The sequence below is a fragment of the Dialister sp. genome (genome assembly GCF_036343215.1).
GTDB lineage: Bacteria > Bacillota > Negativicutes > Veillonellales > Dialisteraceae > Dialister.
The window spans coordinates 1-115,343 of sequence record NZ_JAZASU010000002.1 but is presented as its reverse complement, the minus strand read 5'-3'; the positions used below and the strand labels follow the sequence as shown (position 1 = coordinate 115,343).

At 47.1% G+C, this 115,343-nt stretch carries 107 protein-coding genes and 1 pseudogene (1 of these 108 running past the window's edge); 103 read left to right on the top strand and 5 right to left on the bottom strand.

The window, feature by feature from the left end; genetic code table 11:
* The 15 genes from gpmA to VZT47_RS01685 all read left to right on the top strand — a co-directional run.
* Positions 1-607 carry the 3' portion of a 2,3-diphosphoglycerate-dependent phosphoglycerate mutase gene (gene gpmA / locus VZT47_RS01755; protein WP_330223264.1) on the top strand. It extends 152 nt beyond the left edge of the window, so only the last 607 of its 759 coding nucleotides appear in the window; its start codon lies off the left edge, out of view; it ends in the stop codon at positions 605-607.
* 52 nt (positions 608-659) lie between these two features.
* Positions 660-1,559: a patatin-like phospholipase family protein gene (locus VZT47_RS01750; protein ID WP_330223263.1), complete on the top strand. Its 900-nt coding sequence runs from the start codon at positions 660-662 to the stop codon at positions 1,557-1,559.
* Positions 1,552-2,025 carry a tRNA (adenosine(37)-N6)-threonylcarbamoyltransferase complex ATPase subunit type 1 TsaE gene (gene tsaE, locus VZT47_RS01745; protein ID WP_330223262.1) on the top strand — a complete coding sequence of 158 codons (474 nt, stop codon included), beginning with the start codon at positions 1,552-1,554 and terminating at the stop codon, positions 2,023-2,025. Before VZT47_RS01750 ends, tsaE begins: the two co-directional genes overlap by 8 nt.
* The gene (gene tsaB, locus VZT47_RS01740; RefSeq protein ID WP_330223261.1) at positions 2,009-2,701 is read left to right on the top strand and encodes a tRNA (adenosine(37)-N6)-threonylcarbamoyltransferase complex dimerization subunit type 1 TsaB; all 693 of its coding nucleotides are present in this window, start codon (positions 2,009-2,011) and stop codon (positions 2,699-2,701) included. The genes tsaE and tsaB overlap by 17 nt, the downstream gene beginning before the upstream one ends.
* Complete coding sequence (gene rimI, locus VZT47_RS01735; RefSeq protein WP_330223260.1) at positions 2,674-3,129, top strand: ribosomal protein S18-alanine N-acetyltransferase; 456 nt, start codon at positions 2,674-2,676, stop codon at positions 3,127-3,129. Before tsaB ends, rimI begins: the two co-directional genes overlap by 28 nt.
* Positions 3,130-3,138: 9 nt before the next feature.
* Positions 3,139-4,161: a tRNA (adenosine(37)-N6)-threonylcarbamoyltransferase complex transferase subunit TsaD gene (gene tsaD / locus VZT47_RS01730; RefSeq protein ID WP_330223259.1), complete on the top strand. Its 1,023-nt coding sequence runs from the start codon at positions 3,139-3,141 to the stop codon at positions 4,159-4,161.
* Positions 4,162-4,194: 33 nt separating this feature from the next.
* The gene (locus VZT47_RS01725; RefSeq protein WP_330223258.1) at positions 4,195-5,613 is read left to right on the top strand and encodes a sensor histidine kinase; all 1,419 of its coding nucleotides are present in this window, start codon (positions 4,195-4,197) and stop codon (positions 5,611-5,613) included.
* Position 5,614: 1 nt separating this feature from the next.
* Positions 5,615-6,205, top strand: coding sequence for an ANTAR domain-containing response regulator (locus VZT47_RS01720; RefSeq protein WP_330223257.1), 591 nt, complete (start codon positions 5,615-5,617; stop codon positions 6,203-6,205).
* A 53-nt stretch (positions 6,206-6,258) separates the two neighbouring features.
* Positions 6,259-6,924 carry a metal-dependent hydrolase gene (locus VZT47_RS01715; RefSeq protein ID WP_330223256.1) on the top strand — a complete coding sequence of 222 codons (666 nt, stop codon included), beginning with the start codon at positions 6,259-6,261 and terminating at the stop codon, positions 6,922-6,924.
* 137 nt (positions 6,925-7,061) lie between these two features.
* Positions 7,062-7,670, top strand: coding sequence for a DUF47 domain-containing protein (locus VZT47_RS01710; RefSeq protein WP_330223255.1), 609 nt, complete (start codon positions 7,062-7,064; stop codon positions 7,668-7,670).
* A gap of 346 nt (positions 7,671-8,016) precedes the next feature.
* A complete protein-coding gene (gene folP, locus VZT47_RS01705) occupies positions 8,017-8,862 on the top strand; it encodes a dihydropteroate synthase (RefSeq protein WP_330223254.1) in 846 nt (281 codons plus the stop codon).
* Between the two features lie 12 nt (positions 8,863-8,874).
* On the top strand, positions 8,875-9,234 hold the full coding sequence (gene folB, locus VZT47_RS01700) for a dihydroneopterin aldolase (RefSeq protein WP_330223253.1): 360 nt from the start codon (positions 8,875-8,877) through the stop codon (positions 9,232-9,234).
* 46 nt (positions 9,235-9,280) lie between these two features.
* On the top strand, positions 9,281-9,799 hold the full coding sequence (gene folK, locus VZT47_RS01695; protein WP_330223252.1) for a 2-amino-4-hydroxy-6-hydroxymethyldihydropteridine diphosphokinase: 519 nt from the start codon (positions 9,281-9,283) through the stop codon (positions 9,797-9,799).
* On the top strand, positions 9,789-13,178 hold the full coding sequence (mfd, locus tag VZT47_RS01690) for a transcription-repair coupling factor (protein WP_330223251.1): 3,390 nt from the start codon (positions 9,789-9,791) through the stop codon (positions 13,176-13,178). The genes folK and mfd overlap by 11 nt, the downstream gene beginning before the upstream one ends.
* Before the next feature lie 123 nt (positions 13,179-13,301).
* Positions 13,302-14,903: a putative polysaccharide biosynthesis protein gene (locus VZT47_RS01685; RefSeq protein ID WP_330223250.1), complete on the top strand. Its 1,602-nt coding sequence runs from the start codon at positions 13,302-13,304 to the stop codon at positions 14,901-14,903.
* A 76-nt stretch (positions 14,904-14,979) separates the two neighbouring features.
* Here the strand turns inward: VZT47_RS01685 and VZT47_RS01680 are convergent, their stop codons facing one another.
* A complete protein-coding gene (locus tag VZT47_RS01680; RefSeq protein ID WP_330223249.1) occupies positions 14,980-15,930 on the bottom strand; it encodes a nitronate monooxygenase in 951 nt (316 codons plus the stop codon).
* A 483-nt stretch (positions 15,931-16,413) separates the two neighbouring features.
* Here VZT47_RS01680 and VZT47_RS01675 point away from each other — a divergent pair, with 483 nt between their 5' ends.
* From VZT47_RS01675 to VZT47_RS01610, 14 genes are all read left to right on the top strand, one after another.
* Positions 16,414-17,457, top strand: coding sequence for a sugar-binding transcriptional regulator (locus VZT47_RS01675; RefSeq protein ID WP_330223248.1), 1,044 nt, complete (start codon positions 16,414-16,416; stop codon positions 17,455-17,457).
* Between the two features lie 8 nt (positions 17,458-17,465).
* Positions 17,466-18,473: a type I glyceraldehyde-3-phosphate dehydrogenase gene (gene gap / locus VZT47_RS01670; protein ID WP_330223247.1), complete on the top strand. Its 1,008-nt coding sequence runs from the start codon at positions 17,466-17,468 to the stop codon at positions 18,471-18,473.
* 2 nt (positions 18,474-18,475) lie between these two features.
* On the top strand, positions 18,476-19,663 hold the full coding sequence (locus VZT47_RS01665) for a phosphoglycerate kinase (RefSeq protein WP_330223246.1): 1,188 nt from the start codon (positions 18,476-18,478) through the stop codon (positions 19,661-19,663).
* A 6-nt stretch (positions 19,664-19,669) separates the two neighbouring features.
* Positions 19,670-20,416 carry a triose-phosphate isomerase gene (gene tpiA, locus VZT47_RS01660; protein ID WP_330223245.1) on the top strand — a complete coding sequence of 249 codons (747 nt, stop codon included), beginning with the start codon at positions 19,670-19,672 and terminating at the stop codon, positions 20,414-20,416.
* Between the two features lie 43 nt (positions 20,417-20,459).
* Complete coding sequence (gene eno / locus VZT47_RS01655) at positions 20,460-21,755, top strand: phosphopyruvate hydratase (RefSeq protein ID WP_330223244.1); 1,296 nt, start codon at positions 20,460-20,462, stop codon at positions 21,753-21,755.
* 152 nt (positions 21,756-21,907) lie between these two features.
* Complete coding sequence (locus VZT47_RS01650) at positions 21,908-22,852, top strand: manganese-dependent inorganic pyrophosphatase (RefSeq protein WP_330223243.1); 945 nt, start codon at positions 21,908-21,910, stop codon at positions 22,850-22,852.
* A 69-nt stretch (positions 22,853-22,921) separates the two neighbouring features.
* Positions 22,922-25,132, top strand: coding sequence for a DNA helicase PcrA (gene pcrA / locus VZT47_RS01645; RefSeq protein ID WP_330223242.1), 2,211 nt, complete (start codon positions 22,922-22,924; stop codon positions 25,130-25,132).
* 9 nt (positions 25,133-25,141) lie between these two features.
* Entirely contained in the window at positions 25,142-27,148 is a 2,007-nt protein-coding gene (gene ligA, locus VZT47_RS01640; protein ID WP_330223241.1) for an NAD-dependent DNA ligase LigA, read from the top strand.
* 183 nt (positions 27,149-27,331) lie between these two features.
* Complete coding sequence (gatC, locus tag VZT47_RS01635) at positions 27,332-27,616, top strand: Asp-tRNA(Asn)/Glu-tRNA(Gln) amidotransferase subunit GatC (protein WP_296954067.1); 285 nt, start codon at positions 27,332-27,334, stop codon at positions 27,614-27,616.
* Positions 27,617-27,628: 12 nt separating this feature from the next.
* A complete protein-coding gene (gene gatA / locus VZT47_RS01630) occupies positions 27,629-29,086 on the top strand; it encodes an Asp-tRNA(Asn)/Glu-tRNA(Gln) amidotransferase subunit GatA (RefSeq protein WP_330223240.1) in 1,458 nt (485 codons plus the stop codon).
* Positions 29,083-30,528 carry an Asp-tRNA(Asn)/Glu-tRNA(Gln) amidotransferase subunit GatB gene (gatB, locus tag VZT47_RS01625; protein ID WP_330223239.1) on the top strand — a complete coding sequence of 482 codons (1,446 nt, stop codon included), beginning with the start codon at positions 29,083-29,085 and terminating at the stop codon, positions 30,526-30,528. The genes gatA and gatB overlap by 4 nt, the downstream gene beginning before the upstream one ends.
* Positions 30,525-30,878 carry a hypothetical protein gene (locus tag VZT47_RS01620; protein ID WP_330223238.1) on the top strand — a complete coding sequence of 118 codons (354 nt, stop codon included), beginning with the start codon at positions 30,525-30,527 and terminating at the stop codon, positions 30,876-30,878. The genes gatB and VZT47_RS01620 overlap by 4 nt, the downstream gene beginning before the upstream one ends.
* Positions 30,879-31,133: 255 nt before the next feature.
* Positions 31,134-32,099, top strand: a complete 966-nt coding sequence (glpX, locus tag VZT47_RS01615) for a class II fructose-bisphosphatase (protein WP_330223237.1) — start codon at positions 31,134-31,136, stop codon at positions 32,097-32,099.
* A gap of 139 nt (positions 32,100-32,238) precedes the next feature.
* Complete coding sequence (locus VZT47_RS01610; protein ID WP_330223236.1) at positions 32,239-32,664, top strand: FKBP-type peptidyl-prolyl cis-trans isomerase; 426 nt, start codon at positions 32,239-32,241, stop codon at positions 32,662-32,664.
* 110 nt (positions 32,665-32,774) lie between these two features.
* Here VZT47_RS01610 and rbr read toward each other — a convergent pair whose 3' ends face one another.
* Positions 32,775-33,320 carry a rubrerythrin gene (gene rbr / locus VZT47_RS01605; RefSeq protein ID WP_330223299.1) on the bottom strand — a complete coding sequence of 182 codons (546 nt, stop codon included), beginning with the start codon at positions 33,318-33,320 and terminating at the stop codon, positions 32,775-32,777.
* Between the two features lie 396 nt (positions 33,321-33,716).
* Here rbr and VZT47_RS01600 point away from each other — a divergent pair, with 396 nt between their 5' ends.
* From VZT47_RS01600 to sfsA, 41 genes and pseudogenes are all read left to right on the top strand, one after another.
* A complete protein-coding gene (locus VZT47_RS01600; RefSeq protein ID WP_330223235.1) occupies positions 33,717-34,343 on the top strand; it encodes a DUF47 domain-containing protein in 627 nt (208 codons plus the stop codon).
* Positions 34,336-35,331 (top strand): inorganic phosphate transporter, encoded by a 996-nt coding sequence (locus tag VZT47_RS01595; RefSeq protein WP_330223234.1) that lies wholly within the window; start codon positions 34,336-34,338, stop codon positions 35,329-35,331. The genes VZT47_RS01600 and VZT47_RS01595 overlap by 8 nt, the downstream gene beginning before the upstream one ends.
* A gap of 136 nt (positions 35,332-35,467) precedes the next feature.
* Positions 35,468-36,337: a ribosome biogenesis GTPase YlqF gene (ylqF, locus tag VZT47_RS01590; RefSeq protein ID WP_330223233.1), complete on the top strand. Its 870-nt coding sequence runs from the start codon at positions 35,468-35,470 to the stop codon at positions 36,335-36,337.
* Positions 36,324-37,091: a ribonuclease HII gene (locus VZT47_RS01585; protein ID WP_330223232.1), complete on the top strand. Its 768-nt coding sequence runs from the start codon at positions 36,324-36,326 to the stop codon at positions 37,089-37,091. Before ylqF ends, VZT47_RS01585 begins: the two co-directional genes overlap by 14 nt.
* Before the next feature lie 13 nt (positions 37,092-37,104).
* The gene (locus tag VZT47_RS01580; RefSeq protein ID WP_330223231.1) at positions 37,105-37,380 is read left to right on the top strand and encodes a metal-sensing transcriptional repressor; all 276 of its coding nucleotides are present in this window, start codon (positions 37,105-37,107) and stop codon (positions 37,378-37,380) included.
* Between the two features lie 228 nt (positions 37,381-37,608).
* The gene (locus VZT47_RS01575; protein WP_330223230.1) at positions 37,609-38,247 is read left to right on the top strand and encodes a precorrin-2 dehydrogenase/sirohydrochlorin ferrochelatase family protein; all 639 of its coding nucleotides are present in this window, start codon (positions 37,609-37,611) and stop codon (positions 38,245-38,247) included.
* Positions 38,216-39,499: a glutamyl-tRNA reductase gene (gene hemA / locus VZT47_RS01570; protein ID WP_330223229.1), complete on the top strand. Its 1,284-nt coding sequence runs from the start codon at positions 38,216-38,218 to the stop codon at positions 39,497-39,499. The genes VZT47_RS01575 and hemA overlap by 32 nt, the downstream gene beginning before the upstream one ends.
* On the top strand, positions 39,489-40,418 hold the full coding sequence (gene hemC, locus VZT47_RS01565) for a hydroxymethylbilane synthase (protein WP_330223228.1): 930 nt from the start codon (positions 39,489-39,491) through the stop codon (positions 40,416-40,418). The genes hemA and hemC overlap by 11 nt, the downstream gene beginning before the upstream one ends.
* A gap of 20 nt (positions 40,419-40,438) precedes the next feature.
* Positions 40,439-41,959, top strand: a complete 1,521-nt coding sequence (cobA, locus tag VZT47_RS01560) for a uroporphyrinogen-III C-methyltransferase (RefSeq protein WP_330223227.1) — start codon at positions 40,439-40,441, stop codon at positions 41,957-41,959.
* Positions 41,956-42,942 (top strand): porphobilinogen synthase, encoded by a 987-nt coding sequence (hemB, locus tag VZT47_RS01555; RefSeq protein ID WP_330223226.1) that lies wholly within the window; start codon positions 41,956-41,958, stop codon positions 42,940-42,942. Before cobA ends, hemB begins: the two co-directional genes overlap by 4 nt.
* A complete protein-coding gene (gene hemL / locus VZT47_RS01550) occupies positions 42,939-44,237 on the top strand; it encodes a glutamate-1-semialdehyde 2,1-aminomutase (protein WP_330223225.1) in 1,299 nt (432 codons plus the stop codon). The genes hemB and hemL overlap by 4 nt, the downstream gene beginning before the upstream one ends.
* Before the next feature lie 225 nt (positions 44,238-44,462).
* Positions 44,463-44,816 (top strand): YraN family protein, encoded by a 354-nt coding sequence (locus VZT47_RS01545; protein ID WP_330223224.1) that lies wholly within the window; start codon positions 44,463-44,465, stop codon positions 44,814-44,816.
* 31 nt (positions 44,817-44,847) lie between these two features.
* Positions 44,848-46,362 (top strand): YifB family Mg chelatase-like AAA ATPase, encoded by a 1,515-nt coding sequence (locus tag VZT47_RS01540; RefSeq protein WP_330223223.1) that lies wholly within the window; start codon positions 44,848-44,850, stop codon positions 46,360-46,362.
* Between the two features lie 3 nt (positions 46,363-46,365).
* Positions 46,366-47,454 carry a DNA-processing protein DprA gene (gene dprA, locus VZT47_RS01535; RefSeq protein ID WP_330223222.1) on the top strand — a complete coding sequence of 363 codons (1,089 nt, stop codon included), beginning with the start codon at positions 46,366-46,368 and terminating at the stop codon, positions 47,452-47,454.
* Positions 47,455-47,519: 65 nt separating this feature from the next.
* Positions 47,520-49,907, top strand: coding sequence for a type I DNA topoisomerase (topA, locus tag VZT47_RS01530; protein WP_330223221.1), 2,388 nt, complete (start codon positions 47,520-47,522; stop codon positions 49,905-49,907).
* Entirely contained in the window at positions 49,904-51,208 is a 1,305-nt protein-coding gene (gene trmFO, locus VZT47_RS01525) for a methylenetetrahydrofolate--tRNA-(uracil(54)-C(5))-methyltransferase (FADH(2)-oxidizing) TrmFO (RefSeq protein WP_330223220.1), read from the top strand. Before topA ends, trmFO begins: the two co-directional genes overlap by 4 nt.
* 133 nt (positions 51,209-51,341) lie before the next feature.
* Entirely contained in the window at positions 51,342-52,475 is a 1,134-nt protein-coding gene (locus VZT47_RS01520) for an HAD family hydrolase (protein WP_330223219.1), read from the top strand.
* A 110-nt stretch (positions 52,476-52,585) separates the two neighbouring features.
* The gene (locus VZT47_RS01515; protein ID WP_330223218.1) at positions 52,586-53,614 is read left to right on the top strand and encodes an AAA family ATPase; all 1,029 of its coding nucleotides are present in this window, start codon (positions 52,586-52,588) and stop codon (positions 53,612-53,614) included.
* Positions 53,602-54,444, top strand: a complete 843-nt coding sequence (locus tag VZT47_RS01510; protein ID WP_330223217.1) for a PSP1 domain-containing protein — start codon at positions 53,602-53,604, stop codon at positions 54,442-54,444. Before VZT47_RS01515 ends, VZT47_RS01510 begins: the two co-directional genes overlap by 13 nt.
* Positions 54,437-55,186, top strand: a complete 750-nt coding sequence (locus tag VZT47_RS01505) for a tRNA1(Val) (adenine(37)-N6)-methyltransferase (protein ID WP_330223216.1) — start codon at positions 54,437-54,439, stop codon at positions 55,184-55,186. Before VZT47_RS01510 ends, VZT47_RS01505 begins: the two co-directional genes overlap by 8 nt.
* Positions 55,179-56,024 (top strand): 16S rRNA (cytidine(1402)-2'-O)-methyltransferase, encoded by an 846-nt coding sequence (gene rsmI / locus VZT47_RS01500; protein ID WP_330223215.1) that lies wholly within the window; start codon positions 55,179-55,181, stop codon positions 56,022-56,024. The genes VZT47_RS01505 and rsmI overlap by 8 nt, the downstream gene beginning before the upstream one ends.
* Positions 56,025-56,153: 129 nt before the next feature.
* Positions 56,154-58,100 (top strand): methionine--tRNA ligase, encoded by a 1,947-nt coding sequence (gene metG / locus VZT47_RS01495; RefSeq protein ID WP_330223214.1) that lies wholly within the window; start codon positions 56,154-56,156, stop codon positions 58,098-58,100.
* Positions 58,100-58,866 (top strand): annotated as a pseudogene (locus VZT47_RS01490) (TatD family hydrolase). Before metG ends, VZT47_RS01490 begins: the two are co-directional and overlap by 1 nt.
* 161 nt (positions 58,867-59,027) lie before the next feature.
* Positions 59,028-59,660: a CatA-like O-acetyltransferase gene (locus tag VZT47_RS01485; RefSeq protein WP_330223213.1), complete on the top strand. Its 633-nt coding sequence runs from the start codon at positions 59,028-59,030 to the stop codon at positions 59,658-59,660.
* A gap of 5 nt (positions 59,661-59,665) precedes the next feature.
* Entirely contained in the window at positions 59,666-60,409 is a 744-nt protein-coding gene (locus VZT47_RS01480; protein WP_330223212.1) for a MazG nucleotide pyrophosphohydrolase domain-containing protein, read from the top strand.
* Between the two features lie 83 nt (positions 60,410-60,492).
* On the top strand, positions 60,493-61,608 hold the full coding sequence (locus tag VZT47_RS01475; protein WP_330223211.1) for a hypothetical protein: 1,116 nt from the start codon (positions 60,493-60,495) through the stop codon (positions 61,606-61,608).
* An 81-nt stretch (positions 61,609-61,689) separates the two neighbouring features.
* Positions 61,690-61,986 (top strand): HU family DNA-binding protein, encoded by a 297-nt coding sequence (locus VZT47_RS01470; RefSeq protein ID WP_330223210.1) that lies wholly within the window; start codon positions 61,690-61,692, stop codon positions 61,984-61,986.
* 23 nt (positions 61,987-62,009) lie between these two features.
* Positions 62,010-62,336, top strand: coding sequence for a hypothetical protein (locus tag VZT47_RS01465; RefSeq protein WP_330223209.1), 327 nt, complete (start codon positions 62,010-62,012; stop codon positions 62,334-62,336).
* 924 nt (positions 62,337-63,260) lie between these two features.
* Complete coding sequence (locus VZT47_RS01460; RefSeq protein ID WP_330223208.1) at positions 63,261-65,771, top strand: YadA-like family protein; 2,511 nt, start codon at positions 63,261-63,263, stop codon at positions 65,769-65,771.
* 74 nt (positions 65,772-65,845) lie between these two features.
* Positions 65,846-66,040, top strand: coding sequence for a hypothetical protein (locus tag VZT47_RS01455; protein ID WP_330223207.1), 195 nt, complete (start codon positions 65,846-65,848; stop codon positions 66,038-66,040).
* A gap of 224 nt (positions 66,041-66,264) precedes the next feature.
* Positions 66,265-66,915, top strand: coding sequence for a hypothetical protein (locus VZT47_RS01450; RefSeq protein WP_330223206.1), 651 nt, complete (start codon positions 66,265-66,267; stop codon positions 66,913-66,915).
* Between the two features lie 98 nt (positions 66,916-67,013).
* Entirely contained in the window at positions 67,014-67,457 is a 444-nt protein-coding gene (locus VZT47_RS01445; RefSeq protein WP_330223205.1) for a dUTP diphosphatase, read from the top strand.
* Positions 67,458-67,563: 106 nt separating this feature from the next.
* Positions 67,564-70,095, top strand: a complete 2,532-nt coding sequence (locus VZT47_RS01440; RefSeq protein WP_330223204.1) for a YadA-like family protein — start codon at positions 67,564-67,566, stop codon at positions 70,093-70,095.
* A 194-nt stretch (positions 70,096-70,289) separates the two neighbouring features.
* The gene (locus VZT47_RS01435; protein ID WP_330223203.1) at positions 70,290-71,465 is read left to right on the top strand and encodes a hypothetical protein; all 1,176 of its coding nucleotides are present in this window, start codon (positions 70,290-70,292) and stop codon (positions 71,463-71,465) included.
* A 467-nt stretch (positions 71,466-71,932) separates the two neighbouring features.
* Complete coding sequence (locus VZT47_RS01430; RefSeq protein WP_330223202.1) at positions 71,933-72,178, top strand: hypothetical protein; 246 nt, start codon at positions 71,933-71,935, stop codon at positions 72,176-72,178.
* A gap of 59 nt (positions 72,179-72,237) precedes the next feature.
* Positions 72,238-72,513 (top strand): HU family DNA-binding protein, encoded by a 276-nt coding sequence (locus tag VZT47_RS01425; RefSeq protein ID WP_330223201.1) that lies wholly within the window; start codon positions 72,238-72,240, stop codon positions 72,511-72,513.
* Between the two features lie 215 nt (positions 72,514-72,728).
* Complete coding sequence (locus VZT47_RS01420) at positions 72,729-73,832, top strand: MGDG synthase family glycosyltransferase (protein WP_330223200.1); 1,104 nt, start codon at positions 72,729-72,731, stop codon at positions 73,830-73,832.
* Between the two features lie 179 nt (positions 73,833-74,011).
* Positions 74,012-74,566, top strand: a complete 555-nt coding sequence (lepB, locus tag VZT47_RS01415) for a signal peptidase I (protein ID WP_330223199.1) — start codon at positions 74,012-74,014, stop codon at positions 74,564-74,566.
* Between the two features lie 160 nt (positions 74,567-74,726).
* Positions 74,727-75,968 (top strand): LL-diaminopimelate aminotransferase, encoded by a 1,242-nt coding sequence (locus tag VZT47_RS01410; RefSeq protein ID WP_330223198.1) that lies wholly within the window; start codon positions 74,727-74,729, stop codon positions 75,966-75,968.
* Positions 75,969-76,044: 76 nt separating this feature from the next.
* On the top strand, positions 76,045-77,151 hold the full coding sequence (gene ychF, locus VZT47_RS01405; RefSeq protein WP_330223197.1) for a redox-regulated ATPase YchF: 1,107 nt from the start codon (positions 76,045-76,047) through the stop codon (positions 77,149-77,151).
* Positions 77,152-77,205: 54 nt separating this feature from the next.
* The gene (gene sfsA, locus VZT47_RS01400; protein ID WP_330223196.1) at positions 77,206-78,357 is read left to right on the top strand and encodes a DNA/RNA nuclease SfsA; all 1,152 of its coding nucleotides are present in this window, start codon (positions 77,206-77,208) and stop codon (positions 78,355-78,357) included.
* 53 nt (positions 78,358-78,410) lie between these two features.
* Here sfsA and lgt read toward each other — a convergent pair whose 3' ends face one another.
* Positions 78,411-79,211: a prolipoprotein diacylglyceryl transferase gene (lgt, locus tag VZT47_RS01395; RefSeq protein ID WP_330223195.1), complete on the bottom strand. Its 801-nt coding sequence runs from the start codon at positions 79,209-79,211 to the stop codon at positions 78,411-78,413.
* Positions 79,212-79,765: 554 nt separating this feature from the next.
* On the opposite strand from lgt, the gene VZT47_RS01390 reads away from it, so the two are divergent.
* The 4 genes from VZT47_RS01390 (at position 79,766) to serS (ending at position 83,546) form a co-directional block, all read left to right on the top strand.
* Entirely contained in the window at positions 79,766-80,446 is a 681-nt protein-coding gene (locus VZT47_RS01390; protein ID WP_330223194.1) for a response regulator transcription factor, read from the top strand.
* 1 nt (position 80,447) lies between these two features.
* Complete coding sequence (rnmV, locus tag VZT47_RS01385) at positions 80,448-80,990, top strand: ribonuclease M5 (RefSeq protein ID WP_330223193.1); 543 nt, start codon at positions 80,448-80,450, stop codon at positions 80,988-80,990.
* Entirely contained in the window at positions 80,990-81,847 is an 858-nt protein-coding gene (gene rsmA / locus VZT47_RS01380) for a 16S rRNA (adenine(1518)-N(6)/adenine(1519)-N(6))-dimethyltransferase RsmA (RefSeq protein ID WP_330223192.1), read from the top strand. Before rnmV ends, rsmA begins: the two co-directional genes overlap by 1 nt.
* A gap of 385 nt (positions 81,848-82,232) precedes the next feature.
* Entirely contained in the window at positions 82,233-83,546 is a 1,314-nt protein-coding gene (gene serS / locus VZT47_RS01375) for a serine--tRNA ligase (protein WP_330223191.1), read from the top strand.
* Positions 83,547-83,606: 60 nt separating this feature from the next.
* Here the strand turns inward: serS and VZT47_RS10705 are convergent, their stop codons facing one another.
* Complete coding sequence (locus VZT47_RS10705) at positions 83,607-83,813, bottom strand: class I SAM-dependent methyltransferase (protein ID WP_442877409.1); 207 nt, start codon at positions 83,811-83,813, stop codon at positions 83,607-83,609.
* A gap of 255 nt (positions 83,814-84,068) precedes the next feature.
* Here VZT47_RS10705 and VZT47_RS01370 point away from each other — a divergent pair, with 255 nt between their 5' ends.
* The 14 genes from VZT47_RS01370 to VZT47_RS01305 all read left to right on the top strand — a co-directional run bounded on the left by VZT47_RS01370 (position 84,069) and on the right by VZT47_RS01305 (position 98,290).
* Entirely contained in the window at positions 84,069-84,824 is a 756-nt protein-coding gene (locus tag VZT47_RS01370) for an NfeD family protein (protein WP_330223190.1), read from the top strand.
* An 8-nt stretch (positions 84,825-84,832) separates the two neighbouring features.
* Positions 84,833-85,804 (top strand): flotillin-like protein FloA, encoded by a 972-nt coding sequence (gene floA / locus VZT47_RS01365; RefSeq protein ID WP_442877408.1) that lies wholly within the window; start codon positions 84,833-84,835, stop codon positions 85,802-85,804.
* Between the two features lie 31 nt (positions 85,805-85,835).
* Entirely contained in the window at positions 85,836-86,228 is a 393-nt protein-coding gene (locus VZT47_RS01360) for a hypothetical protein (protein WP_330223189.1), read from the top strand.
* Positions 86,229-86,261: 33 nt separating this feature from the next.
* A complete protein-coding gene (locus VZT47_RS01355; protein ID WP_330223188.1) occupies positions 86,262-86,747 on the top strand; it encodes a hypothetical protein in 486 nt (161 codons plus the stop codon).
* Between the two features lie 92 nt (positions 86,748-86,839).
* A complete protein-coding gene (locus tag VZT47_RS01350; RefSeq protein ID WP_330223187.1) occupies positions 86,840-87,073 on the top strand; it encodes a YdbC family protein in 234 nt (77 codons plus the stop codon).
* A gap of 144 nt (positions 87,074-87,217) precedes the next feature.
* A complete protein-coding gene (locus VZT47_RS01345) occupies positions 87,218-88,453 on the top strand; it encodes a cation diffusion facilitator family transporter (protein WP_330223186.1) in 1,236 nt (411 codons plus the stop codon).
* 163 nt (positions 88,454-88,616) lie between these two features.
* On the top strand, positions 88,617-89,360 hold the full coding sequence (locus VZT47_RS01340) for a C40 family peptidase (RefSeq protein WP_330223185.1): 744 nt from the start codon (positions 88,617-88,619) through the stop codon (positions 89,358-89,360).
* 77 nt (positions 89,361-89,437) lie between these two features.
* On the top strand, positions 89,438-90,220 hold the full coding sequence (locus VZT47_RS01335; RefSeq protein WP_330223184.1) for a nitrilase-related carbon-nitrogen hydrolase: 783 nt from the start codon (positions 89,438-89,440) through the stop codon (positions 90,218-90,220).
* A gap of 94 nt (positions 90,221-90,314) precedes the next feature.
* Positions 90,315-92,924 (top strand): alanine--tRNA ligase, encoded by a 2,610-nt coding sequence (gene alaS, locus VZT47_RS01330; RefSeq protein WP_330223183.1) that lies wholly within the window; start codon positions 90,315-90,317, stop codon positions 92,922-92,924.
* A 12-nt stretch (positions 92,925-92,936) separates the two neighbouring features.
* Positions 92,937-93,203, top strand: coding sequence for an IreB family regulatory phosphoprotein (locus VZT47_RS01325; RefSeq protein WP_296953805.1), 267 nt, complete (start codon positions 92,937-92,939; stop codon positions 93,201-93,203).
* Position 93,204: 1 nt separating this feature from the next.
* Positions 93,205-93,633 (top strand): Holliday junction resolvase RuvX, encoded by a 429-nt coding sequence (gene ruvX / locus VZT47_RS01320; protein ID WP_330223182.1) that lies wholly within the window; start codon positions 93,205-93,207, stop codon positions 93,631-93,633.
* Between the two features lie 4 nt (positions 93,634-93,637).
* Positions 93,638-93,901 carry a DUF1292 domain-containing protein gene (locus VZT47_RS01315; RefSeq protein WP_330223181.1) on the top strand — a complete coding sequence of 88 codons (264 nt, stop codon included), beginning with the start codon at positions 93,638-93,640 and terminating at the stop codon, positions 93,899-93,901.
* A gap of 125 nt (positions 93,902-94,026) precedes the next feature.
* Complete coding sequence (locus VZT47_RS01310; RefSeq protein ID WP_330223180.1) at positions 94,027-95,307, top strand: metallophosphoesterase family protein; 1,281 nt, start codon at positions 94,027-94,029, stop codon at positions 95,305-95,307.
* Positions 95,294-98,290: an ATP-binding protein gene (locus VZT47_RS01305; RefSeq protein WP_330223179.1), complete on the top strand. Its 2,997-nt coding sequence runs from the start codon at positions 95,294-95,296 to the stop codon at positions 98,288-98,290. The genes VZT47_RS01310 and VZT47_RS01305 overlap by 14 nt, the downstream gene beginning before the upstream one ends.
* Positions 98,291-98,349: 59 nt before the next feature.
* Here VZT47_RS01305 and VZT47_RS01300 read toward each other — a convergent pair whose 3' ends face one another.
* Entirely contained in the window at positions 98,350-99,465 is a 1,116-nt protein-coding gene (locus VZT47_RS01300) for an acyltransferase (protein WP_330223178.1), read from the bottom strand.
* 291 nt (positions 99,466-99,756) lie between these two features.
* Here VZT47_RS01300 and rpsB point away from each other — a divergent pair, with 291 nt between their 5' ends.
* From rpsB to VZT47_RS01225, 15 genes are all read left to right on the top strand, one after another.
* Positions 99,757-100,524: a 30S ribosomal protein S2 gene (rpsB, locus tag VZT47_RS01295; RefSeq protein WP_330223177.1), complete on the top strand. Its 768-nt coding sequence runs from the start codon at positions 99,757-99,759 to the stop codon at positions 100,522-100,524.
* A gap of 94 nt (positions 100,525-100,618) precedes the next feature.
* On the top strand, positions 100,619-101,497 hold the full coding sequence (gene tsf, locus VZT47_RS01290) for a translation elongation factor Ts (RefSeq protein ID WP_330223176.1): 879 nt from the start codon (positions 100,619-100,621) through the stop codon (positions 101,495-101,497).
* A 121-nt stretch (positions 101,498-101,618) separates the two neighbouring features.
* Positions 101,619-102,347, top strand: coding sequence for a UMP kinase (gene pyrH, locus VZT47_RS01285; protein ID WP_330223175.1), 729 nt, complete (start codon positions 101,619-101,621; stop codon positions 102,345-102,347).
* Positions 102,348-102,349: 2 nt separating this feature from the next.
* Positions 102,350-102,907: a ribosome recycling factor gene (frr, locus tag VZT47_RS01280; protein WP_330223174.1), complete on the top strand. Its 558-nt coding sequence runs from the start codon at positions 102,350-102,352 to the stop codon at positions 102,905-102,907.
* A 173-nt stretch (positions 102,908-103,080) separates the two neighbouring features.
* The gene (locus VZT47_RS01275; RefSeq protein WP_330223173.1) at positions 103,081-103,806 is read left to right on the top strand and encodes an isoprenyl transferase; all 726 of its coding nucleotides are present in this window, start codon (positions 103,081-103,083) and stop codon (positions 103,804-103,806) included.
* Positions 103,803-104,612 carry a phosphatidate cytidylyltransferase gene (locus tag VZT47_RS01270; RefSeq protein ID WP_330223172.1) on the top strand — a complete coding sequence of 270 codons (810 nt, stop codon included), beginning with the start codon at positions 103,803-103,805 and terminating at the stop codon, positions 104,610-104,612. The genes VZT47_RS01275 and VZT47_RS01270 overlap by 4 nt, the downstream gene beginning before the upstream one ends.
* A gap of 16 nt (positions 104,613-104,628) precedes the next feature.
* Positions 104,629-105,789: a 1-deoxy-D-xylulose-5-phosphate reductoisomerase gene (gene dxr, locus VZT47_RS01265; protein WP_330223171.1), complete on the top strand. Its 1,161-nt coding sequence runs from the start codon at positions 104,629-104,631 to the stop codon at positions 105,787-105,789.
* Positions 105,786-106,808: an RIP metalloprotease RseP gene (rseP, locus tag VZT47_RS01260; RefSeq protein WP_330223170.1), complete on the top strand. Its 1,023-nt coding sequence runs from the start codon at positions 105,786-105,788 to the stop codon at positions 106,806-106,808. Before dxr ends, rseP begins: the two co-directional genes overlap by 4 nt.
* Positions 106,809-106,823: 15 nt before the next feature.
* Positions 106,824-107,879, top strand: coding sequence for a flavodoxin-dependent (E)-4-hydroxy-3-methylbut-2-enyl-diphosphate synthase (gene ispG / locus VZT47_RS01255; RefSeq protein WP_330223169.1), 1,056 nt, complete (start codon positions 106,824-106,826; stop codon positions 107,877-107,879).
* Between the two features lie 2 nt (positions 107,880-107,881).
* Positions 107,882-109,606, top strand: coding sequence for a proline--tRNA ligase (locus VZT47_RS01250; protein WP_330223168.1), 1,725 nt, complete (start codon positions 107,882-107,884; stop codon positions 109,604-109,606).
* A 56-nt stretch (positions 109,607-109,662) separates the two neighbouring features.
* The gene (locus VZT47_RS01245) at positions 109,663-109,950 is read left to right on the top strand and encodes a chorismate mutase (protein WP_330223167.1); all 288 of its coding nucleotides are present in this window, start codon (positions 109,663-109,665) and stop codon (positions 109,948-109,950) included.
* Positions 109,947-112,082: an SF1B family DNA helicase RecD2 gene (gene recD2 / locus VZT47_RS01240; protein WP_330223166.1), complete on the top strand. Its 2,136-nt coding sequence runs from the start codon at positions 109,947-109,949 to the stop codon at positions 112,080-112,082. The genes VZT47_RS01245 and recD2 overlap by 4 nt, the downstream gene beginning before the upstream one ends.
* Positions 112,079-112,753: a ComF family protein gene (locus tag VZT47_RS01235; protein WP_330223165.1), complete on the top strand. Its 675-nt coding sequence runs from the start codon at positions 112,079-112,081 to the stop codon at positions 112,751-112,753. Before recD2 ends, VZT47_RS01235 begins: the two co-directional genes overlap by 4 nt.
* A gap of 51 nt (positions 112,754-112,804) precedes the next feature.
* Positions 112,805-114,004: a hypothetical protein gene (locus VZT47_RS01230; protein WP_330223164.1), complete on the top strand. Its 1,200-nt coding sequence runs from the start codon at positions 112,805-112,807 to the stop codon at positions 114,002-114,004.
* Positions 114,005-114,010: 6 nt separating this feature from the next.
* Positions 114,011-115,240: a glycosyl hydrolase family 18 protein gene (locus tag VZT47_RS01225; RefSeq protein ID WP_330223163.1), complete on the top strand. Its 1,230-nt coding sequence runs from the start codon at positions 114,011-114,013 to the stop codon at positions 115,238-115,240.
* Positions 115,241-115,343: the final 103 nt, after the last annotated feature.

Sequence of the window (115,343 nt, the reverse complement as noted above, 5' to 3'; positions counted from 1 at the left end):
CTGCTGCTATACTTCCGTACTCAAGAGGGCCATTCATACCGCTTACACGGCTCTTGACGTGATGGATCTCAACTGGATTCCCGTGATTAAGGATTATCACCTGAATGAACGCCATTACGGGGCCCTGCAGGGACTGAACAAGACGGAAACGGCTGACAAATATGGTGAAGAACAGGTTCATCTCTGGAGACGTTCCTACGATGTCCGTCCGCCGGCCCTTTCTGCTGAGGACCCGAGAAATCCCGTAAACCAGGCGCCCTATCAGAAATTCAAAGATGAAGTACAGCTGCCGCTTACGGAATGCCTGAAGGATACGGTGGCCAGGGTAGCGCCCTATTTCGAGGAAGTCATCCGTCCGCAGATTGAAAAAGGAGAAAGGATCCTGATTGCCGCTCATGGCAATTCCATCCGTGCCCTGAGAAAACATCTGGAACATATTTCCGACAGTGAAATCGCAGGCATGAATATCCCTACGGGTATTCCGCTCGTTTACCATATCAACCCGGACTTTACCATTCACGATGTGGCATACCTGGGCGATCAGGAAGCCATCAAAGCGAAAATCAATGCGGTGAAAAACCAGTCTGCCGCTTCAGCAAAGAAATAAGGAGGTGCCGGGAGGCTTCCGGGATAACCGGAAGCTTTCCTTATAGTAAGATATGATCCATCTGATTCGAAAAAATGAAGATCCCGATCGGGCGCCCATCCTCATACTCGAAGGGGGCGCCATGCGGGGCATCTTTACATCCGGAGTCCTTGATGCCTTCATGGACAGAAATTTCTATTTTCCGCAAGTCATCGGCATTTCTGCCGGCTGCCTTCAGGGGCTCTGCTATATTTCCCGGCAGCGGGGGAGAAACAGGAAAGTCAATACCACTTACTGTACTGATTCCCGCTATATGGGTCTTTCCCATATGCTGAAGGGCGGGTCCTTCTTTAACTGGGAGTTCATGTTCGGCGATCTGGCCCATGAACTGGTGCCTTTTGACTATGAAACTTTCAGCAGGGCAAAGGAAACTCTTTATACCGTTATTACTGATGCAGAAAGCGGGGAACCCTGTTTTATTTCCAGCCATTCCATGGACGTGGATGAATATATGAAAGTCTGTGAAGCCAGCTGCTCTATCCCCCTGGTTTCAAGGCCTGTGAAATGGCGTGAAAAGCATTACGTCGACGGGGGCGTCAGCCTGCCGCTGGTTCCCATGCCCGAGGAAATCCCGTTCCCTCATGGCAAAATCGTCTATGTCCTTACAAGAGATGTCACTTATAGAAAGAAACCGGTTCCCTTCTGGTTTCACGGCCTTCTTGATTTCAAATATGGCCGGGAGTTCCCTTCCGTGGTAGAGGAAATGTGTTCCATTCCGCCGAGATACAATGAAAAAGTGGATTGGGTCCTTGAAATGGAAAAATCGGGAGAGGTCTTCGTCATCCGTCCGGAAAAACCGGTCACCGTATCCAGAACGGAACGGAATGTGGCAAAACTTCGCGAGCTTCATGGGGAAGGCTATCGCCTGGGCCAGGAACGGTTTGATGAAATGATGAGGTGGCTTTATGAGTGAAGTGGTGATTCCAAGCAAAAGCGAAAAAGAAACCATGAATCTGGGCCGTTTCTTTGGAAAACATGCGATGGATGGCCTTTTCATAGCCCTCACCGGTGATCTGGGGGCAGGGAAAACCCATTTCGTCCAGGGCCTGGCAGAAGGCATGGGAGTGCAGGGAGTCGTAGGAAGTCCCACCTTTACCATTATGAATTATTATGATGGACCTACTCCGCTCAAGCATTTCGATTTCTACCGCCTTCATAGCGAAGATGATCTCTGGAATATAGGCTGGGAAGAATATGGTGAGGGCGGCGTCGTAGTGGTAGAATGGGCGGATATGTTTCCTTCCCTCATTCCTGAAGAAAGTATACAGATTGAAATCACCCTTTCCGGAGAAACGGAAAGAAATATACGGATTCACTGGGGCGAAAGGGCTCCGGAAGAAATCATAAAGGAGATTAAAGAATATGCTGCTTGCCATTGATACATCATCACTGGTATTAAGCTGTGCATTGGCAGAAGAAGACCAACTGGTCGCCGAATGGACAGTACAGAGAAAACTGACTCATTCCGAGCAGCTCATTCCTCATATGGATGAAATGATGAAGGAAGCGGGCATTTCCAAAAGTGAAATAGATGCCATTGCCGTATCCATCGGCCCCGGCTCTTTTACGGGACTCCGGATCGGCCTTGCCACGGCCAAGATGGCTTCCTATATATGGAAAGTGCCCCTGGTAGGCGTGGATACCCTGGAAGCCCTGGCCTGGAATATGGCAGGTTCCCGGGCCTTCATCCTTCCCCTTCTGGATGCCCAGCGGGGAAATGTGTATGCAGCCCTCTATGGCGCTTTTGATGAAATGTGGCTGGAAGAAAAAGAAGAAGCGGCTCCCATTGATGAAGTCATTTCGGCAGCCGTAAAACACGGCGGTCCATTAATTGCCGTGGGAGAATGCGCCGATAAATACAGGGACAAACTGCTTGCGGCAGGCATTATGCCGGCTCCTCCTCACAGCCGTCTCTGCCGGGCGGGGAGTGTGGCCCTGGCAGGATTCCAGAAACTGAAAGCAGGAAAGACGGACAATCCATTGAGCATCCTTCCCAACTATATTCGTCGAAGCGAGGCAGAAGTATTATGGGAGAAACGGCATCCGGAATCCTGATCCGTCAGGCGGGAGCCGAAGATACGGACAGCATTTATGAAATAGGTACGCTCTGCTTTTCCGATGCGTGGCATAAGGATACGGTGGCCCATGATATGGAAGGAGACCACAGCGAATACTTTGTGGCCGTCCTGAACGGTGAGATCGCCGGCTATGGATGTTTCTGGTTTGTGGTGGACGAAGGGCAGCTTGTCAATATCGGCGTCCGTCCGGAATACAGGAGACGGGGCCTTGCTGAAGCCATCCTGGAAAGAGGACTGGAAGAATGCAAAGCCAGAAATATGAAAACCATATTTCTGGAAGTCCGGGTCAGCAACCGCTCGGCCCAGGCGCTCTATAAGAAATATAATTTCCGCTCCCTGGGGGTGCGGAAAGGGGTATATGACCTTCCTAAAGAGGACGGCTATATTATGTCCCGTGAAATATAAGGAGTCGTTATGAAGATATTATCCTTTGAATCGAGCTGTGATGAGACGTCCTGTGCGGTGATCGAGGATGGGAGAAAAATCCTTTCCGACGTGATTTCCACGCAGGTGCCGATTCACAAGAAATTTGGTGGAGTGGTTCCGGAAATCGCATCCCGCCACCATATAGAAGATGTCCTTCCCGTGGCCATTGAAGCCCTGGATGAAGCCCGGTGCAGCTGGCAGGATATGGATGCCATTGCAGTCACCCAGGGACCGGGGCTCGTGGGAGCTCTTCTTGTGGGAGTAGCTGCAGCCAAAGCGGCAGCCTGGGCACTGGATAAGCCATTGATCGCGGTGAATCATATGGAAGGCCACATTTTTGCCAACCTTCTCCAGTATCCTGACCTGGAACCGCCATTCCTTTCCCTTGTCGTTTCCGGCGGCCATACCATGATCGTCATCGTGAAAGATTACAATACATTCCAGCTCCTGGGGCAGACAAGAGATGATGCGGCAGGAGAAGCTTTTGATAAAATTGCCAGGGTCATGGGCTATCCTTATCCAGGGGGACCCCATATCGACCGCCTGGCGCAGGAAGGAAATCCTGATGCCGTGACCTTCCCTATGGGACTGGGGAAGGAACATAACTTTGACTTTTCCTTCAGCGGCCTGAAATCGGCAGTTATCAACTACCTCAATACGGCTAAAATGAAAAAAATGGAAGTGAACTATAATGACATCGCCGCATCTTTTCAGAAGGCTGTCATCGAAGTGCTTGTTGAAAAAGCCATGAAGGCCAGTGAACTGACAGGACTTAAAACCATTGCCCTGGCAGGAGGCGTGGCGGCCAACAGCGGGCTTCGCAAAGCGCTGAAAGCAGAATGCGATAAACGGGGTATCCGCATGTGCCGTCCGGACCCGGTGCTCTGTACGGATAACGGGGCCATGATTGGATGCCGGGCTTATTACATGGCCCTTGCGGGAGATTATGCGCCCATGAATCTTAATGCGGATCCCCGCCTGCCCTTCCTGGCAGACCAGGTGAAGCTCTGATTTAACTCTGAATCGGGAGGATGGGAGACTTTTATGCAGACACGGGGATTGGAAATGAGCCAGCTTTACACGCTGGTCCGTGATACGACAAATCTGACTGACGTACAGGCAAAAATCCTGGATCACATGCAGGCGGCTCTCCAGCTGGCCAGTGATGTTTCCAGAAATCAGGTGTATTTGTGTGCCAGAGGGAAAAATGATGATATTTCCGTCATCCTGGCAGCAGTGAAACCTTCCTATACCCATGGTTCCACCTTTTTCAGGTCCGGTGACACCTTTCTGGAAGGAGAACTGGCGCTGATCGAAAATGTTTTTACAACGGGCAGAAAAGTGGTAGGCAGGAAAAGGCTTGATCAGGGACTGGAAGTCGCAGCAACGGCTTATCCTGTCGTAGATAATGCGGGACAGCCCTTTGCGGCGGTCTGTTTCCTCTCTGGTTCCCTCCGTCAGCAGCAGGTGCTGACGGATACGGCCAATCTGGCCCTTCAGGTGCCCTTCAGCGCGGATGATTATTACAGCATCCGGCCTCAGGACGGTATGATCGTACTGGATTCTCTGGGCCGCATCATTTATGCCAATGATATGGCCGATGATCTGTACTTTGTACTCGATAAAGAGGCTGTGGAAAAACGGGAAATCGTGGGCCATACCATCGTTCGTTTTCCTCTTGTGGAAAAAGTCATGAAAACAGGCCGTCCTGCCTATGGCGATGAAGTATCTGAAAATATGACCCTTTCCGCCTGGGGGCTCCCCATCATTTCCGGCGGGAAGGTGGCAAGGACTGTTCTCGTTTTGACGGACGTGACGGCGATCAGGGAAAAGGAAAGACAGATTCTTGTCAAGGATTCGGTAATCAAGGAAATTCATCACCGGGTGAAGAACAGCCTTAATACGATTGCCGGCATGCTCCGAATGCAGGCAAGGCGGGCTAAAGATGAGGATACGAAAGATGCCCTGAAAAGAGCGGTGAGCAGGATTCTCGGTATTTCCCAGATTCATGATATCCTGGCCAACCAGAGTGGTGATAAAATAGATTTGGATATACTGCTCGATAAAATCACGAAACTCTCCGTAGACAGCCTGGCCCTCATTCCCGTGACCATTCTTCGTGAAAAAGCCGGAAGAGGACTGATTGTGGATTCGGAAAAAGCCGTGCCCCTGGCTATTGCGGCGAATGAGCTCATTCATAATGCCATTGATCATGGTTTCAGGGACAGGAAAAGAGGCACTCTTACGGTAGGCACCAGAATCGAGGGAACCTGGATTCATGTGTATATCAGGAATGATGGAAATCCGCTGCCCGAAGATTTCAGCACTAGGACTTTCAATCTGGGGCTTCAGATTGTGAGAAACCTGGCTGAAATAGAACTGAAAGGGAAGTTCTCCGTGCAGAATGAAAGCGGTTTCGTGGCGGCAGATATTTACTGTCCTATACCATTGATGGAGGGGTAAAATGGCAGAACGATATAGAATTGTAATTGCAGACGATGAATCATTGAGCTCCATGGACTTGAAAGAAATGCTGGAAGAGGCAGGCCATGAAGTAGTAGGTGTAGGCTCTGACGGTGTGGAAGCCTTGGATCTGGTGAAGGAAAAACATCCGGACCTTGCCATCCTGGACGTGAAAATGCCCCGGCTTGACGGCATCCAGGCAGCCAAAATGATTGCTCATGACAATTTGGCGCCCGTCGTCCTCCTCACAGCTTTTGGCGATGAAGACATGATTGAAAAAGCTAAGAAATCCATGGTTTTCGGTTATGTGATGAAACCGGTGGAGGAAAGGACTTTATTTCCCGCCATACAGATTGCGGTGGGCCAGTACCGTTTGAAACGGGATATGGTGGACCGCGTAAAGAACATGGAACGGGAACTGGCGGCACGAAAGATCGTGGACCGGGCCAAGGGGCTCCTTATGGATTACTATCATATTACTGAAGAAGACGCCTATCGCCGCATGCAGCAGACCAGCATGAAACGGGGCATTACCATTGCTGATGTGGCCCAGCGGGTGGTCAAGGAAATCATGGCAAGGAAGAACAGGTAAACAGCTGTTTGCCGGGGCTGCCGGCTGATTATATGTATAAAGGAGGAATTGCGATGAAGTACACATTTTTAGGACATGCATGCTTTAAAATCGATACGGGGAAAGAAAGACTTCTTTTCGATCCCTTCCTTACGGGAAACAGCCAGGCGGCAGTAAAGGCAGATAAAGTGAGATGCGACTATATCCTTCTCTCCCATGCCCATGGCGATCATTTTGGAGATGCCAATGAAATTGCCCTCCGTACCGGAGCACTGGTCGTGGCTATTCCGGAAGTCATCAGCCTTTTCTCCGATTCCGTATCCAATTTCCAGCCCATGAATCTGGGGGGACAGTTCAAGGCGGATTTCGGTACCGTGAAAATGGTCCAGGCCTGGCACAGCTGTGGGGCTGCCGGCGGCATTCCCTGCGGATTCATCATTAAATTCAATGACGGCCCTACCGTTTACTATTCCGGCGATACGGCGCTCTTTGGGGATATGAAACTCTTTGGAGAGCTTTTTGATATTGATTATGCCATCATGCCCATTGGCGATAATTACACCATGGGACCGGATGATGCGTTGCTGGCGGCGAAATTCCTGAAGGCGAAGCATGTGATTCCTCTTCATTACAATACCTGGCCGGTGATTGCCCAGAATGCGGAAGATTTCAAGAAATCAGCCGGTGAGAAAGGAATTGACGTGATGATCGTAAAGCCCGGAGAGACTATCGAACTCTGAAATTGAAATTCATTGAAAGCGCCTTCCTGCCTGGGCGCTTTTTTTATTGAAATATTTCAAGAGCCCTGCCCCTTTCATTTAAATATGTTAAAATGAGTAAAGCAGGAAACTTGAATATTGAAAACAAGGAGAATTTCATGAGCAAAGAAGATAAATTTTTTGAAGCTCTGCGGGAATTTGCAAAATATATCAGTGACGCCGGCGTTATCCTGAATGAGGTGGCAGAAGGCCGGACAGATCCCGCTGAAGGATATAAAAGAGTATCTGAGATCAAAAGAATATGCAGGGACAATTACGGCAGGCTGACAGAGAAAATGTATAAAACTTATAAAGATCCCTGTGATCTGGACCTGGCAAGGGGCATGATCGACAGGGGATACTCCATTGTGGGTATCCTGAAGGATGTCTTTTCCCGGCTGGATATGATTCAGGTGGGGGAAGCTCCGGAGGAATTGAAACTTTCTGCCCGCCTCGTCTCATCGTCACTGGAGGAATTGAAGAAGACCATGGACTATACGGAGGATATAAGCCGGAATTACATGAAAATGGAAGCGCGCTGCAACAGGATTTATACCTATGAGGAACGGGGAGACGAGTGCTTCAGAAGCTGCATGCGGAAACTCTTTGGCGGAGAGGATACAAAATATCTGATTTACTGGAAAATGATTTTTGAAGATCTGGAAGAAGCACAGGATGCGGTGGCCGGCATGGTGCCGCTTCTGCAGAAACTCATTACGGGAATGTGAGAACGATTTAACCGTCAGGCAGCCCATTTTCCGCATAACAATTAAAAAAATAAAGAATGAAGGAAATTTTATAAATTTATACTCTTTTCAGTGGATTTTTTATGAAAATCATGTATAATAAAAATACATGGAGGAAATGCCATGGGATGGTTTGGCCATCCGGCTCTATTGATGATTATTTCCCTGATTATCAATCCGGCTGCGGACTGATCATACTCCTCAATGATCGTCGTGCACAAGGAAGCGGTGTAGTACCGCTTTTTTTGTTGGCTTCAGAGAAATTAAAGTTTTGTTCGTGTTATAATGGGGCAGTACCCTTAAACTATTGGGAAAAGAGGTTTTGGAAATGCAGCGACCTGTCCGCACATATCAATGGAAAGATGGAAAGAAACTTTCCCTTTCCGACAAATCCCTGGTCATGGGGATCCTTAATGTGACACCCGATTCTTTTTCAGATGGAGGAAACTGGGATAGCCCGGAAAGGGCCATTTCCCATACCCATGCCATGATCGAAGAAGGGGCGGATATCATCGATGTGGGCGCTGAATCCACGCGCCCCGGCTCTCTGCCCCTTACCGCCGGGGAAGAAACGGAAAGGCTCATGAATTTCCTTCCGGAAGTGCTGAAGGAAAGTTCCGTCCCTGTATCCATCGATTCCTATCATTATGAAACCATGGAAAAAGCGCTTTCCGCCGGAGCCCATATGGTCAATGACATCTGGGGATTCCAGCATGATGATGGCAGCATGGCATCCGTATCCGCATCTTTTGGAGTGCCGGTCATTCTTATGCATAACCGGGAAGATCACGATTATGAGGAAGATGTCCTGGAAAGCATGAAGCATTTCTTTGAGAAATCCATTGAAATCGCATTGAAAGCCGGTGTCAAAGAAGAAAATATCATTCTGGACCCGGGGATCGGCTTTGGAAAGACGGCTGAGCAGAATATGGAAGTCCTTTCCAGACTTGACGAACTCACCCGCCTTTTCCCCTGCCCCTGGCTTCTCGGGGTCAGTCGGAAACGGTTTATCGGTTCCATTCTGGACCTTCCGGCGAAAGAACGGGATGAAGGGACCGCAGCAGCGAGTCTCTGGGGCGTGGAAAAGGGATGCACGATTTTTCGGGTACATAATGTACAGATGACGGCCCGGACACTGAAAGTATGGGATGCCCTTCGCGACGTGAATCATTAAGAGGAGGCTTTTATGGATTGTATCAGACTGACAGGCATGGCCTTCTTCGGCTATCACGGCGATGAACCGGAAGAAACGAAACTGGGCCAGCGCTTTTATATCGATATGGAATTAGAACTGGATCTTTCGGAAGCGGGAGAAAGTGACAAACTGGAAGATTCGGTGAACTATGTGGCGGTTTATGAGCTGGTGAAAAGACGTGCCGAAGGGGGACCTTTCAAACTTCTTGAAAAACTGGCAGGCATCATCAATGACGATGTTCTTTCTTTATTTCCCAAAGTGAATAAGGTGACGACCACCGTCCACAAACCGGGATCACCGATTCCTGGAATCCTGGACGATGTTTCCGTCACGCTCAGCAAGGAAAGGTAAGTAGAATGGAACTCCACAGGAACGGTATCCGGAGTTCCGGCAGGCTATGATGAATAGAAAAGATTATATGATTTCCCTGGGGTCCAATATGGGGGATTCGAAAGAAATTCTCCACGCTGCCATAAAGAAACTTTCCGCGAATCCCGGGCTAAAGTTGCTGAAACTGTCTTCCTTTTACCGGACAAAGCCCTGGGGGAAAACGGATCAGCCCGATTTCCTGAATGCGGCCGCACTTGTCCGCTGGGAAGGAACGCCTGAGGAACTTCTGGCTTTCCTTCTTCTTACGGAAAAGGAAATGGGCCGGGTGAGGAAAGTTCACTGGGGGCCAAGGACACTGGACCTGGACCTGATATATAATGAATATGAAAGGCGAGATACTGAATATCTTCATCTGCCGCATCCTTTATTCTGGGCGCGGCCTTTTGTGCTGGTGCCCATGGAGGAAATCCTTCCGGAATTTACCTTCAGGGGGGAAGGAATCCATGAAAGAATCCTTTCACTGCATGGCTACGCCGAAGTGAAACGGGAATGGACAGAAGGAAAGGAGAATGAAAATGGATATTGAACAGTCCTCTCTTTCCGGCGTCAGGGAAGCCATGACAGGAACAAGGCAGGGACCTTTTGAAAATGACAGCAAAGCCGGTTCGGCGCTTTCTGAAAAAACGCTTTCCTTTTTCAGGAAGAATGGGCTCCTTGAAGGAAATAAAAATACCGAGATGATCACCGGCATTGCTGATGCCGCCAAAGCCCTTGCCGCATCAGGGGCTTTGAAATCCTGTGACCGGGCCGTCATCATTGTCCCGGAGACAAAGGATATTTTCCGCTGGGAGGAAGATCTTGCCTTCTTTGCGCCGGAACTTGACATTTATCCCTTCCCTGTGGTGGAAGAAGCCGGTTTTCAAGTTACTTTTTCCGGTTCCGAACGGCTTCGTGACCGCATGCGTTCCCTCTCGGCCCTGCTTACCGGTAAAAAGTCTGTAATCCTTGCTACTGCCGTAGAAGCCGCGCAGAAAATCATCAATCCGGATGATCTGAAAAATTCACTGATTTCCATAGAGAAAGAAAAAGAATACGAGCGGGATGATCTGGCCGGCCGCCTTGTCCGCGCGGGATATGAGCGGGTGGACCAGGTGGAGAGAAGCGGTCATTTTGCCCTTCGCGGAGATATTGTGGACGTATTTCCAATCAATGCGGCCCATCCTCTCCGTATCGAACTCTGGGGCGATGAAGTGGACAGCATCCGCTTCTTTGACGAAGATACCCAGCGCTCCATCGAGGAACTGGACCGGGCGGACATTCTTCCCCTTTCACCGGAAGGGGAAAAGAAGTCCATCCTTTTTTCCTACCTGGCTGATGGTCTTCTTATATATGATGAACCGCAGCGGTCAGAAGAAAATCTGCGGCGATACTTTCGTGAAGAAAAAGGAAACCGGGAGAAGGCCCTGGCCTGGGAAGACGTCGTTCATCTCGGGCGAAAGGGGAGAAACGGGGAAATCATTCTTTCCCTCCTGAACAGGGAACTGACAGGCTTCCCTCATCCCTCTGTCCATGTATGGCATGGCCAGACCATGACGAATTATCAGCGTCAGATTCCCGTCTTTATCGAAGATTTGAAATCTTATCTGAAAAAGGAATGGCAGGTCCTTTTCGTCATCCCCAGGCCTTCTGAAAAAGAGGAACTGAAAGGGATTCTGAAAGATAATGAAATTTCTTTCTCTGACGGTTTTGGCGACCGGCAGGTTTCCCTGGTCAATGGCGTCCTTTCCCGGGGCGTCGAACTGCCGGATGAAAAACTGGCTCTTTTCACTTCCGGGGACATTCTCGGCAGACAGAAAATCCGCCGGGCCCGCCGGGCAGGGAAGGGAAGGCAGATCCGATATTTTTCCGATTTAAATCCCGGAGACTACGTGGTCCAGGACGTTCACGGGATTGGTAAGTATCTTGGAATCCGGACCATCGAACTTTCCGGTATCCATCGGGATTACATCGCTATCCAGTATGCCGGATCGGACAAACTTTTCCTGCCGGTTGAAAAAATATCCACTCTTGAAAAATATATCGGCCCTGAAGGGGGCGTGCCTGTCTTAAGCAAGATGGGAGAAGCGCACTGGGAAAAGATACGGTCCAAAGCGAAGAAATCCATTGAAGAACTGGCTGAAAGACTGCTTGATATCTACGCCCGCCGTGAAATCACACAGGGGATTGCCTTTACGCCGGACGGACCGGAGCAGAGGGAATTTGAGGATACCTTCCCCTTTGTTGAAACCGAAGACCAGCTGACGGCCATCGAAGGAATCAAGAAAGCCATGGAACGCCCCATTCCCATGGATATGCTACTCTGCGGCGACGTGGGATTCGGGAAGACCGAAGTGGCCATGCGGGCTGTTTTCAAGTGCGTCATGAGCGGTTATCAGGCCATGGTGCTCTGTCCGACCACGGTCCTTTCGGCCCAGCATTACAAAAATTTCAAAGACCGTATGGAACAATTCGGCGTGAACCTCGCTGTCCTGAACCGGTTCACTTCCGTGAAGGAACGCAGGGAAATCCTCCGGAAACTGGAGAGCGGCGAACTGGATGTCATCATAGGCACTCATGCCGTGCTGAATAAAAAAGTAAAATGCAGAAAACTCGGCCTTCTGGTGGTGGATGAAGAGCAGCGCTTTGGCGTGGTGCAGAAAGAAAAATGGAAATCCTGGTCTTCCGGGATTGATGTGCTGACCCTGTCGGCCACCCCGATTCCCCGCACTCTTCATATGAGCCTTACCGGTGTCAGGGATATGGTGACCATTACGACACCGCCTTTGAACCGTCATGCCATCCAGACCTATGTGACCGAATATGACAGCCGCATCGTGAAGGATGCCATCCTTAGAGAAAAGGAAAGGGGAGGGCAGACCTATTTCATTTATAACCGCATCGAGACTATGCCGGCCATGTATGAACAGCTCCGGGAAATCCTTCCGGAAGACATAACCATCGGTATTGCCTATGGCCGTATGGATGGAAAAAGGCTGGAACAGGTGATGCTTGATTTCTATGAAGGCCGCTATGATGTGCTCCTCTGCACGACACTCATTGAAAACGGACTGGATCAGCCCAATGCGAATACCATGCTGGTTTATGATGCGGACAGGATGGGCCTTTCCCAGATTTACCAGATGAGGGGCCGCGTGGGCCGGTCGGAAAAAATCGCAAGGGCCTGGTTCTTCTATCGCAAGGGAAAAGTACTCTCGGAAGTGGCGGAAAAAAGGCTGGATACGATTCGTGAATTCACAGAACTTGGGAGCGGTTTCAAGGTGGCTATGAGGGATCTGGAAATCCGCGGGGCCGGTAATCTTCTGGGATCTGCCCAGCATGGAAATATTGCCAGCATCGGATTTGCAACATACTGTTCCATGCTGGAAGAGGCGGTGGAACGGCTTCGGGCCAAAAGGGAAAACAGACCCCTTCCGAGAAAACTGCCCAATACCACCATCGAATTCCGGCAGGATGCGTACCTTGACAGCTCCTATATTTCCGACGAAGAACAGAAAATGGAAATCTATCGCCGCCTGGCATCGGTGGAAGATGAAAAGTCTCTTTCCGATCTCATAGATGAGGTGGTCGACCGCTTCGGGACGCCCACGGAACCGGTGGAAAAACTGTTCAGTATTTCCAGAATCCGTGTCAAGGCAAGGCTTCTGGGCATAGGCAGTATCCTGGACAGCGGGCCGAATTTTGTCATGACCTGGGCTGACGAGGAACCTATGCGCGGATGGAATCCCATGCTTCTTCCCAAAACCTGGCTTCCTTATATCAGGATCCTTTCCGGCAGCCCTGCGAAGCTCAATATTAACAAGAGGGGGATACCGGGAGATACCATGAAATGGATTTCCACCTTTATGGACGAACTTTACCGGGAAGTCAAAAATGGGAAGGCCGCCGTGAAGCCGGTCTCCCGCTGACAGGGTTCATGAATCATTAAAAAACGGTATAAAGAAATTACAGGATAAAACTTTACAATTTCCTGTAAATCTGATATGACTATATGAGCTGTATCTCAAATCTTTGAATTTAACAGGTGAAAAATGCGTAAAAATTCATTCATTCAGGGGGCCCTGATCCTGACGGTGGCCGGAATCATCGTCAAGTTCATTGGCGCCTTCAGTCGTATTTATCTGTCACGGCTCCTGGGCGGTGAAGGGATCGGGCTCTACCAGATGGCTTATCCCATTTATCTGCTCTGCCTTTCCGTCTCTTCTGCCGGCCTTCCCGTAGCGATTTCCATTATGGTGGCTGAGCGGAATGCGGTGAATGACTATTTTGGCGGACAGAAAGTATTCCGTATATCCATGGCGGCCCTCATCCTGACGGGACTTTTCTTCAGCTGTCTCCTGTTCTTCGGAGCGGGCTGGCTTGTAGATAAGGGAATTGTCCGTGACTCCAGGGCGTACTGGTCCCTCCTGGCCCTTTCGCCGGCCGTTTTCTGTGCGACTCTTCTGGCGACACTTCGCGGTTATTTCCAGGGGCTTCAGCTCATGACTCCGACGGCTGTATCCCAGATCATTGAACAGGTTGTCCGGGTCGTGACGATGATTGCTTTTGCTATCATACTCCTGCCTTCAGGTCTGGAATTTGGCGCTGCCGGAGCAACTTTTGGCGCGGCTCCGGGCGCTTTTATGGGTATCCTGGTACTGATCGTTTTCTATTACATGACCAGGAACTGGAGAAAAGAACTGGCCGGTGAGCAGGATCCTTCCATCAAGCCCCAGAGTGCCCTTCACATCATTAAAAGACTGCTGATTCTGGCAATCCCTGTATCTCTTGCCAATATCATGCTTCCTATCGTTTCCAATATCGATCTTTTCATCGTTCCCAGAAGACTGGAAGTGGCAGGATTTGCTGTAGAAGAAGCGACCACTCTTTTCGGCTATCTTACCGGCATGGCTACAGCTCTTGTCAATATGCCCACAATCGTAACTGCCTCCCTGGCGGCCAGCCTTGTGCCGGTCATTTCTGAAGCAGTTGCCCAGCACAAAGGCGATGTGGTCATGAAGCGGACCGATACGGCCATGCGTCTGGCAAACCTCATCACCATTCCTGCCTTTGTGGGGATGTGTGTCATTGCCACCCCTATTTCTGCCATGCTCTATGCAACGCCCGATGCCGGCCCCTGTATTGCCGTCATGAGTTTTGGCGTATTCCTGCTTGGCGTACAGCAGGTCACTACCGGAGTTCTTCAGGGGATGGGGAAGACGGCCATTCCCTTCCTGAATATGGTGGCGTCGGCCTGCGTGAAAGTTTTCCTTTCCTGGAACCTGACTGCTCTTCCCAGCTGGGGCGTCATCGGGGCCGCCTGGGCGACCAATGCCGACTTCGGCGTGGCAGCCCTTCTGAATCTCATTTTCCTTTATAAATTCCGCCATTATATGATGGACATCATTCATACGGTCAAGCTTTTCATAGCAGCCGGAATCATGGGAGCCGCTGTATTGGCCGTTTATAATGGAATGGAAGGCTTTATTCACAGCAATACCCTGGCAACCCTTGTGGCCATTATGGCGGGTGGACTGGTGTACCTTATTGCCATAGTCTTGATCCGTGCAGTCAAACCGGAAGACGTACAGGGCGTACCGAAAATCGGACCCCGGCTGGCAGGACTGGTCGAAAAATTCAGCTTTAAGATTTAATGAAAATAAATCAATGGAAATAAAAAATCCTTCTCCGTCAAGGGGGAAGGATTTTTTTATGGTGAAAACAGGGAAATCAGATCAGATGAGGCGCCCCGGCAAGACATTTCTCTGTGGAAATGATGAGTTCCTCCACAATTTCTTCTACGGGCTGGATCTTTGTCAGGTGGGTGAGGGACATACCGGCCAGGACAAATCCGTTTTCCGTATCTCCATCCACGGCAGCCATTCTCGTTGTCCCTTTGGCCATTTCCATGAGCTCGGAGAGGGGAGCGCCGCTGTATTCGGCTTTCAGGTATTTTTCGGAAAAACTGTTTTTGAGACCCCGCACACTGTCTTTGGTGGTGAAACCGGTGACTGTGGAATCCGTATCCTCTGCATCGATGAGCGTCTTTTTGGCTTTAGGATGAAGACGGCATTCCTCGGCAAGCATGAACCGGGTCCCCATCTGGACTCCGGAAGCTCCCATGACAAGGGCTGCCGCAATACCCCGGCCATCCACAATTCCTCCGGCCGCAATGACTGGAATTTCTATTTCCGGGAGTACATTTTCAAGAAGCGCCATGAGCGTGATTTTTCCATCATGTCCTCCGGCTTCCATCCCTTCTACAACCAATGCGTCAGCTCCTGCATGCTGCACCCTTTTTGCCAGCTTTACACTGGGGACGACGGGAATACATTTGACTCCCGCATGATGGAAAGGCTCCAGCCAGGGCACCGGGTTGCCTGCCCCGATGGTGACGAAAGGAACTTTTTCATCACAGATGACCTGGGCCACGTCATCCTTATTCGGCATCTGCAGCATCAGGTTGACTCCGAAAGTTTTTCCCGGACCAAGGATATCTTTGGCCCGACGGATCTCTTCCAGTACCTGATCCGTGGAAAATCCTCCGGAGGCGATGACGCCCGCACAGCCCGAATGGGCCATAGCCGCAGCCAGGAGACCATCGGAAATGTAAGCCATGCCTCCCTGGATGATCGGATAATCAATGGACAATAACCGTGTAATTCCTGTTTTCCAGGCCATAATTCCCTCCCGTATAAGAATAAACAAGTAATTAAAAAACGTCTTCTTTTTCTTATTATACAGGGATGGGACCGGTTCGTTAAGGAGGAAGTTTTAACGGCCGCCTGATACTTTACCCGGCAAAAATGATTTTGAAACGTAAAAACTTTCTTCATTTGGAGAGGTATATCATATTTCCAAAAAATCATTAAACCTGCATTTCTTGATTATAAAATCTCATAAACATATCACTCAACTTTTTGTTTCCCTGTGTTCACGGCCTTTAAAAGCGCGAAAGATTTTTAATATTTTATAGTCAGAATGGAAATAGGGGCAGAATGATTTGTAAAGTCATTTTCTATATGAATATACAATTTAATAAATAGAGTATACGTATTGGGAGAAAAATTTATAGATGTTGTAGTATTAAACGAGGCGTGATATACTGTAAAAGGTAAAGCCCGGCTGGTTCTGTTTGTTTTCTGACTAATGGGAGGGATATTGGTGAAAGAAGATTCCCTGATGATGCTTCTCCTGCCTGAAATGGTAGTAGAGGCGCAGGAACGATATGAGATTCTTCGCCAGATTCATGATATGCAGCCCGTGGGAAGGCATCTTCTTGCGGTGCAGACGAAACTCTCCGAAAACACGGTAAGAAAACACATCGAAAAAATGGAAAAGGCCGGCCTTTTATATTCCCGTCATTCCGGTATTACGCTGACCTCGAAAGGGGAGTCCTTCATCGTTCCGCTGGCACCTTATTTTCAGAAGACACCGGCACTTTCAGATATGGAGGATCATCTGGCCTCTGTCCTTTCCATGGAGAGGGTGGTGGTTGTCCGCGGAAATTCTGATGAATCCGATGAGGTGAATGAGGAAATCAGCCAGGAAGCAGCCATGATTTTTCTTCGCATGATCCGCGATGGGGACGTGGCTGCGGTCAGCGGGGGAAGAATCCTTGCCGGCATTGCGGAAGCGCTGCCTTCGCTTCACCTGAACGTGGATATCGTTCCGGCGCGCGGGGGATCCGGCAGGCAGATGGAATATGTGCCTGATTTCGTGGCAGCCCGGATGGCTGAAAAGCTCGGTGGGCGCTATCATATGCTTCAGATTCCTGATGGTATCAGTCCGGAACTCTTCCTGAAAATCAGGAGTGAACTGCCCCGGGTGCGGGAGGTGGAGAAACTGGCATCGGAAGTCAAAATCCTTCTGACCGGTATCGATGTGCCCAGGGCCCCGTTCCGATGGCCCGAGCTTCCATCAGATGTAAGAATGCGGATCACGGAGGAAAAGGCGGAAGGCGAGGCTTTAGGTATTTATGCAGACATTAACGGGAAAGTGCTCTACCGGTTCTATAACGCTGGTATTTCCCGGGAAGATATATCTTCCATTCCCTGTGTACTCATTGCCGCAGGCGGCAGAAGCAGGGGAGCAGCTATTCTTGCCATGGCAAGAGCAGGTTTCAGAGGTGTTCTTATTACTGACGAAGGTGCGGGAGAAGAAATATTGCGTTTGACAGCCGCCGTGCAGTCAGAAAACAGGAGGTAAAGGAAATCATGACAAAAATCGGTATTAACGGATTCGGCAGAATTGGCAGACTTGTATTCCGTGGAATGCTTGACCGGGATGATCTGGAAGTCGTGGCAATCAACAATCCAAGCGGTGTGGAGACTGCTGAATATCTTCTGAAATATGATACGGTTCATGGCCGGCTTGGCAAGAAAGTGGAAATCGACGGCGAGGACCTGATTATTGAAGGAAAGAGAGTTCATGTATTCCATGACCGGGATCCTGAAAACCTTGACTGGAGCAAGTACGGCGTGGAAATCGTCGTTGAATCGACGGGCAAATTGAAAGATAAGGCCAGCGCCGGCAAACATATCAAAGGGACCGTTAAAAAAGTCATTATTACTGCCCCGGGCAAAGATGATGATGCCACCATCGTCATGGGCGTCAACGAAGAAATTTACGATCCGGAAAAGGATAACATTATTTCCAATGCATCCTGCACCACCAACTGCCTGGCGCCGGTTGTCAAAGTACTGCATGAAAAATTCGGTATCAAGAGAGGTCTCATGACCACGGTTCATTCCTATACCAATGACCAGGCCATTCTGGAAAAGGCTCATAAGAAGGACGCAAGAAGAGGCAGGGCTGCTGCGGAAAATATTATTCCTACCTCTACGGGTGCAGCCAAAGCCATTGGCATCGTTATTCCGGAACTGAAGGGCAAACTGAACGGCCTTGCCATCCGCGTACCAACCCCGGATGTTTCCCTGGTAGACCTCGTCGCTGAACTTGGAAAAAATGTAACGAAAGAAGAAGTCAATGCTGCTCTCAAAGAAGCATCGGAAGGAGAACTCAAAGGCATCCTTGCCTATACGGATGAACCCCTTGTTTCCAGTGATTTCAGGACCACTGACGTAAGCTCCACTGTAGACAGCCTCCTGACCATGGTCATGGATGGCAACCTGGTAAAGGTCATCGCATGGTATGACAATGAATGGGGCTATTCCATGAGAATCATTGACCTTGTTAAGTTCGTGGCTACGAAAGGACTCTGATTATGAACAAGCAGACCATTTATGATTTAAAGCCGGAAGGCAAGACCGTATATGTCCGTGTGGACTATAATGTTCCTCATGACAAGGAAGGCCATATTCTTGATGACCGCCGGATCCGTGCTACGGTTCCCACGATTCGTTACCTGCTGGACCATGGGGCAGCCATTGTTCTTGCCAGCCATATGGGCCGGCCAAAGGGAGTGGTGAATAAGGAACTGTCCCTCGCCCCTGTGGCTGTCCGTCTTTCTGAAATTCTTTCCAGGGAAGTGATTTTTGCGGATGACTGCATCGGCGAAAAAGCAGCTGCCCTGAAAAAAGGACTGGAACCGGGACAGATACTTCTTCTCGAAAATCTCCGCTTCCACAAGGAAGAAGAAAAGAACAATCCTGATTTTGTTAAAGAACTCATTGACGGCTGTGATCTGGCAGTCAATGATGCCTTCGGCGTATCTCACCGTGCCCATGCATCGGTAGTCGGCGTAGGTAAAGTCATGCCCATGGTTTCCGGACTTCTCCTGAAGAAGGAAATCGATTTCCTGGACGGGGTTATTGAACATCCGGACCGTCCATTTGCGGCTATCATCGGCGGGGCAAAAATCAGCGATAAAATCCAGGTCATTGCCAACCTGATGGAAAAAGCGGATGTCATCCTGATCGGCGGCGGCATGGCCAATACCTTTGTAGCTGCCCAGGGTTATGATATGGGCCAGTCCCTGCAGGACCGGGACCGTTTTGACCTTGCCCGCAACCTGATGAAGAAAGCCCATGATATGGGATCGGAAATCATGCTGCCTGTGGATTTCATGGCCGGCGATTCTTTCTCTGAAAATGCAAAGACAAAAGTTCTTTCGGCTGAAGAATTCGGTGATCCCTGGATGGCACTGGATATCGGACCGAAGACCATTGAGCTTTATGTGGAAACCCTGAAGAAGATGAAGACCGTTGTATGGAACGGGCCTATGGGCGTATTTGAAATGAAACCGTTCTCCAAAGGTACTTTTGCCATTGCTGAAGCCATGGCTGACCTTAAAGCGACGACTGTCATTGGCGGCGGCGAATCGGCATCGGTGGTGGACCAGCTGGGAATTGAAGATAAATTCTCTCATGTTTCCACCGGCGGCGGCGCATCCCTGGAAATGCTGGAAGGCATGGTCCTTCCGGGAGTAGCCATTCTTGCAGATAAGGAGTGATGCTTTTTGAGGCAGACCCTGATCGCAGGAAACTGGAAAATGAATCTCACCGTTTCTGAAACAGAGGAATTTTTTAAGAATTTTAAATTCCGGAAGAAGGAAAATGTGGAGCTTTTGCTCTGTCCTCCTTTTACGGATATTCCGATCACCCGTTTCTTCCTGGAACGAACATCAGTCAAATGGGGCGCCCAGGACGTATATCCATCTCCCAAAGGTGCCTTTACCGGTGAAATTTCTCCATCCATGCTGAAGGATCTTGGCTGCACCTATGTCATCTGCGGTCATTCGGAACGTCGCCAGATTCTTGGCGAAAGCGATGAATTCGTAGCGAAGAAAGTGCAGGCTGCCCTGAAGGAAGGACTGACTCCGATTCTCTGCGTGGGAGAGACACTGGAAGAAAGGGAAGCGGAAAAAACGAAGAAACGGATCGGCGAAGAAATCGGTGCCGCTTTTTCCCTGCTGAAGAAAGAAGAAATAGAAAAAATAGTGATTGCCTATGAACCCATCTGGGCTATAGGTTCCGGCAGGGCGGCCACGGCAGAGGATGCAGAGAAAATTTCTTCCTTCATCCGTCACACCGTGAAAGAAGCAGCCGGTAAAAAAGCGGCAGAATCGGTACGCATCCTTTATGGAGGCTCCGTCAATGCCGATAACATTGCCGATTTCCTGAAAGAAAAAGATATTGATGGCGGGCTCATAGGCGGCGCAAGCCTGAAACCCGAATCATTTCTTGCTATATATAAAAACGCCTGAAAAGGCAAGTCCATGACAGAATTAACAGGAGGAATAAGAGAGCATGGCAGCAATTACTGATCTTCACGCAAGAGAAATTCTGGATTCCCGCGGAAATCCTACAGTCGAAGTGGAAATGGTCCTGGAGGACGGCACTTTTGCCAGAGCAGCCGTTCCATCGGGCGCATCTACCGGTATGTTTGAAGCTACCGAACTTCGTGACGGAGATAAGAGCCGTTACAATGGCAAAGGCGTACTGAAGGCTGTCAATCATGTGAATGGCGAAATCGCTGATGCTGTTCTTGGCTGGGATGCCAGTGACCAGAGAGGCCTGGATCATATCCTGATTAATCTGGATGGAACAGAAAACAAGAGCCGTCTTGGAGCCAATGCCATTCTCGGCGTATCCCTGGCAGCAGCTCATGCATCTGCAGAATCTGCCGGCCTTCCGCTTTATCAGTATCTGGGCGGCGTGAATGCCCATAATCTGCCGGTACCCATGATGAACATCATGAACGGCGGCGCTCATGCTGATAACAATGTGGATATCCAGGAAAGCATGATTATGCCGGTAGGCGCGCCAAGCTTCCATGAAGGCCTCCGGATGTGTGCGGAAATTTATCATGCCCTGAAAGAAGTGCTGAAGGGCAAAGGACTTTCCACTGCCGTCGGTGATGAAGGCGGCTATGCGCCGGATCTCCCCTCCAATGAAGCAGCAATGGAAGTCATCTGCGAAGCTATCGAAAAAGCCGGTTATTCTGCAGGAAAAGATGTAGTCCTGGCTACTGATGTGGCAGCTTCTGAACTGCTTGGTGATGACGGATTGTACCATCTGGCCGGCGACCATACCGCAAAGACTGCGGAAGGCATGATTGAATTCTATGAAAAACTGATTGATGAATACCCGATTATTTCCATCGAAGATGGCCTTGGTGAAGAAGACTGGGATGGCTGGAAGAAGCTGACCGATGCCCTGGGCAAGAAAGTCCAGCTCGTAGGCGACGACCTTTTCGTAACCAACACGAAACGTCTTTCCAAAGGCATTCATGCCGGCGTTGCCAATTCCATCCTGATCAAGCTGAACCAGATCGGTACCCTTACCGAGACTTTTGAAGCAGTCCAGATGGCACAGCGCTGCGGTTATACCGCCGTTATTTCTCACCGCTCCGGTGAGACTGCCGACACTACGATTGCCGATGTGGCTGTAGCTCTCAATGCAGGCCAGATCAAGACCGGTGCCCCGGGACGTACGGAAAGAGTGGCCAAGTACAATCAGCTTCTCCGTATTGAAGAAGAACTGGATGCCGATGCCTTCTATGGCAGCAGTGCCCTGACTCACAGAATGAAACGGTTTGAATAATTTCTGGTTTTAAAAATTCCTCCTGAAAGGGAGGAATTTTTATTTTGGAAATATTTCTGCAGCTCTAATAACGGGATGAAAATAGACAGCCCTTCATGGTATAATGGTTGAAGTGAATTTTAAACGCATCATTTGGTTAAAGGAGCGATACCATGAGTAAAGTATATGTAATCGGTCATAAGTCCCCGGATACGGACAGCATTGCTGCCGCTATTTCCTATTCTTACCTGAAAAGACAGCTGGGAATGGATGCAGTAGCCGCAAGAGCAGGGGAACCCAATAAGGAAACCGCTTTTGCCCTGGATTATTTCAAGGTAGAAGCACCGATCCTTCTGGAAACAGTTGCCAGAAAGGATCCGGAAGATGAAAAGACAAAAGTCATCCTGGTGGATCATAATGAATCCAAGCAGTGCGTGGACGGCATCAAAGATGCAGATGTGCTGGAACTCGTTGACCATCACCGCCTGGGTGATTTCGAAACGGAATCCCCGATTTTCATCCTCGTCCGTCCGCTGGGCTGCGTGAATACCGTGATTTACGGACTTTACAAGCTGCATGGCTTAAAGCCGTCCAAAGAAGTGGCAGGAATGATGCTCTCCGCCATCATTTCCGATACCGTTCTTTTCCGCTCCCCGACCTGCACGGAAGAAGATAAAAAAGCAGTGAAAGAACTGGCTGAAATCGCCGGTGTGGATTATGAGAAATATGGCATGGACATGCTGAAGGCCGGCGCCGACATTTCCGATTATCCGCCGGAAAAACTGGCTCATAATGACACGAAGGAATTCGAAGCCGGCGGCAAAACTTTCAGCTGCGGACAGATTTCCGTCATGGATGTAGAACCGATCAATGCAAAGAAAGCAGAAATCATGAAAGCCCTGGAAGCCACTAAGGCTGAAAAGGGCTATGAAGCATCCTACCTCATGGTGACTGATATCCTCACCGAAGATACCTATCTCTGGTTTACCGAAGGAGCTGCACCGGAGGCGGAGAAAGCCTTTGGCAAAAAATCTGAAAACGGTTATGTTTACCTGCCGAAAGTCATGTCCAGAAAGAAACAGGTGGCACCGTTCCTTCTGAAGGTTTATGGCGAATAAAGAGTTTCGCCCTGAAAGCCCATACATGACCCTGTCATATATGGGTTTTTCTTTTACTGAGGAGAAATAATGACAGACTTTTTAGATACATTGAACGACCGGCAGCTGGAAGCGGTCAGGCAGGTGGAGGGACCAGTACTCATTATGGCCGGCGCCGGTTCGGGAAAGACGAAAGCCCTGACCTGCCGTATCGCCTACATGCTCCGGCAGGGTATTCGTCCCGGAGAAATCCTGGCTATTACATTTACGAATAAAGCCGCAAAGGAAATGAAGGAAAGAGTCCATGGGCTTATCGGTCCGGCAGCGGACCGGATATGGATTTCCACTTTCCATTCTTTCGGCGTCCGTTTTCTCCGCCGCGAAATCAACAATTATCCCCCTTATAATGAAAAATTTACCATCTATGACTCCGATGATTCCAAACAGCTCGTCAAGAATGTGCTGAAGGAACTGAATCTGGATGACAAGATGTTCCCGCCCAATGCAGTGCAGGGCAGTATTTCCAATGCCAAGAACAAACTCCTTTCTCCCAAAGCATTCCGGAAAGAGGTGGGAGGAAACTTCTACAATCAGCGCATTGCCGATTGTTATGATCTCTATGATAAACACATGAAGCAGAACAATGCTCTTGATTTCGATGACCTCCTTTTCGTCACAACGGCCCTTCTTGCCAATGAGACCATCCGGAAACGGTGGCAGGACCGGTTCCACTATATCCTGATTGATGAATACCAGGATACGAACCACGCCCAGTACCTGATGGCGAAATACATCACCGGAAATCTTCAGAACATTTGCGCAGTGGGTGATGCGGATCAGAGCATCTACTCCTGGCGTGGCGCGGACTTAAGAAATATTATGGATTTCAAGTCCGACTATCCCCGCGCGAAAATCATCAAACTGGAACAGAATTACCGCTCCACCCAGACCATCCTGGATGCGGCCAATGCGGTCATCGCCAATAACCCGGACCGGCCATCCAAGACACTCTGGACTTCACAGAGAGGCGGCAGCCATCTGCAATGGTATACGGCCGATGATGAACATGATGAAGCTGAATTCATCGTCAATGTCATGAAGAAAAAACATGAGGAAAACCGGGAACCTTATGGAAATATGGCTGTCCTCTACCGCATGAATGCCCAGTCCCGCGTCCTGGAAGAACTGCTTGTAAAAAGAGGAATCGCTTATACCATGGTAGGCGGGACGAAGTTCTATGACCGGGCTGAAATCCGGGACATCATGGCCTATCTCAAGGTAATCAATAATTTTAGGGATAATATCAGCCTTGCCCGTATCATCAATGTGCCTAAACGGGGGATTGGCAATACAACTGTCCAGAAACTCAATGACTATGCCAATGAAGGCGGCATGTCCATGTTTGAAGGGATCATGGCCGTGGGAGGATCTTCCATTTCCTCCGCGGCCCAGGCAAAACTGCAGAAATTTGCGGCCCTTATCTTTGATTTCCTCAATGCCTCTACCGAAGGCAATGTGTTTGACCTGATTCAGAAAATCATGACCGATACCGGTTATCTGAACCAGCTCCAGGAAAGCGATGATCCTCAGGCCCAGAGCAGGGAAGAAAATCTGGGCGAACTCCTTTCCGTGGCAAAAGATTTCGTGAACAGCCATCCCGGGGGAGGCCTTCAGGATTTTCTGGAACAGGTAGCCCTGGTGAACGACGTGGATACGTATCAGGAAACGGATGACAAAGTGACCCTCATGACCATGCACAGTGCCAAGGGACTGGAATTTCCGATCGTTTTCCTGCCGGGCATGGATGAGGGAATCTTCCCGGGGGTCCGTTCCCTGATGGATGAGTCAAAGCTGGAAGAAGAGCGCCGTCTCTGTTATGTGGCTATCACCCGGGCGAAAAAGGAACTTTACCTTTCCAATGCCCGCATGAGGACCATGTACGGACAGCTGAAACCCTACATCCCCAGCCGGTTTCTTGATGAAATACCGCCGGATCTTGTGGATCAGGCAATCGTCCGCCGGCAGGAAGTGAAGATGCAGACCGCCCGGAGATGGCAGGAGGAAAGCAGAAGCCGTTATGCCCTCTCTGATTCTGCCGTTGTCACAAAGCCTAAAAAGACAAGCGTAAAAGCCAGGTATGACTGGCAGGTGGGTGATATTGCCGTACACAATCTGTGGGGGAAAGGAAAAGTGCTGGCTGTAACAGGGAAGGACAAGAGCATGGTCCTGAAAGTGGAATTTCCCGGAAACAAGGTCAGACAGCTCATGGTTGCCTATGCACCCATTACGAAAGAAGAATAGAGGTAAGTTATGGTACCGGAAGAAATCAGGCAAAAAGTGGAGGCCCTTCGAAAGGAAATCCGCCATCACAGTTATCTGTACTATGTGAAGGACGCTCCGGAAATATCGGATTACGAATTTGATCATATGTATCGGGCACTGGTAGATCTGGAAAAGGAATATCCGGAAGTCGTGACTCCTGATTCACCTACCCAGCGGGTTGGAGGCAAGGCTTCCGATGATTTCAGCAAAGTCCGTTTCAGGAAGCCCATGCTGAGCCTCGCCAATGCATTCAGCGCCGATGAACTTCGCGATTTTGACCGCAGGGTCAGGGAAGGGCTCGGCACGGACAGGGTGGAATACATTACGGAACTCAAGATTGACGGCCTTTCCATGAATCTGATTTATGAAAACGGCAGCCTGGTCCAGGGACTGACCCGGGGCGACGGAAGAGTGGGGGAAGATGTGACGGCTAATGTGAAAACCATCCATACCATTCCCCTCTATATCGAAAATGCGCCGCCCTACATGGAAGTCCGGGGCGAAGTCTATATGCCCAGAAAAAGCTTCATCGCCCTCAATGAAGAACGGGATGAGGCAGGAATCATGCCCTTTGCCAACTGCCGCAATGCGGCAGCCGGCTCTCTCCGCCAGCTGGATCCCCACGTGACGGCAGCCAGGAATCTTGCCTTCTTTGCCTATGCCCTGGGGGATATCCAGGGACTGGAAATCCATTCCCAGGAAGAACTCCTGAAACAGCTGGAAATCTTCCATTTCCAGGTCAATCCGAACTACAGGAAATGGGATTCCATTGAAGGCGTCATTGGCGGCGTGAATGAATGGGAACTGAAACGCCACGATTTAGGCTATGATACCGATGGCATGGTCATTAAAGTCAACGATTTTGCCCAGCAGAACCGGCTTGGCGCCACGGTAAAGGATCCGAAATGGGCCATGGCTTATAAATATCCGCCGGAAGAAGCGGAAACCACAGTCGAAAGAATTATCGTTACCATGGGCCGCACCGGAGTACTGACTCCCTCTGCAGATTTGAAACCGGTTCATCTGGCCGGTACGACGGTCAAGCGGGCAACCCTTCATAATATGGATTTCATCCATGAAAAGGATATCCAGGTAGGAGACCACGTCATTATCTACAAGGCAGGGGAAATCATTCCCGAGATTTCCAAAGTGCTCATTGATAAGAGAACGGGAAAAGAAGAAATATTTGAAATGCCTGAAACCTGTCCCATCTGCGGAGATCCGGTACAGCGGATAGAAGGCGAGGCTGCCTACCGCTGTGTCAATCCGGAATGCGGTGGAGTGGTACGGGAGAAACTCATCCATTTCTCTTCCCGCGACGCCATGGATATCGAAGGCATGGGACCGTCGGTGGTAGACAGCCTGCTGGCAGCCCATCTTGTCAATGATCCCGGTGATTTCTATACATTGAAGCAGGAAGATATAGAAGGTATAGAAAGAATGGGCGAGAAGAGCGCCTCCAATCTGGTTGCCGCCATAGGTGACAGCAAAGGAAGGGGACTGGCCAAACTCCTTTTTGGCCTTGGGGTACGTTTCCTTGGCGCAAAGGGGGCAGAACTCATTGCCCACCGTTTCCATACACTGGATAGAGTGATTGCGGCAGGAGTGGATGAAATCCAGGAAACCGAAGGCATTGGCAAAGTCATTGCGGGAAGCCTCTATGATTACCTTCATGATGTGAAAAACCTGACCATCATTAATAAACTGAAAAATGCAGGAGTCCTGATGGAAGAAGTCGTTCAGGAAGCAGAAGGACGCGCCTTTGAGGGAGAAATGGTTGTGCTGACAGGAAAACTTTCTTCCATGGGAAGAAGAGAAGCCGGGGACATCATCAAACGGCAGGGCGGCGATGTCCAGTCTTCCGTAACCAATAAAACGACCCTCGTGGTAGCCGGTGAAGATGCAGGCAGCAAACTGGAAAAAGCAAGGGCCAAAGGAATTACCATTATCGATGAAGAAACATTCCTTGCCCGGGCCGGCGTTCAGGGACGTTAATCAGGAAAGATCTTAAATTTCACAGGTCATAAAAATCCCGGAACACGGCTTCCGGGATTTTTTATGGACCGAAAGAAATCAAAGGATGAATTATTTGGTTCCTGCCTTTTACGGCGCTTTATCTGGTGTGTTATAATTGATAAGGATTTTCTATTCACAAAGTAAGCATAAGGAAGTGTATCTATGAAAATTACCACCGAAGAAGCAAAAAAGATTGCGCTCCTTTCCCGCCTGGAATTCTCACCGGAAGATCTGGAAAAGATGCGTGATTCCATGAACAGCATCCTGACCTATATGGAAGAATTGAACCAGTATGATACCAGCGATGTTCCCCCGACGGTTCATGCCGTGGAACAGTACAATGTCATGCGCGAAGATGAACCGCATACATCTTTTACCAATGAAGAAGCACTGCAGAATGCGCCGGACAGTGAAGACGGCTATTTCAAAGTGCCAAAGATTATTTAAGGAGGAAGAGCAGTGAAATATACCATTCATGATCTCCATGAACAGCTGGTCAGGAAAGAAATCTCCGCTGTTGAACTGACGAAGAAAATCATTGCTCACCGGGACAGTGTGGAAGGCGAAATCCATGCCTATCTGACCACCAGTGATGAATCTGCATTAAAAACGGCTGCCCTTGTAGATGAAAAGATTGCAAGAGACGAAGAAATTTCCGATATGGCCGGCATCCCGGGGGCCATTAAGGACAATATGTGCATTAAAGGGCAGACCTGCACGGCAGCATCGAAAATGCTTGAAAAGTGGGTATCTCCCTATGATGCTACTGTCATTGAAAGACTGAAAAAAGAAGACTATGTATCCCTGGGCAAGACGAATCTGGATGAATTCGCCATGGGCTCCTCCACCGAAAGGTCTGCCTTTGGCCCTTCCCGCAACCCCTGGAATACGGAATATGTTCCCGGCGGCTCTTCCGGCGGCTCTGCGGCAGCGGTTGCAGCCAATGAAGCCATCTGGTCCCTGGGTTCCGATACCGGCGGATCGATTCGTCAGCCTGCATCCTTTAACGGTATCGTAGGCCTGAAACCAACATATGGCCTTGTTTCCCGTTATGGACTTCTGGCTTTCGCATCTTCCCTTGACCAGATCGGGCCTCTTGTCAAAGATGTGACCGATGCGGCTATCGTTTTGAATGCCATTGCGGGTCATGATGAAAGAGATTCCACTTCCATTCCTCTGGAAAAGAAGGACTATAAGAAAGCCCTTGTCCGCGATGTGAAGGGAATGAAGATCGGCGTACCAAAAGAGTTCTTCGGCAAAGGCATTAAGGAAGAAACAAAAGAAGCTATCCATAAGGCTCTCTCTTTCTACGAAAAAGAAGGGGCGGAAATCGTGGAAGTTTCCATTCCCCATATCAATAGCGGCGTGTCCGTTTACTATATCATTGCTCCTGCAGAAGCCAGCTCGAATCTGGCCCGCTATGATGGAGTCAGCTATGGATTCCGGGCGGAAGGCAAAGATATTATCGATATGTATATCAAGACAAGAAGCCAGGGCTTTGGCGAAGAAGTGAAGCGCCGTATTATGCTGGGCAACTACGTTCTCTCTGCCGGCTACTATGATGCTTACTACCTGAAAGCACTGAAGGTCCGCACCCTCCTGAAACAGGAGTTTGATGAAGCTTTCAAGAAATGCGATGTTATTGCAGCACCGTCCGCATCGGGCACCTCCTTTAAATTCGGCGCCTTCTCTGACCCGCTGTCCCTGTATATGGAAGATATCTGCACCGTTCCGGTCAACCTGATTGGCGCGCCCTCCATCAGCATTCCAGTAGGTTTCAAAGATGGAATGCCGCTGGGCATGCAGCTCATCGGAAAGACACTGGGGGAAGAAACCATCCTTCAGGCAGCCTATACATTTGAACAGGCCCATCCTGAATTGACAAAGACCGCGCCAAAAGGAGAGATTAAGGAATGAAATACGAAGCAGTCATCGGCCTTGAAGTTCATACGGAACTTCAGACAAAAACAAAAATTTTCTGCAGCTGCAAGACGTCCTTCGGCGCAGATCCGAATACCAATGTGTGCCCGGTATGCCTGGGCCTTCCGGGCGTCCTTCCTGTATTGAACAAGAAGGTACTGGAATACGCAGTACGGGCAGGCCTTGCACTGAACTGTGAAATTTCCCGGTTCAGCAAATTTGACCGTAAAAACTATTATTATCCGGATCTTCCGAAAAACTTCCAGACTTCCCAGTTCGATCTTCCTATCTGTGAACACGGATATCTGGATGTGGAGGTGAATGGGGAAAAACGGAGAATCCGCATTACCCGTGCCCATATGGAAGAAGATGCGGGCAAACTTGTTCATCATGGCACTTCCATTACCGATTCCGATTACTCTCTGGTTGACTATAACCGTACCGGTACACCGCTTCTGGAAATCGTATCTGAACCGGATATGCGTTCCGCCAAAGAAGCCGTTGCCTATATGGAAAAAATGCGTGCCATCCTTCAGTATGTCGGTATTTCCGACTGCCGTATGGAGGAAGGAAGCCTTCGCTGCGATGCCAACGTATCTGTTCGTCCGGTGGGCCAGAAAGAACTGGGCACCAAGACGGAAATCAAGAATATCAACTCCTTCAAAGGTGTTGAAAGAGCCATCGAATATGAAGCCATGAGACAGGCAGAACTTCTCGAAGAGGGAGGCAAGGTGGTCCAGGAAACCCGTACCTGGGACGAAAAAGAAGGGGTTACCAAGAGCATGCGTACCAAGGAAGAAGCCAATGACTATCGCTACTTCCCGGAACCGGACCTTGTACCTTTTACCGTCAGCGATGAATATATCGAAAACATTCGTAAGTCTCTCCCGGAACTTCCAGATGCCAGGAAAGCAAGATACATGAAGGAATTCGGCCTTTCTTCGGAAGATGCCGTATTCATGACCAATGATAAGGCCACAGCCGATTACTTTGAAGCCATGGTGTCAGCGGGCGCAGACCCCAAAGCTGCCGTCAACTGGCTCATGGGCGAATTTGCATCCCAGCTTTCTGCCGACGGTACCGAAATTGGTGAAGCGCCAGTTACTGCTGAAAATCTGGCAGGTCTTTTAAAGCTTATTGCGAAGGGAACTATTTCCGGAAAGATCGCCAAGAAAGTCTTTGCCACCATGTGGAAGGAAGGCGGTAAGGCAGAAGATATCGTCAAGGCCCAGGGGCTGGTACAGATCTCTGATACCGGCGCTCTTCAGGCTCTTGTAGACAAAGTGGTCAGCGAAAATCCGAAGGCCGTGGAAGACTTCAAGGCAGGGAAGAAAAAGGCCGTCGGTGCCCTGGTAGGCCAGATCATGAAAGCTACGAAAGGCAAAGCCAACCCGAGAGTCATCAATGAACTTTTGAACAAGAAACTCAAATCCTTATGAGCGAACCGGTCAAAGATGATGAGTATACGGAAGTTCATGAAGAACCCCGTACCATGTCAGAAGATGATGTCCGTGATTATCACGGGCTGACCCTGAATGAAAAAGGCGAAGAAGAACGAACCGGTCCTCAAGGCAATGAGGATATCCATGTGGGTAATGTCCATGTTCATGTGGTCAGTCTGGAAACCATGCCTTTATGGAAAAAGCTGCTCTTTGGCCTGATCTGTGTGGCTGTCATTGCTTTTTTTCTTGTATTTGCTATCGCAGCGGCCTGGGTTTTTGCCATTGGCGGCGCCCTGATTTTCGTGGCAGGAGTCATTCTTTATTTCTTGCGAAAATACCTTTTATAGAAAAAGCCTCTCCGGAAGGGGAGGCTTTTCTATTTACAGACTGATGAGGATAACTGTTTTAAAGAACTGAAATTACAGGGACTTATTCGTGCAGCAATCAAATGGTATTTCCGGAAAAGAAATTTTTCTGCTCACGGTTGTCCAAACTTGAAAATTTTGTCCGGAAAATATAAATGGTATACTCCATCATAACTTTGAATGTGATACAATAAGGACAACTGTGAAAGAGAAAGTGTACTATATTGGAGGTATACAATGAACAGACAACTTTCTATGGAATTTGTAAGAATTACTGAACAGGCTGCCCTTCTGAGCGGTCGTCTCATGGGTGTTGGCGACAAAGAAGGCGCAGACCAGGCTGCCGTTGACGGGATGCATCAGCAGTTTGCCAAGACTCCTGTTTCCGGAACCGTAGTGATTGGTGAAGGCGAAATCGATGAAGCCCCGATGCTCTATATTGGTGAACACGTGGGAGCCGGCGGAGAAGAAGTGGATATCGCAGTCGATCCTGTAGAAGGAACAAATCTGGTAGCCAAAGGACAGAATGGCGCCATTGCAGTACTGGCTATTGCTCCCAAAGGCTGCCTGCTTCATGCTCCTGATATGTATATGCAGAAAATCTGCGTAGGCCCGAGGGCTAAAGGCAGGATCGATATTAATGCTTCCGTAACGGAAAACCTGAAAAACGTGGCTGATGCCATGAACCGTGAAATTTCCGACCTCACCGTGGTCATCCTTGACCGTGAAAGACATGAAGGCATTATTCGTGAAGCCAGGGCTGCCGGCGCCAGAATCCGCCTCATTACCGATGGCGACGTGGTTCCGTCCATTGACTGCGGTATTCAGGGAAGCGGTATCCATATGGTCATGGGTTCCGGCGGAGCTCCGGAAGGGGTTCTTTCCGCAGTAGGCCTGAAATGCCTTGGCGGCGATATGCAGGCAAAACTGCTCCCCCATACCGATGAAGAACTGAGAAGACTCCATGAAATGGGGATCGATGACCCGAACAAAGTCCTTACCCTGGACGATCTGGTCAAAGGGGATGACTGCATTTTCTCTGAAACCGCTATTACCGACTGCGCAATGCTCCGCGGTGTCCGCTACTTTGGCGGTGGTGCAAGAACTTCCACCCTGGTGCTCCGCTACAAGACCGGAACGGTCCGTTTCGTAGATACCATCCATCGTTTTGGCGATCCAAGACCGGCAGTACGCCTGTCCTGATTCAGGATTTATAAAATAAAATGGCTTCCCTCGGGGAGCCATTTTTATTTCCATATACTTTTTAAACTTTTCAAAACTCCACGGACCATAGTATAATAAAGAAGCTTTGTATCATGAATTTAGAAATGGAGAGTTGACTATGAGCAATCTGAACAAGAAATGCCGGGTTCACTATGAAGGAACCTTTAATGACGGGACAAAGTTTGATTCCTCCTATGACCGGGGCAAGCCGCTGGAATTTACCTGCGGTGCCGGCCAGATGATTAAAGGTTTTGATGCTGCGGTAGTGGATATGAAAGTAGGGGAAATCAAAAATGTTCACCTCATGCCGGAGGAAGCCTATGGCATGCCGGATCCGAGAAATATTTTCACCATCGGATTAAAACAGCTGCCCGGTTCTGAAAAGCTTTCCGTTGGTGCCCGTGTCATACTGACAGGTCCCATGGGACGATTCCCTGTCACGGTGACTGAAAAGACCGATACCACCATTACCTTCGATGCCAACAGTGAAATGGCAGGAAAGGAACTGAATTTCAAAATCGAACTGGTATTTGTGGAAGATTGATTCTGATGTGGATTCTCAAAGCTCTTTTCCCACTTGGGCAAGGGCTTTTAAAATTGAAAAACTCCCGAAACGGGATATCCGTTTCAGGAGTTTTTATGTATCAGAAGAAATTAATAGTTTTCAGCCTTGACAGCGAAGAAGCTTCTCGGATGACCGCAGACAGGGCATTCTACCGGAGCTTCCACAGCTTCAACGGTGTAGCCGCAGTTAGCGCACATCCAGAGTTTCTTTTCACCCTTCTTGAAGACCTGTTCGTTTTCCACGTTTGCGAGAAGGAGTTTATAACGTTCTTCATGGGATTTTTCGATTTCGCCTACTTTTCTGAAGAGGAAGGCAATCTTCGGGAAACCTTCTTTTTCAGCGGTTTCAGCAAATTCCGGATACATGGATGTCCATTCTTCATGTTCGCCGGCAGCAGCTGCTTTCAGATTGGCAGCAGTGCCATTCTTCAGATCGCCTACGAGCCAGAACCAGATTTTGGCATGAGCTCTTTCATTGAGAGCGGTTTCTCTGAAAATGTCAGCAATCTGGCGGGAGATTTTCGGGTCTTTTTCCGCTTCGGCAGCAAAAAGGGTATACTTTACGTGAGCCTGGGATTCACCGGCATAGGCAGCACGCAGATTTTTTTCGGTTTGGGTGCCGGCAACTTTTTTCATTTCTTCAACAAAGTTATCGTCGTACATAATAGTCCTCCTTTTAAAATAGCAGGAATAACAGCAGATATCAGAAATATTCTGCCTTATAAGTTCAGTATAAATTCTTTATCGATAAAAGTCAAATCAATAAAACTCATAGCTTTTTTGCACTTGTATGAGACATATAAAAGGCAATTGATTATTTTTTTGGAATGGTTATAGTAAAATTTTTCCGATTACTTAAATGTATATTTTGTGAAAAAATATATTTATTTTATTCAAGAAATTGTAAAATAAAAGACAGAGAGGCGGATGTATCAGAGAATAATTTATTAGAATTCGACAAACTTTACACAATTTTTACATACATAGGGTAACATGAAATAAACGGTATGCGTTCAATAACGGAGGGCACCTATGTTTAGTCTTGTCAACAAGCATGAAGAATTTTTTGATTTTCTGGTCACCAATGCTGAATATTTCCATAAAGGAACGGTTCTGGCCAGAGATGTGCTTCAGGATCCCGCAAAACTGGAACGTTCAATCAGGGAAGTCAGGAATCTGGAGCATTCTGCTGATGAGGTTACCCACAATATTTCAGCCAGGATGCGGCACGTCTTCATTACTCCTATTGACAGAGAGGATTTTTTTCTGCTGACCACCACGCTTGATGACTGCGTGGATGATATCCAGGATGTGGTTTTGAGCCTTAAACTGTATCATGCGGGGATCGGTTCACAAATAGCTCTCCGCATGGCTGATATCCTTGTCAATATGTCATCCGAACTCATCGTGCTTTTCCGCCTTTTGAAGGAAATAGACAAGAATGAAACGGAAATTGGTGAAAGGGCAAGGAAAATTAATGCTTTGGAAAGTGAAGGAGATGAAGTGTATCGCAATACTATTTCCGCTCTTTTCGACGGCACCCATGAAGTGATGGAAATTATTCGCTGGAAGGAAATCATGGAAGCTATGGAAGAAACGGCCAACCGGGCGGAGAAGGTGGGGAACCTGATTAAAGAGGTGGTCATGAAATATGCCTGATCTGTACATTATCGCTTTCCTTATCTGTCTGGCCCTGTGCTTTGATTTTATTAACGGCTTCCATGACACAGCCAATGCCATAGCGACCTGTGTGGCTACCCGCGCACTCAGTCCAAAGGTGGCCATTATCATGTCGGCCATACTGAATTTTGTGGGGGCCATGATTTCGACCGGTGTAGCCAAGACGATTGGCGGAGAAATCGTCACTTCTCCCCAGATGGTCGATTCCGTAGTGCTTTCATCAGCTCTTGCATCCGCGATCATATGGAATCTGTTTACCTGGCGCATCGGTATGCCGTCCAGTTCTTCTCATGCCCTTATTGGCGGCGTTATTGGCGCGGTTATTATTTCTTATGGCACCGGGGCTATTCATGCGGCCGGCGTCATGACGATTGTCATTGGGCTTGTGTGCTCGCCCGTGTGTGCCCTTATAACGGGTTATATTATTATGACGATTCTGTATGTGCTTTTCCGGAATGTCGGAAAGTCCCGCGTGAATTATGTGGCTACCCATATCCAGATGGTTTCGGCAGCGCTTATGGCTTTTTCTCATGGATCCAATGATGCCCAGAAGTCCATGGGGATTATTACACTTGCTCTTCTTTCAGGCGGTTATATCAGCCAGCTGGAAGTGCCCTGGGAAGTAAAAGTGGCCTGTGCCCTTGCCATGTCACTGGGAACTTCTGTGGGCGGGTGGAAGATTATCCGCACCGTGGGCAACAAGATTTTCCGCATGCAGCCGGTGAATGGTCTGGCTGCTGACCTGAATTCGGCCATTACTATTTTCAGCGCTACCATGCTTCATTTGCCCGTATCTACTACTCATGTAGTGACGGGGTCTATTATGGGCGTAGGCTGGGCGACGAGATTTCGCGCCGTTCACTGGAGCGTGGCCTATCAGATGGTTTCTGCCTGGGTTATGACGATTCCCTGCACCGCCGTGGTGGGGGCTGTTGTTTATCTCATCATCCGGCAGATTCTGGGATAAAAATTCAAAAACCGCAGTGAAGGCTGCGGTTTTTTGATTGCCCTGAAAGCCGGCCGCTTTTGAAATTGTTTTATTTCCCGGATATGGTACAATAGGACAGATATAGGTAACCCGGGCAGGGTATAGGGAGGACAAAATGCTGATTCAATGGTTCCCCGGTCATATGACCAAGACGAAAAGAATGATTGAAGCCCATCTGAAAGCGGTAGATGTGGTGGCAGAACTTCTGGATGCCAGGATTCCCGCTTCCAGTGCCAACCCCATGGTGGATGAACTGGTACAGGGAAAACCGAGAATCGTAATCCTGAATAAGGCGGATCTTGCAGATCCGAAGGAAACGGATAAATGGGTGAGTTACTACCGGAGAAGGGATATTCCGGTGGTGCCTATGAGCGTTGGGAATGCGAAAAATAAAAAGAAACTGCTTGCGCTGATTCGTGAGACCGCAGCGCCGGTTCTGGCTAAATGGCAGAGGAGAGGGCTTAAAGCCCGTTCCGTACGTATTATGATTCTGGGGATTCCCAATGTTGGCAAATCTTCCTTAATCAATTTCCTTGCCGGCACGGCGGCGGCCAGAACGGCCAATACGCCGGGCCACACCCGGGGAAAACAGTGGGTTCGTCTTTCAGAAGGGCTCGATCTTCTGGATACGCCCGGAGTTTTGTGGCCAAAGTTTGATGACCAGACTGCGGCTCTCCGGCTCGCCGCTACCGGGGCTATTGCCGGTGATGTATTTAATCCGGATGAAGTGGTTCCGGTTCTTCTTTCTTCTCTGGCAGAAACGGCGCCGCAGGTACTGAAGGAAGTGTATCGCATAGAAGATGTGCATCAGGATCCCCAGCTTCTTCTGGAAGCAGCCGGCCGCAGGAGAGGATGTCTCCTTCCGGGAGGCGCCATCGATTATGATCGCGCGGAAACGGTAGTGCTCCGTGATTTCAGAAGCGGCAGGCTGGGACGGATTACCCTGGATCCCCTGCCTTCGGAGGATAGACATGAAAATAGCTGAAATCCGTGAAATATTGCAGAAAGATGACGTTCCGGAAGAAGTACTGCAGGAAATATTCTCCGATTCCCGTAAAGGGGTACAGAACCTTGTGCAGGCCTACATGAAAAGACTTGAGAAGCTGAGCCGGGAAAAATTGCGTGTGGAATCCATGTATGAGGTGGAAAGCAGTTTTTATAAAAAAGGCATGAATCTCATAGCCGGTATAGATGAAGTTGGAAGGGGACCTCTGGCCGGGCCGGTGACGGTGGCAGCTGTCATTCTGAAGCCTCACTGGTTTGCGGCAGGGTTGAATGATTCCAAGAAAGTAACGCCCGTTCACCGGGAGGAACTTTCAAAGAAAATCCATGAGGAAGCTGTGGATATTTCCATTTACAGCCTTCCGCCGGAAGAGATTGATGCTGTAAATATTTATGAAGCGACCATGATGGCCATGTATCAGGCAGTAAAAAACCTGAAAGTGCAGCCCGATGCAGTCATTGTGGATGCCATGCCTCTCCATTTTCCCTTCCCCACGGTATCCATGATTCATGGTGACGCCCGAAGCGCTTCTGTAGCTGCCGCGTCAATCGTGGCTAAAGTATATCGGGATCATCTGATGGATGAGTATGACAGGGAATATCCGGGTTACGGTTTTGCCAAAAACAAGGGATATGGTACGGCAGAGCATATTCATGCTTTAGAAGAGCTGGGGGTGACTCCTATCCACAGGAGAAGTTTTGAACCGGTGAAAAGCATGGTTCTGGGCAGATATTAGAGAGGAGTATACCATGAAACAATGTATGGATTCGGAAAATCTCCATCGTCGTTTAAAGAAAATTATCGGACAGGTTCAGGCTATCGACAGGATGGTAGATGAGGATATTCCCTGTGAGGATATCATTACACAGGTCAATGCAGCCAAGTCGGCCCTTCACAAGGTGGGGCAGATCATTCTGGAAGGTCATCTGCAGCACTGTGTGCGGGATGGTATCGAACAGGGGAATGCGGAGGAGACCATCGCCAAGTTTGCCAAGGCGGTGGAAAGATTTTCTAATATAATATAAGAGTTCAACATTAATCCATAAATAATTTAAGAATGAATCAAAAAAACAATAATAAAAAAACAATAATAAAATTAAAAATAATTATTTTAAAATACAATTTGATTAAAAATTCGGAAGCGTCCGCTGATTTTATTGCTACTTCCTTTTTTGAGTGTTACAATTTTAAAAGTGGCAGATAATGAAAACATAAATGCCATGAATTTTTGTTGTCCCGCGGAGGATTTCTATTTGTATCCGGTCAACATCAAGGTCAGGGATATGAGCTGCCTCGTTATCGGGGGCGGCCATATAGCTCTGAGAAAAGTCAGTAAACTTCTTCATGAAGGAGCAGAGGTAACGGTACTGGCACCGGCTCTTTCGGAAGAACTTATGGAATTGTATCGGAAAAATCGCATCCAATGGAAGCAGGCTTTTTATAAGCCTGGAGATACTGCAGGGTATCATTTCGTGGTGACAGCCTGTGGAGTAAGAAATGTGGCAGAACAGGTACGGAAAGAAGCTTTGAATCATTTTTTTCTGTACAATGGGGCGGATTTTCCATCTTTGGGAAACTGTTCTCTGCCTGCCGGTTTTGAAACGGGAGGAATCGGATTTGCCATTTCCACCAATGGCCGGTCTCCTGCCATGGCAAAATATATAAAAACATGGCTGGAGAGGGAGATTCCCCCTTCTTTTGGTGCCTGGCTTGACCGGGTGAGCGTGATTCGGGAAGGGCTTCCGGATGAACTCTCTTCCAGCCGGGCAAGGGAATGCTTCTGGCATTCCGTTTTTAGTGACCAGATCATGAATCTGGTCCTTTCAGGGAAGTTGGACGAAGCAGAGGAGTGTGTACGTCATGCAATTGGTCGTTTTAGGACTGAACCATAAAACGGTTTCCGTAGATATCCGGGAACAGTTTGCTATTTCCGAGGAGAGCGCCAGGAGCGGGCTCCGCCATCTTGATGAACAGGAGGGCATAGAGGAGGCAGTGGTTCTTTCCACTTGTAACCGGACTGAAATTTACGCTGTTCTTAAAGATAAGTCTGCAAAGGAAACTTTGGGAAAATTCTTTCTCGCTCTTTCCGGGAACAGTGAAGCCAAAAAAGAATATTTCTTCTATTTTGAAGGGGAAGAATGTATCCGCCATCTGTTTGAAGTGGCATCCGGCCTTGATTCCATGGTGATTGGTGAAAGCCAGATTTTAAACCAGATTAAAACTGCCTATACCATGGCGCTTTCAGAAAAAGCAACAAAGACAATCCTGAATACTCTTTTTCACAGGGCAATTACTACCGGAAAACGGGTTCGCACGGAAACCCGTATTTCCTACAGCGCTGTCTCTGTCAGTTATGCGGCAGTCAAACTGGCAGAAAAGATTCTTGGCAGTCTTTCTGAAAAAACGGCTATGGTTTTTGGTGCCGGAGAGGCAGCGGAGCTTCTGGTGAAAAACCTGCAGGGCAAAGGCCTGAAAAAAGTCATTGTTACCAACCGTCATCTGGACAAGGCAGAGGAACTGGCAAAGAAAATCAATGGGGAAGCAGTTCCTTTTACAAATGCCCTTTCCCATGCGGACGACGTGGATATCATGGTCACTGCAACCGGCGCTTCCCAGTATATCGTCAAAGCCTGGGATGTGCGGAATCTGATGATGCGGCGCGGTGCAAAACCGCTGGTGGCGATCGATATCGCCGTTCCCTGCGATATTGAGCCGGAAGTAGGAAATATCAGAAATGTTACTCTTTATAATATCGACCATCTGCAGGAAATCGTAGCCAATAATATCCGGTTCCGCAAAGAAGAGGCGGAGAGAGCCAAAGTCATTGCGGAAGAGGAAATCAAATCCATTGAAGATCGTTTCCGCTATTTAAGTACACGGCCTGTCATGGTTTCTCTTTCCGACAAGGCAGAGGAAATCCGGCAGCGTGAATTGCGCAGGGGACTTGCTAAAATAGAAGGCCTTACGGAGGAAGACTGCCGTGTGCTTTCTCACATGACTCACATGATTGTTCGTAAAATTTTAAGAGAACCCATGATTCAGCTGAATGAATTCGCGGGAACAGAATGGGAATCGAGAGATAAGAAAGCGGTTACCCGTCTCTTTAAACTGGACGTCAGAAAGGGGCAGGAACTTGAAAAATAAAATAACTATCGCAACCCGGGAAAGCCTTCTGGCACTCTGGCAGGCAAACTATGTGGCTGACCGACTTCGGGAACAGTATCCTTCCCTTCAGGTTGAACTTTTACCTGTAACCACCAAAGGAGATCAGATACTGGATCGTCCCCTGGTGGAAATTGGCGGTAAAGGTCTTTTTATCAAGGAACTGGAAGTCATCCTTCTGGAAGGGAAAGCGGATATTGCGGTTCATTCTTTGAAAGATATGACGGCAGCCTGTCCGGAAGGCCTTACGATTGCTGCCGTTACGGACAGGGAAGATCCAAGAGATTCTTTTGTTTCCAATACATATAAATCCCTGAAAGAACTTCCGCTTCATGCCCGGGTGGGGACATCCAGTCTTCGTCGTCAGGCCCAGCTTCTTCACTGGAGAAATGACCTTGATGTACGATCCCTTCGTGGAAATGTACAGACCCGTCTCCGCCACCTGGATGAAGGAGATTTTGATGCGGTGATTCTGGCTGCAGCCGGGCTGAAACGGCTGGGGCTGGGAGACCGGATTACTTCATATATTTCCACAGATGACAGCATTCCTGCCGCCGGCCAGGGAGTCATGGCCATTGAAGCCAGGTCTTCTGATCAGTGTACACTGGATCTGATTTCTTTCCTTCACAATAAGGAAGTGGCTTCCTGCATCCGGGCTGAACGGGCTTTTCTTGCCAAAGTCGGCGGAGACTGCAAAGTGCCGGCGGGGATTTATGCCATACCGTCAGGGAAGGGAAATATGGAAGTAAAGGCTTTTATTGCTTCTCCTGATGGGAAAGAACTGTATCGTGCTGAGAATACAGGAACCATTGATGCTGCAGAATCACTGGGAAGTTCCATCGCGGAAAAACTGCTGGATGCCGGGGGAAGACAGATTCTGGAGACGCTTCAGAAAATCTGATTGTATTTGAGGAGAATTTTATGAAAAAAGGGAAAGTTTATCTGATTGGTGCAGGGCCGGGAGATCCGGAACTTCTGACGATTAAGGGGAAAAGATGCCTGGAAGAAGCTGATGTGGTAGTTGGCGATTATCTTGCCGATAAAAGGCTTCTCCGCTTCATGAATCCGGAGGCCGAATATATTTATGTCGGCAAGAAGGCAGGCAATCATACCATGAAGCAGCATGATATCAGTCTCCTCCTGGCAGAAAAGGGAAAAGAGGGAAAAGTTGTTGCCCGTCTGAAAGGCGGAGACCCCTTTGTTTTCGGCCGCGGCGGGGAGGAAATCGAAGTCCTCAAAGAGGCAGGCGTGCCGTTTGAGGAAGTCCCCGGCGTAACGAGTGCTATTGCCGCTCCGGCTTACGCAGGAATCCCGGTGACCCACCGTAAAATAGCAGCATCTTTTGCTGTCATTACCGGTCATGAAGACCCGACAAAAAATGAATCTTCCATTCACTGGGACAAGCTCGCCGGTGGAGTGGACACACTGATTTTCCTTATGGGCGTGTCTAATACGGCCATGATTGCTTCCCAACTGATTAAATACGGTAGAAGCAAGGTTACGCCGGCAGCCTTTGTCCGCTGGGGCACCCGTCCTTATCAGGAAACGTATACCACGACGCTGGAAAATGCATCGGAAGATGTTAAGAAACTCGGCATTAAGCCGCCGGCGGTATTCATTGTCGGAGATGTGGTCAATCTTCGGCAGGATATGAGGTGGTTTGATAACCGTCCCCTTTTTGGAAAGCGAATCATCGTTACGCGCTCGAGATCCCAGGCCTCCCGTCTCGTGGATGTGCTGAATGAAAAAGGTGCAGAAACCATCGAGATTCCGACAATTGCTATTAAAGAGCCTTCCGATAACTATAAAGGAATGGATGAGGCGCTTGAACACATTTCAACTTACGACTGGCTGCTTTTTACAAGCCAGAATGGGGTGGACTATTTCTTCAAACGGCTTTATGATAAAGGAATGGATACCAGGGCCCTGGGCCATCTGAAAATCGGTGCCATCGGACCGGCAACGGCCCGCTGGCTTGCCCGCCATGGCATAAGGGCAGATTGTGTGCCTGAAAAATACAAGGCAGAAAATCTGCTTGCCGTTATGAAACCCCTCCTTAAAGGAAATGAGAAGATTCTTCTTGCCAGGGCAAAAGTGGCAAGAAGTGTTCTTCCGGAAGGACTGCGTGATTTGGGCTGTTCTGTGGATGTGGTAGAAGCATACCAGACCGTATCGGATGAGGAGAATAAAGAGAAACTGATTGAAACTCTCCGGAATCATGATGCCGATATGATTACTTTTACCAGTTCATCAACGGTTTACAACCTGATGAACCAGCTTGATGGGAAAGGTGAGCTTTTAAAGGGCGTAACCCTTGCCTGTATCGGGCCCATTACGGCAGACACCTGCAGGAAATATAATCTGGAACCATCTATTATTTCCAAAGTTTTTACAATTGATGGTCTTGTTCATGCCATTGAAGAAGGAGTCAGTCAGAAATGAAATTAAATACTCTTCGCCCAAGACGTCTCAGAAGAACGGAAGCGATCCGTTCCATGGTCAGGGAAAATTCCCTGGAACTCAATGATTTCGTTTATCCTATTTTCGTTGTGCCTGGAACCAATATTAAAGAAGAAATTCCAAGTATGCCGGGACAGTACCATCTCTCCGTTGATAACGCGGTGAAGGTAGCTGAAGAAATTTATAAAATGGGTATTCCTGCCGTGGAAGTTTTCGGCCTTCCGGAATACAAGGATGATATCGGATCTTCCGCCTGGGATATGACAAGTCCTGTGCAGCGTGCTATGAAAGCCATCAAGGCAGCGGTACCGGAACTCGTTATCGTAGGCGACGTGTGTCTCTGCCAGTATACGAAGAGTGGTCACTGTGGCCAGCTGAAGGGTCATGAAGTAGATAATGATCCAACCCTTGAGTTGCTTGCCAAAGTGGCTCTTTCCCAGGCTGAATGCGGCGCGGACATTGTGGCACCGTCTGATATGATGGATGGCCGTATTGCGAAAATCCGTGAAACCCTGGATGCCAATGACCTTCAGGATGTTTCCATTATGTCTTATGCAGTCAAATATGCATCCGGCTATTATGGACCGTTCCGTGATGCTGCCGATTCTGCTCCCCAGTTTGGTGACCGCAGGGGTTACCAGATGGACCCGGCAAACAGCAGGGAAGCCATGAAGGAAGTGGATCTGGATATGGAAGAAGGAGCAGATATCATCATGGTAAAACCGGCTCTGGCCTATCTGGATATCGTCCGTCAGGTTCGTGACCATGTAAACCGCCCTGTTGCAACGTATAATGTGTCCGGCGAATATGCCATGGTCAAGGCGGCAGCAGCAAAGGGCTGGATTGATGAAAAGAGAATCGTCATGGAATCCCTGCTCTGCATGAAACGGGCCGGTGCGGATATCATTATTTCCTACCATGCACCTGACGTGGCCAAATGGATGAAGGAGGAAAAAGGGTTATGATCAGCCTGGAAAAATCGAAGGCTGCCTTTGAGGAAGCCCGGCTTTACATGCCGGGGGGAGTCAACAGTCCTGTTCGTTCCTATCCCCATATGGGCTGCCCGCCACCTTTCATCAAAGAGGCAAAAGGCTCTCATATTACTGATATTGATGGAAATACTTACATTGATTATGTAGGTTCCTGGGGGCCCATGGTCCTTGGTCATGCTCATCCTGCCGTGATTTCTGCCATTCAGAAAGCCGCAGAACGAAGCACCAGTTATGGGGCTCCCACGCTGATAGAAACGGAAATCGCCAAGCTGATTCATGAAGTATATCCTTCCATCGAAAAGATGCGTATGGTCAATTCCGGTACTGAGGCTACCATGAGCGCACTTCGTGCAGCCCGCGGCTATACGGGACGAGATAAAATCCTGAAATTTGAAGGATGTTATCATGGACATGGGGACAGCCTTCTTGTAAAGGCCGGCTCCGGTGCGGCTACTTTTGGAAGTCCTGATTCAGCCGGGGTAACAAAAGGAACGGCCAAAGATACCCTTGTCGTACCCTATAATAATATTCCCGCATTTACCCGGATCATGGATGAACAGGGCGATGAAATCGCTGCTGTCATTGTAGAACCGGTAGCAGGAAATATGTGCTGCGTCCCGCCGGTAGATGGATTCCTTGATACGCTCCGGAAGGAAACTGAAAAACATGGTACAGTCCTTATATTTGATGAAGTCATGTGCGGTTTCCGTACGGCTTTCCATGGTGCCCAGTCAAGATACCATATTCATCCGGATCTGACCTGCCTTGGCAAAATCATTGGCGGGGGCCTTCCGGCTGCCGCTTATGGCGGACGCAGGGAAATCATGAACTGCATCGCCCCGGATGGAAGTGTTTATCAGGCAGGAACTCTTTCCGGAAATCCTCTGGCCGTGACTGCCGGTATTGAAACACTGAAGCAGATGATGGCTACTCCTGATTTCGATCGGATTCTCGAAAAGAAGACCAGGGTTCTTCTGGAAGGCTGGAAAAAGGCTGCCGACAAAGCGGGAGTACCACTGGTATGCCATCAGTCCGGCTCCATGTTTGGCATTTTCTTCTCCGATAAGGAAGTCCTGAACTACCAGGATGCCTGCGCTGCCAATGCGAAACAGTTCAAAGCCTGGTTCCTCTCCATGCTGGATCAGCATATTTATCTGGCACCTTCTCCTTTTGAAACTTTGTTCATGTCCTTTGCACACAGTGATGAGGACATCGAAGTGACCATTCGTGCAGCTGAAAAGGCAATGGAAGCCGCAGCAAAAGCATAATTTTTATAAAAAATCCCGGATCTCGCCAAGAGACCCGGGATTTTTTTACAATCAATTTCATAATATATTTTTCAAAATATGATTTAAATCATTACTGAATATCATAACAAATCGTTAATTCATACTATTTATTTATGAATTGCTTTTACTCATTGACGAATCATTTCATTCAATCTTACAATGAATAGAAAGAGAAAATTGAACATTCTTTCAGCAGGAGGTACCATGCAGACTACCGCTTTTGGGAATGATGGAGAAAGCCTTGCAAAAGTTTACCTGATGAAAAAAGGATATCGGTTTATCAGGCGGAATTTCAAAAGTGCTCATGGCGAAATCGATCTGATTATGGAAGATGGGGAAACTCTGGTCTTTGTGGAGGTTAAAAGCCGGCACAATCGAAGGTATGGCGAACCGGTGGAATCGGTGAGGCCGGTAAAACAGCAGCATATCCGTTATACGGCCAGAATGTACCTTCTGGGCCGCCGTATCGAAGGAAGAAGAATCCGTTTTGATGTGGTGGAAATCCTGGCGGAGCCCGGAGGGACTGCCAGATATCGTCATATAAAGAATGCTTTCTGAACAGAATTTTGACCAATAAGGAGAAATGCCTATGTATTCAAAAGTTCTGGGAACGACCACTTTCGGGCTTAACGGGCATGTAATCGGTGTGGAAGTAGATATCAACAAAGCGGTACCTGCTTTTGATATCGTCGGACTTCCGGCAGCTTCCATCAAGGAATCGAAGGAACGGGTCCATTCGGCCATTCGGAATTCCGGTTATCATTTTCCTGTCGACAAGGTCACGGTCAATCTGGCGCCGGCGGATTTGAAGAAGGATGGTTCCGGTCTGGATTTGCCCATTGCCATCGGGCTTCTGGCAGCGAGTGGTGAAATTCCTGCGGAATGCCTGACCGATACGATTTTTATTGGAGAACTATCCTTAAAGGGAGAAATACGGCCGGTTCCCGGCATTCTTTCCATGGTACTTGCGGGGAAAGAAGCGGGGATATCCCGTTTCTTCATGGCCCCTGGAGTGACCAATGAAGCTCTTCTCTGTGAAAATATAGAGGTTTATGGTCCAAAGACACTTAGGGAGCTGGTGGAATTCCTGATAGGGAAAGAACCCCTGCCGCCGGCAGTGCGCCATGAAACAAGACAGGAAATCATGAGCGATGTGGATTTTGCCGAAGTGCAGGGACAGTTCATGGCGAAAAGGGCTATGGAAATTGCGGCGGCCGGTGCCCATAATATGCTCATGACCGGACCTCCGGGCTCAGGAAAGACTATGCTTGCCCGCCGAATTACCACCATTCTTCCGCCCATGACAAGGGAAGAAGCACTGGAAGTCACGAAAATTTACAGCGTAGCCGGACTTTTCAAAGCACAGGACATCATCAGGGAAAGACCTTTCAGGAGCCCGCATCATACGATTTCCATGGCCGGCCTTATCGGCGGCGGTACGATTCCCCGTCCGGGAGAAGTGACGCTGGCTCACCGGGGCGTACTGTTCCTTGATGAACTTCCTGAATTTCCAAGATCCGTATTGGAAGTGCTCCGCCAGCCCCTTGAGGACAGGGAGGTTCATATTTCCAGAGTGAATGCATCGTTCACTTACCCCGCGGATTTTATTCTTATTGCAGCCATGAATCCATGTCCCTGCGGCTATCTGGGGGATCCTGATCATCCCTGTACCTGCACGGATGGGGAAATAAGGAGTTACGGGCGAAAGATTTCAGGCCCTCTGCTGGATAGAATTGATCTTCATGTATCGGTGCAGCGGCCTAAATACAGTGAATTGACGGCAACTATCAAGGGAGAAGCCTCTAAAGATATAGCTGCCCGGGTGGCCTCGGCAAGGGCGATTCAGGCAGAACGGCTTTCACGCTGGCATATGCAGAACAATGCCCAGATGGGCCACCGGCAGCTGAAAGAAACCTGCGCACTGGATAAAGATGGTACGGAAATGCTGAGGGAGGTTTTTGAAAAACTTCATTTATCGGCACGAAGCTATGACCGCATTATCAAAGTGGCAAGGACCATTGCTGATCTGGACGGGAAAGAACAGATTCAGTCGGATCATGTCGCAGAGGCCATCAGTTATCGGAATATGATTCCCCGGAGGTAAGTTATGGATAAGTATGCGGCTGCCCTTCCGGGATGCCCGGGCCTTGGCGCGAAACACATGCGGGGACTCATTGAATTCTTTAATACGCCGGAAGATGTATGGAAAGCATCCGATGGGGATATACGCAATGCGAAGATTTTAAAAGGGAAGACCGAAGCGGCTTTTCTGGAATGGCGGCATACGACAGACCCGGACCGGGTAGAAGAGGAATTATTTAAGGCAGATATCCGCTGCTGCACCTGGGAAGATGAAGATTATCCACCCCTCCTTGCAACAACTTCCAATCCGCCGGCGGTCCTCTTTTATAAAGGGGCCGTGCCAGCCGATGAAAAATTGATTGCCGTAGTGGGCTCCAGAAAAGCTACTTCCTATGGAATCCAGACGGCAGGAACTTTTTCCAGGGAACTGGCAAAGCAGGAAGTAACCATTGTTTCCGGAGGTGCCAGAGGAATTGACAGCGCCGCCCATAAAGGAGCACTGGAAGGAAAGGGAAAAACTATTGTAGTAGCCGCCTGCGGCCTGGACCGGGTCTATCCGCCGGAAAACAGGAATCTTTTTCTCCAGATTGTTGAAAATGGAGGGACCCTTATTTCCGAATATCCGCTGGGGACACCTCCCCTGGGACGGCAGTTTCCTGCCAGGAACCGTATTATTTCCGGCATGGCAAGGGGAGTTATTGTCGTGGAAGCGGCGGAGCGGAGTGGCTCCCTGATCACTTCTGATTTTGCCCTGGAAGAGGGAAGGGATGTTTTTTCCGTACCCGGGAGCATCTATATTCCCTCCTGCAAAGGGACGAACCAGTTAATACGGAATGGGGCTATCTGCTGTACTTCATACAAAGATGTGCTCAGCGAATATGGCTGGGGTGCGGTAGAAAAGCCGGGCAAAGAAAAAGTTTTCAAAGAACAGTTGACATTGGAAGAAGAATTGGTGTATCGTTTCTGCTGTACGGAAAATGAGATTACTGCGGAGGATATCATTCAGCAGTCCGGTTTGTCTGTGGTGAAATTGACTATGCTCCTCCTTCAACTGCAGTTGAAAGGATATATTAAGGAAACCGGCCCCGGCAGGTATATCGTAATCAAAAGCTGAACAGTTATAAACCTCGGGTAATCTTTGGATTTATATGGACTTCATTTCTTCAGGGAGGATTCATCTTGCCCATTACAAGAACGATTACAATTACAAAGAAAAGAAAAGGCCGCAAGACCGGTGAAATTACATTCATGAGAAAACCCAATCCTAAAGGAAAGCATCTGGTAGTCGTGGAATCACCGGCAAAAGCAAAGACGATTGAACGGATCCTTGGTCCCGATTATAAAGTCATGGCTTCGAAAGGTCATCTGCGGGATCTTCCGAAGAAAACGCTGGGGGTCGACATCGATGACGGTTTTACCCCGGAATATGTGGATTCCGTGGAACGGGAGTCTGTCATTAAGGATTTACAGAAGGAAGCCAACCGGGCCAGGGACGTGCTTCTGGCAACGGACCCCGATCGTGAAGGCGAAGCGATTTCCTGGCATCTGTCAAAGCTTCTTGACGTCAATCCTGCTGATCATGTACGAATCGCTTTTCATGAAATTACCCCGCCGGCTATCAGGGCAGCCATTGCCCATCCCGGACCGATTGATATGAACCGCGTCGATGCCCAGCAGGCAAGACGCGTACTGGATCGTCTCGTGGGATATAAACTTTCCCCCTGGCTCTGGAAACAGATTTATCGGGGACTTTCGGCCGGCCGCGTGCAATCCGTGGCAACCCGCCTTATCTGTGAAAGGGAAGAAGAAATCAAAGCCTTCAAGCCGGAAGAGTACTGGACGATTGAGGGAATTTATCAGAAAGATGACCGGGAAAAATTTACTGCAAAACTCATCCAGATTGATGGAAAAGAAGCGGTGATTTCAGATAAGGAAACGTCAGACCGGGCTGTGGCTGAAATCGATGGGAAAGATGCGGAAATCCTTTCTGTCGTCAAGTCGGTGAAGCAGAGGAAGGCAAAGCCTCCCTATACCACATCCACTATGCAGCAGGATGCCGTCAACAAGCTCAATTTCCCATCCAGAAGGACTATGGCGATTGCCCAGGCACTGTACGAAGGCATAGAAGTGCCGGGACATGGTCATGTGGGCCTTATTACCTATATGCGTACGGATTCTACCCGTATTTCTGATGAAATGATCAATCAGGTACGGCCTTATATAGAATCGGTATACGGGGAAGAATACCTGCCGCCGAAGCCAAATATATTTGCAAAATCCAAGAAGGCCCAGGATGCCCATGAAGCCATTCGTCCCACCAGCCTTCTTTTCCCGCCGGAGGCGCTGGAATCCGTGCTGACACGGGAGCAGATCAAGCTGTATACGCTGATCTGGAACCGCTTTATCGCAAGCCAGATGGCTCCACAGAAACAGCAGACCACTACGGCCCTTTTGGGAAGTGGACGATGTGTGCTGAAGGCGACGGGAAGCAGAGTCCTTTTTGATGGATTCACTGTCATGCAGTCGGCCAAAGAAAAAAAGGCGGAAGGCGAAGATATCCATGAGCTTCCATCCCTGAAAAAAGGCGAAATTGTCAGAAATGTGAAGACAGAGGGGGAACAGCATTTTACTTCCCCGCCGCCCCGGTATACAGAAGCCAGCCTCATCAAAACGCTGGAGGAAAAGGGGATTGGACGTCCTTCCACCTATGCTCCTATCCTGGATACAATTCAGAAGAGGCAGTATGTGGTAAAAGAAGGGAAGCAGTTCGTCCCTACGGAAATCGGATTCAAGACGACGGATCTTCTGAAAAAATATTTCGAAGGAATCATCAATGTGGATTTTACGGCCAGCCTGGAAAGCTGGCTGGACAAAATTGCCGATGGACATGCTACCTATACGAAGGTCCTTACCGATTTCTATAAAGTCTTCAGCAGCGAACTGGAAGCCGCCAATGTGGAATCTGAAAAGGAACGGAAAGAGAACCAGGTAGTCACCGATGTGAAATGTGAGAAATGCGGTGCCAACATGATCGTGAAGGTTGGCCGCTACGGTAAGTACCTGGCCTGCCCGAATTATCCGGAATGCCGGAATATCAAGCCCTACAGTGTACTCAAGGGAGAGGAAGAAGTTTCCGATGTGCATTGTGATCAGTGCGGGACCCTTATGGTCTATCGGGAGGGCCCCTATGGACGGTACCTGAAATGCCCGAATTGCAATGCGAATAAAGCCATTGTCATCGATACCGGCATTACCTGTCCCAAATGTCATGAAGGCCATATGGTGCAGAGGAAGAGTCGGAAAGGTAAAATCTTTTATGGCTGCAGCCGGTATCCGAAATGTGATATGGCTCTCTGGAATGAACCGGTCAATCAGTTCTGCCCCACCTGTGGCTCCATTATGGTCAAGAAAAAATATAAGACGGGAAAGGAGTTTATTACCTGCTCCAATCCTGACTGCCCGACCCATTCTAAGCGGAATCATTCCGGCGTGAATGACGGGGAAAGTCCCTCATCCAAAAAAGCAGGCAGGACCCGTCGCAGTGAAGAATCGGGAGTATCAGAGTGAATAATTATGTAACTGTCGTGGGCGCAGGCCTTGCGGGAAGTGAGGCTGCCTGGCAGCTTGCGGAAATGGGTATCCCTGTCAGACTGGTTGAAATGCGTCCTCTCCGTCAGACTCCGGCCCATCATACATCTTTTTTCGGAGAACTGGTCTGCAGTAATTCCCTTCGGGCGGCATCCCTTACCAATGCGGTAGGGCTTTTGAAAGAAGAAATGAGGCGCCTTCATTCCGTCATCATGAAAGCGGCCGATGAGAATCAGGTACCTGCGGGCGGAGCTTTGGCTGTAGACCGTATGGGATATGCCGGGGAAGTCACCCGCCTTGTAAAGAATCACCGGCTTGTAGAATTTGTTCAGGAAGAAATTTCATCCATTCCTCCGGAAGGTATCGTTATTATTGCCACCGGGCCTTTGACAGAGGGAGCTCTGGCAGAAGATATACAGAAATTCTGTGGAGGAGAAGGATTTCATTTCTATGATGCGGCAGCTCCTATCGTGACGAAGGAATCTCTGGATCTTGATGTAGTTTACCGTATGTCCCGTTACAATAAAGGAGAAGCGGCCTATCTGAATTGTCCCATGAATGAAGAAGAATACAGGGCATTCAGGGAAGCCCTGTGCCATGCGGAAATGGCCCCTGTCCACGGCTTTGAAAACAAGAAGGTTTTTGAGGGCTGTATGCCTATCGAAGTGATGGCCCAGCGTGGCGAAGATACCATGCGTTTTGGACCCATGAAACCCGTAGGCCTCCCGGATCCGAGGACGGGAAAGGATCCCTATGCGGTAGTCCAGCTCCGTCAGGATAATGAAGATGACACCATGTACAATATTGTCGGATTCCAGACCCATCTCAAATGGGGAGAGCAGAAGAGAGTCTTTGGCATGATCCCGGGACTGTCCCATGCGGAATTCATCCGGTATGGTGTCATGCATAGAAATACCTACATGGATTCGCCGGAGCTTCTGAATGCCACTATGGAAACCAGAAAGCGGCAGGGCCTTTTCTTTGCGGGCCAGATGACCGGCGTGGAAGGATATGTGGAATCAGCGGCATCCGGAATCGTGGCGGCCTATAGTGCGGCAGCCCGTTTCCGGGGACAGGAACCGGAGCCATTTCCAAAAGAAACGGCGATTGGCGCCCTCTGCCATTATATTTCCCACTTTGAAGGGAAAAATTTCCAGCCAATGAACGTGAATTTCGGCCTCATCCCTCCGCTTGAAAAGAAAGTGCCCAAGAAGGAGAAAAATCAGAAACTGGCAGAACGGGCTCTTTCTTCTCTGGATACATGGATAAAAAGAAAATAAGAATTCAAATAAAAAGCCTCCTTGAGGCTTTTTATTTTGCCTTTACAGAGAAAGGCCAAGTCTGAATATAATTCCTGCAGCCCCTTTTATGTGTTAGAATAAAAATAAATATGACCATCTTCAGGAGGAAATTATGAAAAAAGTTATTTTTGACGTGGACGGCGTTCTCTTATCCGAAGAAAGATATTTTGACGTATCTGCACTTACGGTATGGGAGATCCTGTACAGCAAGGATTATATGGGGCTCCCGGCGGAAAGTGATGATTTTGTTCCCAATGCCATTACGGAAGGGCAGATAGCAGCCTGCCGGGCCCGTGTCTGGGGAAATGACCGCCTCCTTTCCTGGCTTAAGGCAAGGGGAATCAATTCCAACTGGGATATGGTCCATGCCAGGCTTATTACCACACTCTGGCTCATGGCGGAAGTCTATAAAAAAAGATCCGGCGGGGAAAAGATTTCCCTTTCCTTCCATCGCCCGGAGGATTTGAAGAAAGTGGGACTTACCCTGATGGGACTTCCCATACCGGGGGCTGATGATATTCTCCGGAAATGGGAAGAAAAGGTTCCCAAAGGACTTCAGGGAGAAGATGTCATTCATCACCTTGCCCTTGCCATGGCAGATGATTTTGAAACATCCACAGACTGGGCAGAACTCCGGAGTGATTTCTGGACCATCCACACGGAAGCTTTTCAGGCCTGGTACCTGGGGGATGATACATATATTCTCCTCCTTCACAAAGCGCCTTACAGCGGAGGGAAAAAGGGCTTTCTCCATAATGAAGTGCCTCTGGCACCGGCTGAAAGTATCCGGGCTTTATTCATTGAACTGAAGAGGCGGGGCTATGAGCTTGGCGTGGCTACCGGAAGAGCCAGGGAGGAAATGGAAATTCCTTTTAAAATGTTTCACTGGTATGAGGAATTTGATCCTCTTTACCTTGCCACTGCTTCAGATGCCGTAGAGGCGGCAGGACTTTTTAACTGCCCTGTACCGGATAAACCGCAGCCCTTCATCTTTACCTGTGCCATTTATGGGAGAAAGCGGGAAAACTATAAAGCCTATCTGGAGGAAAAAATGAAACCATCCGCGTCCGATCAGGTTATCGTATGCGGCGATTCCTTTTCCGATGTGCTGGGGAGTAAAGCGGCAGGCGCTTCCATTATAGGAATCCTGACAGGACTGGAAGGGAAAAAAGCGGCTCCTGTTTTTGAAAAAGCCGGTGTCCCCTTTGTAGACCGCATTACGGATATCGAAAAGCTTCTTCACTGACAGCTGTATTTATCAAGAGTATTAAAAGGAACCGTTCTTCTCCATTTTGCATGTATATACCGGCCATGATAGAATAAACATAAGTCTTGAAATACAGGAGGTCAGCTCCAATGAACGATTTTCTTCCCCATCTTTACGGGCAGGAAAAATTAAAGAAAGAATTGAAGAGACTCCTGGAGGATGGACGGCTGCCCCATACCCTCATCTTTTATGGTGATGAAGGGCTGGGAAAAACCACGGCAGCTCTGGACCTGGCAGGAGTCATAACGGGTAGAACAGACAAACTTTGGGATTCTTTTTCATCGCTTCCGGAAGAAGACCTGCAAAAGATGCCGGTCATAACCCTGGCAGACCATCTGGTGTGGTATCTTCATCCTGTAGGAATGGAATTGAAAATTGAACAGTTCCGCACCTTTCTGGAGGCCATGGCTTCTTTTGATGAAAAGCCGCATGTCTGTATTATCGACGAGGCCCAGACCATGATGGCTCCTGTTGCCAATTCTCTTCTCAAAACGCTGGAGGAACCGGAAGGAAATATCCATTTTATCCTCGTTACTCATGATCTGGAGGCCCTGCTTCCAACAATTATTTCCAGAGGAGAGAGGTTCGGGTTTCTTCCATTAAACAAAAAGGATTTCCTATCCCTTGTTGAATCAGATCCAAAACGTTTTTCACTTCCGGCAGAACTGGATTCATCCCTCCTTTTCCAGATGTGTGAAGGGAATCCCGGTATCGCTCTGGAAGTCTGTGATGAAAAGGGAAGCAAAGAGCCCGAATGGGCCATACATTTCTGGGAAATTCTTACAGACAGCTCCATGCCATTTTCAACACTTTCCACGGCAGAATTTAAAGATCGCCATGATTTCCTGAAATCCCTTCGGTGGATATCCCTGGTGGGGCGGGATATCATGGTACTTTCCGAGACCGGTGATGTTTCTCTTGTCCGCTGCGCATCGGTTTCTTCAAGGGAAGAAAGGATTGCGCCACGCTGGTCCGGCGGCAGGGGCGAGGAGGCCATGAAGTTTCTGAAACTTGCGGAAACCGCTGTGGCACGATATATTAATACAAAAAATGTTTGGGATGTTATTCTCATTGAGTTAACGCATATACAGAAAGGCGAAAAGAAATGGATCAGGTAATCGGCGTCCGCTTTCAGCCGGCAGGTAAAATTTATTATTTCGATTCCAATCATCTTGATATTCATCTGGATGACGGGGTCATTGTGGAGACTTCCAGGGGGCTGGAATACGGGAATGTAGTGCTGATCCCCAAAAATCCGGTTACTGATGCGGAAGCGCCTTTTAAACCGGCTGTCCGGAAAGCTACGATCAAAGATCTTGCCCAGCTCGAGAGGAATAAGGCAAGAGAAAAGTCTGCTTTTGATATCTGCCTGAAGAAAATCGAGAAATTCAAAATACCGATGAAACTGCTTCGGGCTGAATATACTTTTGACCGCAATAAAATCGTATTCTTCTTTACTTCGGATGGAAGGGTCGATTTTCGTGAACTGGTCAAGGAACTGGCCTCCGTATTTCATACAAGGATTGAGCTTCGCCAGGTGGGCGTAAGGGATGAGGCCAAGCAGGTTTCCGGCATCGGTTCCTGCGGCCGCCCGCTCTGCTGTGCCACTTTCCTTGGGGATTTCGCCCCGGTTTCCATTAAAATGGCCAAGAATCAGGGATTATCCCTGAATCCGTCCAAAATTTCCGGCGTCTGCGGAAGGCTCATGTGCTGTCTTCGGTATGAAAATGATATGTATGAAGGCACCGGCAGCAAAAAGAAAAAAAGCTGCCCCATGGATCGGAATAATGGCAAGAACTTCCGGGTAGGCATGAAAGTCATTACCGATGAAGGCAGCGGTCAGGTACTCTATGTGAACAGCCAGAAGCATACAGTGAAAGTCCAGCTGGAAGGACAGAAAACGAAAATTCTGCCCTGGGATTCTGTGGAACAGGAAGAAAATGACTGACTGGAAATTAAAGGAAGGGGAACGCCTGGATGATCTGGTCCGGGACGGCATGAAACTCATCCAGAGGCCGGACCAGTTCTGCTTTTCCATCGATTCCGTGCTTCTGGCCCATTATCCTCAAATCAGGGCCAGAGACCGTATTGTGGATCTTGGAACCGGTACCGGAGTGATCTCCCTTTTGGCTTCGGCTCTGGGAGGAAAGGATATAACGGCCATTGAGGTGAATCCCGTGATGGCAGACCTGGCGAGAAGGAATGTGTCCGGGAATCATAAAGAGGGGATCATCCATGTACTGGAAGCGGACTACCGGGAGGCAGGGAAATACTTTCCTTCCGGTTCCTTTTCGCTTGTCTTTGTGAATCCGCCTTACCGGGAAGTGGGAAGCGGCAGGATGAGTGAGAGCCATGGCATTGCTTCCGCCAGTTATGAATTGAATGCCACACTGGAAGAAGTGTTTAAAACATCCCAATACCTTCTCAAATACGGTGGGCGTATGGCTATGGTCCATCGGGCAGACCGGCTTGCCGACCTGATTTCTATTGGCAGGAAATATGGTATGGAACCCAAAAGGCTCCGGCTCATCTATGCCAGAAAAGGGCACCATGCGGTCCGTGTGCTTTTGGAATGGAAATATGGAGGCCATGCGGAACTGGCGATAGAACCGCCGCTTCTGCTTCATCATCCGGATGGGTCCTACACCGATGAAGTACTGGCTATCTATGGGAAGGAGTCAAATGAATGAACTGAAACCGGGCACCCTTTACCTGGTGCCTACGCCTATCGGAAATTTATCCGATGTAACGGAGCGTTCTGTAGAAATATTAAAAGGGGCAGACATTATAGCTGCAGAGGATACGAGACATACCAGAATTCTTCTGGACCATCTTGGAATATCAAAAAATCCCGTATCCTATCATGAACATAATAAAAAAGAGGCGGGACCAAAGCTTATTGAAGAATTAAAAGCAGGTCGTTCCGTGGCCCAGGTGAGCGATGCGGGGATGCCTGTCATCTCAGATCCCGGGGCGGATCTGGTGAGACTTGCTCTTTCTGAAAATATTCCGGTCATACCGCTTCCGGGACCCAATGCGGCATTGACTGCACTTGTCGCTTCAGGGCTTGATGCAAGGCAGTTCGTTTTTATCGGATTTCTTCCGAAAATCACGGCCAAACAGAAAAAGCTCCTTTCCGATATCAGCCGCATTCCTTTCACACTCATTTTCTATGAGGCCCCGCACAGACTGAAGGATACGCTGGACACGCTTCTGAAATATCTGGGGAACCGCAGGGCGGTGACTGCCAGGGAACTGACAAAAAAATTTGAGTCCTTTAATCGGGGAACGCTGGAATCTATCCGTCTTCATGCGGATGAGGAAGAACCAAGAGGAGAATATGTGGTACTGGTGGAAGGCTGGAATGAATCCATGGAAACGGTAGAAGAGAATCAGTCATCCTGGCAGGAAGAAGCCCTGAAGCAGGCTGAAACACTTCCGCTGAAAGAAGCGGCCCGCAGGATTTCAGGGAAATTCAATATGTCCCGCCGGGAAATATACCAGTTTCTGCTGGAAAATAAAAAATAATCCGGATAAATATAAAAATATAACCTTTTAGTTACATCAGGCTGTTTTTTATATTTCCTTTTAGAGTTATAATAAAACTATTGCTAAAAGACGATATCGTTTCATCTATAGAGAGAGGAGTCATTTTTTATGAGTGAAAAACCAGCGTACTACATTACCACACCGATTTATTACCCGAGCGCGAAGCTTCACATCGGCCATACCTACTGTACATCCATTGCCGACAGCATTGCCCGCTTTAAACGGCTTGACGGCTATGACGTTTTCTTCCTGACCGGCAGCGATGAACATGGACAGAAAATCGAGCAGAAAGCGGAAGAAGCGGGAGTTACGCCGATTCAGTATGTAGATGGTATTGTTGCCCTCTTCAAGCAGCTCTGGAAAGAACTGAATATCTCCAATGATGATTTCATCAGGACTACGGAAGAACGTCATAAGAAAGTAGTCCAGATGCTTTTCCAGCGGGCCTATGACAAGGGAGATATCTATCTTGGAAAATATGAAGGCTGGTACTGCATTCCGGACGAAACCTTCTGGCCGGAAAACAAGCTGACCCCTGATCATATCTGCCCGGACTGCGGCCGCCCGCTGCAGAGAGTCAGTGAAGATGCCTATTTCTTCAAAATGTCCAAGTATGCGGACCAGTGGATGAAATATATCGAAGAACATCCGGATTTCATCCAGCCGGAATCCAGAAGAAATGAAATGATCCAGTTCGTCAAGAGCGGCCTGGAAGATCTCTGCGTATCCAGAACTTCCTTCTCCTGGGGCATCCCCGTGCCTTTTGATCCCAAACACGTGGTTTATGTATGGTTTGATGCCCTGGTTAACTACCTGACTGCAGCAGGCATTGTGGATGATCCTGAAAAATTTAAAAAATTCTGGCCTGCCGACGTTCATCTGGTAGGGAAGGAAATTGTCCGTTTCCATACCATCATCTGGCCGATCATGCTCATGAGCCTTGGCATTGAACTGCCGAAAAAAGTGTATGGTCATGGCTGGCTCATCGTGGACGGCGAAAAAATGTCCAAGTCAAAAGGCAATGTCATTGATCCGATTCCCCTTTTACAGGAATTTGGATCCGATGCCATCCGCTATTATCTGCTGAATGATATCCAGCTGGGACAGGATGGCAATTTCAGCCGTGATCGTCTGATTAACCGCATCAATTCCGATCTTTCCAATGATCTGGGCAATCTCCTCTACAGAACCCTCTCCATGGCGGCCAAATATAACAAAGACGTACTCCATAAAGGGGATGCTTCCGCAGATCCGTCCATTGCAGCCGCATCGGCAGAAGTGGAAAAGAATGCTGCCGAAACGCTGAAAACTTTCCGCGAAAATATGGATAACTGGAAAATCAACGATGCCATCCGTGCCGTATGGACTTTTATCCGTTCCCTCAATAAATATATCGATGTGACCATGCCCTGGTCCCTGGGCAAAGATCCTGCCAAACAGCCGCTGCTGGATGCTGTCCTTTATCATCTCTGTGAAGGACTCCGCTATGTTTCCCTTATGGCTGAACCGGTAATCCCGATTGCATCCGAAAAAATCTGGAACCAGCTGGGCCTTGAAAACTTCAAAGCTGCAGCCTTTAAAGACCTCGTGTGGGGAGGCATTCCGGACGGAACCCTGACTCATAAGGGCGAGCAGATTTTCCCGCGCATTGAAATCGAAGAAGAAGAAGCAAAGCCGGCTCCGAAGAAGGAAAAGAAAGCCCAGAAGAAAGAAAATTCCAAAGAGGAAAAAGAAGCTTCCATTTCCGTAGATGATTTCTTTAAAACAGACCTTCGCGTCGCAGAAATCCTTACCGCAGAAAAAGTGGAAAAATCAAAAAAACTGATCAAGATGACCGTTACCCTTGGCGGTGATGACAGGAGAACCGTGGTCAGCGGTATTTCCGAATACTACAAACCGGAAGAACTCATTGGAAAGCATGTCATTTTCGTATCCAACCTGAAACCGGCCAAACTGATGGGCATCGAATCCCAGGGAATGATTCTTGCGGCTTCGAAAGATGACAAACTTGAAGTGCCTTTTGTCGATATGCCTGCAGGCAGCAAGGTCAAATAATGGGACTTTTTGATACCCATGCCCATCTCTATGACAAAGCCTTCGACAGGGACCGGGATCAACTGATTCCATCGCTTTTCAAGTCTCTGGACTATATTGTGATTCCATCGGAGGATTTGGAGACAAGCCGGAAAGCCGTGACTCTTGCGGAAACTTACGATCCTCTTTATGCAGCCGTGGGCATTCATCCCCAGGTGACAAAAGATGCCAGTGAAGAAATTCTCCGGAAAATAGGGGACCTGGCCCTGTCCCATCCGAAGGTGAAAGCCATAGGGGAAATCGGCCTTGACTATTATTACCTCTATACGGACAAGGAAATCCAGAAGGAATGGTTTGCCCGCCAGATTGAGCTGGCTAAAGATTTGAATCTTCCTTTCCTGATTCATGACCGGGAGGCCCATGGGGATACCCTTTCCATTCTGAAGGAACATAAGAGCCCTGCCATGAGAGGAATCCTTCATTGCTTTTCCGGGAGCCTGGAAACAGCAAAAGAACTGATCAGGCTTGGTTTCTATATATCCTTTGCCGGGCCTGTCGTATTTCCCAGGAGCATCAGGCTGAAAGAAGTGGCTGCTGCCCTGCCGCTGGAGCGAATCCTGATCGAGACCGACAGTCCCTACCTGACTCCTCCTCCCAATCGGGGAAACGGAACGATCCATTCAATGTGTATTATGTGGCAGAAGAACTGGCCCGTCTGAAAAAACTTCCCGTTGAAGAAATCATAAGCCGTACCAGGGAAAATGCCATTCGCATTTATGACATTTAACAGAACCTCCTCACTATGGGGAGGTTTTTTGATGAAAATTTACCGGATATGGTATAGTAGAATCAAAGATAAAAACCTGGAGCGCCCTGGCCGGTGAAGAACAGTATTCGAAAAATTATGTTCCGGCAATGGGGTGATTTTGGAAAAGGAACGTGAAGAGCATGGGATTTACAATCATTGACAGGAGCAAATGGCCGAGAGAAGAATATTTTCGGTATTTTCTGAGGGCGGTACCCTGCATGTACAGCATGACGGTGCAGCTGGACGTCACCCCGATTATGAGACAGCACGCCCGCCCCTATCCGGCCATGCTGTATTTTCTCTCAGTGGTGGAAAACAGGCATAAAGAATACAGGATCGCTTTCAATGAACAGGGAGAACTGGGATATTATGATGTGGTCCATCCGAGCTATACCGTCTTTCATCGGGATGATCATACTTTTTCCAGCCTCTGGACCGAATACAATGAAGATTATCGAATCTTTCTGGATTCTTATGAACGGGATACCACCCTTTATGGGGATAATCGGGGGCTCTTTGGGAAACCGGGACGTCCGGCAAACCTTTTCCCTGTTTCCGTCATTCCCTGGGTGAACTATGAATCCCTCCATCTGAGCTTTCCGAGAGCCTTCCGTTATTTTATCCCCATGTATACCCTTGGCCGTCTTCACAGGAAAAGAAGTCATTATTATATGCCTCTCGCCCTGGAGGTTCATCACGCAGTCTGCGATGGATATGATGCCGGGGCCATCATCAGGGAAATACAGTCCCTCATCAATGACTGGAAAGGATGAATCTCATGAATACGAAACAACTGCTTTCCCTTCTGGAAGAAAAAGGACTTCTTTCGGAAAATGATTATTTTTCTGTTGTCAGCGGGAGCAGGGCAGATATTGTCTCCCTGACCGGACGGGAGCTCCTCATCCTGAAGGATTGCAGCAGAAACGATGCGGAAATCCTGATCAAAAGGCTGCTCAGGGTATTTCAGGATACGACGCCCCTTCTGGTTCTTGACAATGAAAATGTTCTCCGTATTTCCATAAAAGATTTTAATAATTATCCGGTCAAAAAGGAAATTACTGTTCTTTTTGACGGAAGGAAAGCGAAGGCCAGGGAGGCCCTGCCTTACTCCTTCGAGGCTATAGACAGGACTGTGCATACCCTGCTTGCTCCGGGAGGCTGCCCCTGGGACAGGGCGCAGGATCATCAGTCCATGCGTACCTGTTTCCTGCAGGAAGCTTTCGAGACCATCGATGCTATCGATAAAAATGACATGGTCAATCTCAAAGAGGAATTGGGGGATGTCCTGTTCCAGATTGTATTTCATTCCGTACTGGCAGAAAAAGAAGGATTTTTTACGCTGCAGGATGTCATTGACGGGATTTCCGATAAAATGATCCTCCGTCATCCTTTCGTATTTAAGAAAGAAGGGAAAGATCACTATGCATCCTCCCCGGAAGCGTGGGAAAAACGTAAAAGAATTGAAAAAAACAGGAAATACCTGTTTTCCGGTGTGCCAAAGAGCTTGCTATTGACTCTTTAATCAGACGAGTAGCAAAGGAACTGCAGGAAGAAAGGGCCAAAGCCAGGGCAGAGGCTAAAGAAAAGGCAAACGAAAAAGACCCGATGGTTATCACCGCTGCCGATCTCTCTGCTGCCATGGAAGAAAGAGCCAATGCTTTCAAGAGCAAAGGTACCGTATATTTTACAAACTTCCAGAAAGAGAGAAAGCATGTATTCAAGGACGCTATTCTTTATGAAATGGCAAAAGATAGAATCGTTCCTGGTTATAAAGACGCCAAAAACAAATATCATAGGTCCATGAAAGAGTTGACCGACCTCGAAAAATATATGAATCAGGAACAGGCCTTTTTCCATACCGTGCCTGACAAGGTACAGCAGCAGTGGCAGGAAACAACTCTTTTGAATGCCAAACTGAAGAAGGAATATGATGCAAAGGAAGGCACTTTGAGAGGCAAAGAACAAGAAGTACATTCTACATTTGAAGCTCTTAAAGTCGAAAATAGTAAGCACCAGATGTCCATGAAAAAGAATTATGGCAAATATATTTATTTTACCAAGCAGGAAAAACTGTATCGTGAAAAGGCTTCCTTAATTAGGAGTAATTATAAGCCGGACATCATTGTATACAGCGAACCGCTTCCGAATGCCGTTGGTAAAAATCTAAAATATGAAGGCCGGATCCCATTAAAGAGGATGCCAAAAGTGAAATATCAGGACTGCACCTATTTCATCCTGACGGATATTTCCGGCATACCCAAAAATGGGACTCTTTACAGGGTGCATGCAGTAAGAGATGGTGCACCTGTTATCCAGGGAAAAGCCAATGTTACGGAAATGGTTGTAGGATATAAAGAAGACAATGCCTCTAATGGTAAATCTTACTGGAAGTTGAATGCAGAAGAGGCAAAAGAAACTACCATTAAGGCAAGGTTCTATAAAGTCCGTAATGTGGCAAAGAAGGCTAAATTTGAAAATGACCAGAATGCTGCCCTGAATGGAACTTATGGAATCAGGAAATCTAAATCCTATAATGAACGTAGCAATGCAGTTGGTAAAGCCATGAGCAGATTGGTGGATGCCAATAAGGATGCACCCAATGGCAGATTAATCCGCTGGGAGGACCTGGATGAAAACAAACTCAAACGGAATGATGAGTATGAAAAGACTGTAGCTGAACTTGAAATCTATGAACGTGGACTTTCCCTTGGAAGACGTTAACACACAGGGAGCAATAATAACAACAATAATAACCGCCCGTGTTTTACATATACAAATTCAAAAAGGAAGGAAGTGAATAGGATGGAGAAGAAAGAACCAATCAAAATCGGCAAAGCAAAATTCGTCGAGATGATGGCCACAAAAAACGAAATGACCAAGTATGAAGCTGCTAAGGCTTATGACGCATTTATCGGTACTCTGACAGAGGCACTGGAAAAGAACATTGAAGTATTAATGATGGGGTTTGGAAGCTTTCATTTAACAAGCGTTAAAGCCAGGTATGCTTTGAATCCGCTTACCGGAAAAAAGATTCGTGTAAAAGCTCATAAAAGAGTGGCCTTCAAGGCATCAAGCCGATTGAAAGAAAAGGTAAAGTAAATCAAGAAGGGAGGAAAATCAAAATGAGTGACAAGAACGAATTCAAGGAAATGCACATCAACATTACCGTACTTGAGGACGAGAATAACAAGGACTATGTAAGAACCATGGTTCAGTCCGACGTGCCGACTCCGGAAGGTGAAGTAGATCCTATCAACCCGAATCACAAGACTATTTTTCTGATGCTGTACGCAGCAGTACTTAATCTGACCGCTATCAGAAACAGAGAAATTGCAGATGATGCGGTCAAGAAAATGATCCGGATCCTGAGTGAAGCGGAAGATAAGGACTTTGAACAGTATGCCGAAGAACATAAGGATGAAATCCAGGTTCCGGAAAAAGATAACTGAATCATTTTTCAGGGAAGCAGAAATGCTTCCTTTTTTTTATTGAAGTAGATGCAGTTAAAGAAAATAAGCATATGTAACAATAATGAATAATTTCCATTATCCACAGATATGTTTAGCAGGAAAACAGTACGAACGGACTAAAAACAGAACTATAACCTTAGTGTAAAATTTTACTCTGTAGCAGAGCAACCCTGCAATCTCAAATCTACCATTTTAACTCAATTAAAAATGCAGTTATTTTTTTTAACTCAACATTTTGAGTTAAAAACGAATTGAACTAAATAAATACGATAAAATAAAGCATTTTAACATATAAATAGATGCGTTACGATGCCTGATTTTATTGGCGGTCAATTTTTAACGCAAAGCGATATTAAGTTAAATTATTGATTTAACATATTCAGGGAGTAGAAGGAAAGGTACATTGATAGGGAATCAATATGGACAGATGAAAATACAACTATAACAAAATCTGTTGACACAGTTCTTATACGGTGGTATACTTTTGGTAGTGAAATTCACTACCATTCACTACCAATAAAGTTGGGCTACCTGACGGCGGTACTAGTTAAGGTCTATGAGCAAGAGGGCTGGGCGAAATACCGAGAGATGGTGAAACACAAGAAGCTGAAGTGAAGATGGTGGGTGTAAACGGAATGCATCCCTGGACGATGGATGCAGGATGCTTGCCTCTTTATGAGTGCGTGGCGGTAGTTACCTGACGGGCGGTCCCGATAACCCGTACATTGAGAGCGTCTAGCTCTTAAATGTCTAGGGCGTTTAGCTCTAAACGTCTTTTGTAGTTCCTACAACTGAATACAAAATGAGATAACCTCTCGATGTTGGTCTGATAACCAAAGTCATGATCACACTCTGAAGAGGTTTTTTTAGTGTCTTTTTTTGTACAGTCTGGAGGAACCTATTATGAAAGCAAACAAAAAAGTATTAGCAATGGCAGCAGCTGCAGCATTGACACTCGGTTTTAATTCTATGGCAGCCGATAACACGGTTTTGTATGACGGCGATGATCATTCTGCCATTACGCTCAGCAATACTAAACTTACTGGCCTGGCAAATGGAAACATTAGATCCGGGAGTACTGATGCGGTAACAGGTGGCCAGCTTTCTGACCGTTTTGATAACATTGATGAAAGCATCAATAATATCAGCGTAAGTATTGCGGCCAATGCTGAAACCGTCACTTCTCTTCAGGATCAGCTGACGAAGACAACAATCAAAGCAAATACGGCGCTTAACTCCATTAAAGATACAGGGTTCTGGTACGATGTGAATGGCAAACGGGCTTTCAATATGACTTCGAGCAATAATGAGATGAACCTTGTAAGTGGAGATAATGTAAATATCAGCTCCGTAACAAATACCAGCGGAGTGGTAACGGGAATCAAGTTCGGTGTAACTTCTAACGGTAAGGTGGAAGCCGGAAATACAGGAATCGTAACAGGCGATACTGTTTACCAGGCAATTAAGAATATGCCTACCGACGCATCCTTTGCCGGTAAAGCATCTACCGCACTGGACAACCTGTCTGAAGCCGGGGAAGCAAAAATCACGGGTGTTGCAGAAACTGTTGCAAAGAAAGCTGCCGAAGGCAAAGCTGAAACAGATGGTTCCAATATTGATGTGGCAAAATATTCTGCTAAGCTTGGAACCACAGTGGTGGCTGAAAATGGAACCGGCCTCATGACAAGCGGCGGCGTATACACTGCTCTCTCCGGTCTGGGTGATACCTATGCCAAGACTGATGCTTCCAACATTGATGCTGAAAAGTATGCGGAAAAGCTTGGAACTGGTAAAAATGAAGCCAATGACAAGGGACTTATTACCGGGGACACATTAAATAAAGCCCTGGCAGGATTCACAGGCGGAAAAACTTATACTGCAGGAACGGGTATTGATATTTCCACTGATAATAAAATTTCCGTCAAAGCAGATGGCTCTGTGGCATCCGGAAATGCCGGACTGGTCACCGGTGGACAGGTAGCAGAGGCTATCTCTAAAGCAACGGAAGGCCTGGCAACAGATACAAACATTGCCAATAAAGCAGATAAAGATCTGTCTAACATTACCGATGCCGGGAAACAGGTTATCCAGAATACCATGAAAGATTCCCTGGCTAAAAAAGCCGATGCTTCCGAATTGGCCAAAGTGTCCGGCAAGGTGGATGCCAATACTTCCGATATTGCTTCCCTGAAAGATTCCAAGGCTGATAAGACTTACGTTGATGAAGGCCTCTCCAAGAAAGCGGATAAATCTTATGTAGATGAAGGTCTCGCCAAGAAAGCCGATGCCGATTCTGTCTATACCAAGGCAGAGACTGACCAGAAAATTGCTGATTCCGAAAAGGCAATTAATGCCAGTGTTGCTAATAAAGCGGACAAGGATCTGTCGAATATTACCGATGCCGGGAAACAGGTTATCCAGAATACCATGAAGGATTCCCTGGCTAAAAAAGCCGATGCTTCTGAATTGACCAAGGTGTCCGGCAAGGTAGATACCAATATTTCCGATATTGCTTCCCTTAAGGAAACCAAGGCTGATAAGTCTTATGTGGATACCGGCCTTTCCGGGAAAGCGAATAAGGCTGATGTAGAAACTTTAAACGGCAAAGTTTCTGAAAACGAAAAATCCATCAATGATCTGAAAGACAGCAAGGTTGAAAAAGACGGTTCCAATATTGATGTGAATGCCTTTACAGCCAAGCTCAATACCGGGAAGGTAGAAAAAGGCAATACTGGCCTTGTGTCCGGTGGCACCGTATTCAATGCGGTAGAAAGTATCCGTGAATCCACAGGTGTGGGCCTGGTAACTGTAGACGGCAATGAGGTAAGAATTGCAAAAGACTCCGAAGCTTCCAAGATTGATGTATCCGGGGCAAACGGAGGCCGTGTCATTACCGGCGTAACCACGAATATTCGTGATATGTCCAGTGCGGCCAATGTGGGTTATGTAAATGGTGTTGCTGATAATATCTATCATGATATGGATACCATGAACCATAATCTGACAAAAGATATCAAGGACGCTGGTGCGGTAGGAGCAGCCCTGGCAGGCCTTCATCATCTGGATTATGATCCGGATAACAAGCTGGATGTGGCGGTTTCCGCTGGCACCTATCGTGGAACTACTGCAGAAGCTCTTGGACTCTTCTACCAGCCCAATGAAAATGTGATGTTCAGCCTTGGCGGTACCATGGGTGCCGATCACAACGCCTTTAATGCAGGTGTTTCCTTCAAGGTTGGCAGAGGTTCCAATGGCAAAACCACTTCCAAGGCAGCCATGGCTGCTGAAATCCGTACTCTGAAGGCCGAAAATGATAAGCAGGCTGAGGAAATCAAAGAACTCAAAGACCAGGTAGCTCTCCTCATGCAGAAGATGGAACTCTCTACTACTGTTGAAAAGAGCATCGTAAAATAGTACTATGAATAATAAGAACAAATAACAAAAGCGATAGTGATTGTTTCACTCTGTTCGCTGGAAAGTGAGTTCCTATGGATCCTGAAGAAAAAGGGAAAGAACAGGGGAGGATGACGTATCGTATCAGCATCGCCATGACGAAGGACGAGTACGAGCGATTTAATAAGTTTTGTGAAGTCAATAGATTTCCAAAATCTTATTTTGCCAGGAAAAGTATCTTCCAGGCGATGGCTGATTATGATAATGCCATGAAGAAATTGAACTGGTAAATGAATGTGGCTGGGAAGTTTCTTTTGGAAGAAAAGCCTGCACAAATCTGCAGACTGTGAGAACCTGTCGAGTAACTGCCCGGCCATTATGAGGGGGCGGTAAATAGGTATCGGGTGGAGGGGCTTTGCCCCTTCACTCCGTCACCTGTTGTACATCTAAGGGGAGTATCTGATTCTAAAGGTAAGGTTTAAGTGAGTATGAAACTGGAAATGGAGAAAACAAAATGATTAAGAAAATTATGGCTCTGATAATGGCATGCTTCGCTGTGTTTGCTTTTGCAGGATGCGGCAAGGATATTTCCGGTACCTATGTGGGTGAATCCATCGCTCAGGATGAACCGGTAACCTATGTCATGAAAGTAACAAAGGACAAAAGCAAAGGCTATGATGTCAAGCTGTACCAGGCTTCCTACAAGCTCAAGCCTTATGTGGTGAATAAGGATACGGCCATCATCCGCTCTTTCAATGCATTCAGCATGTGGAATGAGGATATGTACAAGGAAATTCCGGATGATAAGCTTCCACAGGTTGCTGTCAAGGCTGATTTCCAGTATGATGAATATCTTTCCTTCATTATGTCTGATCTGAATGACAAAAATGTCATGACAGAAGTAGGTGCCAAGGGGATTGATAAACCGAAAGCACTGAAGCTTGATAAGGACGGCAATCTTATTGATATCCACTCTGCTATGTCTTCTGGTGATTACCTGACCGCAAAAGACAGGAAGTTTGTGAAAGCAAAGGACTTCAAGCTTGATACCGTTAAGGAAGAACTGCAGAAACGGATTGAGGCAATTTGCAAAGCCAAATATGATAAACCACATAATAGCAAATTTGCCAAGATGGAATTTGAAGACAACACCACGAAGAAATAACCACAGCAAAGCTCCCGGAATTTTTCCGGGAGCTTTACATTGTATATAATAGAAGTATAAATTATTTAATACATTATGATATGAAAGGAAGAAAATTTATGGAAGAAATAAGATTTGAAAGGGTTAAATATGCTCCTGAAGGGATTCAACTCCCGGTAAGAAGTACGAAAGACGCTGCCGGTTATGACTTTTACTGCCCGTATGACGTGGAGATTCCACCGGATGAAATCGTGATTATAAGGACTTATATAAAGGCAAAGTTCCCACCGGATATGGTGTTTATGATTTTTGACAGATCTTCTTATGGAATCAAAAGACGGCTGATGCTGCCTAATAATGTTTTTATCATAGACGCAGACTTTTATGGCAATGAAAAGAATGATGGTAATATAACCATTCCCGTATATAACTTTGGGAAAGAAACCCAAGTCATAAAGGCCGGTGAACGGTTTGCTCAGGGAGTCTTTACAAAGTTCTATAAGACCATTGATGATCATGCCACGGGAGTAAGAAAAGGAGGTATAGGAAGTACGGGAAGATAATAAATGTATAGTTGACAAAATCGGGGGGGTAGTACCATACCTTTAGATGGCATGACAGATGTCTCTATGGGTTTAAACACATAGTCCTTTCAAGGAGGTTTTTGTCATGCGAAAAAATAAAAAGTTACTTCTTACAGCCGCTGTCTCAGCGGCTCTTTTGTTTGGCATGAATGGATATGCCAACGCTTATACTTACTCTGGTGTTACAACTACGGTAAGCAAAGTATCTGAGGATAAAAATAATTTTGTGGCACAGAATGGTTCCAATATTACCAGCACAGGGGATTTTTCTCCTGATACGGGATATAAAGATCCTGATACAATAACTACTTCACAAAAAGAAATTACTCTGTCTTTATCTTCATACAATTATAGTTTTAGTTCTATTGCGGATGAAGGCTTTGACGAGTATGCACTTTGTAATGTTCCCTCAAATATGCCGAATTCTATTGGTAATGAATTAATTAATATTTTGATAGATATTGAGGATGAGGGTGATGAGCCTCTCAATGCTTTTAATAATAAATATGGTACTAACATTATCTATTATATAGAACATGAAGCTGCTACACCAGGTTACACCAATTTTACCACAGCTCTTGAGGATACAGTATGGTTAGGAAGTGGCCAATCTCATAATCATGAAGATTTAAAAAAATGCTACAAATACGAAAACGGTAAAATTTATTTGCGTCGTGACAGCTCCAGTAATAACTGGAATGTAGCAAACATTGAATCTACAGGTGATTCAGTACCTAATTTCCATTATACAACAGATGTAACCACAACCGTTCCTGGTACATGGCATAACACTGGTGATGCATTTGTTACCATAAATAATGCTAAGGTTACTGCGCAGAAGAATTCGGCTACTACGAAGGCTGTTTCTGTTTCCAATAATGGTTCTTTGACTGTGAGTGGTTCTGCTGATTATGGCTCTCTTTCGGTAGCTGATTCCAATGTAACAGTAGGAGGTAATGCTTCTGTTTCTTCCGGTGGACTTAAAACTACCGGAAAATCCAAAGTAGATGTTTCCAATGGAACACTTACCGTAAAAAGTGGTGCTGTCAATGTAGCAAATGGAGGAGTACTGAAAGCTAAGGTTCTGAAAGCTGCTGCTACTGGAACAGAAACTTCTGTTATTGGTTCTTCCACAAACATTCAAGGGACATTGACTGTTGCCGGACAAGTAAAAGGCGTTACTGCAGGTACCGCATCTACAGATGCGGTCAATAAAGGACAGCTGGATTCTGCCGTCAACACATTAACCACTAAAATCAGCCAGGGAGGTAAAACTTATACCGCAGGTTCAGATATCGATATTTCTTCTGCTAATGCCATTTCCGTTAAGAAAGCCGGACTCATCGCTTCCGGGAACACGGGCCTTGTTACCGGTGGCACTGTTTATTCAACGACCAATGCTCTGAATACCCAGATCAAGACCACCTCTCAGGAAGTGGCGAAGATCTCTGACAAGGTCTCCTCTTATGGTAAGACTATTACGTCTATTTCTTCTTCCGTGACCAGCGCTATCAGCAACATGAAGAACAATCAGGCTAATTTTGTGGATACTTCTCTTTCCAATATTTCCACTGACGGAAAAGACGTAATCAAGCAGGTAGTAAGGGACGTACTGGCAGCTAATACTGCTTCTACTGCATCCACTACTGCTTCTGCCAAGGCTAATCTCTTGAAGGCAAGCTTTATGGCTGCTCCTATGAGGGCCCCGGCCAGCCTTTCTGCAGGGGATCATGTAACCATTTCCGGCAATACCATCTCCGTTGATGCGGACGGTACTGTTGCTTCCGGGGACACAGGCCTGGTCACCGGTGGCACTGTCTATGATGCAATCAAAGACAAGGCAGATAAGTCCTACGTTGATGAAGGCCTTGTCAAAAAAGCGGATATCTCTTATGTTGACCAGGGACTTTCTAAGAAAGTGAATGTTTCCGATTTCACTCCTGTTAAACAGCAGGTGGAAACCAACACTTCGGATATCTCCGCTTTAAAAACAGGCAAGGCCGATGCGGACGGTTCTAACATCAATGTGGGTTCATTCACTGCCAAGCTCAACACAGGTAAGGTGGAAAAAGGCAACACCGGCCTTGTATCCGGTGGTACCGTCTATGATTCCCTGCAGACCAAAGCCGACGTAGGATACGTCAATACCATGGGCTTGGCATTGGACAGTGAAATCAAAGGCACCGCCCAGGGGCTTCATAATGAAATCCAGGACATGGGTAACCGGCTTACCAAGGATATCAACAGGGTAGGGGCAGGAGCCGCAGCCCTGGCAGCCCTTCATCCCCAGGACTTCAATCCAGATGATAAATGGGACTTTGCCGTTGGCTATGGACATTACAAGAACGCCAATGCTTCTGCTGTTGGTGCCTTCTATCGGCCCAATGCAGGAACCACCGTATCCCTGGCAGCTACCGTTGGCAATGGAGATCCACAGGTCTCTGCCGGTGTTTCCTTCAAAATCGGGATGGGAAAGAATGTTGAAAAGGTAGTCATTACCAAGGACAAGTATGATGCCCAGCAGAAAGAAAACCAGGAAATGAAAGAAGCCTTGGTTAACCAGAGTCAGGAGATTGAAGCACTGAAGCAGGCCATCATGGAAATGAAGTCAAAATAAGAGCCAGGCAAGTTTGGGCCAATTTGTTACAATTTATCACAATTTGTGACAGTTTATCACAAATTAGCACAAAGTTTCGTAACTGAACCGCACTGATATCGGTGCGGTTCTTTTTCTACATAAAAAGATAGGCAAACAAGCTTATAAGCCTTAAAATATAGAAAAGACCAATTCACAAGAAAGAGGTGGCAAGAATGATTTACACCCTTATGCAAAAGAATGAACTAGTGATGAAGCTGGATATCAATGAAAAATATGGAAGAGTAAGAAAAATTATCCAAATTGAAAATTCTGAAAGGCTGCCATTGTCAGTTATTTATAAAGATGAAAATGATTCACTAGAAGAATCTGTGGAACATTGGATGCGTTACCGGAATGTACCTAAAACCCGTGATGGATTAGGAGCTTTTTTAAAGGGATTTCAGGGAGATCCTATACAGGAGCTGTCTTTGAAAAGCCTTGGGCTGAATCTATCAGATCAGTATTGGTTTAAGCCTGAAGGAAGACAACTAAACTGGGAAAGTATAAATTTCTTTCAAAATGATTTTACCGGTAAACCTCTTGAAATGACTTTTGAGTCGGAAGAACGGAGGCCGGATTACAGTTCAAACGGTGACTTATCCAAATACTGGACAATCAAAAATGGTGAAAGAGTGTTATTGAAAGCAGGAAAGGGCCCGTTATATCAAGAGGCAATTAATGAAGTCATTGCCAGCAAGCTTTTAGCCAAAGCAGAAATCCCACATGTTAAATATTCAATGAAAATGATTGACAATACGCCTTGGTCAGAGTGCGCCACTTTTGTGAATGAGAGTACAGAATATATTCCGGCATATGAAATTCTAAACGTGGTAAAAACTCAGGAAAATGAAGGACCTTACAATCATTTCATGAGATGCATCGAAACTCTAAAAATTCCTGTAACAAAGAAAGAAATAGACACTATGCTGCAGTTTGACTATCTCATCAACAATAGAGATCGGCATTTTGGCAATTTCGGATTTATTCGTAATGTAGATACTTTGAAATTTAAAGGTCTGGCACCTCTTTTCGACAATGGAAATTCCTTATGGTTTGACAAGTACATTACGCAGATAAATCCGTATAAGCAACCAGCATTACCTTTCGCTCAAAAGCAAGATAAGCAGTTAAAGAAAACCGACCATCAAATGGATTGGTTGAGAAAGTTAGATGATGATTTTATCCAAGAAACCATCATGACCGAAATGGGTAAAAGCCCATATATTGATAAGAAAAGAAGTAGAAAAATAGCTGATACGGTAATAATACTGAAGAAAAAGCTAGAAGAGTATATGACACATAGCAAGGGGATATATCGTAAAATAGCTGATCATGAGCATAGAAGATAAAAAGAGTTGATAGAACCGGGGGAGTATTATACTTTTAGATAGCATGACAGATATCTCTATGGGTTTAAACACACATCGGGAGGACTTTGTCATGCGAAAGAACGACAGAATTATTTTAGCAGGGATTGTGAATTAATTCATAAATATACGGCCCCTTTTTGTATTTTGTATGTTAATTGTTATACAGTTTACAATTTTTTAGGGTTAACAAAATCGTGCCAATTTTCAGACGTGGCACGAATTTGGCACAAAAAATCTGAATTTTTAAAAAAATTAATTTTTTGGATACAATATGTAGTGTAAAATTGAAAAAACATCGACAATATGCGGTAAAATCTGCTTTTCGGGGGTTGCCAAGTCTGCTTTTAACGTGTATAATTCAAAAGAAAGTTAGTTCCAGTGGACTGCAGAATCTCCTGCCGTCGGATGAAAATGAGGGCGTCTCCTGTGGGGACGGCCAGTCATTTGTGCTGAATTCCGTTACGCCCGGAGATAAAGAAAATGAAGCAGGAGCTCTGCTATTCCGGATAGCCTGGTTATTCCGAAAGCAGGGTATAGAACCGGAATTAGCCCTGCGCCGTTTCACCATCGATTTTATGGACCGTATTCACAGATTTGAAATACGGCTGGAAGAAAACGGCATGCATCTATCAGATGTGGCTCCCGAAAAATTAACGCAGTTATGGAAAGAATATCAGTCAGAAGACCGGTAATTCATCGATGGAGCTGAAGGCGGAGAAACCGCTCATTTATTAAAGGAGGATGTTTAGTTATGAACAAGACAGAGCTCATCACAGCAGTTGCCCAGGAAGCAGAAATGACAAAGAAAGATGCTGAAAAAGCAGTCAAAGCCGTTCTTGACGTTGTATCCGAAGCCCTTGTAAAAGGCGATAAGGTTCAGCTCATCGGATTTGGTACTTTCGAAGTCCGTCAGCGCAAAGCCCGCATTGGTCATAATCCTTCCAACCAGAAAGAAATCAAGATCCCGGCTTCCAGAACACCGGCATTCCGCGTTTCCAAACAGCTTAAAGAAAAAGTCAACGGATGATTACAATGAAAAATTCCCTGTTTTGGCAGGGAATTTTTTATTGCCTGAAATGCTGTACCATATAGAGGAAATACAAAACGCAGAGGAATCATAAAATTTGCGGTTTCCCATTCAGGTAGAAAAGTCACGAGTGTTAACAGGGGAAACTTTTCTGTTTCCCCGTCAAGCCGGGCTATGTTATAATTTATCGAAGAATGCAGAAAAGAGGAAATGCCATGTCAGACCATCCCCGCAAGTTTATTATATTGACAGCAAGCATAGGGACAGGGCACAGCCAGGCCGCAAGAGCGATTTCAGAGGCCATTCAGGCCGCCCATCCGTCAGATTCCGTAAGTGTTCTTGACTTTGTTTCCAATAATGTATTTTCTATTGACCATATCATCAAGGATAGCTATCTGAAAATGATAGACGTTTTTCCTTCCATGTATGATCATCTGTACAGCGATTCACAGGACAGCCGTTTTGGCCGGATTTCCCAGTCCATGCTTAATATCACCTTTAAGAACAGGATGAGAAAACTTGCACAGACCCTGAAACCGGACGCTTTTATATTTACCCATCCTTTTCCGGCAGGAGCGGCAGACCTGTTAAAAGCAGAAGGAGCTGTCACCATACCTCTTCTGGGGGTAATTACTGATTTTGATATTCACCAGCTCTGGGTGGACCCTCATCTTGATGGTTTCTGTGTGGCGACTCCGGACTTGAAAACCCTCATGGAAACATACAGGATTCCCGTAGATATGATCTATGTGACCGGAATCCCGGTGAGACGTTCTTTTTTTGAAGAATCGGCAAAGAATAAAGATTTTGAGAAGGGAACTGTCCTTGTCATGGGCGGCGGCCTGGGACTGGGGAATGTGGTGGATAATATCCGCCGCCTTGATGAAGTAGAAGAAATTTCAAAATTTATCGTGGTTACCGGGAAGAATCTGGACCTCTATGAAAAAGTGGCAGCTCTTTCGGATCATCTTCACCACCCGGTAGAACTTCACAGTTATACGAATAAAGTGGCCGAACTGATGGCCAGAAGCGAGATCCTGGTCACAAAGCCCGGCGCCCTGACCTGCACGGAAGCCATGGTGATGCACCTTCCCATGATTCTTGTAAACACACTTCCCGGGCAGGAACGGGCCAATGCCCTTCATATGAAGAAACAGGGCTGCGCCGAATGGGTTAAAAGAGGAGAACTGGCTGAAACGGCAAGAAGAATTCTTCGTAATCCGGAAATTCGTGAAAAAATGGCGCTGGCCTGCGGCGATACCCATCCGGACAGTGCGAGAAAAGTCATGGACGTACTTTACGGACTGCTCCCTGATTAGTTCAAAATGGAAAAGCTGCCCTGATTCAGAAGCGGGGCAGCTTTTATTATATGGAAAGTTCTCAAATACAGTTTCCGGAATGAACTGGAAGTATGACGCCGGATGTTGTAAAATAAAAAAACATGAGTATGAGTTTGAAAAGAAAACAGATTATGCTGATTCTATAGAAGGAGAATTTCATGCACGAAATTTTAGACTGGGCCTACTCCATTGTGGTGGCATTATTTCTGGCCATGCTGATTCATATATTCCTGTTTGTTCCCACCAGGGTTTCCGGGCAGTCCATGTATCCGACCCTGACGAACGGGGAGTACCTCATCGTTTCCAAAATCGGACACGTCATGCGGGAAGAACCGGAATATGGGGATATCGTCATTATCGACAGCCGTACCCATCGGGAAAGATCCTGGATGGACGATCTGGAAGAACCGATGAAGAATTACATTGCTATTTTCAATCGTTCTTCCCAGGGACACAATATCTGGGTCAAAAGAGTGATCGGAAAAGGTGGGGATAAGCTGGAATTCCGGGATGGTCATGTAGTCCGCAACGGAACGGCCCTTGATGAGCCATATATCAACGAACCCATGGAATTTTCCATGGATGAATCCTATACGGTTCCTGCAGGAATGGTATTCGTCATGGGGGATAACCGGAATCACAGCTCTGACAGCCGTTTTATCGGGCCGGTCCCGGTCGACCATGTACTGGGCCGTGTGGTATTTCAATTTTAATAGAAAGTCTCTGCTTCGGCAGAGGCTTTTTAATTCTGAAAAACGTCGGGTGATTTCTCGCATATGAATATCTTTTTTTGATAAAGGGAATTATCTATGATAAAATATAAAAATCATATTGGATTCATTCTGTAAAAAATCATTATAGAGAGGCGATATTATGGCACACTGCAATGAAAATTATCTGAACCTTCAGGGCGCTTACCTGTTTGCGACAGTCCGCCAGAAGCAGGATGCTTATAAGAAAGAACATCCCGATGCCGATATTATTTCCCTGGGAATCGGTGACGTGACCCAGCCCCTGGCACCGGCAGTTATTGAAGCCATGCATAAGGCAGTGGATGAAATGGGAAAAATGGAGACCTTCAGGGGCTATGGTCCTGAACAGGGGTATCTTTTCCTCCGCGAAGCCATTGCGAAGCATGATTTCCAGGCAAGAGGCTGCGATATTTCTCCTGATGAAATCTTTGTCAGCGACGGTGCCAAATGCGATACCGGAAATATGCAGGAAATTTTTGCAGAATCTGATATCGTAGCTGTAACTGACCCGGTTTATCCGGTCTATGTGGACAGCAACGTCATGGCCGGAAGAAGCGGTAAATTCGTGCGGGGATCTTTCGAACGGTTTGAATATCTGCCCTGTTATGAGGAATGTGATTTCAAGGCAAATCTTCCTGCCCATGACCCTATGATTATCTATCTCTGCTCCCCGAATAATCCTACCGGCGCCGCATTGAATAAAAAAGACCTCACCATGTGGGTAAAATATGCAAAACAGACAGGCTCCGTCATTTTCTTTGATGCGGCTTATGAAGCTTTCATTACGGAAGATGACGTACCGCACAGCATTTATGAAATCGAGGGAGCTAAAGAAGTAGCTATCGAATTCCGGTCTTATTCCAAGACTGCCGGCTTTACCGGCGTTCGCTGCGGATACTGCGTCGTTCCGAAGGATCTGATGCTGGATACCAGATCCGGTGAAAAGGTATCCGCCAATGCGCTCTGGGACCGCCGTCAGTGCACAAAATTCAATGGCTGCTCCTATATCGTTCAGCGCGGCGCTGAAGCGGTTTATTCGGAAGAAGGCCAAAAGCAGATCCAGGCGACCCTTGATATTTACAGAAACAATGCGAAAGTCATTCTTGAAGGAGTCAAGGAATGCGGACTTACTGCCTGCGGCGGGGTGAACAGCCCTTACGTGTGGATGTCCGTACCCGAAGGTATGACCAGCTGGGATTTCTTTGATTTCCTGCTGAAAGAAGCACAGATCATCTGCACCCCGGGCTCCGGATTCGGTCCCTGCGGTGAAGGTTATGTAAGGTTTACCTCCTTCAATACGCCGGAACTTACGAAAGAAGCAGTAGCCAGAATGAAAAAAGCCCTGGCAGCACGCAAGAAATGATTGACCGGAAATCTACCTTCTTATGGAGGTAGATTTCTCCATGTATTCACATATTTATGAAAAATAAGGAGTTTATATGAGTACGAATTTGCAGATTGGAATTGTCGGACTTCCAAATGTAGGTAAAAGTACATTGTTTAATGCGATTACGAAAGCAGGGGCGGAAGCGGCCAATTTCCCGTTCTGCACCATTGAACCGAATGTAGGAGTTGTAGAAGTACCGGATCACCGGATTTATGATCTTTCCGATATGTTCAAGCCTAAGAAAACCACCCCGGCCTTTACCCGTTTTGTCGATATCGCAGGCCTGGTAGCCGGCGCTTCCAAAGGCGAAGGTCTTGGAAATCAGTTCTTGAGCCATATCCGTGAAACTGACGCCATTGCCCATGTGGTCCGCTGCTTTGAAGATGGAAATATCACTCATGTGGAAGGCTCCATTGATCCTGTGAGAGATATGGACATTATCAATACAGAACTCTGCCTTGCGGATCTGGAAAGCGTGGATAAGAAGAAGACAAAAACCGCAAAACTGGCCCAGGCAGGTATCAAAGAGGCTAAAGCTGACTTGCCGGTACTGGAAAAGGTATTTGATGCCCTTCAGGATGGAACTCCGGCCAGGGCTCTCGATCTTTCCGAAGATGATCTGGAAATCCTCAAGGAACTGAACCTCATCACCTTAAAACCGGTGCTTTATGTGCTGAATATGGCAGAAGATGATATTGCTGATCCGCTTTCCAATGATTTTGTCAAGGCCGCCGCAGAACAGGCAGAAAAGGAAAATGCCAAATGGGTGCCCATTTCCGCGGAAATCGAACAGGAAGTTTCTGAACTGGATCCGGAGGAAGCCAAAGCATTCCTGTCAGATCTTGGAGAAGACGAACCGGGCCTGAACCGGCTGATCCGTACCGCTTACTCCATGCTGGGACTGATTAATTTCTTTACTGTGGGACCGGATGAATGCCGCTCCTGGACTGTCCGCGAAGGGACAAAAGCCCCGAAGGCAGCCGGCAAGATTCACAGTGATATCGAGAGAGGCTTTATTCGTGCGGAAATCGTATCTTATGATGACCTTATGGCCTGCGGCTCCTATGCGGCAGTTCGCGAAAAAGGGCTTCTCCGCGTGGAGGGTAAGGATTATATCATCCAGGATGGAGATATCGCGTATTTCCGGTTTAATGTGTAATCTTGAAGACTTTAAAAGAGGGCAGAAGCCCTCTTTTCTTTCTATGGAGGAAATATGTCCCGGAAAATTTATAAGTCACTAACCGCCGGGCGGTTTCTTGATCGTCCGAACCGTTTCGTCTGTCATGCCGAAGTCAATGGAAAAACAGTCCTCTGTCATATGCCCAATCCGGGCAGGATGAGAGAATTGTTATTTCCTGGATCCACACTGTACCTGACACCCAACCGTCCGGGGCTTCGCACCGCTTTCAGGGTGGTGGGGATTGAGAAAGGTAAAAATCGGGATATATTTTATCTGGATACCACGAAGGCCAATGATGTGGCGGCCTTTCTGGTAGAAAACCACAGGATTCCGGGGTGGGAAGACTATGACCTTTTGAACCGGGAAGTGACCATGGGAGACAGCCGGTTCGATCTGCTTCTTGGAAATCAAAGAACAGGGGAAGTATTTCCCGTGGAAGTCAAATCCTGCAGCCTTGCCGGTGAGAAAGGGGCTATGTTTCCCGATGCGCCTACGGAGAGGGGAGAAAAACACCTTTCCCACCTGGTCAGAATGGCCGGGGAAGGGCAGCATGCCGGACTCCTTGTCCTTGTCCATTACGGGAAGGCAGAATGGTTCCTGCCCAATTATCATACGGACCTTGAGCTTTCCAGGACTTTTCTCAAAGGCATGGACAGCCTCGACTGGAAAGCTGCCGTGATCCCATGGACAAAAGAATTTACCATGCCTCAATCCGTGCGTCTCATCGGCAGCTCGAAAAAAGCGCTGGAAGAGGAAATGGGGAATGCCGGAGATTATATGATTGTTCTCCGCCTGGAGGCACCCAAAACCATCGCCGTGGGAAGTCTGGGACCGGTTCCGTTTGCAGAAGGATACTACGTTTATGTGGGTTCAGCGAAAAGGAATCTGGACCAGCGTATGGCCCATCACCGGGCTTTAAGAAAGAAAATGCACTGGCATATGGACTACCTCCGAAAAGAGACAGATTTTGTTGGGGCTATCCCGATACGCACATGCGATGATCTTGAACATGACCTCGCCCGGGCACTGTCTGAAATTGCTGATTGGGATGTGCCGGAATTCGGCTGCAGCGACTGTCACTGCCGTTCGCATTTATTTGGCTTCCTGGAAAATCCGATGCATCTTCCTTCATTCCTCAAAATTGAGGAACGGTTTGAAATAGACAGACTTCAGAAATATTTTTAAAGGGAGATAAAAAAGTCCGACCGCCTCCATGGTGATCGGACTTCTTTTTATTTCTATTTCTTTCGTTCAGGGATTTCCTTTGCGTCTTCCCTGTATTTGAAAGTAAAGTAAAGGGAAACGATACCGGCAGCTGCAAATCCCGCCAGCGCCGTAAGCTGTGCACTCTTCAGCCCAAATGCAAGGGTACCGTAATCACCGCGGAAAAATTCAAGGAAGAAACGGAGAATTGAATAAAGCATAACATAGAGACAGAATGTGGTGCCCCTTGCATGCCTGAAACAGGAGTACCAGAGAAGAAGTCCCAGAATCAGAAGATCCCCCTGGCATTCCCAGACTTCTGCCGGCCATAGAGGCTGTGCGCCATAAGTCTGATAGGCAAGTGTGGTGGAGGGATAAAGAATGCCGAAATCAGCGCCTGTGGGATGCCCGAAGGCATCGCCATTCATGAAATTGGCGATTCGTCCGACCGCCTGGCCAAAAATAATGGCAGGAGCCACGACATCTGCAAAAGGAAGCACGGGAATTTTATTTTTCTTAAGGAAGACATAACCCGCTGTGCAGGCGAAGATAACGCCCCCCTGAATGGCCATACCGCCCTGCCAGACGAAAGGAATCTCCAACAGGTGATTATGGTAATACCCCCAGTCAAAGAAAAAGACATCCCACAGCCTTCCGCCGATGATGCCAACGAATGCAATAGTGAGTCCCAGATCAAAAACGCATTCATGCCAGCCCCGCCCGTCTTTTTTCAGCAGATAATAAGCCATGATACAGCCAAGAATGATCCCCAGGGAAAAGAAAATTCCATAAAAACGGATTGGGAAGCCCCCTATAAATGTCACATATTGATGCATAATACACTCCTTTTGATCAATGATTTAATCCAATTATACAATATAAGCGTTCTTTTGTTCAGTCGCCGGAAGAGAAAGCCGTACTATAGAGATTAAAATACATATATTTAGAAATGTTCGTTAAATCACATATCAATCTAATGCTCGATTAAGGATAGAATTTTTTTATACCTATAGGGGGTATAGGTACAAGATGGCAGATTAATTTTAAAACAACTGGAAAATTTGAGGTCCTTATTTCTATGGACCATGAAAATAATCAGATTTTATCGATGATTTCAAAGATACCGCAAATTCTGTATGATCCGGAAAGGCATTGAAATCCGGAATTTTTCATGAGAATCAATATTAGATAAAAACTAATGAAATACTTTTATTTTTTACAGAAAATGCTTGAAATCATACAATCTCATGGTATGATGTTCATAGAGAAATAAAACTCTATTCAAGAGTTTGCTTTAGCTGTATTTCAGAAACGACAATAATAATAATCATGTTTCCAGAATAATAACAATGATGCAGCGCTTTTCCTTTTGTTATTGGGAGGTACAAGAATGAGAAACTGTGTTTTAGTCATCGAACATGATCCAAGCGTAAGCCGTTTTATGCAGATGAAGCTGGAAGAAGCCGGCTTTTCCTGCCTTGTGGATAATACGGGGGATTCTGCAGTTGATCTGGCCGGACAGAGACAGGCTGAACTGATCGTACTGGATCCGGATGAACCACTGAAAAATGGCCAGGAAATTCTTAATAAAGTTCGGGAAGTCAGCCCCGTTCCGGTTATTTATCTTTCTTCTGACAGCAGTGTGGATGCCAAGGTTAATGCGCTTAATGCCGGAGCAGATGACTATATGACAAAACCCTATGCCACCAAAGAACTGATTGCCAGAATCCGTTCAGCTCTCCGCCGTCATGAAGAACCGAAAGTTATTGTAGATCCGGCTTTCACTATCGGCGATTTATCCATTTATCCGGATCGCCATGAAGTCCGCGCAGGAGATGAGATCATCGATCTGACTAAAAAAGAATTCGATCTTCTCCTTTTCCTTGCAAAGAATAAGAACCGCGTTATCAAGAGAGAAGAAATTCTGGAAAAGGTCTGGGGCTACGGCTATGCAGGAAAGACGAATATCGTGGACGTGTATATCCGTTATCTCAGAAGCAAGATTGATGAAAAAGTAGGCAAAAAATATATTCATACCGTCCGCGGCATCGGATATGCTGCCAGAGACTGATATGATCAGGCAGGTTATAGTAGTGGAAGGCAAATCGGATATCGCCCGCGTCAGGATGGCTGTGGATGCAGATCTGATTGCGACCGGTGGTTTTTCGATAAGGAAAGAGACACTGGACCGGATCCGGTCAGCCTATGAAAAAAGAGGAATTATCATCCTGACAGACCCTGATGGACCGGGCGAACGGATCCGCCGCCGCCTGTCCCTGCTTTTCCCCAATGCACTGCATGCTTTTGTACCCAAAAAAGAAGCGTCCCTGCCGCATGATGTCGGTATAGAAGATGCTTCGCCTGAATCCATTCGCAAGGCGCTCTCCACACTTCGGCTTTTTTATCAGGAGGATTCCGAGGTCTTTACCATGAAGGACCTTTATGATGCCGGACTGGCCGGAAAAGAAAATTCCGCACAGCAGAGGGCTGATGTGGGAGCCCTGCTGGGAATAGGATACGGGAATGGCAAACAGTTCGTTAAAAGGCTTAATCATTATGGAATTACCAGGGAAGAATGGGATAAAGCCATCGGATTGAGCCGGGAGGTGCCCTGATGCTGGATGCGAATCTGGCTGACCGACAGGTTGTCCAATATATCATTAAGAGGTTTGGAATTCATGCCAAACACAAACTGGGACAGAATTTCCTGATCCGTCCGGATGTGGTGGCAGCCATAGCGGAAGCAGCGGAGCTGGGACCGGGAATTCCGGTTATGGAGATAGGTGCCGGTATTGGCACATTGACTCAGGCTCTGGCCGAGACCGGCGCTGATGTTATTTCATTTGAACTTGACCAAAGTCTGGAAAGAGTCCTGTCCCATACGCTGGAACATTATAAGAATGTCAGGATCATTTATGAAGATGTTCTGAAAGCGGATTTAAAGGAAATCCTTGGAGCCAGGGAATGGCGGTGTGCTGCAAATCTGCCTTACTATATCACAACACCGATCCTTCTATCCCTGATACAGTCAGACCTTCCGATTTCGCTTTTTGTATTCATGATGCAGAAGGAAGTGGCGGACCGTATCCTTGCTGAGCCCGGCTCAAAAGATTATGGGGCGCTGACGCTGGCAGTCAATTTTGACTGCATTGCGGAAAGAGTCCTTGATATCCCCCCCTCTGCATTTATTCCAAGACCCCAGGTCACTTCCACAGTCCTTAAAATAAGGCGCCGCAGCAGTCCCGCAGTTCAGGTGAAGGAACGGAAGCTTTTCGAGAGGCTGGTCAAGATGGGCTTTGGGCAAAGACGGAAAGTTTTTACCAATGCCATGAAAGCAGGGGGAATTCCTGCCGAATGGATTCAACCCATTCTTGAAAAAGCCGGAATTGACGGCAAAAGGCGGGGAGAGACTTTCTCTATGGAGGAATACGGACGTCTTGCCGATGCCTGGTATGATAAAATTCACGAGTGAAAAGAGAGCAGGTTCTTCGGAGCCTGTTTTTATTTGATGCAAAGTCCCACTTTCCGGACGGCGGAGATTTTTGCAATGACCTTTCCGGGATTGCTGCACTTTACAAAAGGAATAGCCGGCGCTATAATAGGAACAACGCAGGGAAAGAGAGTGTTTTTCTAAGATGTATCCAGAGACAGGACGGCCGGTGAGAGTCCTGACAAAAGAGAAAGACTTCCACTCAGGAGCGGCTGATGAAGAATCGGACGGCTGGTAACCGATAAAAGACCGTGAGCCGGCTTTTGCAAATTGGGTGGTACCGCGATGACTTCGTCCCATAGGGGAGGAAGTTTTTTTATTTTATTCTCACAAAGAGAATAACGATTCTTTACAGGGAGATGTAAGTATGCTTGATATCAAGTTTATCCGTGAACATGCGGAAGAAGTAAAACAGAATCTGACCAATCGCCATAATCCTTTTGACCTGGACAAAGTACTGGCACTGGATGAAAAGAGAAGGGAGCTCCTGCAGGAAACAGAAGCACTGAAGAGCGAAAAGAATGCAGAGTCCAAAAAAATCGGTGAAGCAAAGAAAAAAGGTCAGGATGCCGGTGAAATCATTGCTGCCATGAGAGAAGTAGGAAGAAAAATTGCCGTCATCGATAAAGAACTGGGAGAAGTGGAAGGCACCCTGAATGAACTTCTTCTTCACATTCCGAACATGGCTGATAAGACCGTTCCCATCGGAAAAGACGATTCCGAAAACCCGGAAGTTCGCCGCTGGGGTGAAATCCCGAAGTTTGATTTCTCGATCAGGGCTCATTATGAACTGGGCGATGATCTGGGAATCCTTGATGTGGAAAGGGCCGGAAAGGTTTCCGGTACCCGTTTCTATTTCTATCTCTCCGGCGCTGCCCGCCTTGAAAGAGCTGTCTACAATTTCATGCTGGATCTTCATACTCAGCAGAATGATTTCACTGAAGTCATTCCTCCCTATATTATCAATGGCAACTCCATGCAGGGGACCGGCCAGCTGCCAAAGTTTGCTGAAGACATGTATAAAGTGGAAGGGGAAAACATGTATATGACCCCAACTGCCGAAGTGCCGCTGACCAACTACTTTGCCGGTGAAATTCTCGATGGCGATCTGCTTCCGGTTCACCTGACTGCCCTGACCCCGTGCTTCCGTAAAGAGGCCGGGTCCGCAGGCAAAGATACCCGCGGACTGATTCGTCAGCACCAGTTCCATAAAGTGGAAATGGTGAAATACTGCAAACCGGAGGATAGCTGGGATGAACTGGAAAGCCTGACTGCGGAAGCAGAAAAAGTTCTGCAGCTTCTGAAGCTGCCATACCATGTGGTCTGCCTCTGCACCGGCGATATCGGTTTCTCCTCCGCAAAGACTTACGATATTGAAGTCTGGATGCCGGCACAGAACAAATACAGAGAAATTTCTTCCTGCTCCAACTGCCTTGATTTCCAGGCAAGAAGGGCAAATATCCGCTTCCGCAGGACTCCGGGCGCAAAACCGGAATTCGTTCATACCCTGAATGGCTCCGGACTTGCCGTAGGCAGGACTGTGGCAGCCATTATGGAAAACTATCAGCAGGCTGATGGAACCATCAAAGTTCCGGATGCGCTTGTTCCATACATGAACGGGGTTACTGTCATCGGAAAACGGAATGGTTTCCCTAGCTCCAGACCGACTGAAAAGAAATAAACAGGAAAATATAAAAATCCCGGAAGGCGGGCCGCCTTTCGGGATTTTTATATTTTATTCTCAGCCTTTATAAATGGATTCCATGGTCATGGGGAGATCGTTATTGATTCCTTTACTCAGGATAAACTGCCCCATGTCCAGGACACCGGTACGGAAGCCTGATTCACAACCCCGAAGGTAAATATCCCAGAGTCGTTTAAATTTTTCATCGTATCTCGAAGGAAGTTGATCTTTGTACGCATTGAACGATTCTGACCATAAGTGCAGGGTCTTTGCATAATGGCGGCGCAGACTTTCAAAACCCGAAGGCCGAACAGGGGGAAAATATTTACGGTTTCACGGATTCCCGGAATATATCCGCCGGGGAAAATGTACTTTGCCATCCAGTTTTTCGTCTGTTTCTCCTGGGCGGTCATGTTGATAATGAAATGAAGCAGGAACAGTCCGCTTAAACCCGTATATATGACGGGAGTGGTAGATTCACCGGCTGGGGGTATAGTATAATTAAAAAGAGGTGTTGAAATGAGACCCAATCAAATGATGACCGGTTTTCTGATGCTCCCTCTGCTTTTCCCGGCAGCATCAGTATCTGCTTTTGATACCGGAAATATTTCCGGTATGATTCTGAGCCCCTTGCCGGAAGGCCTGCTCGCGGCCTTGATATTTTTGTCCCTGCTGGCTGAAATCAAAACTGCCGGCTTTTCCGGAGGATCCGTTTTGGCCGCTATAGCCGGCTCACTCCTCATTGGTGCCCACTGGACACAGGGGAACGGATCAATCGTGGAATGGATTCTCTTTTTAGGCGGCATGGCCCTGATCCTGGCTGATTTGCTGATCCTCTTTACAGGAGCAGCTGCCGGGGCGGGAATCGTTTTTATCATTGCAGGATTGTACTTTACTTTTGGCGGAGGCGTGCAGGCGCTGTATATTCTTTCGGCAGCCATGATTCTTTCGGCCGCAGGCATTTATTTCCTTGCGGATCATCTTTCCCGGAGCAAACTGTGGGAGAAAATTTCTCTGAAAACAACGCTTAAAGGAAAAGAAGGCTATGTATCCTCTTCCCTGAATCTCAAAGGGTATATGGGGTTAAAAGGAAGGGCTCTTTCAGACCTTCGTCCTTCCGGGAAAATTATGGTATCCAGTCAGGCTGTTGATGCCGTTTCCGATGGGATTTATATTAACAAGGGGGAATCTGTTCTGGTCATCAGGGCAGAAGCATCCCATGTGGTGGTACGAAAAGCAGAGGACTCTGTTTTTTCAGACAGGAGTGAATCGTGATGGATCTTATGGTATTTCCTGGATTTGTATTCATTATTGCAGTGGCGGCATTATCCCTGCTTCTTCATTTTGTACCGGTGGGCCTGTGGATTTCCGCCCTGGCGGCAGATGTAAATATTTCTCTTTTCAATCTGGTAGGAATGCGTATCCGCAGGGTAGAACCACGGATGATTGTACTGCCCCTTATCAAGGGAACAAAAGCAGGTCTTCCTTTGAATGTAAACCAGCTGGAAGCCCATTACTTGGCCGGGGGAAATGTAGACAATGTGGTAGATGCCCTCATTGCTGCACACCGGGCTCAGATTGCGCTTTCTTTTGAACAGGCAGCTGCCATCGATCTGGCAGGACGGAATGTTCTTGAAGCGGTACAGATGAGTGTTAACCCGAAAGTGATTGAAACGCCTACGATTTCCGCTGTGGCTAAAAACGGTATTGAATTGAAGGTCCGGGCTCGTGTAACGGTAAGGGCCAATATTGACCGTCTTGTAGGGGGTGCAGGTGAAGCAACGATTATTGCCCGGGTAGGGGAAGGCATTGTAACGACCGTGGGTTCTGCGGAAAGCCATACGGATGTGCTTGAAAATCCGGATCACATTTCCCGGACTGTGCTGGGGAAAGGACTCGATTCCGGTACGGCTTTTGAAATTCTCTCTATAGATATAGCGGATGTGGATGTCGGGAGAAATATAGGTGCCCAGCTGCAGACGGACCAGGCAGAAGCGGATAAGCAGATTGCCCAGGCCCGGGCAGAAGAACGACGTGCCATGGCTGTGGCCAAAGAACAGGAAATGCGTGCGTATACACAGGAAATGCAGGCAAAAGTGGTGGAAGCCCAGGCAGAAATTCCTCATGCCATGGCAGAAGCTTTAAAAGGCGGCAAGCTTGGAGTCATGGATTACTATAATCTGAAAAACATAGCCGCCGATACGGAGATGCGTGAAAATATTGCATCCGGTGGAAATCCGGAGAGTCATCAGTAACCTGAAAATATTTCTGCAGATGGAGAAATATATGAAGAAAGAAACGATCAGTATCGGAGATGCATATGATTTCGCTTCCCTCAGGGAGAAAATAAGGAATGCCTGGGGAAAGAAGGAAAAATCCGCCAATTCTGAAGCAGGAAAAAAGAAATTTGCAGAATCATTTGACGAAGTGCAAAAAGATGCTACAATAGCAAACAAGAACAGAAAAATAAAAAATCCTGCCATGAGGACAGCCGCATTAAAAGATGGAAGAACTTTAACCGTAAATACTTTTGATGGGCCTGATTTGAGACCTGCTGGAAAAGTTTCCGGTAAAAGCAGATTGAATGGATGGATTTCCGGCCGTGCTTCCCAATGGGTGCTGTATGAGACTGTATTTGGTCCGCCCAGAAGCAGAAAGCCCTGGAAGCCGGTTCGGTAAACACGATAACCTTCGAAGGAGGAATTATAGACAGTGGATACATATAACGAGGAAACCTACGGTAAAGTGCTTTGGGAGTGCTGCCGGTCAAACACATATATTGTGCTTATGTCTCTGCTATATGTCATCATGAGTGCCGGTGCTATCATTATAGCCATTACGCATGACCTGAATCATGGCATTATCCTTTATATTGTTGCGCTTGCGGTGATTGCTTTCTCATTACTTCGTATTCACAAGCTTCATTGCCCGGTCGCCCTGATTTGTGAGAAGAAGCTTCTTGTAGCAGTTCCCTGGTCTTTCGTCAATTCTGATTATTATATCTCTCTCCGTTCGTTTTATATGCCTGTGGATTATAAGGAAGTAGCCGGGGTTTCCAGCGGCTGGAACAGGCTGTATATCGGTGCCCGGATTACCGGGGGCATTGTGGCACTGCCGGTACAGTTATCGTATGTGTCTCTGGGGGACAAGATTTATTTTCAGGATTGGGTGGAAAGAAAGCAGGAAGAAGCGGTTTGATTCTGATTAAGTCATTTTGGCTGAATAAGTTGATTTAACGGACATAGTATGATACGATTATGCCATGTTTATTACTCTATGAGGTGATGGAAATGGCAGCTAAAATTACTTACACCATTCAGGAGGAACTGGGGGATCTCTCGGTTGCTTCCAATGGATGGAAAAAACAACTGACTTATACGAGCTGGAATAACCGGGATGAGAAATTTGATCTTCGTTCCTGGAATCCGGATCATACGGCGATGACCAAGGGCTTGACTCTGACTAAGGATGAGATGCTGAAGCTCCGGGAAATCCTGAATAATCTCGATTTCGACAAGTATTGATTATAATGTAAAAAGGCTCTCCGACAGGAGAGCCTTTTGGCGTATTTAAGGGGTTTAGGCAATCCATTTCTTTTTCTGTAGCCGATATTATACATAAAATACGCCTGTTCTTAGTGCTTCTGGTTTATTATGAAGGAGTCAAAAATGTCTTTTTTATTTTCGGGACCTCACGGGTTAAGGACGAAGCAGGCATTGATAGTAGGCCTCGTAGGTCTGCTCATTAATTTTCTGCTCGGCTCTTTTAAAATATTTGTGGGCTGGCAGAGCGGATTCCTGTCTGTTATCGGTGACGGGTTCAATAATATCACGGATATGGGGTCTGTTACTCTCCTGATGATGACTTTTTATTATGCTGCAAAACCTTCAGATAAAGAGCATCCTTTTGGTCATGGCAGACTGGAGTATATCAATTCAACTGTCATGGCTGCAGTGATCCTTTATGTGGGAATTACACTCCTCGTAGAGTCTGCCCAGAAAATCCTGAATCCTGCTGATACGGCTTTTACGCCTCTTGTTACTTTAGTTCTCGTCATTGGCCTTGTGGCAAAACTTTTTCTGGCCTGGTGGTATAAGCGGGCAGGAAAGAGATTGAATTCCGGCTCTTTTGACGCCTACAGTGCAGATTCCCTTTCCGATATGCTTTCTACAACAGGAGTACTCATAGCCACTCTCGTTGAGTATTTTTTCCAGATTCATATTGATGGTATCATGGGAATCTGCATGTCCCTCTTTATCCTCTGGACAGGGTATGGAATTATGAAAAAAGCCATCAATTCCATTCTCGGATCCAGTCCGGATACGGAAGTGTATAAAAGGATAAAAGACTGCATCCTGTCCTGCCCCGGGGTTTATGGAGTTCATGATCTGATTGTTCATGATTATGGACCGGAGAATCACTTTGCCACAGCCCATGTGGAGCTGGATAGTGATCTGAATCTTGTGGAAAGTCATGAACTGACAGAGAATGTGACGACTATCCTTCGGGAAAAACTGCATGTGCAGGCAACGATTCATGCGGATCCTAAGGCGGTTTCCAATCCCCGGGAAGCCGAATACAGAAGAGATCTGGAATCTGCCATTTACCGCAGCAGTCTGCCTTTATCCTATCATGATTTCTTTGTGGAGGAACGGAATGGGGAAATTCATGTTTCTTTTGAACTGGCCCTGAAAGGTCCCTGCAAGCTTAAAGATGAAGACATTTATACAATCATATCAGGAAATCTGAAGAAGATGAATCCTGCCTATACGGTCGAAATCATGGTAGACCGTAATTTCATCAGCGGCAAAGTATATGGCGCTGATAAAGACGAAGCGCAAAGAATTGCATCTCTCGCAGAAAATCATGAAAAGTACAGGGCGGAAAATGATTCCGGGGAATGAAAGGATTACCCCCTGATTGATGCCAAATATGATAAAGCCGCGATTTTGTAAAGAAATATGATTTCGTTTGTGATAAAATATAGACTGAATCAGCGCAGGATAATCAGATACTGTGAAAGCGGGTATGGATTTTCCATAACGGAAGCGGTAAGGGAGTGCAGATATGAAAAAGAAGTTATACATATTGCTGCTGACAGGCATCCTCGCTCTGGGTACTGCAGATATATCAATGGCGGATTATATGATCGGTTCACAGGGGAGTGAAGTTAAAAGTCTCCAGAAGCGGCTCAAAGTATATGGCTTTAAAGTAAAAACTGATGGTAAATATAATAAAGCTACCAGCAATGCGGTAAAAAAATTTCAGAAGAGAAAACATCTTGATGCTGACGGAATTGTCGGGCCTGTTACATATAAAGCACTGATGGGTAAGGCAATGCCGGAGGGAAAGAAAGCTGATAAAAATAGAAGAACGGGGAAGATAAATTCCCGTATGGGTATCAATGATGCCCTTGTGGAATGGCACAAGGCAGGCAAGCTCAGTGATAAAGTTCGTGCCATTATGACGGAGGCACAAAAATATGTAGGGGTTCCTTATCAGTTTGGCGGAACAACTCCGAGAGGGTTTGATTGTTCCGGATTTATCCAGTATGTATTTAACCGAAAGGGAATCCTTCTGCCCCGGGCTGCTGATGAGCAGTATCTTTCCGGTAGAAAAGTCTCCGTAAATTCCCTGGAACCGGGAGATCTGGTATTCTTCCAGACATACGATCAGGGTATTTCTCATTCCGGACTATATCTGGGAGACGGATATTTTATCAGTGCGACCAGCAGCCGCGGTGTGGCTGTAGCTACTATGAAGAATGGCTATTGGCATGATCGTTACATCGGTGCCAATCGTGTCTTATAAGATGGATCGAAAAGGCTGTATTGGAATACTTTATTTCCTGCAGCCTTTTATTCGTAAATGAACCGGGAAGTGATTGGATGAGAATAGGAATGCTGCAGATGGATGTGGCGGAAGGGAACAAGGAAAGGAACATCAGGCATGCCTTTGATATGCTGGAAGAAGCGGCCCGTCAGGCCAATGTGCTGGTTATGCCTGAATTATGGACCATCGGTTATAATTTCAGGGATTTTCAGGAAAGGGTTACTCATGTCAATGATGGTTTGATAAATAGACTTTCCTCCTTTGCAGCATTTCATCACATCACCCTGGCGGCAGGAACTCTTCCTGTCGAAAAAAATGGCATAGTAAAAAACATGGGTCTCATATTCGGTCCGGACGGACGCCTGAAAGCCCATTACAGCAAACGTCATCTTTTTTACGGTTATCTCGAGGCAGAACTCATGGCACCGGGGACTCATCTTATGTGTACTGATATCAATGGGGTCAGGACGGGTATGGCCGTGTGCTATGAATTTTATTTTCCTAAAATGTGGCGCAGAATGGCCAAGTCGGGAACTACTCTTGTGCTGGCACCGGCTTCCTGGCCCAAAGTGCATCTGTACCAGTGGGGAATCCTGACCAGGGCAAGGGCTATAGAAAACGGCATGTGCATCTGTGCGGTGAATATGGCGGGAACCTATCATGGCGTCCAGCTGGGCGGTCATTCCATGTTTATCGATCCCGTGGGTCAGGTTCAGGTAGAAGGTGACCTGGATGAACATATTTACTATGCCGACTATGATGAGATTAAATATAAAGATTTGGGGAGACAGCTGGCGGTAATCCGCCTGGAAAAGGAAATTCGTTCCGAAGGGCAATAGAGTTTCCAAATTTTAATGGTTCCCATGAAATCCATTTGCATGGTTGCCATAAGTCATATATAATGAAGAAACAACTACTTTAAGGGGGTATATCATGAAGGGTAACGATATTCGTGAAGCATATCTGTCATTTTTCGAAAATAAAAAAGGCCATCTGAGAATGAAGAGCTTTTCGCTGATTCCGAAAGATGATCCGAGTCTTCTTTTGATTGGCGCAGGCATGGCACCGCTGAAGCCTTATTTCACAGGTAAAGTGGAACCGCCGAGACACAGGGTAACCACCAGTCAGAAGTGCATCCGTACTGGTGATATTGAAAACGTAGGTCATACGGCCCGCCATCATACTTTCTTTGAAATGCTGGGAAATTTCTCTTTTGGCGATTATTTCAAGAAAGAAGCTATTACCTGGGCCTGGGAATTCCTGACCGAAGTCATTAAGCTTGACCAGTCCCGGCTTTACGTCACCATTTATCCGGACGACCAGGAAGCCCATGATTACTGGCATAAAATGATCGGGCTTCCCGAAAACCATATATATCCTCTCAGCGATAATTTCTGGGAAATCGGTGAAGGCCCCTGCGGACCGGACTCCGAAATTTTCTATGACCAGGGAGAGGAATTTGGTACGGATCCGGAAAACCAGATGGGCGGTGATGGTGATCGTTTCCTGGAAATCTGGAACCTTGTATTCAGCCAGTTTGATCGTCAGAAAGATGGTTCTTATCTGCCGCTGGCAAAGAAGAATATCGATACCGGCGCCGGCCTTGAACGTTTGGCAGCCGTGCTCCAGCATAAAAAGAATAACTTTGAAACCGATCTTTTCTTCCCAATCATTGAAGAGGCGGCAGCTCTTTCCGGTGTTCCTTATGGACAGAGTGCCCAGGGCGATGTGGCACTCAAGGTTATTTCCGACCATGCCCGTGCCATTACCAATATGATCGCCGACGGCATCCTTCCGTCCAATGAAGGCCGCGGTTATGTACTTAGAAGAATCCTTCGCCGCGCTGTCCGTTATGGCAAACTTCTGGGAATTCAGGATGCTTTCATGGGACAGATGATTGATGTTGTTATCAATATGATGAAACCGGCTTATCCGGAACTTGTCGATAAACAGGCATTCATCAAGAGAGTTGCCGGTGTGGAAGAAGAACGTTTCCATGCCACCCTGAATGCAGGAACCGATCTTCTCTCGGAAATGCTGGAAGATGCCAGGAAGCATCAGAATACCGTCCTTACAGGTGACAAGGTATTCAAACTCTATGATACTTATGGTTTCCCCTGGGAACTGACCGATGAAATCGCCAAGGAACAGGGAATGACCATTGATGAAAAAGGCTTTGAAGCGGCTATGGCTGAACAGAAGGAAAGAGCCCGGGCTGCCAGGGCCAAAGTTTCTGCCAAAGTGGCAACCCCGGATACCACAAAACTTGATACTTCCAAACTGACAGTCAAGGATCATGATGGTGAAGTAAAACTTCTTCTCCTGGGCAGGGATGGAAAAGAAATTACTTCTGCTGCTGATGGTACGGAAGTAACGGCAGTCCTCTCCAACAATCCTTTCCATGCAGAAGGCGGTGGACAGATTGGCGATACCGGTCTCATTGTCGGTGAAGAAGGTACGATTTCCGTAGAAGATACGAAGAAACTGCCTGATGGCATCGTATATGTGATTGGTACGGTGACTGAAGGCATAATCAATGAAGGGGAAACGGTAAAAGTAACGGTAGACCGGATCAGGAGGGAAGATCTTGCCAGAAATCATACCGGTACCCATATGCTTCAGGCTGCGCTGAGAAGAGTTCTTGGAGATCAGGTCAACCAGGCAGGTTCCCTGGTCCTGCCGGATCGTCTTCGCTTTGATTTTACCTGGCCGGAACCGCTCAGTGACAAGCAGCTTTCCGAAGTGGAACAGATTGTCAATGATGAAATCATTAAAGCCACCGATGTGGATATCACTGAAATGCCTCTGGAAGAAGCAAAGAAAACCGGTGCTATGGCACTGTTTGGTGAAAAATATGGAGATATAGTCCGTGTGGTCACCATTCCGGGCTACAGCAAGGAACTTTGTGGCGGAAGCCATGTCAGAAATACCGGTGAAATCGGTTCTTTCCGCATTATCAGTGAAGGCGGTATCGGCTCAGGAATTCGCAGAATTGAAGCTGTAACAGGCAAAGCCGCTTATGAATTGATGAAAAAAGATCGGGAAATGCTGAAAGAAGTTTCCCGTCTGCTGAAAGGCAAGCCCGATCAGATTACGGAAAAGACTGAAAAGCTTTTGGCTGAAGTAAAAGAACTCCAGCATGAGCTTGATAAGCTGAAACAGCAGCAGACAAAAGACGAACTGGGCGATCTCCTGAAGAATGTACAGGAAAAGAAAGGAATTCCTTTCTTCGGAGCTGTAGTTCATGCAGGAAATATGGATGAACTCCGTAAGGCAGCAGATGTGGTGAAAGCAAAACTCAAAGGCGGTGCATTCATTCTTGGTACCGTTTCCGGTGATAAAGTCAACCTTGTCGGCATGGCTTCTCCCGAAGCGGTCAAGACAGGTGTCCATATGGGCAAAGTCGTATCCAGAGCCGCAAAAATCTGTGGCGGCGGTGGCGGCGGCAAGCCGGCAGTCGCACAGGCCGGTGGCCGTGATACTGCCAGATTAAATGACGCAGTTTCGGAAGGCATCAAAGCAATCGCTGAAATGCTTGAATAAGGAGGAATATATATGTCAGTCTCTGATGAAACGATTTTATTTAACACCAATGCGGATGAAGGGGAAAACACCCAGGCTGCCATGATTCTGCAGGAAGTCTATGGCGCTTTAAAAGAAGCCGGCCATAATCCGACCGTTCAGCTGGTTGGATATCTTGTTTCAGGAGAGCCGACATATATTACCAGCCGTCATGATGCAAGACGACTTATCTCCGGGATCGAGAGAGATGAACTGGTTGAAGAACTGGTACGCTTCTATGTGAAGCATAAGGGACTCTGATATGCGTATCATGAGTCTGGACGTTGGTTCCCAAACCATAGGTGTTGCAGTCAGCGATATTTTCGGCTGGACAGCCCAGGGTGTGGAAACTATCCGTCACACTACGAGGGAAGCAGATTTTAAACGCCTCAGGGAATTGACTGACCAGTACAAAGTGGAAGAGTTTGTCATAGGGATGCCTCTCAATATGAACGGCACTAAGGGCGTTCGGGCAGAACGGACAGAGGAATTTGCTGTCGAACTGGCACAGGCTTTTCCGGATATTCCGTACCATTTCTGGGATGAACGGCTTACTACGGTCATGGCACAGAAAGAGCTGATTGCGGCCGATGTGAGCCGCAGGAAACGAAAAAAAGTAATCGACAAAATGGCGGCAGTGGTTATTCTTGATGGATATCTGCAGCATTTGTCTTTTAAAAATAGAGGGTAAATTTATGACAGACAAGAAAGAAGAACCGGTCTGCGTCGTTATTACCAGTCCTGAAGGTGTAGAAAGCGAATATGCCCAGGACACGGTGATTCCCTTCGGAGGGAAACAATTTGCTGTCCTTGTGGAAGTGTTGGATGAAAAAGATGGTGACAAAGAACCGGATATCCTTCTGGCCAGAATCGATATCGGTGAGAATGGGGAACCCGAGTATGTTCCTCCGTCCGATGAAGAGTATGATGCCGTAGCCGATATCTACAATGCCATGTGACGAATCAGAAAGAACTGCAGAATCTGCAGTTCTTTTCCTTTGCCCGTTTCCATATAGAACATATTGGCGCCATACTTTTCAAAATATGATAGAATATATAGGAAATTGGTTTTTCAGGAGGAGTCATGGGTAAACATTTTTCTTTCATCCATTGTGCGGACTTACATCTGGGAGAACCCTTCCGTGATATACATATGAGCGGGAGCGGCCCCTGGAATGAGAGAATCGGGCAGGCAACTTTTAAATCGTTTGAAAAGATAGTTGATGCAGCACTGGATAACAGGGTGGATGCCATTCTGATTTCCGGGGATGTGTACAACAGCGATCATCACAGCCTGGCTGCACAGATGGCATTTGCCAGGGAGCTGTATCGTGCGGCCCAGGAAGGCATTCAGGTTTTTATCGTTCACGGAAACCATGATCCGGGAGAAGCCTGGCGCGCCGATATACCGCTTCCGAAATCGGTCCATATTTTTCCTTCCGGTCATGTATCCTCCTGCCCTCTAATCAGGGATGGAGAGAATGTGGCAGTTGTTTATGGTACTTCCTATAAAACCCGTCATGTCAGCGAAAACCTCGCCAAAGAATTTAAGAAAAATGAAAACGGCCTTTTTTCTATAGGGATGCTTCATACAGATGCCGGTCAATCCTCAGGAGGTTATGCTCCGTGCTCTGTGGATGATTTGAAAAGTGCGGGAATGGATTACTGGGCTCTGGGTCATGTGCATACAAGAACGACTCTGTCTACGGACCCTTATATTGTTTATCCCGGCAATATCCAGGGGCTTAATCCCAAAGAAACCGGGCCTCGGGGATGCTGGCTGGTTGACGTGGGGGCTTATGGTACAGTGACCATGAAGTTTATAGAAACCGATACGATCCGGTGGCTGGATATGTCTGTGGATATTACCGGCCTTGGGCAGACGGAAGAATTGATCCGGCTCATTGAAAAACAGCGCGCGGGCTTGAAGGAACAAACCGGGCGTCCCAATATCATACGTCTCATTATTGAGGGGAGCGGAGTACTCCATCGTGTTATCAGCAGTGAGGATGGAAAAGATTATATTCTTCAGCAGCTTAATGACAGGGAGCAGCACCGTTACCTGTTTGCCTGGTTTACAGATTTGCTGGATCATACAAAGGCGGGCATCAATATCAATGAGCGCAGAGAACTTCCTGATGTGACGGGCAATTATCTGAAAGCTTATGAACGACTTCGACAGCGGGATGAATCAAGCCTGAAGAAAGAATTGCGCCGGATTGTGGAAACTCGGCCGGAACTTGTAAAAAATGGAAAATTACAGGCCATGATTACTGACGAACTATTGATGGATTCATTCAATAAAGCAGAGCTTCTGGGAGCGGAAATGCTTTCGGAAGAGGAGGAGCATAATGAAAATCACTGATTTGCAGCTGGAGCAGTATGGTATTTACCATAATGCCTCCTGGCAGCCTTCCCAGACCGCATTGAACGTGGTCATGGGGGAAAATGAGAGCGGCAAAACCACGATGCTCCGGTTTATCAGGGATATGCTGTTCGGTTACGGTCGCGGCAAATGGCAGGGACGCCGGGGCAGTATGGGGTTTATCAGGGCTGATGGTAATAGTTACCGGGTATATCGTAACGAAAAGGAAAAATGGTTTGAAGACGAGAATCATGTAAAACATGCAGAAGAACTGCCTGCTATATGGTGGCATGGACTGAACCGCTATATGTATGAACAGATTTTTGCCATGGGGCTTGAAGATCTGCAGGGGACCGCTTTTCTTGCCGATGATACCGTAAGAAGCCGTTTCTTTATGCTCCAGGGCGGCGATCAATTATCGGATGTGAAAAAACAGATTCAGGATTCCAAAGCCGGTCTTCTTGCCGGTTCTTCCCAGGGAAAGAGGAAAATCAATCAACTCCTTTCTGACTTAAATGAAATCAATCGGAATCTTGATGAACTGTCAAATCAGGAAAAAGAATTTTCAGACCTTCAGAAAAAACAGGATGAACTGAAAAAACAGACTGCCATCCTGGCAGACAAACTGGAAAAAGACAAAGACGAGGACCGGCAGCTGGAGAAAAGGCTTGGCGCCTGGGACTACTATCGGAAGGCTGCTGAAGTCAAACGTCAGATGGAACTTTCAGAGCAGGTGACCATGTTTCCTTCCAACGGGAAAGAGCAATGGAATAAACTCATGAACCGTATGAAGGTTCTTCATGACCAGAAAACGGTTCTTCAGGAAAAATTAGATGAGTACAGCCCGGTGAAAAAGGAGGATATCATCCCCTGGGCAAGTATGGCAGGGGAACTGGATAAACTTTATGTGGATCTGGGACAATGGCGCCAGACGGAAAAGGACGCGGAAGCGCTGGAGCAGGAAAAAGAAAGCTGGCGGATTCACTTTATTAATCTGGGATATAAGCTTTCTCTCTGGGACCAACCTTTAAATCTGGATGATGCATGCGTCAACGTGGACTGGGAAGAAGGACGTCGTCTTTCAAGGAGCCTTGGCGTCCGGGTGAACGAGCTCCATTTCTGGAAGCGGCGAGAGCCGGAAGTTGAGACGCTGAACGAAGATCCTGAAGAAAATGAAGACGTCCGGACCGAGGAAGAATGGCAGAAAGTGGAAACCATGGCAGCTGACCTGGAAAGGCTCCTTCATCATGAGGCTGATATCCATGTTGAACTTGAACGGTTGAATGGGGAAGAGGAAAAAAGGCTTACCCCATGGCTTATGTTTTCCATTTTGTTTATCCTTGGGGCTGCAGGCGGTTTTGGCTCATTTTACATGGCCACCGCCGGCTATGCCGCCATATATGCAGGCCTGGCTTCTCTTGCATTGGGAGTTTTCTTTTATGTACTTCATGACCGGGCTGTTCATAAAAAAGGAAAAACAGTGGCAGTGCTGGAAAAAGAACTGGATGAGGTCATCAGGCAAAAACAAAATATTTCCACTTATTTTCCAGGTAAAATACCGGAAACCACAGAAGATCTCCAGGCCTTTCACAACCTGATGCAGGAAAGACGGGCCGATTTTTATAAAAATCAGGCCCAAAAGCAGGCAGCTTCCTGGAAAATGGAAACCATCAGAAAACAGGAACAGGAGCACCGGAAGTGGGTTGAAGAAGGCAAAACGCTGACCGAAAAAAAAGAACAGGCGGAAAAAGACTGGAACTCCTGGCTTAAACGGAACAAGCTTCCAATTACGGGCTCTGAAAACCTGTCTGCTCTTCAGGAACAGTGGCAGAAGATCTATTCCGAGGAAGGCAGAGGAAAGATCCTGGATGTCCGGCTGGAGCAGATTGATGCGAAGCTGGACGCTTTTTCCCGCCGTGCGGCGTCAATTATTTCATCCACCGGTCTGAACTGCCCTGTCAATCCGGACAGCATTGCTTTTATCTATGAGGAAACCCATAAAAAAAGTCTTGAGTGGGAAGCACTGCAGGAAAAAAACAGACAGCATGAAGCCTATGAAAAGGAAATGGCTAAACTCGATGATTCCTGGACTTCCTGCAAGAGGGAAATGGATGCTCTCCTTAATCTGGTGAATGCAAAAAATGCAGAGGAATTTGCGGCAAAAGTGAATGCCCATGAGCACAGGGATCAGATTAACCGTGAATGGGAACGAATCCGGCAGGACCTCAGGATGTTTGCGGGTGGAGAAGAAGAATTCAAGGCTTTATGGAAATCCCTGGAAACCGGTCAATATGAGGACTGGATGAATTCCCATAAAAACCTTTCCAAGGCTATTGAGGAAGAATCAATACGCCTGGGAGAACTTCAGAAAAGCCAGGGGGCCGTGGAAAATGAGATTTTCCGACTGGCCGGAGATAATTCCATTACTGATACTCTCCAGAGAAAGGAAAGAATCGAGGCGGAAATCCGTGAAAATCTCAAAGATTGGCTCACCCTGACTTTTGCGGAAGAAATACTGGATCAGGCCCAGACCCTTTATGAGAGCGGAAAACAGCCGCAGATTGTAAGGCAGGCAAATGAGTTCCTTCAGGAAATGACAAGGGGCAAGTACTCCCTCCTGCTTTCTGATGGCGGAAAGAGTATTGTTATTGAAGACCGCATGCATCGTCAGAGGGATGCGAAGATCTGGTCCTCCGGTACCGGCGATCAGGTATACCTTTCCATCCGCCTTGCCATGGCTCTGTCTTTTGGAAACCAGCTTGAACCTCTTCCCATCGTGCTGGATGATATATTTGTCCGCTTTGATGAAGAACGGCAGCGTGAAACGCTTCGTTTCCTCATGGATCTTGGCAGAACGCAGCAGATATTCCTCTTTACCTGCCATGAACGGACCATGCATATTGCGGAAGAAGTGGGATATGAAAAAGGGACCGGCGCATTCATCAGACTTCATTCCGGTCAGATTGAACAGGCAGGGTATTAAAAGATAATAAAAAGGCTTTGGAACATAATTTTTCCAAAGCCTTTTGTCATGATATGATTTCAGATGAGCTTATTGAAATAGGGGATTTTCTTGAGAAGCCAGGTAATCAGGAGACCCAGGGCATAGGCCATGATGATCCATATGACTGCATCGATAAAGGGAATCCGGTACAGATATTTCAAAAGCAGACGGGCGTAAATGACATGAGTCAGATTTCTTGTAATTTCCTCAAACAGCATGACGCCAAAGGACATGCTTCCAAGGAAAATACAGATCCTCGAAACTCTTTCGGATACCTGGTGCTCGTGGAACCACCAGCGGCAGGCACAGTAGACGAAAGCCGTATTAAGGAAAAGAAAACTGTCATAAAAACGTTCTGAAATCGCTTCCGTCATGCCTCCGGCGATTACGCCGTGATACCAGGTCATCCCGCCGGCAATGAAAGTTCCGAGCAGGGCACAGAGCCCGAGACGGATCATATTTTTTCCTGTGAGCCAGCTTTGAGGCAGTATATTTTCAATCCAGTATCCCAGAAGAAAATAAAAAGTGGGTTCGCTTACGGCAAGAAGGGGATTCAGGAAATAATTCATTTCTCCGGTCCCTTTGAAAATCAGGAAGGAAATAACCGGTACAAAGCCTACAAAGAATATATTGAGACAGATGAGATAGAGATAAAGCTGCTCAGTCATGGCTTTGACCAGTTTCCGCCAGATGGGGAGCATGAGCAGGAAGGAAATATAAATATATAGAAAGTAATAAGCTGTTGCCAGATCTGAGGTATAAAGCATGGTAAAAAATTTGGCGACATGTCCCGGGACGGAAAGGGGAAGGCTGTGATAAAACCATATATAATTGATAATGGAAAAAATAAAGATGACCTGCAGGAATCGCCATATCCGTTTCTTCCATATACGGGCAATGGATTCTTCCCTTCCCAGGAGCAGAGCTCCGGAAATCATGAAGAAAATAGGTACCGCTGTTTTGACCCAGAAGGGAACAGCGAGATAAAGAGGATAAAAAAATGACTGCGGCCTTGCTATATACAGGGAAAAGCCCGCCGTGGACGTATGAGTGAACATCACCAGCCAGATGCAGAGGGCTCTCAGAAATTCAATATGCAGTTTTTTCAGCTTTGGACGAGGAAGGCTGTGGGCGGATTCCGGAGAAACGGTCATGGGAAAACCTTCTTTCTATTCATTATGGATATATCATATCACAACGCCCATTTATTATCAGTCCTTTACTTCAGGGGATTAAGCGGGCAGGACGTTTTTCAATATTTTATCTTAGTATAAAATGATGTAAGACAGGGAATTGAAAAAATATTGACTTTATACTTGCAAGGCCAATTTCTTTTTGATACAATAAAAAAGCTTGAATACACATGTCTGTGGATTCTGCATCTGTGCCATATCGGTGTATGCGGAAGTTGAAACAGGCAGAGGTTATTAACAGGAGGCTTTATTATGTCAGTTGTATCCATGAAACAGTTGTTAGAAGCAGGCGTTCACTTTGGTCATCAGACCCGTCGCTGGAACCCGAAAATGGCTCGCTTCATTTTCACCGAGCGTAACGGAATCTACATTATCGACCTGCAGAAAACCGTCAAGAAAGTAGAAGAAGCTTATGCTTTCATCCGTGACGTTGCTGCCAAAGGTGAACCGGTCCTCTTCGTAGGTACCAAGAAACAGGCTCAGAATTCCGTAAAGGAAGAAGCAGCCCGCTGCAATCAGTTCTATGTAAATGAACGCTGGCTGGGCGGCATGCTCACCAACTTCCGTACCATTCAGACCCGTATCAACCGTCTGAAAGAACTGGAAAAAATGTTTGAAGAAGGCACCACTGACCAGTATCCGAAGAAGGAAGTTATCCTTATGAAACGGGAACTGGAAAAACTGGAAAAGAACCTCGGCGGTATCAAAGATATGAAGAAGCTGCCGGGCGCTATTTTCATCATTGATTCCAAGAAAGAAGAAATCGCTGTATCTGAAGCTCACAAGCTCCACATTCCGGTTGTCGCAACTGTTGATACCAACTGCGATCCGGATGTTATCGATTTCCCGATTCCTGCAAATGACGATGCAATCCGTGCAGTAAGACTGCTGACCAGCAAGATGGCTGATGCAGTTCTCGAAGGCCGTCAGGGCCAGCAGGAAGCTGAAGCAGCTGCTGCTGAAGAAGCAGAAGCTCCGGCTGAAGAAGCAGAAGAAGCTCCGGCAGCTGAAAAAGAATAATCCATAATTGGGCTGTGGTTGATGGTTTAAAACCGGGCCACAGCCTTTTTTAAAAATTGACAAACACCTTGAGTTTTATGATGGAGGTCATAAGATGAAAATTACAGCTAGTATGGTAAAAGATCTGCGGACCAAGACCGGTGCCGGCATGATGGACTGCAAAAAGGCACTTGTTGAAGCTGAAGGCGATATGGAAAAGGCAGTTGATATCCTTCGCGAAAAAGGACTTTCCAAAGCCGCTAAAAAAGCAAGCCGCGTAGCTGCTGAAGGTGCAGTAGTTTCTGCAATTTCTGCTGATGGAAAGACCGGCACCATTGTCGAAGTCAACTGCGAAACCGACTTTGTTGGCGGAAACGATGCTTTCAGAGCTCTCGCAGCATCTATTGCACAGCAGATTCTTGATACCAATCCTGCTGATGTGGAAGCTCTTCTTGCTACCGAAATGAACGGCAAAACCGTAAAGGATACCGTTACCGAAGCAGTAGCAAAGATCGGTGAAAATATTTCTATCCGTCGTTTCGTACGTTATGAAAGCCAGGAAGGCCAGGTTTACAGCTATATCCATGGCGGTGGCAAGATTGGTGTTCTTGTCGAACTGAAGGGCGGAGATGCTGAACTGGGTAAGGATATCGCTATGCAGATTGCAGCAGCTAATCCTTCCTATCTCGACCGCACCCAGGTCCCGCAGTCTGAAGTGGAACACGAAAAAGAAGTCCTTGCAGTTGAAGCAAGAAATGAAGGAAAACCTGAAAAGATCATTGAAAAGATGGTTATGGGCAGAATCAATAAATTCTATAAGGAAGTCTGCCTGGTCGATCAGGAATTCATTAAAGATGGCGACCTGACCATTTCCAAACTTCTTAAATCCAAGAAGGCTGAAGCTGTTCGCTTTGCTCGTTTCCAGCTTGGCGAAGGCATTGAAAAGAAACAGGATGATCTGGCAGCAGAAGTTGCAAAACAGCTGAACCAGTAATCACTAAATAATAAGAGGACACTTTTTAGTGTTCTCTTATTTTGTAAATGGGATTTTGTAAATGGAGTAAAATACTATATAATATATAAAGGTAGTTTTATTTTACTTACGGGGGTGTAAAATGGCAGTTGAAACAAAACATTACAAAAGAGTCATGCTGAAATTATCCGGCGAAGCTCTGGCTAATGATAAAGGCTTCGGCATTGATCCCGAGGTTGTTTATCGTCTGGCAAGTGAGATCAGGGAAGCTGCCGAGTCCGGCGTTGAAATCGCTGTTGTCGTGGGCGGCGGCAATATCTGGCGCGGCCTGAAAGGCAGCCAGGGCGGAATGGACCGTGCTTCTGCCGACTATATGGGAATGCTGGCTACCGTCATCAACTCCGTGGCCCTTCAGGACGCACTGGAAAAACTGGGGGTTTCCACACGTGTTCAGACAGCTATTGAAATGAGACAGATTGCGGAACCCTATATCCGCCGCCGCGCCATTCGTCATCTTGAAAAGGGAAGAGTTGTCATTTTTGGCGCCGGTACAGGAAATCCTTATTTCACTACGGATACCACCGCAGCACTCAGAAGCGCTGAAATTGAAGCTGATGTCATGCTGATGGCAAAAAAGCAGACTAATGGTGTCTATGATGCGGATCCGAAATTCCATCCGGAAGCAAAGATGTTTACACACCTCACTTATAACGAAGTTCTCCAGAGACAGCTGGCGGTTATGGATAATACGGCTATTACGCTCTGCATGAATAACAATATCCCCATCGTTGTATTTAATATTGATGTGCCGGGAAATATCGTCAAGGCATGCAAAGGGGAAACCCTTGGTACTCTTATTGAAAGGAATTAATTATGTACGAAGATGAAATGAAGCGGCTTTCCGATAAAATGGATAAATCCATTGTCGCATTGAAAAATGAATTTACCTCCATCAGGACCGGGCAGGCCAGCGCAAGCCTTCTGGATCGTATATTTGTTGATTATTATGGTACCCGTACACCGGTTACCCAGGTGGCATCAGTTACCGTTCCTGAAGCCAGAATGCTCGTCGTACAGCCCTGGGACAAATCCCTTTTGAAAGACATTGAAAAAGCGATTCTTCAGTCTGATCTTGGCCTGGTACCGATGAATGACGGCAACCTGATCCGTATGGCCATTCCCCAGCTGACCGAAGACAGACGCAAGGAACTGGTGAAGATTGTCAATAAGAAATCGGAAGAAGCCAAAGTGGCAGTCAGAAATATCCGCCGGGATGGAAATGTTTTCCTTAAGAAGGAAGCAAAAAACAGCGATGTTTCTAAAGATGTCATCAAGGAAATGGAAGATAAGGTTCAGAAACTGACCGACAAGAAAATCAAGGAAGTTGAAGCTGTAACTGAACATAAAATCAAGGAAATCATGTCCGTTTAATTGAGTTTCGGAAGATTTAAATGTTTTCCGGAGTGGTCAATTGAAGAGAAAGTTAAAGAAATCGTATCGAAGGGTACGATTTCTTTAACTCATTGTCAATTTGATTGAAATGGTACTGAGGATCTCAGCCGGCAGAATGGGATGCCTGGTTTGATTTAATAAGGAGTAAAGCCATGTCGGATAAAAAAGCTTTTCCTGAACATGTGGCCATCATTCTTGATGGGAATGGCCGTTGGGCAGAGAAGCGGGGGAGAGAAAGGACTTTTGGTCATCAGGCCGGGGCGGCCAATGTGAAAACTATTGTTCGTGCCGCGGGCCATATGGGAATCAAAGTATTGACCCTGTATGCCTTTTCAACGGAAAATTGGAAAAGGCCGGCCCTGGAAGTTCGTTTCCTCATGAGACTTTTCAAAAACTACCTGATCAGCCAGCTCCGGGAGCTTGTTGTCGATAATGTGCAGGTTCATATCATTGGAGATGTTTCAGCCCTGACGGAAAGTCTTCAGAAAGAAATCGATGCATGTGAGCGGGAAACTGCCGCTAATGACGGCATGGTACTTAATGTGGCGATCAATTACGGCGGCCGTAGAGAAATCGTGCGGGCAGCAAGCCTCATGGCGGAAATCGTGAAAAAAGGGGAAATGGATATTTCTGAAATTACGGAAGAATCCTTTGGCTCCTTCCTCTATCCGTCTGCTTCAAGTGATGTAGATCTCCTTATCCGCACTGGCGGAGAGTCGCGGATATCCAATTTCCTTTTATGGCAGACCTCCTACAGTGAGCTTTATTTCACACCTGTCTTATGGCCTGATTTTACAGAAACTGAACTTCGTAAGGCTGTAACCTGGTATACCACCAGAGATCGAAGGTTTGGCGGCCTCAATGAGGAGGAATCATGAAAGTACGCGTCATTACGGCGATCGTCGGCATCATCGCTGTGCTTGCCCTTGTCTGGCTTGGAAGCTGGTTCCTGACGGGAGCCGTACTCATTGTTTCCCTGATTGCACTGGCTGAATATGACAGGATGCTGAAGAATATTTCCATACATATTTATACCATCCCTGCAGGCCTTGGCATGGCCATTATGATTGGTGCGGCCGGTTTTTATTCTCTGAAGATTTTAATGGCCGCCCTGCTTTTGTGTTTCTGCCTCATGCTGTTCCTGATTCTTTTTATAAAGAAAGAGAATATGACCAATATCATTTATTCTGCATTTGGAATGATCTATTTTGGTCTTGGCTTTGGGACTCTGGCTTATCTTAGAGGGTGTCATGAACTTCTTCCGGCAGGAGCAGTCAATATAGATCCCGGAATTTTTCTGATTCTTTTTGCCCTGGTTTGTACCTGGGCCAGCGATTCTTTTGCCTATCTGGCAGGGAAACGGTTAGGTCGTCATAAGATGGCTCCTCATATCAGCCCGAACAAAACCATGGAAGGCCTTGCCGGAGGTGCCCTTGGCTGCGTGATTCTTGGTTTGGCATTATCTGCAGGGTTCCAGTTCAATCTTCTTCAGGGATTTATTCTGTCCATTGTTTCTGCTGTCATGGCTCCCATGGGGGATCTTTTTGAGTCTTATGTAAAACGGGCTTGTGATATCAAGGATTCCGGAAATATCCTTCCGGGACACGGGGGAATGATGGACCGCTTTGACAGCCTTCTTTTTGTGGCTCCTTCCCTGGCAGCACTTTTAGCTATATTTCATTGATTTCAAAGGAGTTTGAATGAAAGAACTGGCAGTTTTAGGAAGTACCGGTTCTATCGGTACGCAAACTTTGGATGTAGTACGGACTCATCCTGACTTATTTCATGTTTCCGTTCTTGCGGCAAATACGAATATAGAACGTCTCCTGGTACAAGCGGAAGAGTTTAAACCCAATGCCATAGTCATCAGTAACCCTCTTGCGGGAGCTTCTTTCAGGAAAGTCTATAAAGGAAAAGCAGAAGTCATTATTGGAGAAAAAGGGCTCCGGGAAGTCTGCCGCAGGGATGATGTGGATCTTGTCCTTGTCGCAGTTGTCGGAATCGCCGGACTTCTTCCTACCCTGGAAGCCATTGATGCCGGTAAGGAACTGGCTCTTGCGAATAAAGAAACTCTCGTAGCCGGAGGATCTCTTGTCATAGAGGCGGCACGACGGAAACATCTGCTTATACGGCCGGTGGACAGTGAACACAGCGCTATTTTCCAGAGTCTTCTCGGGCAGGATCATAAAGGTATTCATAAGATTCTTCTCACTGCTTCCGGCGGTCCGTTCCGCGGTAAAACAAGAGAGGAACTGGCACATGTCACCCTTGGGGATGCCTTGAAGCATCCGACCTGGAATATGGGCATGAAAGTGACCCTGGACTCAGCAACCATGTTTAACAAAGGGCTTGAGGTCATTGAAGCCCACTGGCTTTTCGGTACGGATTATGATGATATTGAAGTACTGGTTCAGCCGCAGAGTCTGATTCATTCCATGGTGGAATTTAATGATGGCTCTATCATTGCCCAGCTGGGAAATCCCGATATGCGTCTTCCCATTCAGTTTGCCCTGACCTATCCGGACAGGCTGCCTTCACCATCCGGGAAGTTTGTAGACTGGCGGCAGATTGCGTCTATTGCTCTTGAAATTCCCGATTATGATACTTTCCGTTCCCTGAAGCTTGCTTATGAAGCCGGAAAGAGCGGGGGAGATGCGGCCACCGCTTTTAATGCTTCCAATGAAGAAGCAATCCGTGCATTCATTTCGGGAAAGATTTCTTTCCTTTCCATCTTTGATGTGGTAGAAAATACATTAAACAAGTGGGCTGTAAGTCCCATCAGAAATTATGAAGATGTTTTGCGGGCAGATCACAAAGCAAGAGAATCAGCCAATCAGGAAATCCGGAGGGTTTCTTTATGATTGTGAATATACTTGCTCCCATATTTGTCTTTGCCGTGATTGTCCTTGTCCATGAAGGTGGTCATTTCCTCCTGGCCAAGGCAACGGGAATGAGGGTCATTGAGTTTGCTGTGGGGTTTGGTCCCAGGATTGTTTCTCGAAAAATAGGCGAAACTCTTTATTCATTACGAATCATTCCCCTTGGCGGTTTTAATCGTATCGCCGGCATGGATTCTGAGGAGACAGAAGATCCCAAAGCTTTTTCGAAACGTCCCGTATGGGCACGGCTTCTTGTCATTGCGGCCGGGTCCATATTTAATGTCCTTTTGGCATATTTTATTTATGCCGGAGTCTTTCTTTATGAAGGGTACTATTCCTTCCCCAATATACCGGTAGTGGGAACGGTTCTGGAAAATTCAGCGGCTGCGAAAAGCGGAATCCGGCCGGGAGACAGGATTATTTCCATCAATGAAAAAGACATCTCCACATGGACCAATATCGGGGAGGAAACCAGACTTTCCGGAAATGGGGAAATATCTCTGACCCTTCAAAGCGGAGAAGAAAGAAGAAATCTGCATCTGTCCCTGAAAGAAAATGAAGAAGGAAGGCGTATTATCGGAATTACGCCGTATATGGAGCATCAGGAAGCCGGATTTTTCAAAGCATTGTCTCTAAGCTTTAACCGCTGCGTTTTCCTTATTCGTATGATGGGCGGCGGGCTGATCAACATGATTTCCGGCCATGAGGCGGATGTAGCTGGACCAATCGGTGTGGCCCGGATGGCTACTGAGGTTGCCGATACGGGGATCCTGCCATTATTTCTTTTTATTGCCCTTCTCAGCCTGAATCTTGGCTTTCTGAATCTTCTTCCTGTTCCCCTTCTTGATGGAGGAGTCCTTGTCATGACTCTGATTGAGGGAATATCGGGGAAAAAACTTCCGGAAAAAGCGCTCTACTATATACAGGCAGTGGGAGTCACCATCCTTTTAGGACTTTTTATCTTTGCCATGTGTAATGATATTAATGGATTGTTGAAATAAGGTGGATTTATCAGTATGACAAGGAAGGTTAAAGTAGGTCGTGTAACAATTGGCGGGGGCAGCCCTATCGCTATCCAGTCCATGAGTACCTTCAATCCTGTAGATACGGAATATGCGGCGGCCCAGATCAATGCCCTTCATGAAGCGGGGGCCGATATAGTCCGGGTTGCTGTTCCTGACCGGAAAGCGGCAGAAGCACTGGGGGAACTCAGGAGACGAGTCAATGTGCCGCTTGTGGCTGACATTCATTTCGATTATCGCCTGGCTCTCACCGCCATGGAATCGGGAATCGATGCACTACGGATTAATCCTGGAAATATAGGACGTCGGGAAAATGTGGTCAAAGTGGTGGATATGGCAAAGGAAAAGCATATCCCCATCCGCATTGGAATCAATGCAGGTTCTCTTCCTGCCGACATACTGGGCAAGTTTGGCGGTCATCCCACAGCTGAGGGCATGGTGGAAGGAGCCATGAGTCATGTAAGGATTCTTGAAGAAGAGGACTTTCATGATATTGTCATTTCAGTCAAATCAACAGATGTTCCGATGATGGTGAAAGCCAACAGGCTTCTTCATGAAAAAGTGGATTATCCACTTCACCTTGGGGTTACGGAAGCAGGTACCCTATACAGGGGAACAATTAAATCGGCAATTGGAATCGGGGCTCTTCTCCTCGACGGAATTGGTGATACAATAAGAGTATCTTTAACAGATGATCCTGTTAAAGAAGTCAAAGCCGCTAAAGAAATATTGAGCTCTGTGGGCATGCGGCAATATGGGCCGGTCCTTGTTTCCTGCCCCACCTGCGGACGTACCCAGGTGAATCTGATTGAAATGGCGCAGGAAGTTGAAAAGAAGATTGAACATTTCAGGAAACCAATCCGTGTGGCCGTTATGGGCTGTGCCGTGAATGGTCCCGGCGAGGCAAGGGAAGCCGATTTCGGCATAGCCGGAGGGAAAGGGAGCGGTCTCCTTTTCCGTAAAGGGAAAGTAATCCGCAGTGTTCCGGAAGCAGAATTGATTGACGCTTTGATGGAAGAAATTGAAACATTTGAAAATGAAGGAGAATAAACATGTTAGCATCCAGGTTGTATAGTCCGACTTTAAGAGAATTACCTTCTGACGCTGTTGTTATGAGTCATAAATACATGCTCAAAGCAGGGATGATGAGAAAGATTGCAAACGGCACCTATGCTTATCTGCCCCTTGCTTTCCGCGCCATCCGGAAAGTCGAAAAGATTATCCGCGAAGAAATCAATAAGACCGGTGCCCAGGAAATCCTCATGCCAATCGTCCAGCCGGCTGAAATCTGGCAGAAAACAGGCCGCTGGGATGTTTATGGAGAAGAAATGTTCAAGCTGAAAGATCGTCATGGCAGGGACTATTGTCTTGGGCCGACTCACGAAGAACTGGTTACGACCCTTGTTCAACTGGACACATCTTCCTACAAACAGCTCCCGGTATCGGTATATCAGATCCAGAACAAGTACAGAGATGAAAAACGCCCCCGTTTCGGCCTTATGCGCAGTCGTGAATTCATTATGAAAGATGGATATACTTTCGATGCGGACCAGGAGGGACTCGATAAACAGTACAAGCTGATGTATGATGCCTATACCCGTATCTTTACCAGATGCGGCCTTACATTCCGTCCCGTTATCGCCGATTCCGGGGCTATTGGCGGCAATGCATCCCATGAATTCGAAGTTCTTGCCGATTCCGGGGAAGCAGATATCGTTTATTGCAAACACTGTGATTTCGCGGCTAATATTGAAGCTGTAGAACCGAATACGATTCATTCTGATATCCAGAATGATAAAGAAAAGGAAATCGTGGAAACCCCCGGGCAGCATACGATTGAAATGGTATGCAATTATCTCCATGCGCCGGTTGCACAGTCTGTAAAAGCGGTTGTTTACAAGCTGGATGATACCGTAGTTCTTGCCATGGTGAGGGGCGACCATGAAGTCAATGAAGTCCGTCTGCAGAATATTTATGGAGCCATCAATGTAGGCATGGCTTCTGACGAAGATCTTCAGCGCGTGGGCCTCACTGCCGGCTATATTAGCCCCATTGGCCTGAAACGGACAAAGGATTTCGATATTATCTGTGACGCTACGGTTATGGAAATGCAGGATGCCTGCTGCGGAGCCAATGAAAAGGACAAACATTATATTCATGTCAATCCGGCCCGCGACTTTGGGGATGTCCGCGTGGATACCATCCGTCAGATTGATGCTCATGATGTATGTCCGGAATGCGGCGGTGAAATTGTCTTAACCAAAGGCATTGAAGTAGGCCAGGTATTCAAGCTGGGAACCAAGTACAGTGAAAAACTGGGAGCTACCTATCTGGACAACAATGGAAAATCCCATCCCCTTGTCATGGGGTGCTATGGGATCGGGGTCACCAGGACTGTAGCTGCTTCCATCGAACAGAACCATGATGATGACGGCATTATCTGGCCGGTAGCCATTGCTCCTTACGAAGTGGTTATTGTTCCGGCCAACAATAAATCGGAAGAAGTTATGGAGGCTGCCCGGAAACTGTATGAAGATATGGAAGACAGACAGGATGAAATCGTTCTTGATGACCGCAATGAACGGGCAGGTATCAAGTTTAAGGATGCCGACCTGATTGGTTATCCCGTGCGAGTAACCATCGGTAAGAAATGGCAGCAGTCCGGCAATGTGGAAATCCGTCTGCGCAGGACCGGTGAAGTGATTGAGGTACCTCTGGCAGAATGCAAAGATAAAGTCCTGGAAATCCTGAAACACCTTCACGACAACAACCTTTAATCAAACCATTACCCTTTCATGGGAAAAGAGCCATAGGGCGGAACGGGAGAACTATTATGGAAGACAGGGAACTGGATGTTCTTAGGGATTCAATCAGGAAAATTGATAAAGATATGGTTGTCCTTTTTGAGAAGAGGATTGCCCTGTCTAAAAGCGTTGCCCAGTGTAAACTGAAATCCGAAATTCCGATTTTCGATGCAAAGCGGGAAGAGCAGAATATTGAAGAACTCTCCGGTATGATTGAAAATATTTCGCTTAAACCGGATTTCGTAAACTGGTACCAGATGCTCATGGATATAAGCAAAAAGGTTCAAAAGGAATTCATTCGGGGGAAGAAAAAATGACAGAAGAACTGCGCGGCACCGTCAGAAAAATCATATTTTCCAGCGATGACGGCAGATTCTGTGTTTTTCTTCTGGATGATAACGAAAGTGGTAAACTGGTGACTGTTTCCTACAGGGGGAGTGTACCCTATGCAGGTCAATGTGTTCTGATACGGGGATGCTGGCAGCGGCATCCCCGTTTTGGCATGCAGTTTAAAGGAAATTATCTGGAAAATATCAAACCGAAAGAAATGGATGAAATACGCCGCTTCCTTGCCTCCGGCATGATTGATGGCATTGGTCCGGCCATGGCTGACAGGATTGTCGATCACTTCGGTAAATCCACTATGGAAGTTTTCGAAAACAGGATCGACGATTTGATCGAGGTCCAGGGAATTGGCAGGAAAACACTGGAACGCATCAGGGAATCTTATGAACAGATTGCGCAGCAGCAGGAACTGATTATGTTTTTACAGTCTATGGGCATTTCAGAAAGGTTTGTCGGAGATATCCAGAAGCTTTATGGGGATCAGTATGAAGAAGTTTTTACTCATGATCCATATCGCATGATCGGGGAGGTGCCGGGGCTGGGATTCCGTGACGTGGACAGGATTGCACTGGAAAAAGGAATTTCTCCCAACGATTCTGATCGTATCATGAGTGGAATCAATTACATGCTGTCTATAGCCCTGGGTCAGGGACATGCCTGTGTTCCTCGTACGTCTCTTTACAGAAATGCTGCCCGTATACTGAACATACCGGAAGAAATTGCAACGGCCGGCGGAGATGAATCCATTGAAAGCGGTATGATTCCGGCGGTCCGGTACAAAGACGAAACGTATCTGTACCTGCCATATCTTTATGAAGCAGAGACCGAGTGCAGTCTTCGCATCAAGAATCTGCTCAAGGGAGGAAAACTTGGTTCAGCCAAACTGGCTATAGAAAAATTTGAACGGGAAAACGGGCTGGAAATGGCAGAAGAGCAGCGGCTTGCCGTTGAACAGGCCATGGATTCGGGACTTCTTGTTATTACGGGAGGCCCGGGAACAGGTAAAACGACTCTTGTCAGGGCTATTATTGCGGCCGCCGGACAATATGAACGCAGCGTCCGCCTCATGGCTCCCACAGGCCGTGCTGCCAAGAGACTTTCCCTTTCAAGCGGTATGGAAGCGGATACGATTCATAAAGCCCTGGAAGCGGAAATGCGTGAATCCGGCGGTACCTGGTTTGGGAAAAATGAATCGGAACCGTTGAATGAGGACCTGATCATTGTGGATGAAGCTTCCATGATGGATATTTCCCTTTTTTACCATCTTTTATGTGCCTTAAAACCGGGAGCGCGACTGATTCTTGTAGGGGACGTGGATCAGCTGCCTCCTGTAGGACCTGGCGCTCCTTTAAAAGCGCTCATTCAATGGGGAAAGGTGCCGGTAGTGCGCCTTGTCCATATTTTCCGTCAGCAGGAGGGGAGCGGAATCATACGGAATGCGGGACTGATCAGGGACGGCGAGCCCTGCGTGCCGGATGAAGAAGGCGAATTTTCCATTTATTATGTCAATTCCGAAGAGGAAGCCTTTGATGACGTCATGGGACTTTGCGATCGATACCATTATGGTGATGATGACATCAAAATGACCATGCAGGTCCTTTCCCCCATGTACAGAGGACTCTGCGGGGTCGATCATCTCAATCATGCCATACAGGAACGGATTCATCAGTGCTCCGTGCCGGAAGGACCTTCCCATTTCCTTCCCGGTGACAAAGTCATGCAGAAAAGAAATGATTATGACAAGGGAATTTATAACGGGGATATCGGCGAAGTATGGGCTGTGGATAAAAACAAGCTTTTTGTCCGCTTTGACAGCAAAGAAGTCACCTACGAAGGAGACGAAAGAAATAATGTGCAGCTGGCTTATGCGTCTACCGTCCATAAATGCCAGGGCAGTGAATATGATACAATCATACTGATTCTCCTTCCCACCCAGGATATTATGCTTCGCCGTAATCTTCTTTACACCGGAGTCACAAGGGCAAAGAAGAAAACGATCCTGATTACTACCGAAGATGCCATCTACAGGGCTGTCGGCAGGGGAGAAGTGACGAATCGATACAGTCTGTTCCTGCCTCTCCTGAAAGAGGAGGTGGAAATTTGAGTTTTTTTCTGAAAGCCATTCATGGTATCAGGCATGAGATTCTTGAAATCATTTATCCCACCTGCTGCCCCGGCTGCGGGACCTTGACCGATGATCATCATATCTGGTGCGATGAATGCATGAAACGCATGTGGAACCCAAGACTGCTCAATTCTACCCATTCTGAATATTTGAAAGGCTGCTACACACTGTGTTTCTATAATGAGCCAATCAGAAGGTGCATCATCCAGCTGAAATACAATGGCAGAACCGACAGGAAGAGGGCTTTCCCCAGCCTTTTAAATAAATTTCCATATTGGGAAAGGCTTGAAGAGTATGATATCGTAATTCCCATACCTCTTTCTAAAAAGAAAATGAGACTTCGCGGATATAATCAGGTCGACATGATTTTTGAAAAGTGGATGAAACGACAGGGGAAGACCTACATTCCCGATGGGTTAAAAAGAATCCGTACTGCCCGGACGCAATCGCTCCTTTCCAGGGAAGAGAGACTGAAAAATACGAAAGCCATATTCTGGATTAACCATAAATATGATATTTCCGGAAAGAAAATCCTTCTTGTTGATGATATTTATACCACCGGAGCGACCATGAACGCGGCAGCAGAGGAATTGATCCGGGCAGGGGCAGCAGAAGTATTTGGATTGACTATTGCCAGCGGGGCATGGTAAATTTATGGAATTCTTTATAAAGCTTCGATTGAATCAAAGAGGTGAGCCGGGATGAGTCTGGTGAAAAATGAAGAAATAAAAAATACTGTAACCGGGTTGTGGAAACAATATCTTCTGACCGCAGTGGCAGACGATATCCTCATGGGGGAGATTTCCAATCATCTCTATGTGGAAAATATTGATTTTCAGGGATTGGCCGCAAAAAAAGGCGAAAATTATCTTGCCTCTGTGGTTGCTGATACCGCCTTTGGAGATACTATTGAGGATGCAGTAAGCCAGCTGGTTTATGACAGAGAGGAAATGAAGCCCTATTCGGAACTTCTGGATTTTATGGAGCCTGAAGAACTGATAGAGAGGATCCTTTCCTGCATATCAATGCATATTGCCAGATATTCACCAAAGTCTGTAACCGAAAACCCGTATTTCAAACACGTACGGGTGAGGGGAAGGGCAGAGTGCGGTCATATTTCCCTGACAGAAAATGATTATCTCCCCGGGGAATTCATTCAGACTTATAATGGCACTTTTCGCAGGAATGATCCGTTTTCCACCTGCGCAGCAGGCTACTTTGATGGAAGAGTACGTTTTCCTGTCCTTCTTGAAGACGGAAACGTGTGGATGAGTATAGTCCTGAGTGAAATACAGTCCATGGCGTTACCGGTGGAAAAGGCATCAGGAAAGGTCATTACGTATGGTCTGGGGCTTGGTTATTATGTTTACATGGTTTCATCAAAACCGGACGTGGAATCCGTCACGGTTATCGAGAAAAATCCGGATGTAATCAGTCTTTTCAGAAAGAAACTGCTGCCTCAATTCCCGAATAAGGAAAAAGTACAGATTATAGAAGACGATGCGTTTGATTTCATCAGGAAACAGAAAGATGGTGAATTCAATTATGCTTTCAGCGACTTCTGGGGTGGCTTTTATGACGGACTGGAGCTGTACCTCCGGTTTGCTTCAGGAACAGCCGGATTTGTAAATACCGTTCATGATTACTGGATAGAAAGCTGTTTTGCGGACCTCTTCTTCCGCCCCGCCGTGATGCAGTTCCTTATGGAAGATATTCTGGAAAGGAAAGTCCGTATTACTGACCAGGGGAAAAAAGTCAGGAGAATGCAGAGGGCTTTTATTGATTTCCTGCGGCATGAGAAACCGGCCTTAACCGGAACGGATGAAATTTACCGGCTGCTGGATTATGCTTCCCTGATTCCGCTGATGAGAAAATTTGCTGCTTATTTCAGCCATAGATGAGGAAATATGTTTAAAAAGATTGCTTTGGTTCTGGGTATTTTTCTCCTGCTTTTTTCAGCAGTGGAAGCGGCGGAGCCGGTTTCATTGAAAGTAAAGGGAATCAAAGGCAGGCCTGCTGCCTTCGATGCGGACGGAACGGTCTACATGGAGCCTTCATTTCTTGAAAATGGAGGAGTAGGGAAAATCCTTTGGGAAAAAGAGAAACTCTATATCATCCCTGATGGTTTAAACAGTCGGGAAAAGGTGGAAATCCCATTCCGCACAGTTAACGGAATTCCCTGCGTCGATTTTTTCTATTTTAGTGAACCGGCCGGTTTCAGCTATACTTATAAAAAGGATAAACAGAAGATTTCCATTAAAAAGGCCGATCCTGAAAAGAAAAACAGGAATAGAAAGGAGAATTCTGCTTCCTCCATGCCCCTGATTTTATGGGACCCGGTTCATTTATATACGGCTGGAAGCGCAGGTTTTAAAAAGACTTCCGGCCTTCGCATCCTTTCACCGGAATGGGGAAGTTATGACAAAATCAATACGTCCGTTCCATTGAAAAATTTTTCCTATCTGAAAACTGCAAAAGACAATGGGATGGCGGTAATGCCGCTTGTTCACAATGATTTTAACCTCCGAACCACATCATCCTTTCTGCATGATGAAAGAAAACAGGAAGAAGTGATATCCCGCATGGTTTCGGAAGCTGAAGTTTACGGTCTCTATGGATATAATATAGATTTTGAGAACATGGATCCTGATGATAAAGACCGGTTCACCCATTTTGTGAAGAAATTGTCAGAAGCTCTTCACAAGGATAGAAAGGTCCTTTCTGTGGATATTACGGTTTATAATGAATCATCTCCCAACTGGAGCCTGTGCTATGACCGAAAAGCCCTGGCTCAATTTTGCGATTATGAAATTGTCATGGGCTATGATGAAACACCTCGAATCAGCAATAGCGCTGGTTCGGTTTCTTCCTGGAACTGGCTGGATGTCAATCTGGAGAAACTGTTGACTGTTATTCCTCCGGATAAACTTATTTTGGGGCTTCCTTTTTATACCCGTATTTACGAAGGAAATCCGGGCCATGTAAAATCCCGGGTACTGCCGATGAAAGATCAGGACTCCCTGATTGCCAGGTACCATTTAAAGCCGGTATGGTATCCTGAAGCGAAGCAATTTGTAGCGGAATGGAAGCAGAATGGCCGTCCCCAATTACACATATCGGCGCCGTTGCCACCGTAAATAAAACCGGTGGGAGTTCAATTTTTCTGTATAATTGGGTTAGCGGCAGAAATCGACCCACAGTATGTTCTTTGAGTTCGATCCCCAATTTGATGCAGGATTC

Bases quoted from the DNA above. Each gene is read 5' to 3' on its own strand.
- VZT47_RS01750 (WP_330223263.1), top strand. From the start codon at position 660: ATGATCCATCTGATTCGAAAAAATGAAGATCCCGATCGGGCGCCCATC.
- tsaE (WP_330223262.1), top strand. From the start codon at position 1,552: ATGAGTGAAGTGGTGATTCCAAGCAAAAGCGAAAAAGAAACCATGAAT.
- tsaB (WP_330223261.1), top strand. From the start codon at position 2,009: ATGCTGCTTGCCATTGATACATCATCACTGGTATTAAGCTGTGCATTG.
- rimI (WP_330223260.1), top strand. From the start codon at position 2,674: ATGGGAGAAACGGCATCCGGAATCCTGATCCGTCAGGCGGGAGCCGAA.
- tsaD (WP_330223259.1), top strand. From the start codon at position 3,139: ATGAAGATATTATCCTTTGAATCGAGCTGTGATGAGACGTCCTGTGCG.
- VZT47_RS01725 (WP_330223258.1), top strand. From the start codon at position 4,195: ATGCAGACACGGGGATTGGAAATGAGCCAGCTTTACACGCTGGTCCGT.
- VZT47_RS01720 (WP_330223257.1), top strand. From the start codon at position 5,615: ATGGCAGAACGATATAGAATTGTAATTGCAGACGATGAATCATTGAGC.
- VZT47_RS01715 (WP_330223256.1), top strand. From the start codon at position 6,259: ATGAAGTACACATTTTTAGGACATGCATGCTTTAAAATCGATACGGGG.
- VZT47_RS01710 (WP_330223255.1), top strand. From the start codon at position 7,062: ATGAGCAAAGAAGATAAATTTTTTGAAGCTCTGCGGGAATTTGCAAAA.
- folP (WP_330223254.1), top strand. From the start codon at position 8,017: ATGCAGCGACCTGTCCGCACATATCAATGGAAAGATGGAAAGAAACTT.
- folB (WP_330223253.1), top strand. From the start codon at position 8,875: ATGGATTGTATCAGACTGACAGGCATGGCCTTCTTCGGCTATCACGGC.
- folK (WP_330223252.1), top strand. From the start codon at position 9,281: ATGATGAATAGAAAAGATTATATGATTTCCCTGGGGTCCAATATGGGG.
- mfd (WP_330223251.1), top strand. From the start codon at position 9,789: ATGGATATTGAACAGTCCTCTCTTTCCGGCGTCAGGGAAGCCATGACA.
- VZT47_RS01685 (WP_330223250.1), top strand. From the start codon at position 13,302: ATGCGTAAAAATTCATTCATTCAGGGGGCCCTGATCCTGACGGTGGCC.
- VZT47_RS01680 (WP_330223249.1), bottom strand. From the start codon at position 15,930: ATGGCCTGGAAAACAGGAATTACACGGTTATTGTCCATTGATTATCCG.
- gap (WP_330223247.1), top strand. From the start codon at position 17,466: ATGACAAAAATCGGTATTAACGGATTCGGCAGAATTGGCAGACTTGTA.
- VZT47_RS01665 (WP_330223246.1), top strand. From the start codon at position 18,476: ATGAACAAGCAGACCATTTATGATTTAAAGCCGGAAGGCAAGACCGTA.
- eno (WP_330223244.1), top strand. From the start codon at position 20,460: ATGGCAGCAATTACTGATCTTCACGCAAGAGAAATTCTGGATTCCCGC.
- VZT47_RS01650 (WP_330223243.1), top strand. From the start codon at position 21,908: ATGAGTAAAGTATATGTAATCGGTCATAAGTCCCCGGATACGGACAGC.
- pcrA (WP_330223242.1), top strand. From the start codon at position 22,922: ATGACAGACTTTTTAGATACATTGAACGACCGGCAGCTGGAAGCGGTC.
- ligA (WP_330223241.1), top strand. From the start codon at position 25,142: ATGGTACCGGAAGAAATCAGGCAAAAAGTGGAGGCCCTTCGAAAGGAA.
- gatC (WP_296954067.1), top strand. From the start codon at position 27,332: ATGAAAATTACCACCGAAGAAGCAAAAAAGATTGCGCTCCTTTCCCGC.
- gatB (WP_330223239.1), top strand. From the start codon at position 29,083: ATGAAATACGAAGCAGTCATCGGCCTTGAAGTTCATACGGAACTTCAG.
- VZT47_RS01620 (WP_330223238.1), top strand. From the start codon at position 30,525: ATGAGCGAACCGGTCAAAGATGATGAGTATACGGAAGTTCATGAAGAA.
- glpX (WP_330223237.1), top strand. From the start codon at position 31,134: ATGAACAGACAACTTTCTATGGAATTTGTAAGAATTACTGAACAGGCT.
- VZT47_RS01610 (WP_330223236.1), top strand. From the start codon at position 32,239: ATGAGCAATCTGAACAAGAAATGCCGGGTTCACTATGAAGGAACCTTT.
- rbr (WP_330223299.1), bottom strand. From the start codon at position 33,320: ATGAAAAAAGTTGCCGGCACCCAAACCGAAAAAAATCTGCGTGCTGCC.
- VZT47_RS01600 (WP_330223235.1), top strand. From the start codon at position 33,717: ATGTTTAGTCTTGTCAACAAGCATGAAGAATTTTTTGATTTTCTGGTC.
- VZT47_RS01595 (WP_330223234.1), top strand. From the start codon at position 34,336: ATGCCTGATCTGTACATTATCGCTTTCCTTATCTGTCTGGCCCTGTGC.
- ylqF (WP_330223233.1), top strand. From the start codon at position 35,468: ATGCTGATTCAATGGTTCCCCGGTCATATGACCAAGACGAAAAGAATG.
- VZT47_RS01585 (WP_330223232.1), top strand. From the start codon at position 36,324: ATGAAAATAGCTGAAATCCGTGAAATATTGCAGAAAGATGACGTTCCG.
- VZT47_RS01580 (WP_330223231.1), top strand. From the start codon at position 37,105: ATGAAACAATGTATGGATTCGGAAAATCTCCATCGTCGTTTAAAGAAA.
- hemA (WP_330223229.1), top strand. From the start codon at position 38,216: ATGCAATTGGTCGTTTTAGGACTGAACCATAAAACGGTTTCCGTAGAT.
- cobA (WP_330223227.1), top strand. From the start codon at position 40,439: ATGAAAAAAGGGAAAGTTTATCTGATTGGTGCAGGGCCGGGAGATCCG.
- hemB (WP_330223226.1), top strand. From the start codon at position 41,956: ATGAAATTAAATACTCTTCGCCCAAGACGTCTCAGAAGAACGGAAGCG.
- hemL (WP_330223225.1), top strand. From the start codon at position 42,939: ATGATCAGCCTGGAAAAATCGAAGGCTGCCTTTGAGGAAGCCCGGCTT.
- VZT47_RS01545 (WP_330223224.1), top strand. From the start codon at position 44,463: ATGCAGACTACCGCTTTTGGGAATGATGGAGAAAGCCTTGCAAAAGTT.
- VZT47_RS01540 (WP_330223223.1), top strand. From the start codon at position 44,848: ATGTATTCAAAAGTTCTGGGAACGACCACTTTCGGGCTTAACGGGCAT.
- dprA (WP_330223222.1), top strand. From the start codon at position 46,366: ATGGATAAGTATGCGGCTGCCCTTCCGGGATGCCCGGGCCTTGGCGCG.
- VZT47_RS01520 (WP_330223219.1), top strand. From the start codon at position 51,342: ATGAAAAAAGTTATTTTTGACGTGGACGGCGTTCTCTTATCCGAAGAA.
- VZT47_RS01515 (WP_330223218.1), top strand. From the start codon at position 52,586: ATGAACGATTTTCTTCCCCATCTTTACGGGCAGGAAAAATTAAAGAAA.
- VZT47_RS01510 (WP_330223217.1), top strand. From the start codon at position 53,602: ATGGATCAGGTAATCGGCGTCCGCTTTCAGCCGGCAGGTAAAATTTAT.
- VZT47_RS01505 (WP_330223216.1), top strand. From the start codon at position 54,437: ATGACTGACTGGAAATTAAAGGAAGGGGAACGCCTGGATGATCTGGTC.
- rsmI (WP_330223215.1), top strand. From the start codon at position 55,179: ATGAATGAACTGAAACCGGGCACCCTTTACCTGGTGCCTACGCCTATC.
- metG (WP_330223214.1), top strand. From the start codon at position 56,154: ATGAGTGAAAAACCAGCGTACTACATTACCACACCGATTTATTACCCG.
- VZT47_RS01485 (WP_330223213.1), top strand. From the start codon at position 59,028: ATGGGATTTACAATCATTGACAGGAGCAAATGGCCGAGAGAAGAATAT.
- VZT47_RS01480 (WP_330223212.1), top strand. From the start codon at position 59,666: ATGAATACGAAACAACTGCTTTCCCTTCTGGAAGAAAAAGGACTTCTT.
- VZT47_RS01475 (WP_330223211.1), top strand. From the start codon at position 60,493: ATGGTTATCACCGCTGCCGATCTCTCTGCTGCCATGGAAGAAAGAGCC.
- VZT47_RS01470 (WP_330223210.1), top strand. From the start codon at position 61,690: ATGGAGAAGAAAGAACCAATCAAAATCGGCAAAGCAAAATTCGTCGAG.
- VZT47_RS01465 (WP_330223209.1), top strand. From the start codon at position 62,010: ATGAGTGACAAGAACGAATTCAAGGAAATGCACATCAACATTACCGTA.
- VZT47_RS01460 (WP_330223208.1), top strand. From the start codon at position 63,261: ATGAAAGCAAACAAAAAAGTATTAGCAATGGCAGCAGCTGCAGCATTG.
- VZT47_RS01455 (WP_330223207.1), top strand. From the start codon at position 65,846: ATGGATCCTGAAGAAAAAGGGAAAGAACAGGGGAGGATGACGTATCGT.
- VZT47_RS01450 (WP_330223206.1), top strand. From the start codon at position 66,265: ATGATTAAGAAAATTATGGCTCTGATAATGGCATGCTTCGCTGTGTTT.
- VZT47_RS01445 (WP_330223205.1), top strand. From the start codon at position 67,014: ATGGAAGAAATAAGATTTGAAAGGGTTAAATATGCTCCTGAAGGGATT.
- VZT47_RS01440 (WP_330223204.1), top strand. From the start codon at position 67,564: ATGCGAAAAAATAAAAAGTTACTTCTTACAGCCGCTGTCTCAGCGGCT.
- VZT47_RS01435 (WP_330223203.1), top strand. From the start codon at position 70,290: ATGATTTACACCCTTATGCAAAAGAATGAACTAGTGATGAAGCTGGAT.
- VZT47_RS01425 (WP_330223201.1), top strand. From the start codon at position 72,238: ATGAACAAGACAGAGCTCATCACAGCAGTTGCCCAGGAAGCAGAAATG.
- VZT47_RS01420 (WP_330223200.1), top strand. From the start codon at position 72,729: ATGTCAGACCATCCCCGCAAGTTTATTATATTGACAGCAAGCATAGGG.
- lepB (WP_330223199.1), top strand. From the start codon at position 74,012: ATGCACGAAATTTTAGACTGGGCCTACTCCATTGTGGTGGCATTATTT.
- VZT47_RS01410 (WP_330223198.1), top strand. From the start codon at position 74,727: ATGGCACACTGCAATGAAAATTATCTGAACCTTCAGGGCGCTTACCTG.
- ychF (WP_330223197.1), top strand. From the start codon at position 76,045: ATGAGTACGAATTTGCAGATTGGAATTGTCGGACTTCCAAATGTAGGT.
- sfsA (WP_330223196.1), top strand. From the start codon at position 77,206: ATGTCCCGGAAAATTTATAAGTCACTAACCGCCGGGCGGTTTCTTGAT.
- lgt (WP_330223195.1), bottom strand. From the start codon at position 79,211: ATGCATCAATATGTGACATTTATAGGGGGCTTCCCAATCCGTTTTTAT.
- VZT47_RS01390 (WP_330223194.1), top strand. From the start codon at position 79,766: ATGAGAAACTGTGTTTTAGTCATCGAACATGATCCAAGCGTAAGCCGT.
- rnmV (WP_330223193.1), top strand. From the start codon at position 80,448: ATGATCAGGCAGGTTATAGTAGTGGAAGGCAAATCGGATATCGCCCGC.
- rsmA (WP_330223192.1), top strand. From the start codon at position 80,990: ATGCTGGATGCGAATCTGGCTGACCGACAGGTTGTCCAATATATCATT.
- serS (WP_330223191.1), top strand. From the start codon at position 82,233: ATGCTTGATATCAAGTTTATCCGTGAACATGCGGAAGAAGTAAAACAG.
- VZT47_RS01370 (WP_330223190.1), top strand. From the start codon at position 84,069: ATGAGACCCAATCAAATGATGACCGGTTTTCTGATGCTCCCTCTGCTT.
- floA (WP_442877408.1), top strand. From the start codon at position 84,833: ATGGTATTTCCTGGATTTGTATTCATTATTGCAGTGGCGGCATTATCC.
- VZT47_RS01360 (WP_330223189.1), top strand. From the start codon at position 85,836: ATGAAGAAAGAAACGATCAGTATCGGAGATGCATATGATTTCGCTTCC.
- VZT47_RS01350 (WP_330223187.1), top strand. From the start codon at position 86,840: ATGGCAGCTAAAATTACTTACACCATTCAGGAGGAACTGGGGGATCTC.
- VZT47_RS01345 (WP_330223186.1), top strand. From the start codon at position 87,218: ATGTCTTTTTTATTTTCGGGACCTCACGGGTTAAGGACGAAGCAGGCA.
- VZT47_RS01340 (WP_330223185.1), top strand. From the start codon at position 88,617: ATGAAAAAGAAGTTATACATATTGCTGCTGACAGGCATCCTCGCTCTG.
- VZT47_RS01335 (WP_330223184.1), top strand. From the start codon at position 89,438: ATGAGAATAGGAATGCTGCAGATGGATGTGGCGGAAGGGAACAAGGAA.
- alaS (WP_330223183.1), top strand. From the start codon at position 90,315: ATGAAGGGTAACGATATTCGTGAAGCATATCTGTCATTTTTCGAAAAT.
- VZT47_RS01325 (WP_296953805.1), top strand. From the start codon at position 92,937: ATGTCAGTCTCTGATGAAACGATTTTATTTAACACCAATGCGGATGAA.
- ruvX (WP_330223182.1), top strand. From the start codon at position 93,205: ATGCGTATCATGAGTCTGGACGTTGGTTCCCAAACCATAGGTGTTGCA.
- VZT47_RS01315 (WP_330223181.1), top strand. From the start codon at position 93,638: ATGACAGACAAGAAAGAAGAACCGGTCTGCGTCGTTATTACCAGTCCT.
- VZT47_RS01310 (WP_330223180.1), top strand. From the start codon at position 94,027: ATGGGTAAACATTTTTCTTTCATCCATTGTGCGGACTTACATCTGGGA.
- VZT47_RS01305 (WP_330223179.1), top strand. From the start codon at position 95,294: ATGAAAATCACTGATTTGCAGCTGGAGCAGTATGGTATTTACCATAAT.
- VZT47_RS01300 (WP_330223178.1), bottom strand. From the start codon at position 99,465: ATGACCGTTTCTCCGGAATCCGCCCACAGCCTTCCTCGTCCAAAGCTG.
- rpsB (WP_330223177.1), top strand. From the start codon at position 99,757: ATGTCAGTTGTATCCATGAAACAGTTGTTAGAAGCAGGCGTTCACTTT.
- tsf (WP_330223176.1), top strand. From the start codon at position 100,619: ATGAAAATTACAGCTAGTATGGTAAAAGATCTGCGGACCAAGACCGGT.
- pyrH (WP_330223175.1), top strand. From the start codon at position 101,619: ATGGCAGTTGAAACAAAACATTACAAAAGAGTCATGCTGAAATTATCC.
- frr (WP_330223174.1), top strand. From the start codon at position 102,350: ATGTACGAAGATGAAATGAAGCGGCTTTCCGATAAAATGGATAAATCC.
- VZT47_RS01275 (WP_330223173.1), top strand. From the start codon at position 103,081: ATGTCGGATAAAAAAGCTTTTCCTGAACATGTGGCCATCATTCTTGAT.
- VZT47_RS01270 (WP_330223172.1), top strand. From the start codon at position 103,803: ATGAAAGTACGCGTCATTACGGCGATCGTCGGCATCATCGCTGTGCTT.
- dxr (WP_330223171.1), top strand. From the start codon at position 104,629: ATGAAAGAACTGGCAGTTTTAGGAAGTACCGGTTCTATCGGTACGCAA.
- rseP (WP_330223170.1), top strand. From the start codon at position 105,786: ATGATTGTGAATATACTTGCTCCCATATTTGTCTTTGCCGTGATTGTC.
- ispG (WP_330223169.1), top strand. From the start codon at position 106,824: ATGACAAGGAAGGTTAAAGTAGGTCGTGTAACAATTGGCGGGGGCAGC.
- VZT47_RS01250 (WP_330223168.1), top strand. From the start codon at position 107,882: ATGTTAGCATCCAGGTTGTATAGTCCGACTTTAAGAGAATTACCTTCT.
- VZT47_RS01245 (WP_330223167.1), top strand. From the start codon at position 109,663: ATGGAAGACAGGGAACTGGATGTTCTTAGGGATTCAATCAGGAAAATT.
- recD2 (WP_330223166.1), top strand. From the start codon at position 109,947: ATGACAGAAGAACTGCGCGGCACCGTCAGAAAAATCATATTTTCCAGC.
- VZT47_RS01230 (WP_330223164.1), top strand. From the start codon at position 112,805: ATGAGTCTGGTGAAAAATGAAGAAATAAAAAATACTGTAACCGGGTTG.
- VZT47_RS01225 (WP_330223163.1), top strand. From the start codon at position 114,011: ATGTTTAAAAAGATTGCTTTGGTTCTGGGTATTTTTCTCCTGCTTTTT.